At 36.0% G+C, this 115,343-nt stretch carries 107 protein-coding genes, 1 other RNA gene, 2 pseudogenes, 2 riboswitches and 1 other annotated feature (2 of these 113 running past the window's edge); of the genes and pseudogenes, 30 read left to right on the top strand and 80 right to left on the bottom strand.

What is annotated here, in order from left to right; genetic code table 11:
• Positions 1 to 318, bottom strand: the 5' portion of a protein-coding gene (locus IGK54_RS04940; protein WP_113848409.1) for a DUF1273 domain-containing protein. It extends 225 nt beyond the left edge of the window; only the first 318 of its 543 coding nucleotides appear in the window; the start codon lies at positions 316 to 318; its stop codon lies beyond the left edge, outside the window.
• Between the two features lie 62 nt (positions 319 to 380).
• On the opposite strand from IGK54_RS04940, the gene recU reads away from it, so the two are divergent.
• Both recU and IGK54_RS04930 read left to right on the top strand, forming a co-directional pair.
• Positions 381 to 998, top strand: a complete 618-nt coding sequence (gene recU / locus IGK54_RS04935) for a Holliday junction resolvase RecU (RefSeq protein WP_002388848.1) — start codon at positions 381 to 383, stop codon at positions 996 to 998.
• Between the two features lie 41 nt (positions 999 to 1,039).
• Positions 1,040 to 3,376, top strand: coding sequence for a PBP1A family penicillin-binding protein (locus tag IGK54_RS04930; RefSeq protein ID WP_048949591.1), 2,337 nt, complete (start codon positions 1,040 to 1,042; stop codon positions 3,374 to 3,376).
• Positions 3,377 to 3,459: 83 nt separating this feature from the next.
• Here the strand turns inward: IGK54_RS04930 and IGK54_RS04925 are convergent, their stop codons facing one another.
• From IGK54_RS04925 to IGK54_RS04915, 3 genes are all read right to left on the bottom strand, one after another.
• Positions 3,460 to 5,070 (bottom strand): CTP synthase, encoded by a 1,611-nt coding sequence (locus IGK54_RS04925; protein ID WP_002357995.1) that lies wholly within the window; start codon positions 5,068 to 5,070, stop codon positions 3,460 to 3,462.
• A gap of 307 nt (positions 5,071 to 5,377) precedes the next feature.
• Entirely contained in the window at positions 5,378 to 5,995 is a 618-nt protein-coding gene (gene rpoE / locus IGK54_RS04920; RefSeq protein ID WP_002357996.1) for a DNA-directed RNA polymerase subunit delta, read from the bottom strand.
• A gap of 76 nt (positions 5,996 to 6,071) precedes the next feature.
• Complete coding sequence (locus IGK54_RS04915; protein WP_002382132.1) at positions 6,072 to 6,509, bottom strand: DUF1934 domain-containing protein; 438 nt, start codon at positions 6,507 to 6,509, stop codon at positions 6,072 to 6,074.
• Between the two features lie 331 nt (positions 6,510 to 6,840).
• Here IGK54_RS04915 and IGK54_RS04910 point away from each other — a divergent pair, with 331 nt between their 5' ends.
• Genes IGK54_RS04910 through yidA form a run of 3 tightly spaced genes read left to right on the top strand, consistent with a single transcriptional unit; the run spans position 6,841 to position 9,854 of the window.
• Positions 6,841 to 7,656 carry a lipoate--protein ligase family protein gene (locus IGK54_RS04910; RefSeq protein ID WP_002385999.1) on the top strand — a complete coding sequence of 272 codons (816 nt, stop codon included), beginning with the start codon at positions 6,841 to 6,843 and terminating at the stop codon, positions 7,654 to 7,656.
• Positions 7,653 to 9,023 (top strand): dNTPase, encoded by a 1,371-nt coding sequence (locus tag IGK54_RS04905; RefSeq protein WP_002357999.1) that lies wholly within the window; start codon positions 7,653 to 7,655, stop codon positions 9,021 to 9,023. The genes IGK54_RS04910 and IGK54_RS04905 overlap by 4 nt, the downstream gene beginning before the upstream one ends.
• 18 nt (positions 9,024 to 9,041) lie before the next feature.
• Positions 9,042 to 9,854 (top strand): sugar-phosphatase, encoded by an 813-nt coding sequence (gene yidA, locus IGK54_RS04900; protein WP_002377829.1) that lies wholly within the window; start codon positions 9,042 to 9,044, stop codon positions 9,852 to 9,854.
• Between the two features lie 63 nt (positions 9,855 to 9,917).
• Here the strand turns inward: yidA and IGK54_RS04895 are convergent, their stop codons facing one another.
• Positions 9,918 to 10,364 carry an NUDIX hydrolase gene (locus tag IGK54_RS04895; protein WP_002363716.1) on the bottom strand — a complete coding sequence of 149 codons (447 nt, stop codon included), beginning with the start codon at positions 10,362 to 10,364 and terminating at the stop codon, positions 9,918 to 9,920.
• A gap of 148 nt (positions 10,365 to 10,512) precedes the next feature.
• Here IGK54_RS04895 and gloA point away from each other — a divergent pair, with 148 nt between their 5' ends.
• Together gloA and IGK54_RS04885 are read left to right on the top strand one after the other, a co-directional pair.
• Positions 10,513 to 10,887, top strand: a complete 375-nt coding sequence (gene gloA, locus IGK54_RS04890) for a lactoylglutathione lyase (protein WP_002358003.1) — start codon at positions 10,513 to 10,515, stop codon at positions 10,885 to 10,887.
• 142 nt (positions 10,888 to 11,029) lie between these two features.
• Positions 11,030 to 11,752 (top strand): gamma-glutamyl-gamma-aminobutyrate hydrolase family protein, encoded by a 723-nt coding sequence (locus IGK54_RS04885; protein WP_002358005.1) that lies wholly within the window; start codon positions 11,030 to 11,032, stop codon positions 11,750 to 11,752.
• Positions 11,753 to 11,802: 50 nt separating this feature from the next.
• Here IGK54_RS04885 and IGK54_RS04880 read toward each other — a convergent pair whose 3' ends face one another.
• Positions 11,803 to 12,675 (bottom strand): aldo/keto reductase, encoded by an 873-nt coding sequence (locus IGK54_RS04880; RefSeq protein ID WP_277623287.1) that lies wholly within the window; start codon positions 12,673 to 12,675, stop codon positions 11,803 to 11,805.
• Between the two features lie 28 nt (positions 12,676 to 12,703).
• A complete protein-coding gene (locus IGK54_RS04875) occupies positions 12,704 to 13,066 on the bottom strand; it encodes a hypothetical protein (RefSeq protein ID WP_002358008.1) in 363 nt (120 codons plus the stop codon).
• A 169-nt stretch (positions 13,067 to 13,235) separates the two neighbouring features.
• Between IGK54_RS04875 and IGK54_RS04870 the strand changes: the two genes are divergently transcribed.
• Positions 13,236 to 14,156, top strand: coding sequence for a mechanosensitive ion channel family protein (locus tag IGK54_RS04870; protein ID WP_016626418.1), 921 nt, complete (start codon positions 13,236 to 13,238; stop codon positions 14,154 to 14,156).
• Between the two features lie 44 nt (positions 14,157 to 14,200).
• Here the strand turns inward: IGK54_RS04870 and IGK54_RS04865 are convergent, their stop codons facing one another.
• From IGK54_RS04865 to ulaG, 10 genes are all read right to left on the bottom strand, one after another.
• Positions 14,201 to 15,370 (bottom strand): N-acetyldiaminopimelate deacetylase, encoded by a 1,170-nt coding sequence (locus IGK54_RS04865; protein ID WP_002410359.1) that lies wholly within the window; start codon positions 15,368 to 15,370, stop codon positions 14,201 to 14,203.
• 36 nt (positions 15,371 to 15,406) lie between these two features.
• On the bottom strand, positions 15,407 to 16,108 hold the full coding sequence (dapD, locus tag IGK54_RS04860) for a 2,3,4,5-tetrahydropyridine-2,6-dicarboxylate N-acetyltransferase (protein WP_002358012.1): 702 nt from the start codon (positions 16,106 to 16,108) through the stop codon (positions 15,407 to 15,409).
• A gap of 80 nt (positions 16,109 to 16,188) precedes the next feature.
• Positions 16,189 to 16,677: a cyclic-di-AMP-binding protein CbpB gene (gene cbpB, locus IGK54_RS04855; protein ID WP_010819918.1), complete on the bottom strand. Its 489-nt coding sequence runs from the start codon at positions 16,675 to 16,677 to the stop codon at positions 16,189 to 16,191.
• Positions 16,678 to 16,933: 256 nt separating this feature from the next.
• Positions 16,934 to 17,644 (bottom strand): L-ribulose-5-phosphate 4-epimerase, encoded by a 711-nt coding sequence (locus tag IGK54_RS04850; protein ID WP_010816422.1) that lies wholly within the window; start codon positions 17,642 to 17,644, stop codon positions 16,934 to 16,936.
• Positions 17,634 to 18,494, bottom strand: a complete 861-nt coding sequence (locus IGK54_RS04845; RefSeq protein WP_002397790.1) for an L-ribulose-5-phosphate 3-epimerase — start codon at positions 18,492 to 18,494, stop codon at positions 17,634 to 17,636. The genes IGK54_RS04850 and IGK54_RS04845 overlap by 11 nt, the downstream gene beginning before the upstream one ends.
• 4 nt (positions 18,495 to 18,498) lie before the next feature.
• Positions 18,499 to 19,137: a 3-keto-L-gulonate-6-phosphate decarboxylase UlaD gene (locus IGK54_RS04840; protein WP_010716941.1), complete on the bottom strand. Its 639-nt coding sequence runs from the start codon at positions 19,135 to 19,137 to the stop codon at positions 18,499 to 18,501.
• A 13-nt stretch (positions 19,138 to 19,150) separates the two neighbouring features.
• Entirely contained in the window at positions 19,151 to 19,450 is a 300-nt protein-coding gene (locus tag IGK54_RS04835) for a PTS sugar transporter subunit IIB (RefSeq protein WP_002358018.1), read from the bottom strand.
• Positions 19,451 to 19,464: 14 nt separating this feature from the next.
• Positions 19,465 to 20,952: a PTS ascorbate transporter subunit IIC gene (locus IGK54_RS04830; protein WP_010825141.1), complete on the bottom strand. Its 1,488-nt coding sequence runs from the start codon at positions 20,950 to 20,952 to the stop codon at positions 19,465 to 19,467.
• Between the two features lie 12 nt (positions 20,953 to 20,964).
• Entirely contained in the window at positions 20,965 to 21,423 is a 459-nt protein-coding gene (locus IGK54_RS04825; protein ID WP_010712295.1) for a PTS sugar transporter subunit IIA, read from the bottom strand.
• 17 nt (positions 21,424 to 21,440) lie between these two features.
• Positions 21,441 to 22,508, bottom strand: coding sequence for an L-ascorbate 6-phosphate lactonase (gene ulaG, locus IGK54_RS04820; RefSeq protein ID WP_002360582.1), 1,068 nt, complete (start codon positions 22,506 to 22,508; stop codon positions 21,441 to 21,443).
• 193 nt (positions 22,509 to 22,701) lie between these two features.
• Here ulaG and IGK54_RS04815 point away from each other — a divergent pair, with 193 nt between their 5' ends.
• On the top strand, positions 22,702 to 23,466 hold the full coding sequence (locus tag IGK54_RS04815) for a DeoR/GlpR family DNA-binding transcription regulator (RefSeq protein ID WP_002382117.1): 765 nt from the start codon (positions 22,702 to 22,704) through the stop codon (positions 23,464 to 23,466).
• Between the two features lie 93 nt (positions 23,467 to 23,559).
• Here the strand turns inward: IGK54_RS04815 and IGK54_RS04810 are convergent, their stop codons facing one another.
• From IGK54_RS04810 to racE, 3 genes are read right to left on the bottom strand one after another with little or no spacing between them, the layout of a single operon-like run.
• Positions 23,560 to 24,072: a metallophosphoesterase gene (locus IGK54_RS04810; protein WP_142957616.1), complete on the bottom strand. Its 513-nt coding sequence runs from the start codon at positions 24,070 to 24,072 to the stop codon at positions 23,560 to 23,562.
• 12 nt (positions 24,073 to 24,084) lie between these two features.
• Positions 24,085 to 25,440: a ribonuclease PH gene (gene rph, locus IGK54_RS04805; RefSeq protein WP_010824535.1), complete on the bottom strand. Its 1,356-nt coding sequence runs from the start codon at positions 25,438 to 25,440 to the stop codon at positions 24,085 to 24,087.
• Positions 25,433 to 26,260 carry a glutamate racemase gene (gene racE, locus IGK54_RS04800; RefSeq protein WP_002358027.1) on the bottom strand — a complete coding sequence of 276 codons (828 nt, stop codon included), beginning with the start codon at positions 26,258 to 26,260 and terminating at the stop codon, positions 25,433 to 25,435. The genes rph and racE overlap by 8 nt, the downstream gene beginning before the upstream one ends.
• A 264-nt stretch (positions 26,261 to 26,524) precedes the next feature.
• Here racE and IGK54_RS04795 point away from each other — a divergent pair, with 264 nt between their 5' ends.
• The 4 genes from IGK54_RS04795 to IGK54_RS04780 are packed head-to-tail and all read left to right on the top strand — an operon-like array spanning position 26,525 to position 29,554.
• A complete protein-coding gene (locus tag IGK54_RS04795) occupies positions 26,525 to 27,256 on the top strand; it encodes an amino acid ABC transporter ATP-binding protein (RefSeq protein ID WP_142957614.1) in 732 nt (243 codons plus the stop codon).
• Between the two features lie 34 nt (positions 27,257 to 27,290).
• Positions 27,291 to 28,118: a transporter substrate-binding domain-containing protein gene (locus IGK54_RS04790; RefSeq protein WP_002360586.1), complete on the top strand. Its 828-nt coding sequence runs from the start codon at positions 27,291 to 27,293 to the stop codon at positions 28,116 to 28,118.
• A gap of 45 nt (positions 28,119 to 28,163) precedes the next feature.
• Positions 28,164 to 28,877, top strand: coding sequence for an amino acid ABC transporter permease (locus IGK54_RS04785; RefSeq protein WP_002363695.1), 714 nt, complete (start codon positions 28,164 to 28,166; stop codon positions 28,875 to 28,877).
• Between the two features lie 11 nt (positions 28,878 to 28,888).
• Positions 28,889 to 29,554 carry an amino acid ABC transporter permease gene (locus IGK54_RS04780; RefSeq protein WP_002382114.1) on the top strand — a complete coding sequence of 222 codons (666 nt, stop codon included), beginning with the start codon at positions 28,889 to 28,891 and terminating at the stop codon, positions 29,552 to 29,554.
• Between the two features lie 197 nt (positions 29,555 to 29,751).
• Here the strand turns inward: IGK54_RS04780 and pheT are convergent, their stop codons facing one another.
• The 9 genes from pheT to IGK54_RS04735 all read right to left on the bottom strand — a co-directional run bounded on the left by pheT (position 29,752) and on the right by IGK54_RS04735 (position 45,177).
• The gene (pheT, locus tag IGK54_RS04775; RefSeq protein ID WP_142957609.1) at positions 29,752 to 32,175 is read right to left on the bottom strand and encodes a phenylalanine--tRNA ligase subunit beta; all 2,424 of its coding nucleotides are present in this window, start codon (positions 32,173 to 32,175) and stop codon (positions 29,752 to 29,754) included.
• Between the two features lie 7 nt (positions 32,176 to 32,182).
• Positions 32,183 to 33,229: a phenylalanine--tRNA ligase subunit alpha gene (gene pheS, locus IGK54_RS04770; RefSeq protein ID WP_002358034.1), complete on the bottom strand. Its 1,047-nt coding sequence runs from the start codon at positions 33,227 to 33,229 to the stop codon at positions 32,183 to 32,185.
• A 56-nt stretch (positions 33,230 to 33,285) separates the two neighbouring features.
• Positions 33,286 to 33,504, bottom strand: a binding site (T-box leader).
• Positions 33,505 to 33,547: 43 nt separating this feature from the next.
• Positions 33,548 to 33,892 carry a winged helix-turn-helix transcriptional regulator gene (locus IGK54_RS04765; RefSeq protein ID WP_002358035.1) on the bottom strand — a complete coding sequence of 115 codons (345 nt, stop codon included), beginning with the start codon at positions 33,890 to 33,892 and terminating at the stop codon, positions 33,548 to 33,550.
• 69 nt (positions 33,893 to 33,961) lie between these two features.
• Positions 33,962 to 37,756 (bottom strand): helicase-exonuclease AddAB subunit AddA, encoded by a 3,795-nt coding sequence (gene addA, locus IGK54_RS04760; RefSeq protein WP_142957607.1) that lies wholly within the window; start codon positions 37,754 to 37,756, stop codon positions 33,962 to 33,964.
• A complete protein-coding gene (locus IGK54_RS04755) occupies positions 37,749 to 41,339 on the bottom strand; it encodes a PD-(D/E)XK nuclease family protein (RefSeq protein WP_142957605.1) in 3,591 nt (1,196 codons plus the stop codon). Before IGK54_RS04755 ends, addA begins: the two co-directional genes overlap by 8 nt.
• Positions 41,340 to 41,449: 110 nt before the next feature.
• Complete coding sequence (gene lepB / locus IGK54_RS04750; protein ID WP_002358039.1) at positions 41,450 to 41,998, bottom strand: signal peptidase I; 549 nt, start codon at positions 41,996 to 41,998, stop codon at positions 41,450 to 41,452.
• Positions 41,999 to 42,218: 220 nt separating this feature from the next.
• Positions 42,219 to 42,938, bottom strand: a complete 720-nt coding sequence (locus tag IGK54_RS04745) for a LutC/YkgG family protein (RefSeq protein ID WP_002361597.1) — start codon at positions 42,936 to 42,938, stop codon at positions 42,219 to 42,221.
• On the bottom strand, positions 42,931 to 44,403 hold the full coding sequence (locus tag IGK54_RS04740) for a LutB/LldF family L-lactate oxidation iron-sulfur protein (RefSeq protein ID WP_430603272.1): 1,473 nt from the start codon (positions 44,401 to 44,403) through the stop codon (positions 42,931 to 42,933). Before IGK54_RS04740 ends, IGK54_RS04745 begins: the two co-directional genes overlap by 8 nt.
• A gap of 12 nt (positions 44,404 to 44,415) precedes the next feature.
• A complete protein-coding gene (locus tag IGK54_RS04735) occupies positions 44,416 to 45,177 on the bottom strand; it encodes a (Fe-S)-binding protein (RefSeq protein WP_002365495.1) in 762 nt (253 codons plus the stop codon).
• A 369-nt stretch (positions 45,178 to 45,546) separates the two neighbouring features.
• Here IGK54_RS04735 and IGK54_RS04730 point away from each other — a divergent pair, with 369 nt between their 5' ends.
• From IGK54_RS04730 to IGK54_RS04710, 5 genes and pseudogenes are all read left to right on the top strand, one after another.
• Positions 45,547 to 45,834 (top strand): hypothetical protein, encoded by a 288-nt coding sequence (locus IGK54_RS04730; RefSeq protein ID WP_016633855.1) that lies wholly within the window; start codon positions 45,547 to 45,549, stop codon positions 45,832 to 45,834.
• A 180-nt stretch (positions 45,835 to 46,014) separates the two neighbouring features.
• Entirely contained in the window at positions 46,015 to 46,200 is a 186-nt protein-coding gene (locus IGK54_RS04725; RefSeq protein WP_002358046.1) for a hypothetical protein, read from the top strand.
• Positions 46,201 to 46,371: 171 nt separating this feature from the next.
• Positions 46,372 to 47,724, top strand: a complete 1,353-nt coding sequence (locus IGK54_RS04720; RefSeq protein ID WP_016633854.1) for an amino acid permease — start codon at positions 46,372 to 46,374, stop codon at positions 47,722 to 47,724.
• A gap of 109 nt (positions 47,725 to 47,833) precedes the next feature.
• Complete coding sequence (locus IGK54_RS04715; protein WP_002358048.1) at positions 47,834 to 48,235, top strand: YxeA family protein; 402 nt, start codon at positions 47,834 to 47,836, stop codon at positions 48,233 to 48,235.
• Positions 48,236 to 48,295: 60 nt separating this feature from the next.
• Positions 48,296 to 49,698, top strand: a pseudogene (locus tag IGK54_RS04710) (IS3 family transposase).
• Between the two features lie 22 nt (positions 49,699 to 49,720).
• On the opposite strand, the gene IGK54_RS04705 reads toward IGK54_RS04710, so the two are convergent.
• The 3 genes from IGK54_RS04705 to ace all read right to left on the bottom strand — a co-directional run bounded on the left by IGK54_RS04705 (position 49,721) and on the right by ace (position 54,296).
• Entirely contained in the window at positions 49,721 to 50,482 is a 762-nt protein-coding gene (locus IGK54_RS04705; RefSeq protein WP_430603270.1) for a methyltransferase domain-containing protein, read from the bottom strand.
• A 69-nt stretch (positions 50,483 to 50,551) separates the two neighbouring features.
• Entirely contained in the window at positions 50,552 to 52,147 is a 1,596-nt protein-coding gene (locus IGK54_RS04700) for an ATP-binding cassette domain-containing protein (protein ID WP_430603268.1), read from the bottom strand.
• A gap of 124 nt (positions 52,148 to 52,271) precedes the next feature.
• Positions 52,272 to 54,296, bottom strand: a complete 2,025-nt coding sequence (gene ace, locus IGK54_RS04695) for a collagen-binding MSCRAMM adhesin Ace (RefSeq protein ID WP_430603267.1) — start codon at positions 54,294 to 54,296, stop codon at positions 52,272 to 52,274.
• Positions 54,297 to 54,630: 334 nt separating this feature from the next.
• Between ace and IGK54_RS04690 the strand changes: the two genes are divergently transcribed.
• Together IGK54_RS04690 and ssrA are read left to right on the top strand one after the other, a co-directional pair.
• Positions 54,631 to 54,936 (top strand): DUF898 family protein, encoded by a 306-nt coding sequence (locus IGK54_RS04690; protein ID WP_002360604.1) that lies wholly within the window; start codon positions 54,631 to 54,633, stop codon positions 54,934 to 54,936.
• Between the two features lie 138 nt (positions 54,937 to 55,074).
• Positions 55,075 to 55,441: a transfer-messenger RNA gene (gene ssrA / locus IGK54_RS04685) on the top strand.
• A gap of 133 nt (positions 55,442 to 55,574) precedes the next feature.
• On the opposite strand, the gene IGK54_RS04680 is transcribed toward ssrA, so the two are convergent.
• The 3 genes from IGK54_RS04680 to IGK54_RS04670 form a co-directional block, all read right to left on the bottom strand.
• Positions 55,575 to 55,760 (bottom strand): hypothetical protein, encoded by a 186-nt coding sequence (locus IGK54_RS04680; protein WP_002384733.1) that lies wholly within the window; start codon positions 55,758 to 55,760, stop codon positions 55,575 to 55,577.
• Positions 55,745 to 56,257, bottom strand: coding sequence for an enterococcin EntV (gene entV, locus IGK54_RS04675; protein WP_002358120.1), 513 nt, complete (start codon positions 56,255 to 56,257; stop codon positions 55,745 to 55,747). The genes IGK54_RS04680 and entV overlap by 16 nt, the downstream gene beginning before the upstream one ends.
• 359 nt (positions 56,258 to 56,616) lie before the next feature.
• Complete coding sequence (locus tag IGK54_RS04670) at positions 56,617 to 56,820, bottom strand: DUF378 domain-containing protein (protein WP_002381996.1); 204 nt, start codon at positions 56,818 to 56,820, stop codon at positions 56,617 to 56,619.
• A gap of 194 nt (positions 56,821 to 57,014) precedes the next feature.
• Here IGK54_RS04670 and IGK54_RS04665 point away from each other — a divergent pair, with 194 nt between their 5' ends.
• The gene (locus IGK54_RS04665) at positions 57,015 to 57,308 is read left to right on the top strand and encodes a hypothetical protein (protein ID WP_033595414.1); all 294 of its coding nucleotides are present in this window, start codon (positions 57,015 to 57,017) and stop codon (positions 57,306 to 57,308) included.
• Positions 57,309 to 57,321: 13 nt separating this feature from the next.
• On the top strand, positions 57,322 to 57,600 hold the full coding sequence (locus IGK54_RS04660) for a hypothetical protein (protein ID WP_239660080.1): 279 nt from the start codon (positions 57,322 to 57,324) through the stop codon (positions 57,598 to 57,600).
• 21 nt (positions 57,601 to 57,621) lie between these two features.
• Here IGK54_RS04660 and srtC read toward each other — a convergent pair whose 3' ends face one another.
• The 4 genes from srtC to ebpA all read right to left on the bottom strand — a co-directional run bounded on the left by srtC (position 57,622) and on the right by ebpA (position 65,351).
• Complete coding sequence (srtC, locus tag IGK54_RS04655) at positions 57,622 to 58,479, bottom strand: Ebp pilus assembly class C sortase (protein ID WP_002394164.1); 858 nt, start codon at positions 58,477 to 58,479, stop codon at positions 57,622 to 57,624.
• A 93-nt stretch (positions 58,480 to 58,572) separates the two neighbouring features.
• Positions 58,573 to 60,456 (bottom strand): endocarditis and biofilm-associated pilus major subunit EbpC, encoded by a 1,884-nt coding sequence (gene ebpC / locus IGK54_RS04650; protein WP_002407083.1) that lies wholly within the window; start codon positions 60,454 to 60,456, stop codon positions 58,573 to 58,575.
• Entirely contained in the window at positions 60,453 to 61,883 is a 1,431-nt protein-coding gene (ebpB, locus tag IGK54_RS04645) for an endocarditis and biofilm-associated pilus minor subunit EbpB (RefSeq protein ID WP_430603263.1), read from the bottom strand. The genes ebpC and ebpB overlap by 4 nt, the downstream gene beginning before the upstream one ends.
• A 3-nt stretch (positions 61,884 to 61,886) precedes the next feature.
• Positions 61,887 to 65,351 carry an endocarditis and biofilm-associated pilus tip protein EbpA gene (ebpA, locus tag IGK54_RS04640; protein ID WP_430603357.1) on the bottom strand — a complete coding sequence of 1,155 codons (3,465 nt, stop codon included), beginning with the start codon at positions 65,349 to 65,351 and terminating at the stop codon, positions 61,887 to 61,889.
• 174 nt (positions 65,352 to 65,525) lie between these two features.
• On the opposite strand from ebpA, the gene IGK54_RS04635 reads away from it, so the two are divergent.
• A complete protein-coding gene (locus IGK54_RS04635; RefSeq protein WP_002382000.1) occupies positions 65,526 to 66,947 on the top strand; it encodes a helix-turn-helix domain-containing protein in 1,422 nt (473 codons plus the stop codon).
• A gap of 180 nt (positions 66,948 to 67,127) precedes the next feature.
• On the opposite strand, the gene IGK54_RS04630 is transcribed toward IGK54_RS04635, so the two are convergent.
• The 18 genes from IGK54_RS04630 to IGK54_RS04545 form a co-directional block, all read right to left on the bottom strand.
• Positions 67,128 to 67,523, bottom strand: coding sequence for a DUF805 domain-containing protein (locus IGK54_RS04630; RefSeq protein ID WP_002358131.1), 396 nt, complete (start codon positions 67,521 to 67,523; stop codon positions 67,128 to 67,130).
• 70 nt (positions 67,524 to 67,593) lie between these two features.
• On the bottom strand, positions 67,594 to 68,307 hold the full coding sequence (locus IGK54_RS04625; RefSeq protein WP_142957562.1) for a DsbA family oxidoreductase: 714 nt from the start codon (positions 68,305 to 68,307) through the stop codon (positions 67,594 to 67,596).
• A 139-nt stretch (positions 68,308 to 68,446) separates the two neighbouring features.
• The gene (locus IGK54_RS04620; RefSeq protein ID WP_010819903.1) at positions 68,447 to 68,893 is read right to left on the bottom strand and encodes a GNAT family N-acetyltransferase; all 447 of its coding nucleotides are present in this window, start codon (positions 68,891 to 68,893) and stop codon (positions 68,447 to 68,449) included.
• A 378-nt stretch (positions 68,894 to 69,271) separates the two neighbouring features.
• Positions 69,272 to 69,514, bottom strand: a complete 243-nt coding sequence (locus IGK54_RS04615) for a hypothetical protein (protein WP_010819902.1) — start codon at positions 69,512 to 69,514, stop codon at positions 69,272 to 69,274.
• Between the two features lie 70 nt (positions 69,515 to 69,584).
• A complete protein-coding gene (locus IGK54_RS04610; RefSeq protein WP_002391595.1) occupies positions 69,585 to 70,016 on the bottom strand; it encodes a universal stress protein in 432 nt (143 codons plus the stop codon).
• Positions 70,017 to 70,068: 52 nt separating this feature from the next.
• The gene (locus IGK54_RS04605; RefSeq protein WP_142956593.1) at positions 70,069 to 70,374 is read right to left on the bottom strand and encodes a hypothetical protein; all 306 of its coding nucleotides are present in this window, start codon (positions 70,372 to 70,374) and stop codon (positions 70,069 to 70,071) included.
• Positions 70,375 to 70,391: 17 nt separating this feature from the next.
• Positions 70,392 to 70,589, bottom strand: coding sequence for a hypothetical protein (locus IGK54_RS04600; protein ID WP_033625696.1), 198 nt, complete (start codon positions 70,587 to 70,589; stop codon positions 70,392 to 70,394).
• 71 nt (positions 70,590 to 70,660) lie between these two features.
• Positions 70,661 to 71,050: a hypothetical protein gene (locus IGK54_RS04595; RefSeq protein ID WP_002358138.1), complete on the bottom strand. Its 390-nt coding sequence runs from the start codon at positions 71,048 to 71,050 to the stop codon at positions 70,661 to 70,663.
• 4 nt (positions 71,051 to 71,054) lie between these two features.
• On the bottom strand, positions 71,055 to 72,371 hold the full coding sequence (locus IGK54_RS04590; protein ID WP_430603260.1) for a Y-family DNA polymerase: 1,317 nt from the start codon (positions 72,369 to 72,371) through the stop codon (positions 71,055 to 71,057).
• A 773-nt stretch (positions 72,372 to 73,144) separates the two neighbouring features.
• Positions 73,145 to 74,299, bottom strand: a complete 1,155-nt coding sequence (gene emeA / locus IGK54_RS04585) for a multidrug efflux MFS transporter EmeA (protein ID WP_002358140.1) — start codon at positions 74,297 to 74,299, stop codon at positions 73,145 to 73,147.
• A 192-nt stretch (positions 74,300 to 74,491) separates the two neighbouring features.
• A complete protein-coding gene (locus IGK54_RS04580) occupies positions 74,492 to 74,932 on the bottom strand; it encodes a GNAT family N-acetyltransferase (RefSeq protein WP_002369669.1) in 441 nt (146 codons plus the stop codon).
• Between the two features lie 48 nt (positions 74,933 to 74,980).
• On the bottom strand, positions 74,981 to 75,487 hold the full coding sequence (locus IGK54_RS04575; RefSeq protein ID WP_142957567.1) for a GNAT family N-acetyltransferase: 507 nt from the start codon (positions 75,485 to 75,487) through the stop codon (positions 74,981 to 74,983).
• A gap of 71 nt (positions 75,488 to 75,558) precedes the next feature.
• The gene (locus IGK54_RS04570; protein WP_002390034.1) at positions 75,559 to 75,858 is read right to left on the bottom strand and encodes a hypothetical protein; all 300 of its coding nucleotides are present in this window, start codon (positions 75,856 to 75,858) and stop codon (positions 75,559 to 75,561) included.
• 27 nt (positions 75,859 to 75,885) lie between these two features.
• On the bottom strand, positions 75,886 to 76,452 hold the full coding sequence (locus IGK54_RS04565; protein WP_016614952.1) for a kinase: 567 nt from the start codon (positions 76,450 to 76,452) through the stop codon (positions 75,886 to 75,888).
• Positions 76,453 to 76,461: 9 nt separating this feature from the next.
• A complete protein-coding gene (locus IGK54_RS04560) occupies positions 76,462 to 77,466 on the bottom strand; it encodes a LacI family DNA-binding transcriptional regulator (RefSeq protein ID WP_002369677.1) in 1,005 nt (334 codons plus the stop codon).
• 6 nt (positions 77,467 to 77,472) lie between these two features.
• On the bottom strand, positions 77,473 to 78,963 hold the full coding sequence (galT, locus tag IGK54_RS04555; RefSeq protein ID WP_181036288.1) for a UDP-glucose--hexose-1-phosphate uridylyltransferase: 1,491 nt from the start codon (positions 78,961 to 78,963) through the stop codon (positions 77,473 to 77,475).
• Between the two features lie 14 nt (positions 78,964 to 78,977).
• Positions 78,978 to 79,967, bottom strand: a complete 990-nt coding sequence (gene galE, locus IGK54_RS04550) for a UDP-glucose 4-epimerase GalE (RefSeq protein ID WP_010830500.1) — start codon at positions 79,965 to 79,967, stop codon at positions 78,978 to 78,980.
• A gap of 15 nt (positions 79,968 to 79,982) precedes the next feature.
• On the bottom strand, positions 79,983 to 81,146 hold the full coding sequence (locus IGK54_RS04545; RefSeq protein WP_002386588.1) for a galactokinase: 1,164 nt from the start codon (positions 81,144 to 81,146) through the stop codon (positions 79,983 to 79,985).
• 198 nt (positions 81,147 to 81,344) lie between these two features.
• Here IGK54_RS04545 and galM point away from each other — a divergent pair, with 198 nt between their 5' ends.
• From galM to IGK54_RS04530, 3 genes are all read left to right on the top strand, one after another.
• Positions 81,345 to 82,403, top strand: a complete 1,059-nt coding sequence (galM, locus tag IGK54_RS04540; RefSeq protein WP_311388818.1) for a galactose-1-epimerase — start codon at positions 81,345 to 81,347, stop codon at positions 82,401 to 82,403.
• A gap of 130 nt (positions 82,404 to 82,533) precedes the next feature.
• Positions 82,534 to 82,680, top strand: coding sequence for a hypothetical protein (locus IGK54_RS04535; protein ID WP_002384758.1), 147 nt, complete (start codon positions 82,534 to 82,536; stop codon positions 82,678 to 82,680).
• Between the two features lie 120 nt (positions 82,681 to 82,800).
• On the top strand, positions 82,801 to 83,439 hold the full coding sequence (locus IGK54_RS04530; protein WP_033595468.1) for a sugar O-acetyltransferase: 639 nt from the start codon (positions 82,801 to 82,803) through the stop codon (positions 83,437 to 83,439).
• Positions 83,440 to 83,480: 41 nt separating this feature from the next.
• Here IGK54_RS04530 and IGK54_RS04525 read toward each other — a convergent pair whose 3' ends face one another.
• The 5 genes from IGK54_RS04525 to IGK54_RS04505 form a co-directional block, all read right to left on the bottom strand.
• Positions 83,481 to 83,912: a VOC family protein gene (locus tag IGK54_RS04525; RefSeq protein ID WP_002390068.1), complete on the bottom strand. Its 432-nt coding sequence runs from the start codon at positions 83,910 to 83,912 to the stop codon at positions 83,481 to 83,483.
• Between the two features lie 66 nt (positions 83,913 to 83,978).
• Positions 83,979 to 84,458 (bottom strand): GAF domain-containing protein, encoded by a 480-nt coding sequence (locus tag IGK54_RS04520; protein ID WP_002365470.1) that lies wholly within the window; start codon positions 84,456 to 84,458, stop codon positions 83,979 to 83,981.
• Positions 84,459 to 84,693: 235 nt separating this feature from the next.
• Positions 84,694 to 85,911 carry an amidohydrolase gene (locus tag IGK54_RS04515; RefSeq protein ID WP_002371358.1) on the bottom strand — a complete coding sequence of 406 codons (1,218 nt, stop codon included), beginning with the start codon at positions 85,909 to 85,911 and terminating at the stop codon, positions 84,694 to 84,696.
• Positions 85,908 to 87,158, bottom strand: a complete 1,251-nt coding sequence (locus tag IGK54_RS04510; protein WP_430603257.1) for an amidohydrolase family protein — start codon at positions 87,156 to 87,158, stop codon at positions 85,908 to 85,910. Before IGK54_RS04510 ends, IGK54_RS04515 begins: the two co-directional genes overlap by 4 nt.
• Positions 87,159 to 88,820 carry a peptide ABC transporter substrate-binding protein gene (locus tag IGK54_RS04505; RefSeq protein ID WP_010712269.1) on the bottom strand — a complete coding sequence of 554 codons (1,662 nt, stop codon included), beginning with the start codon at positions 88,818 to 88,820 and terminating at the stop codon, positions 87,159 to 87,161. It lies immediately after the preceding gene.
• Positions 88,821 to 89,200: 380 nt separating this feature from the next.
• Between IGK54_RS04505 and IGK54_RS04500 the strand changes: the two genes are divergently transcribed.
• The gene (locus tag IGK54_RS04500; protein WP_002358159.1) at positions 89,201 to 90,871 is read left to right on the top strand and encodes a PucR family transcriptional regulator; all 1,671 of its coding nucleotides are present in this window, start codon (positions 89,201 to 89,203) and stop codon (positions 90,869 to 90,871) included.
• A gap of 54 nt (positions 90,872 to 90,925) precedes the next feature.
• Here IGK54_RS04500 and IGK54_RS04495 read toward each other — a convergent pair whose 3' ends face one another.
• The 4 genes from IGK54_RS04495 to IGK54_RS04480 form a co-directional block, all read right to left on the bottom strand.
• A complete protein-coding gene (locus IGK54_RS04495; RefSeq protein WP_002358161.1) occupies positions 90,926 to 91,351 on the bottom strand; it encodes a universal stress protein in 426 nt (141 codons plus the stop codon).
• On the bottom strand, positions 91,351 to 92,949 hold the full coding sequence (locus tag IGK54_RS04490; RefSeq protein ID WP_002382010.1) for an Nramp family divalent metal transporter: 1,599 nt from the start codon (positions 92,947 to 92,949) through the stop codon (positions 91,351 to 91,353). The genes IGK54_RS04495 and IGK54_RS04490 overlap by 1 nt, the downstream gene beginning before the upstream one ends.
• 267 nt (positions 92,950 to 93,216) lie before the next feature.
• A complete protein-coding gene (locus tag IGK54_RS04485; RefSeq protein ID WP_025192791.1) occupies positions 93,217 to 93,732 on the bottom strand; it encodes an AAA family ATPase in 516 nt (171 codons plus the stop codon).
• 46 nt (positions 93,733 to 93,778) lie between these two features.
• Complete coding sequence (locus IGK54_RS04480; RefSeq protein ID WP_025192790.1) at positions 93,779 to 94,348, bottom strand: Flp pilus assembly complex ATPase component TadA; 570 nt, start codon at positions 94,346 to 94,348, stop codon at positions 93,779 to 93,781.
• A 240-nt stretch (positions 94,349 to 94,588) separates the two neighbouring features.
• A riboswitch (M-box (ykoK) riboswitch) is annotated at positions 94,589 to 94,756 on the top strand.
• Positions 94,757 to 94,800: 44 nt separating this feature from the next.
• Between IGK54_RS04480 and IGK54_RS04475 the strand changes: the two genes are divergently transcribed.
• The 3 genes from IGK54_RS04475 (at position 94,801) to IGK54_RS04465 (ending at position 97,969) form a co-directional block, all read left to right on the top strand.
• On the top strand, positions 94,801 to 96,573 hold the full coding sequence (locus IGK54_RS04475; protein WP_025190697.1) for an ABC transporter permease subunit: 1,773 nt from the start codon (positions 94,801 to 94,803) through the stop codon (positions 96,571 to 96,573).
• Positions 96,574 to 96,661: 88 nt separating this feature from the next.
• Complete coding sequence (locus IGK54_RS04470; protein ID WP_002360638.1) at positions 96,662 to 97,441, top strand: ABC transporter ATP-binding protein; 780 nt, start codon at positions 96,662 to 96,664, stop codon at positions 97,439 to 97,441.
• A 62-nt stretch (positions 97,442 to 97,503) separates the two neighbouring features.
• Positions 97,504 to 97,671: riboswitch (M-box (ykoK) riboswitch) on the top strand.
• A gap of 64 nt (positions 97,672 to 97,735) precedes the next feature.
• On the top strand, positions 97,736 to 97,969 hold the full coding sequence (locus tag IGK54_RS04465) for a hypothetical protein (RefSeq protein ID WP_010777507.1): 234 nt from the start codon (positions 97,736 to 97,738) through the stop codon (positions 97,967 to 97,969).
• Positions 97,970 to 98,159: 190 nt separating this feature from the next.
• On the opposite strand, the gene IGK54_RS04460 is transcribed toward IGK54_RS04465, so the two are convergent.
• The 14 genes and pseudogenes from IGK54_RS04460 to IGK54_RS04395 form a co-directional block, all read right to left on the bottom strand.
• A complete protein-coding gene (locus IGK54_RS04460) occupies positions 98,160 to 98,918 on the bottom strand; it encodes a site-specific integrase (RefSeq protein WP_010825123.1) in 759 nt (252 codons plus the stop codon).
• Between the two features lie 57 nt (positions 98,919 to 98,975).
• Positions 98,976 to 99,308, bottom strand: a complete 333-nt coding sequence (locus IGK54_RS04455) for a phage integrase SAM-like domain-containing protein (RefSeq protein ID WP_010825122.1) — start codon at positions 99,306 to 99,308, stop codon at positions 98,976 to 98,978.
• Positions 99,309 to 99,358: 50 nt separating this feature from the next.
• Positions 99,359 to 99,730, bottom strand: a complete 372-nt coding sequence (locus IGK54_RS04450) for a DUF771 domain-containing protein (RefSeq protein ID WP_002408082.1) — start codon at positions 99,728 to 99,730, stop codon at positions 99,359 to 99,361.
• A 1,239-nt stretch (positions 99,731 to 100,969) separates the two neighbouring features.
• Positions 100,970 to 101,524 carry an ABC transporter permease gene (locus IGK54_RS04445; protein ID WP_241408306.1) on the bottom strand — a complete coding sequence of 185 codons (555 nt, stop codon included), beginning with the start codon at positions 101,522 to 101,524 and terminating at the stop codon, positions 100,970 to 100,972.
• A gap of 160 nt (positions 101,525 to 101,684) precedes the next feature.
• Positions 101,685 to 102,548 carry an ABC transporter ATP-binding protein gene (locus IGK54_RS04440; protein WP_010824512.1) on the bottom strand — a complete coding sequence of 288 codons (864 nt, stop codon included), beginning with the start codon at positions 102,546 to 102,548 and terminating at the stop codon, positions 101,685 to 101,687.
• A gap of 54 nt (positions 102,549 to 102,602) precedes the next feature.
• Positions 102,603 to 102,941, bottom strand: coding sequence for a hypothetical protein (locus tag IGK54_RS04435; protein ID WP_010824511.1), 339 nt, complete (start codon positions 102,939 to 102,941; stop codon positions 102,603 to 102,605).
• Positions 102,931 to 103,173 carry a helix-turn-helix transcriptional regulator gene (locus IGK54_RS04430; RefSeq protein WP_010824510.1) on the bottom strand — a complete coding sequence of 81 codons (243 nt, stop codon included), beginning with the start codon at positions 103,171 to 103,173 and terminating at the stop codon, positions 102,931 to 102,933. Before IGK54_RS04430 ends, IGK54_RS04435 begins: the two co-directional genes overlap by 11 nt.
• Before the next feature lie 474 nt (positions 103,174 to 103,647).
• Positions 103,648 to 104,733: an alcohol dehydrogenase catalytic domain-containing protein gene (locus IGK54_RS04425; RefSeq protein WP_010825119.1), complete on the bottom strand. Its 1,086-nt coding sequence runs from the start codon at positions 104,731 to 104,733 to the stop codon at positions 103,648 to 103,650.
• A 3-nt stretch (positions 104,734 to 104,736) separates the two neighbouring features.
• Positions 104,737 to 107,499, bottom strand: a complete 2,763-nt coding sequence (gene lanM, locus IGK54_RS04420) for a type 2 lanthipeptide synthetase LanM (RefSeq protein WP_010825118.1) — start codon at positions 107,497 to 107,499, stop codon at positions 104,737 to 104,739.
• A gap of 2 nt (positions 107,500 to 107,501) precedes the next feature.
• Positions 107,502 to 109,661 (bottom strand): peptidase domain-containing ABC transporter, encoded by a 2,160-nt coding sequence (locus IGK54_RS04415; RefSeq protein ID WP_010824507.1) that lies wholly within the window; start codon positions 109,659 to 109,661, stop codon positions 107,502 to 107,504.
• Between the two features lies 1 nt (position 109,662).
• The gene (lanM, locus tag IGK54_RS04410; protein ID WP_010825116.1) at positions 109,663 to 112,584 is read right to left on the bottom strand and encodes a type 2 lanthipeptide synthetase LanM; all 2,922 of its coding nucleotides are present in this window, start codon (positions 112,582 to 112,584) and stop codon (positions 109,663 to 109,665) included.
• Positions 112,585 to 112,609: 25 nt separating this feature from the next.
• The gene (locus IGK54_RS04405) at positions 112,610 to 112,807 is read right to left on the bottom strand and encodes a class II lanthipeptide, LchA2/BrtA2 family (RefSeq protein ID WP_010824505.1); all 198 of its coding nucleotides are present in this window, start codon (positions 112,805 to 112,807) and stop codon (positions 112,610 to 112,612) included.
• 23 nt (positions 112,808 to 112,830) lie between these two features.
• Entirely contained in the window at positions 112,831 to 113,025 is a 195-nt protein-coding gene (locus IGK54_RS04400) for a plantaricin C family lantibiotic (RefSeq protein ID WP_010824504.1), read from the bottom strand.
• Positions 113,026 to 113,781: 756 nt separating this feature from the next.
• Positions 113,782 to 115,343 (bottom strand): annotated as a pseudogene (locus tag IGK54_RS04395) (MSCRAMM family protein); its annotated part runs 151 nt beyond the window's last position; the annotation flags it as partial.

The raw sequence follows: 115,343 nt of genomic DNA, 5'->3' as shown, positions 1-115,343 counted from the left end.
ATCAGCCAAACTTTCCGCTTTCGTTAACAGTTCTCGATTTTGTTCATTCCAATTATTGCCAAAGTCTTTAAATGGATAAAGCAAACCTAGCTGGACTTCTGGATATTCCGTTTTTAATTCCCCAACTACTTCTGCTGTCCAAAGTTCAACACCTAAATTGCCAGAAATCAAAATCCATTCTACTCCCGCTTCAATATAACTGGCTAACTCTTTTTTTAAGACATTTTTAATAACTGTGATTTTCGGGTCTTTTCCTTGAAATATCCCCAATTCAAAGCTGCGATAACCGGTGACATAGAGGGTTTTTATCATTTCCATAAGTCATCCCTTTTCTTTCAGGTCTTTTTTTTGGTATAATACAGGCTAGGAGTGTGATAAACGTGACGTTCCATTATCCTAACGGAATACCTTATAATCATCATGAAGCACAATCACCAAAAAAACAAGTAAAAAAGAAACGCCCCGTTGAATTTGGTAATCGCGGGATGGATTTCGAAGAAGCGATCAATCAAAGCAATCAATATTATCTATTGAATAAGCAAGCAGTCGTTCATAAGAAACCCACTCCTGTTCAAATTGTTAAAGTAGATTATCCCAAACGAAGTGCGGCTGTTATTAAGGAGGCCTACTTTAGACAAGCTTCAACGACTGATTATAACGGTGTATATCAAGGCCGTTACATAGATTTTGAAGCGAAAGAAACGAAAAACACCACGTCCTTTCCCTTTAAAAATTTTCATCAACATCAAATTGATCATATGGAACAATGTATAGCACAACAAGGGATTTGTTTTGTGCTATTATGGTTTTCAAGCTTAAAACGCTGCTTCTTTTTTAGTGGTGAAAATCTAATAACGCATTGGAAAAACCAAGCTGTTACTGGAAAAAAATCTATGCCGCTTGCACTCATCGAGAAAGAAGGAATTGAATTATCTTTTGGAATCGCACCGCGAATCCCTTATCTCGACGCAGTGGAACAATATATTCAGACACACTAGATTCATAAAGTTTTGAAAGTATAACAAAGGAGTTGCTATTTATGCCAACCGCAAATTCAGGCTCGCGAGCTGCTAGACATGCATCCAACACCTCATCGAAGTCGAGTTACAAGAAAAAGACACAACCGCCGAAAAAGAAAAAACGGCTTGTTTTAAAAATCTTTCTTGGCTTACTTATCGCTGGGATGGTCGCTTTTTTAGCAGGCGTTGGTCTTTTTTGGTTCTATGCACGACAAGCCCCAAAATTAGAAGATGACAAACTGAATGCGACAGTTTCATCGAAGCTTTACGATATTAATAATGAAATTTTTGAGGATTTAGGCGCAGAAAAGCGTGAATTAATTCAACCAAATGATGTGCCTCAATTATTAAAAGATGCCATTGTTTCTGTCGAAGACCGTCGTTTCTATAAACACATTGGTGTGGATCCGATTCGGATTATCGGTTCTGCCCTTTCAAATGTCAAAAATGGTGGATTACAAGGCGGAAGTACCTTAACCCAACAATTAATTAAATTGTCCTACTTCTCTACAAAAGAATCTGACCAAACCTTGAAACGGAAAGCACAAGAAGCATGGATGGCTGTTCGTTTAGAACGTGAAAAATCAAAAGAAGAAATTTTAACTTACTACATTAACAAAGTCTACATGGCGAATGGTTTTTATGGAATGGAAACAGCGGCTGAAAATTATTATGGTAAACATTTATCTGAACTTGATTTACCACAAACGGCCCTACTGGCAGGAATGCCACAAGCGCCAAACTCATACGATCCCTATACAAAACCAGATACTGCTAAAGAACGCCGGGATGTTGTACTCTACACAATGTACGACAATAAAAAAATCTCGAAAGCAGAGTACGAAAAAGCTAAAGCTACCCCGATTAATGAAGGCTTAGTGCCATTAAAAGCCAGTGATGACAATCGAAAAGTCGTAGATAATTACGTCAAAGAAGTAATCAATGAAGTGAAAGCAAAAACTGGTAAAAATGTTTACACAGACGGACTAGATATCTACACAAACTTAGATATGAATGCCCAAAAACAACTTTACGATATTGTCAACAGTGATCAATACGTTGCGTTTCCAGATGATAAAATGCAAGTAGCTTCAACCGTTATTGATGTTGCCTCTGGACAAGTCCGAGCACAAATTGGGGGTCGTAACATTCCTGATGATGTGCAATTAGGAAACAATTTAGCTGTTAACACCCAACGTGATGTTGGTTCAACCGTGAAACCAATCATGGATTATGGTCCCGCAATTGAGAATTTAAATTATTCGACAGGTCGCCTCATGGTGGATAAACCAACGAAATATCCTGGTACCGACATTGATGTCTTCAACTCTGATTTAACATACCAAGGCGTCATTACTATGCGCCGTGCGATTATGGGTTCTCGTAACACCACCGCGGTCCAGACGTTTGATGAAGTTGGTAAAGAAAACATCATGCCTTTCATTAAAGGGCTAGGAATTGACTATAAAAACTTAGAAGCCTCGAATGCCATTTCAAGTAACACAAGCGATGTAGATGGCGATAAATATGGAATTTCCTCATTGAAATTAGCAGCAGCTTATGCGGCTTTCGCCAATAACGGGATTTACAACAAACCGTATTACGTAAACAAAGTCGTTTTCAATGATGGAACTAGCGTTGATTATCAACCTGATGGTAAACGTGCGATGAAAGACTCTACCGCCTATATGATGACGGATATGTTAAAAGATGTTTTAAACGGCGGAACAGGATTTAACGGCGCCATTCCAGGCTTAATCCAAGCGGCCAAAACAGGGACTTCTAACTATACTGATGAAGATTTAGCGCGAATGGGCACAACAGAAAAAGGAATTGCCCCGGATAGTACCTTTGTTGGTTATACAACACACTATGCCGTTTCTGTTTGGACTGGATACAATGATCGAAATACACCAATCTATCAAGAATACTATGGGATTGCCTCGGATGTTTACCGTGAAATAATGAGTTACTTGTCTCAAAATGTTTCAAACGATGACTGGGTGCAGCCAGACAGTGTTGTGCGGGTAGGTAATGAATTATACGTGAAAGATGCCTATGAGGTACCAAATGTACAAGTTTTACCAAGTACTACCTCTTCAGCACCACAGCCGGAATCTAGCAGTACGGTGGAATCCTCTTCCACAAAAGAAGCGGAAAGTTCATCAAGTTCTAGTTCAGAAAGTGCGCCTTCTTCCTCTGAAGCGCCACCATCAACCGAACAACCGGCAAGCTCTTCCTCAGCAGAGCAACCGGCAACATCGGAACAACCACCTGAACCATCAAGTTCTAGTTCACAAGAACCACCGCAACCACCTGAAAGTAGTTCTAAACCAGATGAAAATAAAGCAGCATAAAAAGTACGGGGCTCATGATGAGCCCCGTACTTTTTTAGATTAAAAATGGACGAAGTGAACTGAATCACTTCGTCCATTTTTGCTTATTTACTTTCTTTATTTGCCAAAGCTGCACCAACAAATCCTTTGATTAAGCGTTGTGGGCGATTTGGACGAGAAATTAATTCTGGGTGGAATTGACAAGCCACAAAAAATTGTTTTTCAGGAATTTCAACAATCTCAACTAAACGATTATCTGGTGAAACTCCAGAGAAAACTAAGCCATTTTCTTCAAATAATTGACGATATTTGTTGTTAAATTCATAACGATGACGGTGACGTTCTTGGACAACATCTTCATTTCCGTATGCTGCCGCAGTTTTCGTTCCTTTTTTCAATTTACATGGATATAAACCTAAACGTAGTGTGCCACCTAAATTCTCAATGTTTTCTTGATCTGCCATTAAATCAATAATGTTATTTGTCACGTCAGGATTAGTTTCTGCAGAACCAGCATCTTCTAAGCCCACAACGTTACGACCAAATTCTACACAGGCCATTTGCATACCTAAGCAAATGCCAAGGAATGGTACGTCATTTTCGCGAGCAAAACGAATCGCTTCAATTTTTCCTTCAATTCCACGATCACCAAAACCACCAGGAACCAAAATACCATCTGCTGAACCAATTCTTTCAGCGACATTTTCAGCAGTTAATTCTTGTGAATCAACCCAATCAATTTCGATATCTGAATCAAAATCAAACCCAGCATGTTTTAATGCTTCTACAACAGAAATATAGGCATCTGGTAATTCAACATATTTACCAACCAGCGCAATTTTTGTTTTCTTTTTCAAGTTAAGAACTTTTTCTTCTAATGCACGCCACTCAGTCATGTCTGCAGCCGGTGCGTCCAATTTTAAATGATCACAAACAATTTGATCCATGTTTTGTGCTTGAAGTGCTAATGGAATGGAGTACAATGTTTCAACATCACGAGATTCAATTACCGCTTCTGGATTAACATCACAGAATTGTGCTAATTTGTTTTTAGTGTTTTGAGAAACAGGTAATTCTGTACGGACCACTAAAATATTTGGTTGAATCCCTAAACTTCTTAATTCTTTGACACTATGTTGTGTTGGTTTAGTTTTCATTTCGCCAGCCGCTTTTAAGTAAGGAATCAAGGTTGTATGGATGTACATTACGTTGTCACTACCCATATCAGCTTTCATTTGACGCAATGCTTCTAGGAAAGGTAATGATTCGATGTCGCCGACAGTACCACCTACTTCTGTGATAATCACATCGGCATCCGTCATTTTCGCTGCACGCATAATTTTTTCTTTGATTTCATTGGTAATGTGTGGAATAACTTGCACTGTTGCACCTAAGTATTCCCCTTTACGTTCTTTACGTAAGACTTCTGAATAAATTTTCCCAGTGGTTACGTTTGAGTATTTATTTAAGTTAATATCAATAAAACGTTCATAGTGACCTAAGTCCAAATCTGTTTCGGCACCATCATCTGTGACAAAAACCTCTCCATGTTGGTAAGGACTCATTGTCCCCGGATCCACATTAATATATGGATCGAATTTTTGAATCGTTACTTTTAATCCACGATTTTTTAATAATCGTCCTAAAGATGCTGCGACAATCCCTTTTCCAATAGAAGAAACCACGCCACCTGTAACAAAGATGTATTTTGTCATAATAGTTAAAAACCCTTTCTTTGATAATATTTTGTAGAGAGAAGTAAAACAACTTTGAGACTCTTACGTTTCTCCAAATAAAAAAGAAACAAAAATAGAAAAGCTCCCTATCCATTACGAATAGGGAGCTTGTAAGTTCGTTCAAACTTCTGACCTTCTTAAAGGTGCCCAAGTAGTATAATACAAGCAAACGGACATCAGGTCAAGTACTTCTATTCAAGAAAATAATTTTTTCTATTTTCTCATTTTTCTTAAGCATTCAACTAAAAAGCTTGACTCCTTCTTAGGAATCAAGCTTTTTGGTTTCTTACTCTTCAGAATATTCGTCATCAAAATCGTCTTCATCTTCAACATCATCGTCATCAATGATTGTTAAATCTTCTTCGATTTGCGGAATGTCTTCTTCATCATCGTCTGAATCTGCACCAATCTCTTGTAAGTCAGAGTTGTATGCTTTGATTTCTTCATCTTCATCTTCTTCATCATCGTACAAGATGTCTTCTTCATCATCATTTGTTAATTCAGCATCTTCTGGATCGTCATCGTTATAGTCAATTACATCTTCATCGTTTGGATTAGTGATGAAGGCATTTACTTTTTTACGTTTTCTACGACGTGGTGCATCTTCTTCGTCTTCTTCCAAGCCATGTGTAACTTCTTCATCGATTGAATCGATTGGATACCATGAACGTAAGCCCCAACGATTGTCTCCCAATGAGATAAAGCTACCGTCGATGTTTAAATCTGTATAAAATTGTGCTAATTGGTCACGAATTTCACTATCAGACTTGCCAAGATAATTTTGGATTTGGTTAACTAAATCAGAAAAATCCATTACATCTGCATGTTGTTCTAAAATAGCGTGTGCTACTTCAATCATGGATAATTCTTTTTTGTTTAACCCTTCAAATACATTAATTTCCAAGAGGTACACGTCCTTTCACAGTCTACTCCTTATCATACAAAAACATTGAAAAAAAATCAATTCTATTCTGCAATATTTATGCAGTAAATTCTAATTCTAAATGATATTCTCCGATTCGCTCTGTTTGAGAGTATAAATCATAATCAACTAAAATCTTACCAGACATTGGTTGGTCTTTTAAACTAACACGCAAATTATGGGTAAACGTACTAATCTGCAGCAAGCCATAAGGGGTTCGATAACTTGTATCTAATTTTTCCTGATAGCCAAATCTTAAACGCATCCGTAATTCGCCGGCACGAATCAGCTGAACATGCCCGTCTGGTTCAATTTTAATGGTTACGGGGGTTGGTTCTGTATCCTCTAATAATTCTTCTTTGTAACGAATGTATAATGTATCACCCATTTTTACTAATTGACCTTCTAAGTCAAAGAAAAAATCTTTTTGTTCGTTGCCTTGTTGGACAATCGTTTTTAGTTGAATCGATACAGGAACGCCTGTTGATAAATCCATAATGGTCACTCCTTTTCCAAAATATAACTTTCTTATTGTTGACTTTTTCAATGTATTTGTCAACTAAAGTCAATTTTTCCTTGCTTATGTACCTTTTCTTATTGTATAAGCTCTTTTCACGGGTTGCAAGCATTTGTTTCATCTATTTAATAAGAAAACCGTTTACTATTTTAGAGAATTCCTTCAGAATTCGTTTATATAACATGCTTTTTTGCATTTTTTGTATATAATATAAGAGAGAGTAAGAAAATAAACGTATTAAATGACGTAATTATAAATAGACAGGACGTTTTTTATGAGCACAACTTTTCCCCTTCACACCGAATCATTTATGCTCCTTGATTCAGGTTGTTTAACAAACAGTGACTATTTTTTACCTTTTGCCTTGACCGATGTTTTAACCACTTTTTCAGGAATGCAGCACCAACCAATCATTCATTTCTGGCAATTGGATCAAGCAATGATTCTTGGCATGAAAGATACCCGTGTACCACATCTAAAAGAAGGCATCACTTCTCTGCAAGAAAACGATTATTCTGTAGTCGTTCGCAATGCCGGCGGTTTAGGGGTGATTGCCGATTCGGGTATTTTAAATGTTTCACTTATTTTACCAAATAATTCTGAACACAAATTAAGTATCGATGCGGCTTATGAATTAATGTGGGCTTGGCTCCGTCAGAGTTTTCCGGAGAAAGAGATTGACGCCTTTGAAATTACTACATCCTATTGTCCCGGTACTTATGATTTAAGTATTGGCGGTCAAAAGTTTGCAGGGATTGCCCAACGACGCGTCAAAGACGGTATTGCTGTCATGATTTACATCAGCGTTAACGGCAATCAACTTGCTCGTGGAGAAGTGGTTCGAGACTTTTACCTTGCTGGGTTACAAGAACAATTTGGTGAAAATGGCTATCCACCCGTTGATCCAGCAGTGATGGCAAATTTAGAAACCCTGATTGAGACTCCATTAACAATAGACGCCGTAAAAACCCGTTTAATCGAAGCATTACCTCAACAATTTGAAAAATCTATTGATCCAAACTTAACCGAACCAATTATAACCTCAGAATGGTTCCAAACAAATTTAACTGTCCAGCTGGAAAAAATGGCGCAACGAAACGCCTTAATTAAAGGAGAGATCGTATGACGATTCCGTATAAAGAGCAACGATTACCAATCGAAAAAGTTTTTCGTGATCCCGTCCATAATTATATTCATGTCCAACATCAAGTGATTTTAGACCTTATTAATTCTGCTGAAGTGCAACGATTACGTCGCATTAAGCAACTAGGCACTTCTTCTTTTACGTTTCACGGTGCCGAACATAGTCGTTTTTCCCATTCTTTGGGTGTTTACGAAATTACACGTCGGATTTGTGAGATTTTCCAACGTAACTACTCTGTGGAACGATTAGGTGAAAACGGCTGGAATGATGACGAGCGCCTGATTACACTTTGCGCAGCTTTATTACATGATGTCGGTCATGGTCCTTATTCACATACATTCGAGCATATTTTTGATACAAACCATGAAGCAATCACGGTCCAAATCATCACCTCACCAGAAACGGAAGTCTATCAAATTTTAAATCGTGTTTCGGCAGATTTTCCTGAAAAAGTCGCCAGCGTTATTACTAAACAATACCCAAATCCTCAAGTGGTGCAAATGATTTCTAGTCAAATTGATGCCGATCGCATGGACTATCTGTTACGTGATGCTTACTTTACAGGGACGGAATACGGAACCTTCGATTTAACTAGAATCTTACGTGTGATTCGACCCTACAAAGGAGGCATTGCCTTTGCTATGAATGGGATGCATGCGGTGGAAGACTATATCGTTAGTCGTTACCAAATGTATGTCCAAGTCTATTTCCACCCTGTTTCTCGTGGGATGGAAGTGATTCTTGATCATTTATTGCATCGGGCGAAAGAATTATTTGAAAACCCTGAATTTGACTATGATTTACAAGCCTCTCTGCTTGTACCATTCTTTAAAGGGGACTTCACCTTACAAGAATATTTAAAATTGGATGATGGCGTCCTCTCTACGTACTTTACACAATGGATGGATGTGCCTGATTCAATTCTAGGTGATTTAGCCAAACGTTTCCTTATGCGTAAGCCTCTGAAGTCAGCCACCTTTACGAACGAAAAAGAGAGCGCAGCAACGATTGCTTATTTAAGGGAATTGATTGAAAAAGTTGGTTTCAACCCTAAATATTATACTGCCATTAATTCAAGCTATGATTTACCTTACGATTTTTATCGTCCAAATAAAGACCGTCATCGTACACAAATTGAATTAATGCAAAAAGATGGCTCATTAGTGGAATTGGCAACGGTCAGTCCCCTAGTTGCAGCACTTGCTGGTCAAAGTCAAGGAGATGAACGTTTCTATTTCCCTAAAGAAATGCTTGACCAAGGAAATAAAAAACATTACGATTTATTTGATGAGACGTATCGTGAGTTTTCAAGTTACATTCATAATGGTGCGTTAGTTTTAAAAAAATAGGTTTTCTAGGAGGATTCTATGTCAATTAAGTTAGTTGCTATTGATATCGACGGAACATTGCTAAATTCACAACACAAGATTACCCCACGGGTCAAAGAAGCGCTCCAAAAAGCAAATGAGCAAGGCGTTCGTATTGTTTTATGTACAGGCCGTCCTTTGCCAGGCGTGAAAGAACAATTGGATGAATTAGCCTTATATGGTGAAAATGATTTCGTGATTACCTACAACGGTTCGCTTGTCCAAGCAACCAAAGATAATACGATTATTTCACGCTATACCTTGAGTTATGAGGATTTTTTAGAAATTGAAATGTATTCTCGTAAAGTCGGCGCTCACTTGCACACAATTGATGATTCCGCTATTTACACTGCCAATCGCAATATTGGTAAATATACGATTCACGAAGCATCTTTAGTGAACATGCCTTTGAAATATCGTACGGTGGATGAAATGACACCAGAGATGAACATTATTAAAATGATGATGATTGATGAGCCGGAAGTTTTAGATCCTGCCATTGCAAAATTACCATTACATTTTACCGAAAAATATACGACTGTTAAAAGTACGCCTTTTTACTATGAAATCATGAATAAAAATGCTAGCAAAGGCAATGCTCTAGCAAAATTGGCAGACCATTTAGGCTTAAATAAAGACGAAGTGATGGCCATTGGTGACAATGAAAATGACTTATCCATGATTGATTACGCTGGGATTGGTGTTGCGATGGGCAATGCGACAGAAAATGTTAAAACAATTGCTGATGTGCATACCACTAGTAATGACGAAGATGGTGTCGCTCAAATTATTGAAAAAATGGTTTTAATTTAAACATTCTTTTCAATAACAATAACCCTCAATCTAATCAACATAGATTGAGGGTTATTCGTTATTTTATGATGCTGCCGCTAGCCATTTTTCAACGGCCCAGCGGTGGCTTCCTCTTTTTAATAAACGGACTGCTTCTTCTGGTGCAACCCAGTGTAAAGTATTGGTCCTTTCTAAGGGTTCGCTAAGTTGCCGCCAAGTATTCGCTACATAAAAATAGCCAGGATTATAATAGGCCGTTTGGCGATGGTTCGAATAAAAATATTCATCAGCTTCCCCTAAATAACGGCCAATTTCTACACTAATTCCCAATTCTTCTAGCACTTCTCGATGGATCGCTTCTTCTTTCGTTTCGGTGCCTTCAATTTCGCCTCCTGGTAAAAAATAAGCTCCATTTGGCGCTTGTACCAGAACCATTGTGTTATTTTCTGGCTTTGAAACAATAATGTATGCAGCATATCTTGTTTGATAGGTCAATGTCTCTTCTCTTTTTCCAAACGTTGGCGTTTTCATTGGCGCACCTCTTCTCTTTTAATCTATTTTACCTGAGAAATTCCTTTAGAACAAGTCAGAAACCAAGCGTTTTTCTCTACATTTCACGTTTATCTATGCTACTATTAACGTTGGAAATATAATTAAGTTTGAAAGGGAGTTTTTAACTATGAAAATGGCTCATACATGTGTGCGTGTAAAAGATTTAGAGGCATCATTAGATTTCTATCAAAAAGCCTTCAATTTTGAAGAAAGTCGCCGTCGTGATTTTCCAGAAAATAAATTTACTTTGGTTTATTTAACTTTACCAGGAGACGACTACGAACTAGAACTAACTTATAATTATGATCATGAAGCATACGATTTAGGAAACGGTTATGGTCATATCGCCATCAGTACAGATGATTTAGAAGGATTACACGAAAAACATCAAGCGGCTGGCTTAACTGTCACTGACTTAAAAGGCTTGCCAGGAACTGCACCATCTTATTACTTTGTTGTCGACCCAGATGGTTATAAAATCGAAGTTATTCGTGAACGTTAAAAAGTTTCACTTGTTCACTTACTGAGCTTTTTGTGTTTGAGAGCTGTCCGAGACAAAACTTGTCTCGACTTCTTCTCAAACACTTTTTTCAAAAAAAGTGCTACAATAGAGCGTATGAATTTATTGAGGATGTGATGTTATTATGACAAAAAAAATTATTGGAATCGCTGGCAATCAACTTTTGCAGGCAGCTGAAGTGTTTCACGGTAACCAAGTGACTTACACCCCACAAGGTTTTGTTAGCGCTGTTCAAGCCGCAGGTGGCGTTCCTCTCGTTTTGCCAATTGGCCCCAAAGAGTTAGCCGCTACGTATATACAACAAATTGATAAACTACTTTTAGCAGGCGGTCAAGATGTTGCCCCTGAATTTTACGGACAAGAACCCCATATAAAATTAGAAGAAACGAATCGTGATCGTGACGAGTTTGAGTTAGCCCTAATTGAAGAAGCCTTAAAACAAAACAAACCTATTTTTGCGGTTTGCCGTGGAATGCAATTAGTCAATGTTGCTTTAGGTGGCACATTATATCAAGATTTATCGATGTATCCTCAATGGTCAGTTAAGCACGGACAACAACCCACTCAACCAATCTTTGCGACGCATCGTATTGATGTTGAACCAGACAGTCAATTATCAAACATATATGGTACAACTGGTCAAGTCAACTCGTACCATCACCAAGCACTACATACTTTAGGAAAAGATTTACGCGTTACTGCTTGGTCCTCTGATGGCCTTGCAGAAGCAGTGGAATCAACAAATGAACAGCAGCCTTTATTAGCTGTTCAATGGCATCCTGAACTAATGTACGCACGTGATGCCAAATCCCAAGCACTCTTTAACTACTTTGTTCAAAAATTATAGTAAAAACGGAGGGACGTCTTTCGCCCCTCCGTTTTTACTTGCTATCATACTTAAAAATCAAAATTATCTGGATCTGCACCAAAACGATGATCCTTATTTAACTGATTAATTGCGGTTATTTCTTCTGGCGTTAATTCAAAATCAAAGACAGCAAAATTTTCCTGAATTCTTTTTTCGTGAACAGATTTAGGAATCACGATAATATCATTTTGTAAGTGCCAACGAATAATCACTTGGGCCGCTGATTTACCATATTTTTCACCAATTTTCACTAGTACTGGCTCAGATAATAAATTACCTTGTCCTAGAGGAGACCAAGCCTCCACGGCAATCTTATTTTCGGCTAAATATTTTCGTAGCGGTTCTTGTGTTAACGTAGGATGTAATTCAATTTGATCCACCATTGGCACAACATTTGCTTCTGTTAATAAATCTTCCAAATGATGTTGATGAAAATTGGAAACGCCAATTGCTTTGGCACGACCACTTGCGTAAATTTCTTCTAATGCTTTCCATGATTCTTTATATTTACCAGCAACAGGCCAGTGAATTAAATATAAATCAACATAGTCTAACCCTAATTTTTCTAAGCTTTTATCAAATGCTTTAATCGCATTTTCATAGCCTTGATCTTCATTCCATAATTTCGTCGTCACGAAAATTTCTTCGCGGGGAATACCCGATTGACGAATACCTTCGCCCACCCCTACTTCGTTTTTATAAACGGCTGCCGTATCAATCAAGCGATAACCCGCTTTTAAAGCCCATTTTACTGAATTTGTTGCTTCTGAGCCATCTTCTACACGCCAAACACCTAAACCTAGGCGTGGCATTTCATTGCCGTTTGCTAATTTTCTTGTTTTATCCAAAGTCATGTGTTTCTTCAGTCCCTTCATTTTCATTACTTTTAGTATACTACGCATTCTTCTTTCACGAAACAATCACGACTCGTCAGGTCATTTTCTTTATTTTCAATAAATAACGACGCCAATAGGTCAGCACTCCGATTAGTGCCACAACTACAATTGTTCGACCGCTAACGCTTCCAATCCACAGTTTAACTGCAAGTAACCAGATACAAAAGAGATAAACACAGGACCAATTAAAGGAAACTTTCAATGTACATGATTCCGCAATTTCGATTATCTGACTACTAAAAAAACGACTCCCTAATCGTAAAGCGACTGGATTATGGAAGATAAATGTTCGTCGCTTGTCAGCCGTCAAGCGAGTAGCACATCGCTCATCAATAAAAATTGTTACAGGTAATTTAGAAAGTAAATCATTTTTTGCCCATTCAATTGAAACTTTCACGCAGCACTCACAACCTTTAACAAAATTATAAAATATATTATTTATTTACAAAATTATAACATTCCTAAAAAAACATGTTAAGTCTTTAAAAAAACTTTCTATTTTCTTCCCCTTTCGCCGAGAGATTTAGTATACTAAAAGAAGAAATTTTAGAGAAAGTTGGATTTTTATGTTGATACTTGGGTTAGCCAGTACTGAAACAGTCGATTCTTCTGCTCCTGATTTAGCAGAAGCGACCGTAAAAAAAGTGAGCGCGCTACAACGCTTTTGGAACAATATTAATTGGGATGCCATTGTCGCTACCTTAATTGAAAAAAGTTTATCAATTTTATTTTTAATTTTTCTATTTTTTATTATTCAGCGAATCGGGAAATATTTAATTGATCGCACCTATGCAAATTATAGTAAAAAGCAACATTTTAGTGAAAGCCGTTTAAAAACATTACACACTTTAATCATTAATGCATTTCAATATACGCTGTTCTTTTTCTTCATCTATTCTCTTTTGACCATTGTCGGTGTGCCTGTTGGCTCATTATTAGCCGGAGCGGGAATTGCCGGTGTTGCCATTGGTTTAGGGGCTCAAGGATTCATGAATGACTTAATTACCGGATTTTTCATTATTTTAGAACAACAAATGGATGTAGGCGATTACATTCGCTTATTGGCGTTAAATATTGAAGGAACTGTTACTTCTGTCGGATTACGAACCACTCAAATTAAAGCAGTTGATGGAACTGTTCATTTTATTCCAAACCGAAACATCACCACAATCAGTAACCTGTCTCGTGCCAATATGCAAGTGTTAATTGATGTCCGCATCAATCCTGAAGAAGGTTATGAAAAAATTTGTGAAGTGATTACAGAAGTCAATGAAACGTTAAAAGAAAAGTATATCGAAAGTATTCAAACTGGGCCAGATATTTTTGGTATGGTCGATTTAGGTAATGGCAACTTTGCGGTGCGAACGACCATGTATGTACTAAACGGCAAACAATTTGCGGTCAAAGAAGAATTTCTAGCTCAATATATCAAAGTATTAACAGAGGCCGGCTTTACGATTCCCAATACGCCCATTATTGCAAAATAAAAAACAGCCACCAGATACTTATTAGTTATCTGGTGGCTGTTTTTCTAATTGTCCAATGATTTTAAAAAGCCACTAACTGCCTCCACTCCAAACAATAACGCCTCTTCGTTGGGTTCAAACTTGGCAGAATGAAGGCTATAGGGACTTGCCACGCCTAACCAAAACATCGTGCCTGGGACTTTAGACAATAGATAGCCAAAATCTTCACCTGTCATTGCAACCGGTGCTTGTTGAAATTGAACTGTTGCTTGTTTGCTCATGTATTCAATAAAATTCGTGGTACATGCTGGCTCATTCACTACAGGTAAATACCCTTTCTGATCAAGATGAACAGTTACTTCACATTGAAAAGATTGCGCAATACCTTCACTAATTTCGCGAATTCTTCGCTGCGTTTGTTCATTCGTTTCTGCTGTCAATGTGCGAATTGTACCAGATAAAGTTGCTTCTTCGGCAATCACATTGCAAGCAGTCCCTGCATGAAAAGTCCCAAAAGTAACGACTGCCCCAACCACAGGATCAACATTTCGACTAACGATCGTTTGCGCTTGCTGAATTAAATTGGTGGCCGCTAAGACCATATCATTCGCTTGATGCGGAAAAGCCGCATGTCCACCTTTTCCTTTTAAGGTAATGTTCACTTCACAAGTGGCAGCAAACAATGTCCCTACTCTGGTACTAATAGTTCCGACTGGCAAATCAGGATTAACATGAAGCGCATAAAATTCATCAGGTAACCACTCACCAAACGCATGGTCTTCATACATCAACATCCCCCCTGCTTCATTTTCTTCAGCAGGTTGAAATAAAAATAAAAAGTTATTGTCTGGTTGCTGTTGACTTAATTCTTTCAAAATCCCTAAACCGATTGTCATGTGAAAATCGTGCCCACAGGCATGCATAAACCCTGGTCGTTTTGATTGAAAAGCAGAAACCACTTCCTCTTGAATAGGCAAACCATCAATATCAGCACGCCAGCCGATGGTTTTCTGAGGATTTTTGCCTTCTATGAAGACTAAAATCCCCGTTTGCCATGTTCGAACTTGCAGATAAGGTTGCTTCATTTTATCAATTTCATTAAGTAAAAAGGCTTGTGTTTCCTTTTCTTCTAAACCGATTTCAGGTATTTGATGTAGTTGCCGTCTAATCGCAATTAATTCTTCTTGCTCCACAAAAGCCACTCCTTCATTTTTTGGGTAATCGAAAGCCGCCATGAAGAAGTTTCTTCATCGCGACTGACTAATTTATTTTTAGAGTTTACGTAATTCTTCTAAAATCTCTGTTTTACTCTTGGTTTTATCATCAATTTGTTTAATTACTTTTGCTGGCACGCCTGCGACAACGGTATGCGCTGGAACGTCTTCCACAACTACTGCCCCAGCAGCCACAACGGCACCTTCACCAACACGAACCCCTTCTAGTACGACCGCATTCGCTCCAATGACAACCTCGTTTTCAATAACCACAGGTGCGGCACTTGGTGGTTCAATGACACCAGCTAAAACCGTTCCTGCGCCAATATGACAATGTTTTCCTACAGTTGCACGACCGCCTAAAACAGCGCCCATATCAATCATAGTCCCTGCACCAACGACGGCGCCAATATTTAGAATAGCCCCCATCATAATCACCGCTTGATCGCCAATTTCAACTTTTTCGCGAATCAAAGCACCTGGTTCAATCCGAGCATTAATGTCTTTCAGATCAAGAAAAGGAATTGCTGAGTTACGTGCATCGTTTTCTACAACATAATCCTCAATTTTTTCTTTGTTTGCTTCTAAAAAAGGTTTTACGTCAGCCCAATCGCCAAACAATGTCCCAGTTTTACAATTATTAAAGACCTTAATTGTTTCTGGAAACGTGACTTCTTTTAATTGCCCTTTCAGTGTTACTTTAACAGGCGTTTGCTTTTTGGCATCGCCAATATACTGAATAATCTCATATGCGTCCAATCACAGCACTCCTTTACTTCGTGTTATCATACAGAATAACGCATTTATGAGAAAAAAGTAAAGAGTTTCTTGCGTTTTATTTAAATTACTTTCATTTCTTCTTCTGATTTAGGCAGAACAAGATGATGTTTTTCTAACTCATGCGCCATATGATTGACCGCTTTTAAAATTTCTTTGCGTGTAATGATACCTTTAAAGCGTTGATTATTATCAACCACTGGTAAAAAAGAAGCATCTACTAATAAATGTAACACTTCTTCTAAATCCCACGATTCACCAATTACAGGAACATTGACTTCCATTACATCGGCCACAGTAAATTCATTCAATTTTTCAAAATCCACTGAAGTCAAATCAAACATTTTATCTACAACGTCTGTCAAGCCGATTAAGCCAACAAAGCGATCTCCCTTATCTAACACAGGAATCTTGGAATAGCGAACTTGCGATAAGACTAATGCCGCGTGACTTAACGGATTTAAACACATTACATTGGCGACATTTTCAGCGGGTACTAAAAATGTTTCTTGTTTTTCTAATAATAATTCTTTTACAGCAGTCCCTATCATGATTGGGTTGCCTCCATTTCTAATTCTTTAACACGTAACTTATTGTACCTAATTCTGCGGAAAAAGTCTTGGAATTCGCAAATTCTTCATAACTTAACAAACGAAAATTAACGTTTTGTTCTATTCTCCCCAAAAAAAGAGAACGCTTTCTTAAAAAAATAAAAACTTAGTTGTCTCATAACAGACAACTAAGTTTTTATAAAAGACCAATTAATCAGTCAATTATCCTTCTTTTTCACACGTTTCATCACAGCCATCACTGACCATAATAAGCGGAAATCCCATGTTTTCTAAGATAGTGTTTATCCAATAAAAAATGATCAATTGGTTCAACATCTGGGTTAATTGTTTCCGTCAAACGTGCCATTGAACAGATTTCATCTAAAATCAAGCTGTTTTCAACTGCTTTTTCCGGAGTCATTCCCCAAGTAAATGGGCCATGTCCATAAACTAGCACTCCTGGAACTGCTAAAGGATCTAGTTCTTGTTCATGAAATGTTTCAACAATGACTTTGCCAGTCTCTTCTTCATAGTTTTCTTTAATTTCACTTTCAGAGAGCGCTCTTGTACAAGGTACAGCGCCATAAAAAGCATCCGCATGGGTGGTACCGTAAGGAGGTAAGGCTCGCCCTGCTTGAGCCCACGTAACACTATTCAGGGAGTGCGTGTGCGCAATCGCTCCAATTTCTGGCATTTTTTGATAAAGATAAAGATGCGTGGGTAAATCAGAAGACGGCTTTAATGCATTGGTTTCCAATAGTTGTCCGTTTAAATCAGTCACTACCATCTGTTCCTTGGTCATTTCTTGATACTTGACGCCGCTTGGTTTAATTACGATAATCCCTAATGACCGATTGATTTCACTAACATTGCCCCACGTTAATTTGACTAAGCCCAGTTTTGGCAAAGCCAGATTCGCTTCATAAACACGTTGTTTCATTGCTTGGATGATCGCTTTATTGTTCATAATAACCCGCCTCTACTAATTTGGGATAGAGATACTGCTGCGCGGCTTGAATTTTTTCTTGAAAATTCAAATCCGTTTCATTCCACATTTCAATTAAAAAAGGACCACTATAGTTTAACCGCTTGAGTGTTTTCAATAAGCCTGTAAAATCAACACAGCCTTCTCCAAAAGTAACTTCCCGAAACTTCCCTTCAAATGTGTCTGTTACAGCGAAGGTATCTTTTAAGTGAATAGCAGCGATTTCAGCAATTCCCTTTTCAAGTTCAACCGCCGGATTATTTTCCGGCCAAGCAGACAAATTACCTAAATCAGGATAAACATGCAAAAAAGGAGACGGAATTTGTTCCTTAATTTCTAGAAATTTTTGTATGCTATTCATAAAAGGGTCATCCATAATCTCAACAGCCAGAATGACACCGTATTGTGCAGCTTCCTCAACGCCCTTTTTCAGACCTTGAAGAAAAAATTCCCTTGTTTCGGCAGTTTTTTCTTCGTAAAAGACGTCATAGCCAGCTATTTGAATTACCCGTATGTTTAATTGATGAGCCAAACGAATCGCTTGAGATAAAATTTTCCGTCCTTTTTCACGTGTTTCTTTATTTAAAGAGCCTAAAGGGAACCGCCGATGACCACTTAAACACAAAGAATGGATAAAAAAATCTTCTTTCACCATTAATTGAGAAAGTTCTTGTAACTGGCTTGGTGTCCAAGCCAATCGTGCTAAACGTTCATCGGATTCATCAATTGACATTTCTAAAAAATCAAACCCTAACTTTTTGGCCCATGTGAATCGTTCTGCCCAAGTTAAATTTTGCGGGAGTGCTTTTTCATATAGTCCAATTCGTGCCATTTTATCACTTCCAAATCTGATCGATTTTTTTTTGAAAATCTTTGGCTGCTTGTTCAGGATTTTTTGATTCAGTAATCCCACGGCCCGCAATAAATGTTGCAACTGCCATTGTTTGAAACAATTCAAGCGTTTCGACAGTTAAACCACCTGTGACGGACACTTCAAAGCCTAAGTCAATTAGTTCTTGAACTTTATTCAAATCTTTTTCTCCCCAGCTGCCGCCAGCTAAAAGAGCATCTCTACTTTGATGATAAATCACCTGATTAATCCCTAATTCTCGCCATTGTCGAGCTTGTTGCATTGTCCAATTTCCATATAGTTCTACTTGTAATTCTCGGACTTCTTTTTGAGCTGCAGCCATCGTTGGTAAGGTGGCGCAACAAATGACCGTCATGAAATCAGCGCCTGCTTGTGCGACATTACGAGCAACTGTACCGCCCGCATCAGCACATTTTGTATCAGCAACAATTGTTTTATTAGGAAACATGCGTTTTAAACAACGAATTGCTTTTTGGCCTTCTTGTAAACACAAAATAGTGCCAACTTCGATAATATCGACAATTTCTCCGACTTTCATACAATCTGCTAAAGCGTCTTCTAATCTATTATGATCTAAAGCGATTTGTAAGTTTGGTCTTTTCATCTTTCCCATCCTTTTATTCAGATTTTTGATAACGATCTGAAGCCATATATTTTTCTTGAATTTCTTTTGCAGACATTACATTTTTAATGCCAATCACTGTGACTCCGCGTTTTTCTGCTTGCTGAAACATTTGTAAAAAATTGACTGGAGTAAAAACAACGTCGTATTGGCTAGCAGAGCTTTTTCCTTCTGAAATGGCGCAATGATGAATTTTTGTAATCGGTACACCTAGTTCTTTCATTGCTTTTTCAACACTCCGCATCATCATTAGACTCGTGCCAGAACCATTGGCACAGGAAACAAGTATTCTCATTTTAAATTCCTCCTTTAATTCTCTTGAAATTTTTTAGCATATTGTTCATAATCATTGACAATCATAAAGTAACCTTCTGGATTTCTCCGATACTGAAGTTGCGGAATTATTAGTAACCCAATCACCACCACTGCTACGCCAACATAGCCTAGAACTTTCATAATGATTGTAAATAACGGCCAAGCTGTTGCCCAATCGAACATGCCCAAATAACCGCCATATTGAGATAATCCAATCCATGTAGCAAATAAAGCTGAGCCACCTACTTGGATTAAACCTGAAAGGAATGGGAATAAACAAGCAGCTTTTACTCCGCCACGATTATTTGCATAAACAGCTATGACAGCGTTATCAAAAAACAATGGGATAAAACCCGCAATAACGATTGTCGGAGACTTTAATAGAATCAGTAAGCCAATCATTAAAAACTGGCCTAATGCGCCAAAGAGGAACCCAATTGTTACTGCGTTGGGCGAACCAAACCCGAAAGTCGCTGCTACGTCAATCCCAGGAACAGCGCCTGGTAAAATGGTATTTGAAATCCCTTGGAATGACTGCGTCAACTCGTCAACAAAGGTTCTAACGCCTAATTGTAAGATAGCTAAATAGACAGCAAAATTTAATGAAGTGGTCATGATATAAAAGAAGAAACTCTGCCCTTCTTGCATAAATTTAGCTTGAATTAAATAATCTTGTCCCAAAACAAGCAAGATAATGCCAAAGAAAAAGAGCATCAAAATAGACGTAGCAACCATATTTTCATTAAAAATGGATAGAAATCCTGGTAATTCGATATCTTCCAATTTTTTATCGACCTTCTCTGAACGATGTTTCTTTTGATCACGTTTTTTCAACCATTCTGCTAATTTTGCAAAAATAAATATGCCAAACATTTGTTGATGGGCTACCGCAAAACCAGCACCTTCTGTTAATTCCTGCGTAATCCCTACCGTTAAATTTGAAGCAACTGCCCAATAACACCCAAGAATTAAGCCCATAAAAATTAGTACTTCGATTCTACCTAAGTTAGGAAAACAAAAGAGTAAAATCCAGAAAGCGGTAGCTGCTTGTTGAATCTGAACATTCCCTGTTGTAAAAACGGCTCTCAATTTTGTATATTTTTGAAAACGAACCAACAAAATATTCATAATAAATGCGATCAATAACAAAATCATCACATCACTAAAGGTTCGTCCAAAGGTTTTCATCAATCCTGCATCGACTGCATTTTGCCCGAAATATGGATCGGTAACCATTGCCTGTAAATTAAATCGCTCTTTCAAGCCTACTAGAATAGGGCGAAAATTATTAACCAAACCACCAGAACCAACACTCAAAATAAAATAACCAACTGTCGCTTTCAGAAAACCTGCTAAACATTCATAAAAGGGCCTCCGTAACAAGAGATAACCTAATAACACGATGAAACCAATCAAATATGCTGGCTGTGTTAAAACGTTCGTAGCAAAATAAGTCCAACTATTTAACAAGAACTCCCCCATTGATTTTTCCCCCTATAATTGATATTTCTCCATAACTTCTTTAAAATCCATTGGCGTGTTTGTTGCTAACAAGTCAGCAATCACGCCATCCGTCATCAATAAATCCATCAATTGCTGAATATTTTCAAGATGTTCGGCGGGATTTTGGGCTGCCAATGTAAAAAATAATGTTGCTGTTTTTGCTTCTTGATCGCCAGCAAAAGTGACTGCTTGCTTAAATTTTGTAAAAGAAATGGCCGTTCCAAAAACGCCTGCGCTTTCCTCTGATGAATGTGGCATGGCTACTTCAGGAGCAATGATGATATAAGGTCCAAACGTTTCGACACACTGAATAATCTCATCGACATAACTCTGATCGATGACGTGTTTTTGGAGTAAAATCAAACAACTTTCCTGAATCGCCTCTTGCCAACTAACCGGTTCTTTATCAGGGTAATGAATAAGCTCTTGCTCCCAAAAATAAGTTAACATTGTACATCCAGCCTTTCTTACAAGAATGAAGGAAATGGTGTATCATTTTCTTTAACAAAAACATCATCAAAGCCACGATCAAAGTTAAATTCTAAGTTGTCTTTGTCATCTGGATAAACAAATTTGCCACCCACTTGCCAAATATATGGTTTAAATTGATAATGTAAACGATCTTTTTTAAATTTCCAAATTTCCATGATTTCTTTTGGATCCGCCATAAAATTAGACCAAATATCATAATGAACAGGAATGACTACTTTCGCATTTAAAGATTCTGCCATTCTCAACATATCAACAGAAGTTATTTTATCTGTGATACCGCGAGGATTTTCGCCATATGCTCCTAAGCAAACATCAATTGCATATTGATTACCATGTTTCGCAAACAAGTTAGAATAATGAGAGTCTCCGGCGTGATATACCGTACCACCTGAGGTTTCAAATAGATAATTGACAGCTAGTTCATTCATGTCCTGAGGCATTTTACCTTTAAATGTATTTTCAGGATCATCAGAAGTAATTAGCGCGGTTCGATCAAAAGCTTCCAAGGCCACTACATTCACATCATTCACTTTTATTTCTTGACCAGGCTCTATAACCCGTGTTTTTTCTGCCGGAACACCCCAACGTTGCCATGTTTTCACTACTTCTTTTGGACCAATAAATAGAGCCTTAGGACAATTTTGATGAACAGCAGCAGCTGTGTGAATATCCAAATGGTCTGAATGAATATGTGTGACAACTAAAGCATCTACCTCTTTTATTTCAAAAGGATCAATCACAAAAGGTTGTGTTCTTAAATTAGGTTGCATTTTTTGGCAACCACTCATGCGCATCATTTGATGGCCATTTTTCATTAAGCCGTTCCCGTGCGTTTGTTTTCCTGTTCCACACCATAAATCACATAAAATATTCGTGTTCTCATGCGTTTTCAGCCAAATGCCTGTACAACCAAGCCACCAGAGTGCAACCGTTCCTTGAAGCACATTTGTCTGATTAATTTCTTCGTTTAAATAAGTGCCCCATTCTGGAAATGTCGCCTTCAACCAACTTTCTTTTGTAATTTCATGAATCGATTTGCTCATGCTACCACTCCTCTTCTCAAATGATTGTGTTATGCTTTATAAGAAAATCATAGCCGCAAAAAATCACAATGAAAACCCTTTTATATGATTGTTTGCACTTTTAATGATTCTTTTACGTGTTTTGTTTTCCTATGAGTTATACTATTTCATGGGGGACAGTGTCCAAAAAAATAACTAAAGGAGGTTGTATTACTTGAAAAGTTCATTAGAAACCATTGAAAAAAGGCAACAAAATATTCTCGCGCTGCTGCAAAAAAACAAACAAATGACTACCTATAAATTAGCAGATGCTTTAAATGTTTCCTTAAGCACAATTCGTCGTGATTTAAATGTCTTAGAAACTAAGAATGACATCATTCGAAAATATGGGTATTGTATTTACAACGACCAAAATCAGAAAGACTTTGATCAATCAGGACCGGAGTTATTAAAACAAGCCATTGCTCGTGTTGCTTGTAGCTATCTAAGTGATTATGATACCGTTTTCATTAATTCGAGTTCCACTGCTTTGAATATTCTCCATTATTTAAAGGCCGACCATCTGACCATCGTAACGAATAATTTAAAAATTGCAACCAAGCCTCATGTTTCTCAATACAATTATATTTTGACCGGAGGCGAATTACGTTTTCCCAAAGAAGTTCTGGTAGGAGATATTGCCATTAACACAATCACCGCAACGCATGCCGATGTTTGCGTAATTGGCTGTAGCGGGGTCAGTTTAGAACATGGCGTCACTACAAAAATTTTCAATGAAGCAAAAATTAATGAGCTTATGATAAAACAAACAACAAAAGTAAAAATTCTGGTCGCGGACCATCGAAAAATCGGCTTGACATCTAAATTTAAAATTGCTGATATTACTGCTTTTGATTGCTTGATTACAGACAAACATTGCTCATCAACTTTAATTACAGAACTTCGTAAGACCGGCTTAAAGGTTATCCAAGTCGACTAAAAAAAGAGCGTAGGACAAAAATCCAAAAGAGATTTTTGTCCTACGCTCAAAATCTGATAAATAAAAAAGGAGCACTTATTTCTTAACATTCACTTACTTCGTAAACGTCGCCTTTAATCGTTCCAACGGTTGGTGCTCTTTGTTATAATACTGAACGAGATATTGTTCAGGTGTACTTTCAATTATGGCATATGTTTTCTCTTGAACTGGTCCACGAGGTAAACGAATACTTCCCGGATTAACAAAGAGAATGTTATTGTGTCGCTCTGCGCCAAGTACATGAGTGTGACCAAATAAGGCAATTGTCGCTCCTGCTTCTTCCGCTTGTAAAGCAAGTGTCGTGAGTCCCATTCTAACATTGGCTAAATGACCATGTGTCATATAAATAACTTGATCCCCCACTTTTTTAGTCACAGTTTTGGGAAATTCATCATAAAAATCACAATTTCCTTGCACTACAATGAATTTTTGCCAAAGTTCATCTGTCAGTTCTAATTCAGAATCACCACAGTGAAAGAGTGCATCGACTTGTCCTTCATAATGATTCACTAAGTCAACTAAACAGTCACGGTCGCCATGATTATCGCTTACTACCAAGATTTTCATACGTTTCAACTCCTATTTTTTTAGCCATTCTTCCCATTGTTCTTTTAATTTTGCCACTGCTTGTCCACGATGACTAACTTTATTTTTCTCTTCTCCAGACAATTCAGCTGCCGTCTTACCAAGCTCTGGGACATAGAAAAGTGAATCGTACCCAAAGCCTCCTTCACCACGAGGAATCGTGCCGACTTCTCCGGGCCATTCAGCTTCGACCACCAGACTTTCTTTCTTTGGTTCAGCAAAAACCAATGTACAATGGAAACGCGCTTGTCTTTTTTCTTTTGGCACGCCCGTTAACTCATGCAATAGTTTCGCATTATTTGAAGCATCGTTAGTTGGTTCACCAGCAAAACGAGCAGAATAGATTCCTGGCATTCCCCCTAACGCATCAACAATTAATCCTGAATCATCTGCTAATACTGGTTTCTGTAAAATTTCTGCAATTGTTTCAGCTTTTAGACGAGCATTTTCTTCAAATGTTCGACCAGTTTCTTCTACATCTGGCAAATTCGGATAATCTAATAACGTCTTAACTGTATATCCTTTTTCACCAAAAATTGAACTAAACTCTTTCGCTTTACCAGGATTTCTAGTCGCAATGACAATCACTTTCTCTTCTAAATCTTGCGAAGGGACTTCTTCAGAGGCTAAAGCATAAAGTGCTTCTTTCTGATACGCAATTAATTCCTCAATCCCTGTTTTTCCATAAAAGAGCATGGCATTTAACTCATCTCCTGAGAAGGTAGCTTCTTCACCCGTTCCTTGAATTTCCACAAATTCACCAGACTCGGTCATCACGATGTTCATATCCACTGCAGCATTCGAGTCCTCTGCGTAATCTAAGTCCAGCACACAATAACCATCGGGTAAAATACCTACGCTGACAGCAGCTAAATGCTCTTTAATTGGGTCTTCCGCTAGTGCACCAGTCATCAATAAATGATTGACTGCTAAGCGTAGAGCAACAAAAGCGCCTGTAATACTAGCTGTACGGGTTCCCCCATCTGCTTGAATCACATCACAATCGACAACAATGCTCCGTTCCCCTAACTTTTCTAAGTCAACAACAGCTCGCAATGACCGCCCAATCAAACGTTGAATCTCCATTGTTCGCCCTGTTAATTTTCCTTTCGCACTTTCCCGAATATTTCTTGTGTTCGTCGCGCGAGGGAGCATGCTATATTCAGCTGCTACCCAACCTGTTCCCCCGCCTCGTAAAAATGGGGGAACCTTTTCTTCGACAGTGGCTGAGCAAATTACTTTTGTATCGCCAAACGAAATAACCACCGAACCTTCTGGATGTTTAAAAACATTGGTTTCAATAGTGATCTTTCGCAATTCTTTTGGTGCACGACTATCATGTCTAATCATTTTCGTTTCCTCCTAAGTGAATCTGTTGTGCTTTTAAGTTCTCTATACCAAGCCAACTGCTTGCAATCTCTTCAAACATTTTTGCAGAACCAGTTGTATAAAATTCATGGGGCTGTGTAGGCGCTTCAGGCGTATGGGCAATGTCAAAATAATCGAGAAGCATGCTAACTTCGCCAACTGTTTCGGCTCCTGAGTCAATTAATGTCACATGACTTCCCATCACATTTTGAATCACCGGACGTAACAACGGGTAATGGGTACAACCTAAAATCAACGTATCAAGTCCTTTTAATTGTAATGCTTGAAGTGTTTCTGCCACAATTTTTTTTGCTACGGAAGAACGATATTGATTACTTTCAACAATGGGGACAAATTTAGGGCAAGCTAAACTAGTCACCTCAATTGCTGGTGCCTTACTTTTAATGGCGATTTCATAGGAAGCACTTTTGATTGTCCCTAAGGTACCTATGACACCAATTTTGTTATTTTTTGTGACTTTAACGGCTGCTCGTGCGCCAGGTAAAATAACACCGACAACTGGAATTGGCAAGGCAGCTTTAATTTCTTCTAATGCGACAGCCGTCGCGGTATTACATGCGATTACTAGCATTTTTATTCGTTTTTTCAATAAAAAATCGGCCATTTCCCAAGTAAACTGAACGACTTGTTCGGCTGGTCGTGGACCATATGGGCAACGGGCTGTATCTCCTAAATAAATTAATCGTTCATTTGGTAATTGCTTTAGCGCTTCCTTTAAAACAGTTAATCCACCAACGCCAGAATCAATTAATCCAATGGCTTCTTGATTGCTCATTCTCATCCTACCTTTGCCTTTTATTCACTGCCTTTATTTTCTACTTTTTAAGGACTATTGTCAATTTTTCCTGTTTTGCTCTCATTTATTTCTTTTTTTGAAGGAAATCTTTTTCGATTAAAAAACTAGTAATTCATTTTTTTGTATGTTATAATTCCTAACATTAAGAATACAATTAGAAATACATTTGGTTAATTTAATTTAAATAACACGTTTCTCACCGAATCCTCTGTTATCTTTTCTACCAAATGATTGCAAAGGAGACTGCCTATGATTTCTTTAGAACATGTAAATAAGTATTTTGGGGAGCATCACGTTTTAAAAGATATTACTTTGAATGTAGAGCAAGGAGAAAAAATTGTCATTATCGGACCCTCTGGCTCTGGCAAAAGTACATTAATTCGGTGTATGAACCAATTGGAAAAAGTCAATGATGGTTCCGTCGTAATTGATAACATTGACATCACCAAACCGAAAGCACCGATTCAAAAGGTTCGCCAGAAAGTTGCCATGGTCTTTCAAAATTTTAACTTATATGCTCACAAAACGATTATTGATAATTTAACGTTAGCACCGATTAAAGTGATGGGCGTTTCCAAAGAAGAAGCGGTTCGTACTGGCATGGAGTATTTAGAACGGGTCGGCTTAGCTGATAAAGCTTCTGCTTATCCTTCGCAGCTTTCTGGCGGGCAGCAACAACGGGTCGCTATTGCTCGTGCCTTAAATATGCATCCTGAGGTTATCCTTTTTGATGAACCGACTTCGGCACTTGATCCAGAAATGATTCAAGAAGTTTTAGATGTAATGGTCGATCTTTCCAAACAAAATATTACCATGGTTTGTGTCACACATGAAATGGGCTTTGCTCGTCAAGTGGCTGACCGTGTAATCTTTATGGACCAAGGAGAGATTATTGAACAAGGAACGCCTGAACATTTCTTTACAAGCACTGAAAACCCTCGTGCAAAAGAATTTCTAAGCAAAATTATTCATAACGGGTAATGAATAAAAAAACAAAAAATTGGAGGAATGAACAATGAAAAAACAAAATAAATGGCTGGCTGGACTCTCCTTACTTGTATTAGCAGGCATCATTGTGGGCTGTGGTAGCGGCAACAATGACTCAACTTCCAAAAGTGCTTCATCAAACAAAACGGTCACAGTAGAACAATTAAAAAAAGCGGGGAAAATTAAAGTAGGTGTCAAAGAAGACATTCCTAATTTTGGCTATATGAATCCTGATACAAACAAAAATGAAGGAATGGAACCAGATATTGCACGCTTGATTGCGAAAGAAATTACCGGCAGCGAAGAGAATGTGGAATTTGTGGGCGTGACAGCGAAAACGCGCGGTCCCCTTTTAGACAATGGTGAACTAGATATGGTAATTGCTACATTTACAATTACTGATGAACGTAAAAAGACTTATAATTTTACAACTCCCTATTATACAGATGAGATTGGTTTCCTTGTGCGCAAAGAGGATAACTTCTCCAGTATGAAAGATTTAGACGGAAAAACAATCGGCGTTGCACAATCTGCTACGACAAAAGAAAACTTAGAGAAAAAAGCGCAAGAGGAAGGAATCAAATTTACTTATCAAGAATTAGGTTCCTATCCAGAATTAAAAACAGCGTTAACTTCTAAACGAATTGATGCATTTTCAGTGGATAAATCAATCCTATCTGGCTATGTGGATGGCAAGACAGAAATTTTAAAAGATGGTTTTTCGCCACAAGAATATGGAATTACCACAAAGAAAGCAAATACTGAATTAAATGATTATCTAAATGGTTTAATTGAAAAATGGGAAAAAGACGGCACACTAGAAAAAATTTATCAAGACTGGGGCTTAAAAAATTAATCATTCCTAAGACTTGAAGAATCAAAAATTTTAGGAGGGATTTTTATGTTTTTGTTAGCCAATATTTCCTGGCTTGAAGAAGGGCCATTTGCCTTATATCGTTGGGAAGCTTTATTTCAAGATTGGCGAATTTTTGGTCAGGCTTTTCTCTATACTATTCTGCTTTCTTTAGGAGCAATCTTAGTCGCCTTTGCTTTAGGCATTTTCTTTGGCAGTTTATCAGCGACCAAAAGTAAACTTTTACACGCAATTAGTCGTGTCTATGTAGAATTTTTTCAAAACACACCTTTGTTGATTCAATTTATCGTAGTCTATTATGGCTTTCCTCTGCTAAGCCCGCTGCTTTCATTTTCTATTACTACGATTGCCATTCTGTGTGTAGGCCTCTATCATGGCGCCTACATTTCTGAAGTGGTTCGCTCAGGAATCGGAGCTGTCCCAAGAGGGCAATTTGAAGCGGCTTACTCACAAGGATTAACGTATGGTCAAACGATGCGGTATGTGATTTTACCACAAGCATGGCGGATTATGTTACCGCCTTTAACCAATCAAGTCGTTAACCTAATTAAAAATACGTCAACAGTTGCCATTATCTCTGGCGCTGACGTAATGTTTGCTGCCAATAGTTGGTCGTCTGTCAACTTGAACTATATTCCCGCCTTTGCGCTTGCTGGTTTCTTATATTTCATTCTTTGCTTCCCATTAGCGAATTTGGCTAGAAAAATGGAAGAAAAAAATAAGAAAGCATATAGCAGATAGGAGGAAAACAGATGCCTTTTTCAGAAGAAATGCGTCAATTACTGACAGCAAATAATTTTCAATTTCTATTTAACGGCTTAAAATTGACACTCTATATTTCCTTCGTCTCAATTATTTTGAGTACGATTTTTGGCACCATTCTAGCCGTTTTGCGAAATCAAACCCATGGACCACTGAAGTTACTTGCCAGTATTTATGTAGAAGTGGTGCGTAATATTCCAAACTTATTGTGGATTTATGTTATTTTTTTGATTTTCAAAATCAAATCCACACCTGCTGGAATTGTGAGTTTTACTGTGTTTACCACCGCTGCTTTAGCGGAAATTATTCGTGGTGGTTTAAATGGGGTCGATAAAGGACAAATTGAAGCGGCACGTTCTCAAGGGTTTTCAAATTGGCAAATTCTTTATCATATTGTTTTGCCTCAAGCCATTCGCAATGTTTTACCAGCGATCGTTTCTCAGTTTGTTACTGTCATCAAGGATACAAGTTTCTTGTATTCCGTGATTGCTTTACAAGAACTCTTTGGCAAATCTTATATCTTAATGGGGCGCTACGCACAAACAGGACAAGTGTTCACTATTTACGGAATCGTCGCCCTAATTTATTTCATTATTAACTTTAGTATCTCACAATTTTCACGTTGGCTTTCACGAAATTGGGCGAAAAGTTATTAATGTAGTTAAAAACAGGAGGCTGAGACAAAAGTGTTTAGCTCCAAGAAATAAGAAGGAATTCCCGAAAATTGTTCTTTAATTTTTGGAGAATTTCGGCTTATTTCCGAAGGAGCTGCTTTTGTTCAGCTGATTATCTTAAGATTTAGAAAGTGGGGCATAAGTCATTTCGACTTATGCCCCACTTTCCTGTTTTTATTTTATCTTACTTCTACTTGATGTTTTTCAATTAGCGCTTTTTCAACTTTTTCCATTGAACGGTTAATTTCTTCATCCACTAATGTCGCTTCTGCATTAACGAAAGTTAAACTATACGCCATTGATTTTTTGCCAGCGCCTAGTTTTTCACCTTGATATACATCAAATAAATGAATCTCTTTCAAATATTTACCTGCGTTATCTGAAATAGTTTTAACTAGTTCTTGATTGGTAACTGTTTCATCGACTAATAAAGCAATATCTCGAGAAACTGCTGGGAATTTAGAAACTGCTTCATAAGTAACCCCGCCTGCTTCTGTAGCTACTAATTGTTGCAAGTTTAATTCAGCAACATATGTTTCTGGAATATCGTACGCTTTCGCTGTCGTTGGGTGAACTTGTCCGACAAAACCAACCACTTCACCTTCTAAATAAATCCATGCTGTCCGGCCTGGATGCATTTCTGGAATCGCCGTTGTCGCTTGATAACTGATTTTTTCTGTTAATCCTAAAACAGCTACAATACTTTCCACTAAGCCTTTTACTGTATAAAAATCAACGGCTGTTGCTTTTGTTTGCCAATCTTTAACCATTGTATTACCAGTTAAAGCAAGTGCTAAGTGATTTTCTTCTGTAGGTAAATTTTTTGTTGGATCTTCTGTTTGGTAGAAAACGCGTCCTACTTCGTAGAAGGCGATATTATTATTTTTACGTGCCACATTGTATGCAACATCATCTAATAAACCAGAAATTAAGTTCATACGTAACACAGAACGCTCTTCACTCATTGGCCATTGCAAACGTGTTGTTTGACTTTCTTTCATCATAAATTGACGGGATTTTTCTTCTGTTGTCAACGCATAGCTGATGGCTTCACTCGTACCATGACCTTCCAGTAAGCTCTTTAATTGGCGCGTAACATGTTGTGCTTTGGTTAGACTTCCAGCAACTGTTTCTCCACTTGGCAATGTTGAAGGTAAATGATCATATCCATAAATGCGCGCCACTTCTTCAATAATATCTGCTTCAATCGCAATATCCCAACGTCTTGGTGGAATCGTAATTTCATATGCGCCTTGATTTACTTCATAAGCAAAACCGAGTGCTTCAAAAATTTCATTCACCGTTGCTTCATCTAATGCAGTGCCTAAATATTGGTTGATTCGTTCTAAAGTCACAGCTACCTGCGCTTCTTTAACGGCCACTTCAGAACCAACTGCAGTGCCTGAAACCACTGTTCCGTCGGCTAACTCTGCAATCATCGCGGCTGCCACATCACAAGCTAACCCAACTGTCGCTTGGTTGATGCCTTTTTCAAATCTACTTGAAGATTCACTCCGTAAATTAAATTGTTTAGACGTTTTGCGAATAGACAATGGATTGAACAATGCCGCTTCTAAAGCCACAGTTGTTGTTTCTTGACTGATTTCAGAATTAGCCCCACCCATTACGCCAGCTAAGCCGACAGGCGTTTTTCCATTCGTAATGATGATATTTTCTTCTGTTAATTGACGTGTTTCACCATCTAATGTAATTAGTTCTTCTGCTGATGTTGCTCGACGAACCAAGATTTCTTTGCTATCTAATTTTTGATAATCAAATGCATGCAATGGTTGACCAAATAATAATAAAATATAATTTGTCACGTCCACCACATTGTTAATCGGACGGATTCCTTCATTCATCAATCGGTTTTGCAACCACTGAGGACTTTCTGCAATCGTCACATCTTTAATGACACGAATTTGATACGCTGGTGCATCTTGTGAATCTTCAACAGTCACTGTTACGTAATTTTCCACGTTATCTGAAGCATCTTCTTTGAGTTCAGGATCATTAAACTGAGGCGTTTGACGATAAATTGCGCCAACTTCATAGGCTACCCCTCTCATACTTAATGCATCTGCACGGTTTGGTGTAATTGATAATTCAATAATCGCATCATCCATGTCTAAATAAGGGAAAACAGGTGTCCCATTCACTGCTTCTTGAGGTAAATAATAAATCCCTTCAGCATAGGCTTTTGGTACGACATTGTCTGAATATCCTAGCTCTTCTAACGAACAAATCATTCCGTTAGAGACTTCGCCACGCATTTTGCCTTTTTTAATTTTTTGATTTCCTGCAATTCTTGAACCAGGTAATGCTACGATGACTTTAATTCCTGCTTTTACATTTGGTGCTCCACAAACAATTTGTGACAATTCTTCTTCACCGATGTCTACTTGGCAAATTGATAAGTGGTCAGAGTTTGGATGAGGAACACATTCTTTTACTTCACCGACAACAATTTTCTTTAATCCTTCTTCAGGTACAGCAACGCCCTCAACTTCGATACCTGTCACAGACATTTTGTCCGCTAATTCTTGCGGAGTAACGTTTGAAAGATTAACATATTCATTTAACCATTTATAAGAAACTAACATTTTTCAACTACTCCTTTACCTTGAATTGATTTAAGAAACGTAAATCATTTTGATAAAAATTACGGATATCATTTACACCATAACGTAACATAGCAACGCGATCTGGTCCTAAGCCAAAGGCAAAGCCTGAGTACTCTGTTGGATCAATCCCTGACATTTGTAACACATCTGGATGAACCATCCCCGCACCTAAAATTTCAATCCAACCTGTATGTTTGCAGACGTTACAACCTGCGCCGCCACATTTAAAACAGCTAACATCTACTTCGACTGAAGGTTCTGTAAAAGGGAAATAGCTAGGACGTAAACGAATTTTACGATCTTCACCAAACATTTTTTTCATCATGACTTCTAACGTCCCTTTTAAATCACCCATTGTGACATTTTTATCGACAACAAGGCCTTCAATCTGATGGAATTGGTGACTATGTGTCGCATCATCTGTATCACGACGGAATACTTTCCCAGGAGAAATCATTCGTAATGCACCTTTTGAAAAATCGTGTTTTTCCATTGTTCGAGCTTGAACTGGTGAAGTATGCGTACGAATTAACATCTCATCTGAAATATAAAACGTATCTTGCATGTCGCGTGCCGGATGATCTTTTGGTAGATTCATGCGTTCGAAATTATAATGATCGGATTCTACTTCGTATCCTTCCACTACTTGATAACCCATGCCTAAGAAAATATCTTCAATCTCTTCCATAACTTGTGTCAAAATATGACGTGTGCCTTGAGGCATTTGTTTTCCAGGTAAAGTTACATCTAAACTTTCTTCTTTTAGTGCCGCATTTAACGCTTCGTTTTCTAAAACAACTTTGCGCGCTTCAATTGCTTCTGTTAATAAATCACGAATTTCATTTGCAAAGCCCCCCACCACTGGTCGTTCTTCTGGTGAAAGGTTTTTCATGCCTCTTAATACTTCGGTGATTGGCCCTTTTTTCCCTAATGTTTCTACGCGAATTTGGTTTAATTCTTTTAAAGTAGCAACTTGTGCGATTTCTTTGAGCGTATTGTCTCTAAGAGCTTCTAATTGCGCTTGTAATGTCATTATGCGTTCCCCTCTATCTTTTATTTAAACTAAAAAAAACGATAACCCATTCCTTTCAAAGGAACGAGCTATCGTGTTACCATCCTAATTCATAACAAATTGTTGTCATGCACTCATTTCATTTAACGGCAATTACCGGTTTGCTTTCTTCTTGAAAACAAACAAACTCAGGAAGTGAATTTCGCTTGGTGACTGTGTAAATCAGCTTCCAGTCTCTGGCTGACTCTCCCTAAAACACGTCAATTCAAACTACTTGTTTCCATCACTGTTTTTTTAGTTATTTAATTACGTTTAGTTTACAAGAAGTTTTGCTTGCGGTCAACTGCATTCTTCGTCTTTTACCCATTTTTCTGCCCAATGTTGAATTTGTTCCATTGCTAATTGCAAGTCTTCGCCTTTTTCGGTCAGGAAATATTCTAAGCGATTTCCTTCACCGCAACGAACAGCTTTGGTGATAATTCCTTCAGCTTCTAGTTCCTTCAATCGCTCTACTAAGACACGATCACTTAACATTGGAATTTTTTCTTTTAATTCGCCAAAACGTTGAGGACCTCGTTCTAATAAAACATCAATAATTAAACCATTCCATTTTTTACCAAGTATTGAAAATGATTTTTCAAATTTGGGACAAAGTACAAACGATTCTGTTTTTACTTTTTCCATCTTCCTCACCTCTTCAATGAGTATAGCACATTCCTTACAAAATGTAAGTGTTTCTGCTTCTAATTTTTTCTACTTTATAAAATCTACAACATTTCCTGTCTGCATGTCAATAATTACTCCTCCATTTAATAAAATTAAATAGACGTGCGACACCTCTTTATGCGTTGCCTCTTGTAGCGCTCTACGATAAAGATTCATCTGTCCGCGATACCGTTCGACAATTTCAGAAATCGCTTGGGGAGAGGTGCCTTTTACATGATCGGTTTTATAGTCATACAAAATGCATTGATTGTCTAATTCGATATAGCCATCAATAATCCCATGAATTAATAAATCATCTTGTGTCGTTTCTGGATAATTTTGAATGAGCTCTTCTGCTTCAATCAGCATAGAAAAAGGTTGTTCCCTTCTAACGGTTTGATGGTGTTGAATCAATTGTTTTCCTAAGGCGGTGTCAAAGAAGGCCACGATTTGTTCCAGATTCATTTTTTCAGCAATTGCTGGTAAAATCAATTTATTTTCCACTAAGCGTTCTTGAACAGCTCGCACTTCCTCGTAAGAAGGTTGCTTACTTAAATCAATTAGTTGTAATAAATAATGGGTTGCTGTCCCAATTTCAGCTGCTGAGGGCGCTTGAACCGTATCTAAAAATTTAGGCTTACTTAAATCTCCTTCAATCATTCGATTGACAATCAACGGTTGCGCTTGAATAGTATTGTCTTCCCGAACCTCAATTTTACCAATTTCTTTGTTATCGGGGTCATCAAATACTCGCTTGATTTCAGAAACAGACTGATAACTGGTGGTCCGAGTAGCCACTTCAAACGGATAATTGAAACTTAACCGTGCAAGGCCACGATTGATTTTGTCAGCAGATAATTGCGCTTTTTCGGCTAAATCCTCTGCTTGTCTTTCTGGCAATTGTAATTGCTGAATGGCTGCTCGTAGTTGTTCTTCGTTGAACCACTGAATATGAAAATTAGCTGGGTGCTTTTTGACTTGCGGAACGTTACTTACTACTACTTCTTGCTGATATTCATCGGCTTTTTGATGACGTACCAATGTCATCCCAACCCAATTCATTAAACTACTTTTACTTTGCAAGCGATTTTCAGCTGGTAGCACCAGTGTTTCTACATCGCCAACTTTCAGCCACTCTTTCCACATCGCCGCTTGGTCTTTATAGGAGCCTACCAGAAAAAGTTTCTGTTCTGCACGTGTCAACGCCACATATAACTTCCGCATTTCTTCGGATAGTAATTTTCTTAATCGTACTTGTTTAATCGCCAAAAATGGTAAAGTATCGTACATAACTCGTTCTTCAGGTTGTAAATAACGAATGCCTACCCCTAAATTTTCTTCAAAGATATAGCGTTCATTCAAATCACTGACATTAAATTCTTTGGTCATATCTAAAACGAATACCACCGGAAATTCTAACCCTTTACTAGCGTGAATCGTCATGACGCGTACGGCATTCTCTTCACTTAAAACGACTGGTTCTGCTAAATCTTTGTCTTTTTCTTGCATTTTTTCGATGAAGCGAACAAATTGAAATAATCCGCGGAAGGTTGTTTTTTCATACGCCGCGGCCCGGTCGACCAACGCATATAAATTGGCTTGGCGTTGTTTGCCAACAGGCAACCCGCCAACATAATCAAGATAGGCCGTTTCCCGATAAATTGTCCACAGCAAGTTGCTAAGCTGGTTGCGTCGAGCCTGTTCCCGCCATTTTTCTAATGATTCAGCAAAACGTATAGTTTTTTCCTGAACAACTGCTTCCTCCATGGTTGGTTCCATCTTTTGATTAAACATTAAAAATGCTTCGTAGTAACTGGTTTCCTTATTAGCCAAACGAATAAGCACTAATTCGTTTTCTTTTAATCCAACAATTGGTGAACGTAACACAGCTGCCAAAGGAATGTCTTGATAAGGATTATCAATCAATTGAAGCAAGGCAATCATTGTACGAATTTCCGTTGCTTGGAAATAATTTTGAGCATCATTGACTTGAACTGGAATTTCTAATGATTTAAAAACATCTAAAATAGTTAAATTATTTTTCTTTGTAGGCGTTAATAAGACAATATCTTGATACGTAATCGGTCGATCCGTTTTCAGCTTTTTATCATAAATTAAGAAATTTTGGTCAATTAATTCACGAATTTTCAAAGCAGTAACGTAAAGTTCCCCTTCTGTCTTATCTTCAATCAACAACTCAGGGGATTGTAATTCTGGAAATTCAACTGATTCTGTTGCTTTTTTTTCATAAATTAGCAATTCAGTTGAATAATCAGCTGCCTCCGAAAATTGATCAAAACCATGAACCAAAGCGGCTGACTCATCGTAAGCAATTTGGCCCACTCGCTCATCCATTAATTGACTAAATACTAAATTCGTAAAGTCTAAAACGTCTTTGCGGGAACGAAAATTTTCAGCTAGAATAATTCGTTTGCCCTCTTTGCCTTGCCCATACTGATTGTATTTTTCAATAAACAATGTAGGATCTGCCAAGCGGAAAGAATAAATAGACTGTTTCACATCTCCTACCATAAAAAGGTTTCCTTCTGCGCTAAGCGGGCGGCGCAACCAATACAAAATAGATTCTTGTAATTGATTGATATCTTGGTATTCATCGACTAACACTTCATCAAATTTTTCTCGATAGTAAACCGAGGCTTCTGATGCATGCCAGCCATCTGCCTGATTTTTCGCTAAAATAGCTAACGTATAATGTTCTAAATCGTTAAAATCCACTAAATTTTTAAGCCGTTTTTCTGCGCCATAGGCCTCCATAAATTGTTTCCCCACGTGAGCCATTTCTTGAACAATGGGCGTGGCCTCTTTCAAGACTTGTTTCATGGCATCTGGAGAAAGTGTAAACAGTTGCTTTTTCAAATCATTTAACGCTTTTTTATTTTGTTCTCGCAACTGTTTGGCTTGTTCCGCGGTCGGTTTCAACTCTTCGGCACGAACTGTTGGGTAGCGGTCAAAGCTTAACAATTCAGTCAAATTATAGGCGCTTTCTAAATCATTTCTCTCTAAAAATTGTAAAAATTGTTTTGTTTGTTCCTTTTCATTTTGAGCTAAATACCAAATCTTTTGAAGTTTCTCTTCGCCCTCTGTTAAGGTCACCATTTCTTCGTAACGCTGAAGAGTTCGTTGTAACGTCTCAACGGCTAGCGGTTTTAAATACGTCTGAAATAACGTTGATTCGCCTAGCTGATCCCCTACTTCGTAGGCTTGTGTTAAGCCATTAATCCACGCCTCTGGATCAGGATTGGCTTTGGCAAATTCATAAAAAGAAAAAATTAAGTTAGTGAGTCCGTCATCACTACGATCATTGGAAAAATTCGCTGTTAATTGGTAAAATTCTTCTTGATTTTCCGCATAAAATTGTTCACGTAATGCATCCCAAACATCTTCTTTTAATAACAATGTTTCTGTTTCATCTGTTAACATCCGAAAAACTGGATCTATGTCAATTAAATAATAAAAACGACGAATAACAGTTAAACAAAAGGCATGTAACGTGCTGATATTGGCTGTTGGCAAAAGAGCAATTTGACGAGAAAAATGCCGTCTTCTTTCTGGATCTTGTTCTTCATTCATTGCCTTTTGTAAAGCCACTTGGATACGTTCTTTCATCTCACGGGCGGCGGCTTCAGTGTACGTCACAATCAAGAGACGATCGATATCGACGCCGCTTTTGACTTTTTCAATGACACGGCGGACTAAAACGGTGGTTTTTCCTGAGCCAGCCGAAGCAGAAACTAAGATATTTTCATCGCCATCAAACACCGCTTGCCATTGACTGTCGGTGAATTGCTCATTGGCTGGACGTAGTGGAATTGTTTTACTCATCTTCGGTTGCTCCTTCCTCATCTTTGTTTAACAAGCGCGCCATAATTTCCTCTTTGGATAAATTCTCAATACGATGATAATTATTTTCTTTTAACATCACATCAAAATCACAGACACTTCGAAACGGACAATAGCGACAAGCAATCCGTTCCTTGCCTTGATAAGCGGGATTAAGTTGAACTTCGCCGCCAATAATTTGATTCCCCGCTTCAATAAATTTATTTCGGTTATGGGAAAGCAACGCGCCTAATTCTGGTTCTGTCACAAATTTATCTTCTTGGCGACGACCAGGTTTAATTTGTTCTTTGGCGGATTCTTCAATCGGAAACAGCAACGAACTTTGTTTAGCTTGCAGACTCGTATCTAAATGATCCAATAAATCTGGGTCTTTCATCAAAAGACCATCAAACTGATATTTTTTAAGCATTTGTTGTTCAATGTCGTCTTTGCCTTCATAAGATAACGTAGGATTGTGTACATGCAGATAAAGTGAGCCAGCAGGTTTAGCTTCTTGACCAACTAATTGCACAGCATCCATTAAAGCCACATCCAAGTACGTCAGCATTTGCATGGCTAAGCCGTAATACGCTTCTGTCATATTAAATTTACGGTGACTCGATTTATAATCAATCACACCTAAATAGGTTGATTCGGGTGTAACCAATTGATCAATCCGGTCGATTTTTCCCCGAACATGAATTTTCCCTTGATTTTTTAATGGTAATTCCAAACCAGAAATTCCTTTTTTAGCGGCAATTTGGCCAAATAACACTTCCGTTTGAACAGTCGTCATGCCACTTCGTTGGCTTTGGCGTTTCAGCGCCCAACTGACTTTTTTAATTGTTTGACTCAATTGATAGCGAATATAGTTCATGCGACTAGAGGTCGTTAATACAGAAAAACGTGCATCCCCTAAAATACTATTTAGTACTTCCTCCGCCAATAAATTGACTTCCTGATCGGTTAATTCAGATAAGTTCCGTTGATTCATAATCAATAATTTAAAGAACTGATCCAATGCTTCATGGAAAAATTCCCCTGTAGCTGCTGGCGAAAGCCCAAAGACATCTCTTTCTTTCAAACGTAAGCCATAGCGAGAAAAGTATTGATATTGACAGCGATAAAAACTCTCCATCCGAGAAACGGATGTATAAATATCTTTACCATATAAAGGTTCTGCTAACACCTCATCAATCTTTTCAGGAATATTTTGATGCGTTAAACTTTCGAAAACTTGCTTGGCTAGCGGCGCAATTGATTGGTTCATTAGCGCTTTTTCCATATTTAACCAGAAAGGCAACAATCCTTCTTGTGTTTCTTTCCGTTGTCTTTTCAAACGCGTTAATTCACCGATTAACGTCCGATACGTACTAATATGGGCTAAACTGGTCGTTTCATCATCGAAAATGGTTGTTTCATTTTTTTCAAAAACGGGCAAGTTTAAATCTTTTTGGATATTTTTAAAATAAGGAGACGGTTTGACTTCTTGAGCGGTGTCTTTAACACTTGGATAGGTTAAATATAACCGTTCTCGCGCTGAAGAAAAGACGAGATACGCAACAAACGGTTCTTGCGCAATTTTGCGCCCAGTTGTCCCACGTAAATATTGGTTTTCCGTTAAAGTATCATTGATTGTCTGACGTTCTTCATCAGACAATAGTGTTTTATTTTCAATCTTTTGTGGAAAAATTTCTTCCGTCATCCCAATAGCAAAAGTAACCTTGGCAGCGCCAGGTCGAGTTAAATCCATTGCGCGAACTTGTACTTGGTCAATCGCTGTCGGCACTTTACTATAGTGCAAACCTTCCAAGCCACTAACAAATATTTCTTGAAACGTTGTAAAATCAAACGAACTTTCTCCGTAAACAGTGACGTATTCATCTAGTAATGACATCAATGCATCCCAAGTCTGTTCATGGTTACGAGCTGTTTCTAGTTGACCTGCTTCGATAGCTTGTAAGCGCCACATTTTTAATTGTGTTGCCACACCACTTTGCAGTAAAAAGTGATAGAAGACGGTCGCTGCTTCCAAACCAGTTTTGGCACTTATCATTGCTTGAAAGTAACTAGGTAGCAGCCGTTGAAGCGATTGACGAATCGCATTTGACTCTTCTTCCATCGTAGCGACATCTTCTTGCTCTTCCGCTTCAAAATCATACCGAATAAATTCCCAATCTTTTTCTTGTGACCAATAATAACCTTCATAGCCGTATGCCAGGACTACATTTTCGGTAATATCAACTTTTCTGCGCCAAGCGTTCCGTTGGTTTAACCAATCAGTCAAGCTTTCTTCAGAAGTAGCGTGTTGATTCATTGGCATAAATAATTCCGTTCTCAAAAAACGGAGCACATCACGATAACGATAATTGTACGAATGAATAGCAAATAAAGATTCAATCCATTCGACTAAAGGATGCCGATCCATAGCCATATCTCGGTCGACATAAACAGGAATCTCGTGTTCCGCAAAAATCGGTTCTAATAAATTTTCATAACAATCTAAATCACGAGTCAACACCTGAATTTCTTTGTACCGATACCCTTCTTCCACCACTAAACGGCGAATTTCGGTTGCAACATGTGTTAATTCTTCTTTAACGTTTTCAGCACGCCACAGAAATAAGCCATCGCCCCTCCAGTCAGTTGTGCTTAATGGAGGCAGGTGTTCTTGCGATTGAATCCAATAATCGTTTAATCCTTGCAAGTCTGGATTTGTAATTAATACCTCTTTCTTTTCCACATAATCTGAAAGAATCGGGATTTGCTTCTGTCTTGCTAGTTGATAAAGCTGATGATAGGTTTGTCCCGCTTCATAAAATAACGACCGCGGATCAGGTAAGTCATGCGGATATTGTTTGTCCAATACGAGGGCTACTTTCACAGAACCTGCTTGCGCCATTAGCACTTCAATCAACTTTAATTCTCTGGCAGTAAACTGCTGATAGCCTGAAATAACGAATTGAACATTCGACAAATCAACCGTTTGTAAATACTCGCTTAAATGTTGAATAATCTCCGCTGATTCATAGCCATACTGACTCATTTGCAATTGGAATCGCGTAAAAATTAACGTTAAATCTTGAAACTTAAGTTGTACATCTTGCCCTTTAGGGTTCTCCGTTTGTTTTTCTAAAAATGGATAAAGCTCCGCAATCTCAATATTGCCTTCGCGCATTTCTTGATAAAGCTGAAATAGTTGTTGAATAAAGCCAGGCTTGTTAATTTCACCTCTAAAAATTTTTAACTCTTCTTCTACTTCTACTAAAATTTTGCGGAAAATCATCGCAGCGCCTGCATCAGATAAAACATCTGCCGAGTAAAAAGGTGTATGTTGTAAATAGTACCAAGCCAAACGATAAAAACTAAAAACCTGCAGACGGGTACTGGTTATTGAATCAGACGTAGTTGTCTGTAATTGACGTAACTTTTGCAAGACTTGAATTTCTTGCTCAAACTTAATATGGTTCGGGACTAAATAGAATACTTCATGCTGTGCGTCTTCCTCTAGCCATTGTTTTGTCGCCTGTATAAGTGGCGCTTCTAAGTCTGCCACGGCGGTTCCTCTAATAAACTGCACACTCATGGTTTCACATCCTTTTCCTTTGCACTGCCTTTATTTTACCACAAAAGAAGGACGGAAACATGTGTTTGTTTTTACACATTTCCGTCCTTCTCTTTTACTCATTGTCTCTTTTATTGTTTTGATACTTCTGGTATTGGACCAAACCGTGAGAATGGCCACATAACGAATTTCACTTCACCCAAAATATCTTTTTTATGAATAAAACCAATGACACGACCGTCTTTTGAATTCCGTCGATTATCACCTAAAACAAAGTAGCTATCTGCTGGTACTTTTTCTTTTAATGAAAAATCGCCTGTCAAAGGTTGACCATCTGTTAAGGCTTTTTTAAATTCATCTAAATAGGGTTCGTCAACTTCTTTTCCATTGATGTACAACGTATCATCCTTGTACGCAATTGTATCTCCAGGTAAACCAATCACACGTTTAATATAATTTTTATCTGGTTCATCTGGCGCTGGGAAAGTAATAATATCGAAACGATTAATTTCTGTGTTTTTTAACGTAATTACCCGTTCACCATCTGCTAACGTTGGATCCATTGAATGACCTCTCACTACGACAGGCGTAAATACAAATTGTCTCAGTAAAAACAGACCCAAAGCTAAACAGGCAAAAAAGACGACTGTTTTAATTAATTCTTTTGATTTCAAACTCATTCCTCCAAAAACCTTATTATCTTATGTCTCATATTCTACCACAAAGTAAATCAATCCTATAGTGCTTAACACCCAATTAATTTTTATGTACGCTTTTTTTACAAAATGGTCAGAAAAAAAACGTATTTCTTTCAAATTTGATTCTTACTTTTTTGATCCTGCTCATAAAAAAAGCATAATCAATTCTAAAAAGGGCTGAATTGATTATGCTTCTAGCGTTTTAGCGATCCATCACAACCACGTAACAAACTTCTAAAGGACCATGCAACCCGACAACCAGTTGCATTTCAATATCTCCTGAATTAGAAGGCCCTGAAATAAAGTGAATCGCTGAGCCAATTTTTTCGCCTTTTTCTATTTTTTCTGTATAAAAAGCTGCTGGCTGAGTCGAACGTGGAACGAGTTTGCTAAACGGTATAATTGAAATGTAATGCTTCGGTAAAAAATGTAAGGCTCTGCCTTGTCCCGCATTGGACTCCACCACAATCGTTCCTGATTCAGCTAGTAAAAACTCAGCAAAGGCAATCGCGATATTTGCCTGAGCAGCTGTTTGAATATTCGCTTCTCGTTGCTCACTTCCAGGTTGCCATTGCTTAACAGAAACAGCCTCTAATGACTTAGCTAAATCAGCTAATCCATAGGCTTCAAAACGTGCATCTGTTGGCAATAAAAGATTGCCCCCACCAAACTCAGCAACAATTTGCTGAATCGTCGTCAGTAAATTTTCTTGTGTGGTTTCCACTAAGTTCGTGTGAATCGTTTCCACACGCTCCTTCACAATCGTTAATAGCTCTGCTGGTGTTTTATCTGCCAACTGTTCTTCTGGTAAATGATTAACTGGCTCAAATGGATGGGCCGAAACAGGCTGTTTTTCTACGCCTAATTTTTCTCGTAGATTTTGTAAAAAAGGTTCTCGATTTTGAATCGCTTCGTTAGTCATTTTTTTCACCTTCTTGATGTTTTTTGAACCAACTTCTGAAGTTTTCTGAAGATTTTGGTGGTCTTGGCAAATCACGAACATCGGTCCAGCCTTTTACTAACCCTGGTCCTTTATCAAGGTAGCCCCCATGATTGTACATGTTTTCAACAGTAATGTCTTTTTGTTTACTTAAAATGCCCACTGCAGCATGATCGACTTTCATGGCTGCTTTAAACATTGCTGGTGAACCAGTGGCTTTGCCTACCATACGCATTTGGAAATCTTCGAATCCATGTTTCATTTTCAGATCATCGGTCATCACTTTACGATGTTCAATTAATAATTCGTGCAATGGAATTTTCACAGGACACGTTTCCGTACATGCCCCACAAAGACTAGACGCATAAGGCAATTCCCCAAACTGTTTATATCCACCTAAAATTGGAGAAAGCACAGCACCAATTGGTCCTGGATAAATAGAGCCATAACCGTGCCCTCCAATATGGCGATAGACCGGACAAACATTCAGACAAGACCCACAACGAATACACTGTAAGACTGGCTGAAAGGCTGTTCCTAACGCTTTTGAACGTCCGTTATCCAAAATGACCACGTGAAATTCTTCTGGACCATCGGATTCATCCGCATTTTTTTGCCCGGCAAACGTCACATACGTTGTTAAATTTTGACCAACGGCACTTCTGGCTAAAAGGTTATCTAAAACCTCTGCTTCACGCATTGTTGGTACGATTCTTTCCATCCCCATTAACACGATTTGTGTCTTAGGAATACTGATGGTCAAATCAGCATTTCCTTCATTTGTATTTAAGTTAATTAAGCCGCTATCCGCAATAGCGAAATTACAACCTGTAATGCCAATCTCCGCTTCCAAAAAGAATTTGCGCATCACTTCTCGTGCACAGCGTGCCAAATTTACCGGGTCATTATCTCCTTGATACCCTAATTTTTTCGCAAAAACCTGACGAATCTGTTCGCGATTTTTATGAATACTTGGGAAAACAATATGTGACGGCTCATCCCAGTCATCCATTTGTAAAATGAATTCCGCCAAATCTGTTTCCATCACACTAACATCGTCTAATCCCAATAACATTGGATCTATATCGACTTCGGTCGTCACCATTGATTTAGATTTCACAATTTTTTTCGCCTTTTTTTCTAGAACCACTTGCTTCACATATTCATTGGCCTCTTCGGCGGTTTGAGCAAAAAAGACTTTGCCACCTCGTTTGGCAACGTTATCACTGAACTCTTCTAAATAGTCAGGCAGATAGTGAATTGTATGTTGGCGAATTTGTTCTCCCAGTTCACGCCATTGTGGCCAATTGCCTAAAGCTTCCCGCGCACCTTCTCGTTTCTCCCATTGGGCATCTTGTGCTTTGGCGACAGCCTTTTGCATAAACACATCTTTTTTACTTTCTTCAATTCGTTCACTTAACGGCTTATTGCTCGTTGATAATCCCACAGTTCTTCCCCCTTACCCTACCGATATGATTTGCGGTTGATCCATGCGTGCTTCATCCACTTCGTGATTAAGGACTTCTGCAATATGCATAATCTTAATCTTTTTCCCATCACGATTGAATTTACCCCCGATATTCATCAGGCAACCCATATCCGCACTAATTAAAATTTCTGCGCCTGTATCAATCACATCGTTCATTTTTTCCGTCACCATTTGTTCAGAAATAGCTGGCATTTTCACTGAAAACGTTCCGCCAAATCCGCAACAATTTTCAAGATGTCCTAAAGGAATCATTTCTAATCCTTTCACATGATCCAACAAAACAAAGGGTGATTCTCGTTCATTTAAAATTCGCGTCATATGACAAGAACGATGATAAGTGGCTTTCCCATGTAACGTTGCGCCAACATCTTTGACCCCTAAGACACGATAAAGAAACTGACTAAACTCATAAGTTCGCTCAGCTAAACGTTGTGCTTTTGGTCCATAAATAGGATCATCTGCTAAAAATTTGTGGTATTCTTTCATCATGCCGACACAAGACCCCGCAGGTCCCACCACATAATCGGCACCGTCAAAACTATCAATTTGATTCTTAAGCGTTGTCGTGCTCTCTGTCACATAGCCACTATTGTACGTTGGCTGACCACAACACGTTTGGCTTGTTGGTAAAACCGTTTCACAGCCATAACGTTCCAAAACCTCTACCATTGCTTGCCCTACATTTGGAAAAAGTAAATCCACCACGCATGTCGAAAATATACTCACTTTCACGCAAAATAACCTCCTCGTTTTCTACGAAAAGGCTCCATGAAATTAATTGGGCGGCTGTCATTAAAAGTCACTTGGCTGTCGTCTCTAACTACTTCACAGTGCCTTTTCAACAAATACGTTATTTGTAACAAAAATCGTTTTTTAAAATGATTCTTATACAATAATTATTTTACCAGTATCTGGTTTTAACAGCAAACGATTCCAGAAATTTTGTGCATTTTCACACAAAAAAGGAGGCTTTTTTATAAAAGTTTCTTTTAACCCCTTTGAAATTCGTTTTTTCTGAAGAAAAGAGTGACGAAATTTTGAAATTTTGGTAAACTAAGAAAAAACGAGAAACGAGGGCCATGCATGTTCATTTCATTTAACATGTTTATTCTATTAATTGTTGCAACGATCCTAATGATTTTTCTGATTATCTATTTGACAGTCACTGGAAATGATAAAAATAATATAAAGAAACAAAAGAAAGAAACAAAAAGAACTACGCCAACTTTAAACAAAAAAACAACCGTTCCCCCTTCTCAGAAGCCAAATGTTGTGACTGATGTTGCAAAAAAGAGCGAGCCGGAAAAGCAAGCCGTACAACGAACACAACAACCAACCACTAGAGAGGACGAGACTTCTCAATTTACACGAAGCCAACGTCATAAATAAAAATGGGACATAAGTCGAAATGACTTATGTCCCATTTTCTAATTCTTAAGATAATCAGCTGAACAAAAAATCCGCTAGTGGTTTCACTTTTTCTTTTAATTAATGATAGTTTATTCTTCTTTTCAGGTGTATACTAAATGATTGAAAAGAGACTTTAACTAATTAGGAAGAGGTGATTTTTTGTCTGCAAAGCGGTTTATTCAATTATTCATTTGTTATGCTATTTCAATGATTGTCGCAATACTTTTAACGGACTTATTTAATTTCTCGAGTCCTATAGCTTATTTAGTAGTGGCTAGTATCATCGGCTATGTAGTCATTACTGTTCCATTAACAATTATGACTCTATTAAAAAATAAAAATTAATAAAAAAATTGAGCGATTTTAATCACTTAAATTGCTCGATTTTTTTATTTTCATAATATTTTTCACTTATTTTTTCATTTTCATTGACAGAATAGTTGTAATTGTCAGAAAATTGTATATAATAAAGAAAGTTATTTTCATATTATTTTTTTTCAATTAAAGGAGAATCCTATGAGTGAAACACAACAAACAACCTTAAAAAAACAATTAAGCTCGCGCCATATTACGATGTTAGCCTTAGGAGGAGCGATTGGCGCAGGTCTTTTTAAAGGAAGTGGCGAAGCAATTGGTATTGCTGGTCCTTCTGTATTAATCGCCTTTCTAATTGGCGGTGCTGTTCTCTTCATCGTCATGAGTGGTTTAGGAAAACTCGTTTTAGATGGCGGAGACACACATCATGGTTTGTCTGGCTTGGTTCGACCATTTTTAGGTGCACATTCTGCTGATTTTATTGATTGGGTTTATTATTCCATGTGGACAATTAATATTATCGCAGAAGCGGTTGCCGCAGCTTCCTTTTTACAACTTTGGTTTCCTAATATTCCTGCTTGGTTTTTTGTTTTCATTTTAGCTATTTTAACGACGCTCATTAATCTTTACTCGGTTCGTTTATTTGCAGAAACAGAATATTGGTTGGCGTTTGCTAAAATTAGTGTCATCATTTTGTTAATTATTTTTGGTGTTTATCTGGTGGGACAACAAATGCTAGGCAATGGTGTCTTCCCTACTTTACAAAGTATCACCGATCATGGTGGCTTCGCCCCACATGGCATGAAAGGTATTGTTAATTCTTTATTAGTAGTTATTTATTCTTATGGCGGTTCAGAATTAATCGCGATTACTGTCAGTGAAGCAGATGATCCTAAAAAAGCCATTCCTAAGGCGATTCGTGGTGTGATGGGACGGATTATTTCCTTCTATATCATTCCATTATTCTTACTTTTGATTATTTTCCCTTGGAATACATTAGCAGGCACAACGGTGAGTCCATTTGTTATGGTTTTTGAAAAAATGAATATTCCTTTTGCTGCTGACATCGTAAATTTTGTGATTATTTTAGCCTTGTTTTCTTCTATTAATTCTGGGGTATACGCCTCTTCTCGCCTTTTATATTTTCGCTTAAAAGATAAAAAAGGACCCATGAGTAAACTAGCGGTTTTAAACAAGCACCAAGTACCTCAACGTTCAGTTTTCTTCTGCGCAAGTGTTTTATATCTGGGCGTTATTCTTTCTTATTTTGTTGGCGATGAATTATTTGGTTACTTAGCCGGTTCCCTCTCTTACACTGTCTTGCTAATTTGGATTTTAATTAGCGCTGCGGCGTTTGTTCTGTCTTTAAAACGAGGGTCTCTCTTTGAAAAAAGTATTAATCTCCTTGCTTTAATCATTTTAGGTCTCATCTTTATTGGCATCTTATTTACAAATTCGTTAGGCGTCACTCTTTTAACAGGCCTATTGTACTTTGTTATTTTCTTTAGTTATCGTAAGAAAAATGATTCCTTTCTACTCTCTGATGAAAGCTAAATAGACCAAAAAAACGAACAGTTTTGTAAGATAACTGTTCGTTTTTTCGATGTTCCATCTCCTTCTTCTTTTGCTATGCTATTTTTGTAAATTGTTAGGAGGAGAAAAAATGAAAAAAATCGGCGCTATTTTATTTATTGGCTTATTTATTGTTGGTGGTTATACAGGCTATCGTTATTATGCAGATACATATAAGGGTGAAAAAGCCTATGCACAAGTTCCTCTAGAAATTCCTGAACGAAAACAAACAGTAGATGACAATCAAAAAAGCATAGATGGCCAATATTCTTTACACTATCGACTAACTTTTGTTAAAAGTAATGGAAAAACGCAAGTTATGGACTACGAACGGACAGACAAAAATCCTCAACCTTTGGAACCAAATGCTTACATAGAAGCAACCATTAGTAAAAAAAGAATCATCCAATCTCCTGTCAAAATTGATAAAAAAGAGATTCCAGAAAAAGCTTTCGCACAATTAAATAACCGAAAAACAACCAGCGATAATTAGTCATCTGAGCCGACCCCCAAAAGTTAGACCTAGAAATCTAACTTTTGGAGGTTTTTTTGTATGGCAAAATACAGTTTTGAATTTAAACTTAAACTTGTTCATGACTACTTATCTGGTCAAGGAGGTCTAAGGTTTCTCGCAAAGAAGTATGGGTTTAAAGATAGTTCTCAAATAAGCAAATGGATAAATGCCTATAAAGAACTTGGTGAAGAAGGCCTACTTCGCAGTCGAAAAAATAAGAATTACTCTGTTCAATTTAAGCTAGATGCGATAGAGTTATATTTAACAACAGAGTTGTCCTATCAAGAAGTAGCTAATCTTCTAAAAATGAACAATCCATCATTGATTGCGAATTGGCTTAGAACGTATCAGAAGTTTGGTATAGAGGGACTCTCTAAACAGAAAGGACGTCCACCTACCATGTCTAAAAAGAAACGAAATGAACCCCAACCACTACCAAGTGAACGATCTCAAGTAGAGAAACTAGAAAAAGAAAATAGAATGTTAAAAATTGAGAATGCCTATTTAAAAGAATTGAGGAGACTGCGTTTAGAGGACGAACAAAAAATGAACGAATCGCACGAATCATTCACAGTCTCCGAAGACACTTTCGATTAAAAGATATTTTGGAAACCCTAAGGTTTCCAAAATCTACTTACATGTACTGGCAAAAACGCCTCGACAGAACAGCTTCAACACAAATCATCGAAGAAGAAATTCAAGCGATTCGTAAAAAACATCAACATTATGGCTATAGAAGGATGACCCAAGAATTGAAACGACGTGGATTTCAAGTGAATAAAAAGAAAGTCCAGCGATTAATACAAAAGTTAAAGTTACAAGTCAAAGCTTTTACTAAGAAATCAAGAAAATATAATTCCTATAAAGGAACCGTTGGTAAAATCGCTAAAAATTTGATTCGTCGCCGATTTAAAACCTCTGTTCCTCATCAAAAAATTACAACTGATACAACTGAATTTAAGTACTTTGAAGCAGATAACGCAGGCATCTTTCGTCAGAAAAAACTATACTTAGATCCATTTATGGATATGTATAATAGTGAAATTCTAAGCTATAGCCTTTCTACTCAACCAAATGGTAAAACAGTTATGGAAGGTCTGAAAGAAGCAATTTCTCAAACAAATGATTGTCCCTATCGGCGCACCTTTCACTCTGATCAAGGCTGGGCTTATCAAATGAATGTCTATATACAAACATTAAAGGACAACAATATCTTTCAAAGTATGTCTCGAAAAGGAACCTGTTTAGATAATTCTCCTATGGAGAATTTCTTCAGTATCCTAAAACAAGAAGTGTACTATGGAAAAATCTATCAAAGTCAAAATGAATTGAGAGAAGCAATTGAGAACTACATTTATTATTACAATCATCACCGAATCAAGGAAAAACTTAACTGGAAAAGCCCAGTAGAATTTCGACAATTCAATCAAAAAACTGCATAAAAATAGAGTGGAAAAATCCACTCTATAAAAAGTCTAACTTTTTGGGGTCACTACAATCGCTGGTTGTTTTTTTACATGGAATAACAATTAATTCATAAATAATGGTACGCTGATTTTGCTTAATTTCATGAGAACCAAAAATTTCTTGTATGCGTTGTTCTAAAATTGGAACTGACCATTGTTCTTCAAAATAGCTGCGGAAAAAGTCTTTTGAAATAGCTTCTGATGCTTCAAAGAAAAATTTTTTTGTGAAAAAAGGTCGCTGTTCTTTTTTTAGAAATGCTTTGTATTGTGCCATCCATTTTAACTGCGGGTTGCTCTCTTGCTCAAAAGGAGAAAACAACGAATCTTGCTCTTCCACTAGCCGAAATATAAGACACCATTCTTCACTTAATTGGCACAATGCATTAACTTTTTCCGGCGTATCCAAAGCAGGATTCATGGCTGAAAAAACGACTTGAAATTTTTTCCCAGTCTCAATCAGTCTTTCTTGGCTTTGGTGAAGAAAAACAACGTTGCTTTGTGCTTTTGCTTCCGCAATCTCCAACATTCTCTGAGAAATATCGGCTAGCGTGTACTCCGTGACTTGCTCTTGAAAAAAAGGTAAGTATCGTCCTGTCCCACCTGCGATATCCAAAAATGTCTGACACGGAAAAATGCCTTCTTGGACCAAGAAATCACGTAATTCTCGGACAATTGGAAATGGCGATTCTTGTTGAATTTCTTCATATTCTTCTGCAAATTCATCCCAAAATTCCGCTAATTCTTGCTCATTATTATTCATCAACAGTTGCCCCTTTCTCTCAATTCTTATAAAAAGTGTAGCAAAAGATGTGCCAAACAGCTAACAAGTTCACTCATTTAAATCAATAATTTCATCTACAAATCGCAGGGTTTTAGGTCGATGAGTAACCAAAATAGTCAACTTATTGTGGGTAAATTTTTGTACTTCTTGTAACACTTTTTCTTCGGTCTTTTCGTCCAATGCGGAAGTCGCCTCATCTAAAATAAGGATCTCTGCTTGTGTAAATGCTAAGCGCGTGAAAGCAATCCGTTGTTTCTCGCCACCAGAAAAATTCATTCCTTTTTCACTCACAATAGTGTTTAAACCTTCCGGCAACCGTTCATAAAGTTCCCCCAACTGAAAACGATACATAGCTTCAATTACTTGTTCATCAGAAATTTCTTGATTAAATACAATATTTTCTTTCAACGTTCCTTGAAATATTAGCACATCTTGAGATAAATAAAAAACTTTTTCATAATAATCTTCCAAATTAAATTGTGTTAGAGGAAATTGATTCACATAAACTGTCCCCTCTGTCGGCTTCAATAATCCTAAAATCAATTTAATCAGGGTAGATTTACCTGTCCCACTTTTTCCAATCAAGCCATATGTTTTGTTCATTGAAAATTGTCGATTTTGTTGGGACATAATCGTTTGACTATCTACGCTAAAACACACATCTTTTAATGAAATTGTTTGAATTTCAGGTAACGCTTTGCCGGAAACCGCTAAATCAGGATCATCTTCTTTTTTATAAAAATCTTCCAAGCGCTGATAGGCTACTTTATCCAAATTATATTGAACAAATAAAACATTAAATATGGCTATCGGCGTATAAATTCGATCGATATACATCACTATCGCTACAAGTCCACCTAAACTTAACGTCACGACGTTAGTAAAACTAAGTACGACAATACTTACTTTGATTAGTGCGACTAACAAGGCAAAAAAGCCAAAGAAAAATTCATGGATCATAGTCATTTTTGTTATATTTTGACTATTTTCCTCTGCCATTAACGCGTAATTTTCAATCTCTTTTTTATATTTTCGATTAATTCTAAAAGTTACTAGTTCGGTCATCCCTCGTATCAAAGTAGCATTCATTGCTTCTTCAGAAATAAGTGTTTTTTCTTTCATTTTTTGTAGCGTTTTCAAAAGCGTTTTGGTTAAAATAAATACAATCACATAACCAATTAGAATTGCTGGCAGTAATTTTTTATCAATCAATGCTATGAAAAACAAATTAAATAACGTCTCTGGAATTAGCTCTCGAAATAAGCGCCCATAAAAATTCAAGTGGATATTTCTCCCAGCTGCTGCACCAACTTCTACTTTTTGTAGTAAAGCTCCCGCTCCCAGTTTTAGATATTCTTCATAGGAAATCTTGCTCATTTTTATTAAACTTAATTTCTTCAAATAGAAATAGATGCCATTAGTTAAGTAAGCTTTCGGTTTCTGTTCACAGTAAGACAATAGCGGAATTAAAATAATTGTCGTTCCATACGCTACTAACAACCCTAGTTGGAAACTTTTTTGATAATGATCTAACAACTGTTGAAAAAAATAAATTGCTAAAGCACTACATAATGAAACAATCACACCAATCAAAATGTACCAAGTGAAGCGTTTCCGAAAGTGCGACCATATTTTTTTAGTCATTTACTCCCTCCTTTTCGAGCATTATATACCTTACTGTAGCATAGTTTTTGATTGGCGCCTATCAGCAATTTATCTCCAGATAATAGAAAAGCCCCCCAGCGAAAGCTGGATGGCTTTTCTATTGTTAATTCTTTCTGATTTGTAGATAACTTACACCTAAAACGGCAAATGTACTTGCCAGTATTCCTGCTATTAGCATAAACGGTGTTTTTGTTGTGCCTGTTTTGGGAAGTTCTCGTTGCCCGTTTGCTTCATTTAATTTTTGAATTGGTTCACTAAGCAGTTGGGGAGCCAACTGTGGGCTTCCTTCATTTTTCAATGTATTTAATGGAGCGTTTAGTATTTGTGGTTGATTTTTTGATGTAACATTTTTATTTTTCTCCACAGTTGTTTCTGTGGATGGCTGTTTTTTCTCAGTTGTAGTAATTTCTTTTGTTGGTGAGACATGAACTTCTAGCTGGCTGCTTTCTGCAGTTTCCGTTGTACCATTCTCTTCAGTTGTTACGCTTGGTTTTTCAGGTATGATTGACTCAATCGTGCCTAGTGTTTCACTTTCATCTGGATTTTCTTCTTCTGTTGGCGACACATGAACTTCTGGTTGGCTGCTTTCTGCCGTTTCCGTTGTACCGTTCTCTTCAGTTGTCACACTTGGTTTTTCAGGTATGATTGGCTCAATCGTGCCTAGTGTTTCACTTTCATCTGGATTTTCTTCTTCTGTTGGTGAGACATGAACTTCTGGTTGGCTGCTTTCTGCAGTTTCTGTCGTGCCATTCTCTTCAGTTGTCACACTTGGTTTTTCAGGTATGATTGGCTCAATCGTGCCTAGTGTTTCACTTTCATCTGGATTTTCTTCTTCTGTCGGCGAGACATGAACTTCTGGTTGGCTGCTTTCTGCAGTTTCTGTCGTGCCATTCTCTTCAGTTGTCACACTAGGTTTTTTAGGTATGATTGGCTCAATCGTGCCTAGTGTTTCACTTTCATCTGGATTTTCTTCTTCTGTCGGCGAGACATGAACTTCTGGTTGGCTGCTTTCTACGGTTTCTGTTGTGTCTGTCTTTTCACTTGTTTCTGTTGCCTGTTCCGAAGTAGGTGTCTTTGGTTCCCATTCTTCTATTGTCTCTAAAGGAATGTCTAGACTTCCTTCTGTTGGCATTTCCACATTTTGATTGCCGCTTGCCTCGCCTTCTACAAAAACATTTTTAACCTGTGATGTATTTTTTTCATTCGTTGCGTCGTGATTGTTTAGTTGATAATTGATGTCATAACTATTTTCAAATGTCGCTTGATGTTGCCCCGCTTCCGTGATTGTCGAAGTGTAACGGACGATAAAGGAAGTAAAGCGTGCTTTATCCCGATAAAAACGTAAATTAAAGTCGTTATCTGTCACAAAGTCAATTTTGCCATAACCTTGTTGTTCAAACTCGGCAAGTGAAATATATTTAGTTTCTTTGTCATTCACAATATCAAATGTAAAACTCTCTTTATTTAATTGTTGACCACTTCCTTGTCGATCCGCAATTGAAATATCTTCTGTGACATCGGATTTATTGAGGTTCACATTTAAAAACCAGCGTACTTGATTTGACTCTCCAGCCAAATCGCCTACTTTATAAAAAAACGGATAGTCTTGCTCAATTTGGCCAGTCTCTGTGTTAGTCATTCCTTCAATTGTCAAACGTTGAGTCGCCGTTGCTGTTCCGAAATCCGTTTCTATCACATTCGGTTGCGAACTATTGGTGATAAGCGTTTTAATCCCGAAAGAAAAATGCCCGTTCACATTATGTAAAGATTCAACTTTTTCGTTAAATGTTGCTACAACATGATCTTTATAGATAAAAACTTCCCCTAAACCATTTAAATTGATTTTTCGTGGTGAGCCATCGTTCTCGGTCATTCCAACTAGTTCGTCTGGTAAAGTTAAAGTAATAGTATCGCCAGGTTTTATTTTCTGATTCTTTTTGTCACTAAAAGATACTTTAATTGAGGTCATCTCCCCTTGATATAAAGTAGTGTGATCTAATTCTACTTTGTCAACGATTGAACTTTTGCTCAATTCGGCGCCAAACGAAATTGGACCAATCAATAACGCCCCCGCAATTGGTAGAATCATTACCAACAGTAACACTAAAAATTTTACACTTTTTGTCATAAAAAATTATTCACCCTTCTTTTCTCTTATTTTTTCCACTTAGTGGTCTTTTTCAGAAGTTGACAATAGCAAAAAGATATGTCTCGTACAATATTAATGCTCATTTAAGTAGCCTTTTTTTTAAATTTCTAATTCACTTCCTAAGGAAAACGTTTTATTATGGTAGTTACATTAGATAACATTTGTTACAAAATATCTAATGCTGCTAAGTTTGAGTTGCATAAATAACATATTTCACATCAATAATGAATAAAAATACTTATTTCATCCTCATTTTGTTTCCCAGGCCATTTATTCTTGTTATAATAAAGTTTATGAGATAAGGAGGAAAAGAATGAAAAATTCATATTTTGACGGTGGTTTAGCAACGTATATCGGGACTTCAATTTTAGCAACCTTGATTACTGTCTTTACATTAGGCATTTGCGCACCTTGGGGAATTTGTATGATGTACAACTGGAAAATCAAGCATACCGTTATTGATGGTAAACGCCTTTATTTTGACGGTACAGCTATGCAATTATTCGGTCATTGGATTAAATGGCTTTTATTAACTATAATTACTTTAGGAATTTATGGTTTTTGGTTGAATATCCGTTTGCAACAATGGATTACAAAACATACCCACACACTTTCATAAAAAGAGGAAGGATGAACTGAGTTTCGGTCTATCCTTCCTCTTTTTATGAATATCTAACAGAGTGTTATCCTACTCTTTGAAAAAACAAGGAATTTATGCTATACTTTGATAAGTATCAAGGGATACTTATGTTATTTCGGGGGCGTTACGGATTCGACAGGCATAGTTGAGCTTGAATTGCGTTTCGTAGGTTACGGCTACGTTAAAACGTTACAGTTAAATATAACTGCTAAAAACGAAAACAATTCTTTCGCTTTAGCTGCCTAAAAACCAGCTAGCGAAGATCCTCCCGGCATCGCCCATGTGCTCGGGTCAGGGTCCTAATCGAAGTGGGATACGCTAAATTTTTCCGTCTGTAAAATTTAGAAGAGCTTACCAGACTAGCAATACAGAATGCCTGTCACTCGGCACGCTGTAAAGCGAACCTTTAAATGAGTGTCTATGAACGTAGAGATTTAAGTGGCAATATGTTTGGACGCGGGTTCGACTCCCGCCGTCTCCATTTTTAGAAAAGTAGAGAAAAACAAAAAAGAGCTAAAACCTTATAAAATAAAGGTTTTAGCTCTTTTTTCTATAAGTAAGAGAAGGCTCATTACCTCCTCTTACACTTCCTATCACATTATCTTTCTAAAACAACTTCATTTTCTTTTTCTATTGGTGATTTTGGGTATTGCATAGAACATGGCTAAAAATATTATTGTTATCAAAAGAGTTTTTAAGATTTCAATTTCTCCTGAATCTATCCAAGTATACACAAAAGCGATGATAAAAGTAATTACTATTTCCGTAACATGATCTTTTAAATTCATTAGCTTAGCCCACATTGAACTGCCCATAAAGCTAGTTGTCCAGCTACAATAATAGCATTCGTCTTTAACCCATTGGCTTTAGCGAAGCGTAATACAGTCACTGCTAATTCTTTCCAGGCTTTCTTTTGTGCAGCTTTTACAATTGCGCTGATACTAATCATTGCAAAAAACTCATCTTTGATTTTGTTAGCAACGCAACTTCCTAATGCATTCCAATTAAAACGTGCTTGAACTACTGTTGAAGCATCAGAAATATTTACATTTAACTCTTCCTCAACTGAAGAAATCTCTTGCTGAGCAAAATTATTTTTGACATAGTTTTTAAAGTTATCTTCCGTCACTCCATTCGCATACATTTCTTCCAGTCCTTTTGCTACAGCCTCAACTTCTGAATCCTCTAGCTGGTCAGATGCATAAACACTTGTACCAGCGCTGATAAAAATACCTAATGTCATTAGTAATGCCATCGCCAAACAAAAAAATTTAGCCTTTTTTGTCACCTGTAATTCCATAAATAAATCCCTACTTTCTTTTTCCTTGTTATAATCATAACAAGGAAAAAGATAATTTATCATCAAAATCCCTATTTGATGCTTATATTTTCCTATATATCCTAGAGCTGATTTTTCTCACTAGTGATCACATCAATTTGAACTAATGATTCAAAAAAAGACACAGGTTATTTGAGGTACGTTCGAGGTAATGCTAGGTTCTATTTTGAAAACAACGCAGCTCTCTTGAAATATTTTTTGAGCTTGTCTAAACCTTCTGAAACGAATATAGAAAATAAAAAAAGAGTCCCCTTCCTCAAGGAAACTCTCAATTGCTAAGTCAAAATAACTTCACGTTATCTAAATCTTTTAAATCAATCCTATGGTTCGCGGAACAAAGGAGCTAAAAACTTAATAGAATAAATCGCACAAATTCCGACAATAATATAGATAATTTTTGCTAATGGTGTGGTTGCGCCGCCACTAATTGTTGCAACTAAATCAAAATTAAATGCGCCAACTAATAACCAGTTTAATCCTCCGACAATCAATAAAATTAAAGCAATAATATCCAGATATTTCATTTTTAACACTCCTTCCAAATTTGATAAGCCAAGAGTAACACGTTTATTCTTTATTTACGAAAATAATGATTCAGGAAAAAAACTTTTTTCAATTATTTTCTCGAATCATTTTTTCATTATTAAGAATTTTATGATATAACTAAAGAGTAGACAAAAACAGATTCATTATCTCTGATAAGAAATGGTGGTTTATTATGCGTGCTAAGTTATTTTTAATTTTGCGGAATCGAGTGTTATCCCGTGTTGTCTTTGTCATTCTATTTTTACATGTGTTTTTTAACACAAATGATTTCACGGTGTTGCTGCTCCTCTTACTATTAAATTATTTACTCACGCTTGAAGATAGCGCGAAAAAAAACAGAAAAATCCAAACTTGGCAAGAATTTAAACAGTCGATTGATTGGCCCTTTGTCGCTTTTTATTCAGGGCTTGCTCTTTTAGTTATTTCGTTAATACTTCTGTTTCTCTGGTTCAATTATGCACGATAAGGAGGATTAAAAATTGAAAAGCTATTTTTTTACTCTTTTTTTTAGTATGTTTAGCCTTTTCGTCATACTACTTTGGTTTTCTGGATATGATAGTAAGGGATTTCTATTGGCCCTTACAGATTTTCTAGGTTTTTCTATTATTCACCAAACGCCTGTGCTGGATACTTATTATTCCCAGCAGCCTTTAACAACCAGAATGTTGATTTCTTCTGAGCTTCATTTTTGTACTTATTTTTGCTTAGGTTTGGTCATTGATTTACTACGTAAAGGGTTTAAAAAAATAAAAACATAGTCACTTTTATTATACGAATCGTTAATTTCCATGCTTTCTGGTCGTCTTTTTCCGTCGCTTGTACCAGATAATGAAGCCGCTAATAATTAACGCACAGGCAATTAAAAGTAATGTCCATAATAGTAAATTTTGTTGTTGTGTCACTTTTTTCATTCCTGCTGCTGCTTTTTCTGGTTGATATGGGATACGATGTCCTCGAACTAATAACCGATGACTGTTTATCATATACGGTGTGCAAGTTAATAAAGTGACGAGATCTTGGCCAGACTCAATGTGTAAATCTTTTGTATCAGTTGGTTCAACGGTTTTTATTTGATCTACTTGATAAGCAAGCGTCTTCCCATTAACTTCGATATAAAATTCATCGCCTTTTTTTAATTCTGGCAAATCTGTAAATAATTTGGCTTGAGGGAGACCACGATGGCCTGAAATGACCGCATGTGTATTCGCACCACCTGTAGGATAGGAGGTTCCTTCTAACAAGGAGCTTCCTTTTTCCAATAGCAATGCATTCGTTTTATCAAAAATTGGTAAACGGACATTTATTTTTGGAATGGTTAAAACACCAATCGTATGACTTTCAAAATAGGATTTGTCTGGTTTTTTCGTTGTTTTTTGCGTTTCAGAAAAAGGATCTAATCCAGGATTGCTGCCTTTTTTCGCTAATTCTTGGTTTTTCTTTTCCATTTTTTCTTGAAGTTCAGCCATTTCTTTGGTGTTTTCTTGGCTTGCCTTTGCTTGATAATGAGCGATAATTTGTTGATCCAGATAGTTATTTAATGCATCGCTAACAAAAGGATACGCAAATGCACCTATTCCAATAATCAGTAAAAGAATCATAAAACCATCAATGATACGACGTTTCTTTTTTGACTTCATTGCTTCCTCCTTAAAAATAAAGCATGAGAGCCTGGGACAGTGATTGGCCCAGGCTCTTTGTTTTTCTAAAAATTTCTTCGGTGATGCTAGAAATTAAGCATTTTCTTTTCTACGTCTAGCAAAGTAGACTCCTGCAATAAGTAGCAAGACTGCGCCACTTCCTAAGTAAACGTAGATTCCTTTGCCACCTGTTGAAGGTAAGGTACCTTTGTGTTTGTTTGGTACTTTTTCTGGTGAAACTAGGTTTTCTGTTGTGCCATATGATTGTTCATTGACCACAAATTCAATCCGATTTGTTAACAAGACATAATCATCAGGAGCTACAGTTTCTTCTAAATAATAGGTACCGTATTTAAGCCCTGTGATATCAACTAATCCATCAGCCGTTGTTGTAAAAGTAGTTGCTTCAGCTTTTGTTTTCACCCAAGTTGCTGCTTTCGTTGTTTCATCGATTTTCAAATAATTTGCTGTGTCGCTGTTTTGATCACGGACGACAAAGGAAGCTCCCGCCAAGGCTTGTGTCGCTGTCACATCGCCATCGACTTTAATGAAACGTTTCCCACCTGTCACAACTTCAACAGTTGGTGGTGTTTGGTCGTCGGTATGGCCGTTATCAACATTCGCCTCATTTTTAAAGCCTTTCGTAGGATCTGCTTTTTCATTTAAATGCATAAAGTAAACGAATTTTAGTGTGCCGCCTGGCGTTAACGTAGGAATATACGCTGGATTAACGGCGACAGTGAAGCCATTTGCTTGTTCAGTCACTTGGTAATTTTCAGGAGCGATCATTGTATCCCCATCATATAACGCATAGGCATACTCTCCAGAAGTCACGTTATCAAAAGTTAAGGCTGCATCATGTTTATCAACTAAATTGAATTTGACGTATTTATTAGCGTCGCCTTCTTTGTCTGCAATCCCCAATGGAATATTTACAGAAATTTGATATTTAATTTTTTCGCCAATTGCCACATCTTTACCATCTAAGTTTGGTGTTGTTTTATCAACTTTAGAGGTATCATTTTTGACTGTTTTTTCAACAGGTGTTTGATTGTTTGCTTCAATTGTAAATGGTGTTTTTGTTTGATTTTCAATTAATTCTGCATTATTTGGAGCTTTTACTTCTTCTAAAATATACGAACCAACCTCAAGATTTTTAACTGTTAATTCTCCCGTTCCATTCTCTGCTTCTGTGAAATCATTTTCGCCAATTTCATAACTTTTCCCAGTAATAAAGCGTTTTGCTTGTTCTTTATCCGTTGTCCATGTATATAATCCATCTTTGACTCCTTGGATATATTTTACTGTGCCTGGTGAGCCTTCGCTTTTGGAAATAACAAATTCTGCGCCATTTAATCCTTCATTTTCAGCAGTTCCTACTTTTTTCACATGTAAACTACCATCATTGGCTACCACATTTTTAGGATAAATATGAACAACCGCTAATTCTTCTGTTCCATATTTATAGGAACCATCTGCTTGCTTGATCATTTCGTAAACTGGGAACGCCACCACCATATTCGTAGCAGCAACTACACCCTCTTTTGGTTCTTCTTTAATGGTATACACTGCATCTTTACCATTTTGTTTTTTAGGTAACTGAACAGTAACATTCCCATTTGCATCGGTGGTTCCTTGAGCAACAGGTTTCCCAGGAGTTAAACTTTGGACAGCTTGTTTAGCTGCATCGACGCTTGCGCCTGCTGCTCGTTGCTCGTAAAATTCGCTCGTCACGTTATAAATACTAAACGTCACATCTGCCAGTCCTTGATATTTATCAAACTCACTCATTTCTTTCCCGCTATTTTGAATAAGCGGATCTGGTAAATCCGTCATTTTCTTTTTGTGAATCACGAGCTGTGCGCTCTCCCCATTTTCTTCTGCAAATGCAGTTGTTGTCCCTAATACACTCGTGAAAAGTGGCAAAATTAGTAACAAGGTACTAACGGTGTACCAAACTTTTTTTAATTGCTTCATTTTCTCTCTCCTCTTTTTTGTTTTTGATAAAATAGCCAAATGACTACCATCCCAATGATTAGCAGGCCTGCAATCGTCAACCAAATAGAACGTTCTTCATTTGTTTTTGGTAAGAAGCCTGACTCTTTTACTTTTTTATTGATTACATGTAACGGTGCTGTTCGTTGTCCGTTCGTTGCGTAAGAATTTTTTTCCACCGTAAAAGGAATTTCTGTTTGATTCAGAAGATAACCTTTTGGTGCAGAGATTTCTTCCAAGAAGTACTGGCCATCTTTTAAACCTTTAACTGAAAATTCACCGGCTTGATTAGACGTGAATTTTTTAGCTAATGCTTTTTCTTTTTGCCAACGATACCCGTTTGCTGTTTCATTGAGGTATTCCCCCGCTTGATTTTTGACGATAAAAACAGCCTCTGGCAAGGTGATTTTCGCATTTTCACTATCAACTTTGACAAAAGACTTGCCGCCTGTACGAACTGTGGCTCTTTTAGTCAAGGTATGTTTGTCCGTGACTAATTGTCCTTCGTTGTTAATCGCAGTGTCAGGTTCAGCGGTCTTTTCTAAACGCATTTGATACGACACAGTCATTGTTTGATTTGCAAAGTTTTGTAAGTCTTTAATTGAAAAATCAAGCGTAAATCCATGATTTTGCGTCGTCAGTGTGTAACCTGTAGTAACTGTTTTTCCAGCCACTTTTACCTCAATTGATTCTGGTAAAAGTGTCAACGTTGTATCCGCCTTATCTGACAAACGGAATTCCTGATATCCTAAAATATTCGCTGGAATCTGAGTCGTTAACTGATAGTTAATGTGCTCTCCTTGATTAAAGCCTTGTTGCTTATCGAGTACCGTTTTTTCAAGTGGTGGTAAGTCATAGGCATTTTCTTCATTTTTTGGATATAAATGAATATGCGTTAACGATTGCCCTTGTGGATCTTGAACAGGCAAAATCACTACTAGGTTGCTAGCTTTTTCCTTTACCACTTCTGGTGCTTCCGCTTCAACAAATAAATAGGCTTTATCTCGTTGCTGCGAATCTTTGCTAGCTAATGAAAAAGAAACCACTCCATCTTCTCCATTTATTGTCTGTGTTTTATCTTCTGCGATCGGTTTTCTATTTCTTGCACCGGTTTCTGCTAATTGACGCTGTGCTTCTTGGACCGTTTTTCCTTCAGAACGAAGCTGATAAAACGGATCCGTCACATCATAGACTTGATAAGTGACGTCATTTAAGCCCCGATAATTTTGAAGCAGCGTTCCCTCTTCCCCTGTGTTTTGCTGCTGTTCTGGTAATTGACCATCAGGGAACAATAATTTGTGCAACGTAACTTGAACGCTTGCTTGCGATGCTTCTGCTAATGCTTGCTGTGAAAACCCGAAAAGAGCGAGTAGCATGACGCAAATACTTAACCAACGTGCGTTTTTCATTGATTACACACTCCCTTCTGGTCGTCTAATAAAGAGATAAACACCCGCTATCACGAATGTACTAATCGCTATCAAGTAAAACCACAAGCGTCCTATGCCACCAGTTTCAGGTAAAGGAACCTTTGCTTGGTTAGTAACATCTAAAGTAATTTGATTATTCTTCTCTCCAGAAATTAAAACATCTGCTACTTTTTCCCCATCTATCGTGACTGAACCATCTTCGCGAATTATTAATTCGATTGGTTCTTTTAACCCCTGATATCCTTCTGGCGTAAAGGTTTCTGTTAGGACATATTTCCCTGGTTTTAAGTTTTCAAAAACAAAAGTATCCGTTTCTTTGCCATCTTTTGGTAATTCAATATCCGTATCTGGTCCTGTTAAACGGAATTTCGCTCCTTTAAGTGGCGTCTGATTATCGGCTTTTTTATGAACCGTTAAGTCAAAAGGTTTCAAATGATTTTGATGTGTCAGTGTCCATTCTGGCGCATTTTCTTCAATATTTTTGCCTGCATAGTGAATTTTCCCATATTTATCAACAGTAAATTCATAATTTCCAGCAAGAGTGTCGTAGCCTAATGGTCCTGATTGTTCCACCATTCGATACTCACCAGGTTCACTAATTTTAAAATAGCTCAATCCTGCAGTATCTGTTTTTTGAGTTGCCACAGTTTGATAACTTCCTTGAGCATTTTTTCTTTGCAACGCAAAAGTCGCCTCTGCTAAGTTCACTTGTTTGCCATTTTGCATGGTGTATTTTCTAATTCTGATTGGCAAAGAAGAAAATTTATTTTCAATTTCCAATGGAATAACTTGATTTGTGGTGGTCACTTCTTGTCCATCGATGCTTACTTTGCCTTGCTCACTCACCTCAATTTGCCAAGTCGTTTTCTTACCTAACTCATGTCCTGCAGGTGCTTTTACTTCAGTTAATGTATAGCGTTCCCCTTTTTGTAGGCGCATATCTTTTGGCAAAGAATAGCTACCATCTTTATTGTCCACTAATGTTGTTTGAACATTTTTACCACTCAATTCAAAGACGGCTCCCACTAAGTTTTTCTCACCTGAGGAAGAATTTTTGATTACTTTTAAATCTAATGGCTTGAATTGCTTCGTGTTTTTCCAAGTAGTATCGTCAATTTTTTCTTGACTGTAACCAGGAACTGCTAATTCACGGGTTGTTTGATAATTGAAAGCTTGTCCTTGATTGTTGTATTGGGGAAGCCCAAGAACTTCTTGATAGCTTTCATCCGCGGTTTTGGAAAGTTGGGTTACATTTTTGCGCTCCCAACTATTGCTGGTATCATTTTCTGGTTTTGATAATTTAATATACCCAGTTTGCCAGTTGGCTGTGTCAGTTACTTGCTTTCTACTAATTTCATAAATCACGTTATCTGGCCGACTTGTTGGGTCTTGATCATACTCTTCCCAGATTTTTTTCACGTTTAACTTCACGCCTGGTGCTTTTCCCGAAGGAACCCCAAAATCAACTTTTTCAGGGGCCGTGGCTAATGGCTGAAACGTTGTCCGACCATTCATTTGATACCAAAAATCAGGTTTGAAGTTTTCTGACTCTGTTTGAATACGTACTTGATAATGAATTTGAATTTCTTGCCCTTTACCCAAATAAATCTCATTACTATTAATTGTAGCGCCTGTTAGCGACACTTCTGGTAATGTTTGAACCTGAACAGGACCCACACTTTTCATTGATAATGTATTTGGCTCGTATTTAAAAGGTTCAGCAATTGGATCAACTACTTTTCCGTTTACAACCGTTCCTGAAATCTGAACGGCTTTTTTCGCTAAATAATCAGAAATGTCTGGTGCATAATCCGCGGATTCATAATAAAGGTCTCCATTTTCATCGGCTGACACCATCTCGCGCATTTTATCTTCAACTTGTTGTTTAGATAAATTAGCTCGTGGATCGCTTTGCAATTGAATGCCCAATCCATGTATTTCAATCCCACGTTGTTTTAAGGCCATTGCCTCACCTATCGTGGCGATAAACGTACTGTTAATTCGTTTATTGATATTGTTTTGATCTGGCGCATTATAGCTACCAGAGATATAAGAAGTGCTACCTGGTTGATCTTGTCGATTCGTAAATTGTGTCCCGTAAAAGCGACCATCCGCCTCTGTTTGAACTCGACTCACTTTATAAGAGAAGGTTGGGACGCCATCCGTTAAAAGTACAATGACTTTCTTATGTCCATTTGGCGTTGCTAACATATCACCAGCATCTCTTAATGCTTTTTGAGTGAAAGTTCCTCCTCTAGTGCTACTTGGCGTAATATTTTTAATTGGATTTTTGACTGTATCAAACGGCCCCATTTGAATGGCGTTGTTATTATAACCGTCACTTGAGTAGCCAACATAGCCCATGTTGATGTTATTGGTAATACCGCTATCTGCCAATGTATCAACAAAACGGTTCACTCCTTTTTGAACTTCACCAATCCGATTGTTTTCATTCATACTTCCGGACCAGTCAACGACTAAGACCAAATCCAATGGCGTGATTTCTTTCTGAACATTCCCACGCACATTAAGATATACATCAAAAAGCCCTGGTGTTGTTGTTTCTCTAGCATATTTTCGGATGGCATAATCGGCTTGGTCTCCTGTACCGCCATACTCAATATAAGAATTTGTGCGATTAGTAGGGTCCCCATTCCAACTCGTTTGGCCGTCCCATTGTGCACTACCGTCTTTATTCCCTTGATGGTTTAACACATTTTGATTGCCTGTGGGCTGCCAATTAGCTGTCGGATAAGTCCCAGAATTATCCGTCGTGTATTGTGGTGCAATTAAAGGCAGTGCCAGATTCGCTCTCAAAGTAGCTGGCGCCATTCTTGCTTCTGCAAATGGATTGGTTACCTCTTCTGTTGCGGTCGGCTGTTCTGTTTTTTCTGGAGCCGAATCATTTTTGTTAGTTTCTTTCGTATTTTCTGGTACAGTTATTTTTTCTGGTTCAGTTGATTCTTTAGCAGAATCCTCTACTGTTATTTTTTCAGAAGTAACTGAAACATCATATTCGTTGTTTTCATACAATAACTTAGGTGGCTGAGCTGTTTGAAGCGAACTTTGCTCAACAGCTAACGAAAGCTGTACCGGCTTTTTTACTTGTGCGTCCAAAGTCAGATAAAGCGTACCATTAGTCACTTGGTAAGAATATCCGTCTTTTTCAATTACAGCAGTATCCATGAACTGTGCATTTTTCAATTGAATTTCTCGTTGTAATGGCTGCTCTGTTTGGTTGAGAAGATTTAACTCGATATTAATATTCGTTTTATCATTCTCATCTGTTATCATTTGAGCGGATGTAATTTCAACTTCTTTGGCTGTTTCTGCATAGCCAATGAGCGGTATGAAATAGGATGAGACAAGTAAAAAGACTACGCCGAAAACCCCAAATTTCTTTAGTAATTTAATGTCTGTTCTCTCCTTTCTTTTATGAATTAACAGTTAAATTAGAATTGCCTAGCACGTAAAATTTCATTATTCTAATCTGATAATTATTATACAGAGAAGGAGCTCATTAAATCACACCAGCTTTCATACCAAGCGGTTTCATTTCTGAAATTGCGTTATTGTTTCGATGATTGTTTCATTAAAGTAAAGGACTTGGGAGGAAACAATATGATTAGGTTTTTAGAAAAAAATTATCGGAAAATGGAAGAAATCATTCGTGTCTTATCCATTTCTGATAAATGGATGACTAAAAAAGAACTTGCAAAATATATTGGTAGTTCTGAGTCTACTTTTATTCGTTATATTGAGGAGATTAAACAGCGTTGGGGCGAAAGTTTAACCATTAAAACATCGCATAAATTAGGCTATCGTTTAGAAAACTTTAATGTGTCCTTATATTTAAACGTGCTGACGGATATGGCAAAAACGTCAACGACCACCCAATTGCTCCATGAGTTTATCCAAAATCCTGGCAAAACCATCGAATATTATTGCGATACCATCAATATTAGTCGCTCTTCTTTTGCTCGAAAATTGAAGCAGTGTAATCAGGTCTTGGAAACTTACTCTCTTCGCGTTATCGTTGATCAAGGCTATCAATTAACTAGCCAAACAGAAGAATTGCCTTTACGTATTTTTACGACCTTTTTCTTTTTAATGTATTATGGTCATTATGAATTGCCTTATCAATTAGATAAGCAAGAAATCAAACAATTAATGCGCCGCAATCAATGCCAATTAAATATTATTAGTATGGATAACAGTTATGAACACGATTTCTTTATTATGTATTTTATTGTTGATTTATTAAGAGAGCATCAAGGATTTCAACAACGTTTCCAGAAAAAAACAGATAAAAAGAGTCCAATCAAAATGGAAGATTATCTTTTACTCAGTCGTCATTTTACTGGGCTCAGCCGTGAAACCTATCGGGAAGTTCTCCGATATTTTCAAAGAGGCGCTTTTCAGCAATACTACTCCGAAGACCAAGAAGTCATCAGTCAAAGAATACGTGAAAATTTAAAATTTAATGCTTTTTCACAGATTGAACAATTAACAGAAGAAGTCGTCGACTTCGCTGTTCACTTGTTAACCTGTCTTTATTTGTTTTCTCAATTAGTGCCTTTTGACACCTCCGAATTGACACAAAGGGCCACCTTTTTCACTCGACAAATTCATTTTACTCAGCTTCACTTATATGCACGATTAAAAGCAGAATTGCATTTCTTTTCCGCTCTTTTAGAAACAAATCTATTAAACTATTCATCTTCTTATATTTTTTGGTTGCTTAATACTTTTCCAGAAATTAACCAGAGTTTCGACTCAAAAAAGATTTTGATTATTAGCGACATGGGCCTGAATCATAGTCAATATATTGGAAACTATGTCCACGATATTTTAGCTTTGCATCGGATTCGTTCAAATACGTTAGCAATTACGGAAGAACAATTAGGTGACCATCGACTCGAAGAATTTGACTTGATTATTACCAATCAACCAATTATTGAAACCAGTGTTCCAAGTATTTTAATTAATGATGCTATCTTATTTTCTAACAAAAGAGAATTGCTCGATTTATTAAACTTTTAACGTCTTAATGGTTTTCCCTATCTACCAAAAAGATAGCCCTTTTAGCAAGAACCGCGTAATGTGAGGTGCCATCATACAGAAGATATTTTTATTTTTCTGAAATAAAAAAGAAAATAGGACATAAGTCGAAATGACTTATGTCCTATTTTCACTCTTAAGATAATCAGCTAAACCAGCAAATTAAATTTCTGATTGATTCACTGGCCATCTTGTGTGACTTTTACTTGGCAAAATTAATGTAATGAAGATCACTAAAGTACCGATAAAAGGAAGTAAATAGAATAAAATCCACCAGTTACTGTGGTCGCGATCATGCAATCTTCTTGCTCGAACAGTAAAGTTTGCCAACCAAATTAAAGCAGTCAGCAAGAAAAAGATAATGGTCACAGTATTCCATTCTTTAATGATTGTTCCATCATTGGGTGTTACTTCAATATATCTGTAAACGCCCGTAATTGCTGAATAAATCCCTAACACCAAATAATTAATTAATTGTGGCCACCAATATTGTGCGCGTGTTGCTGACGCATTCATTGTTGTAATATTATTCCAGTATTCTCTATACGCGTTAAACATATTATCACCCCCGCATTAACTATTACAGAAGTCTTTCGTTTTGTCAAAGAATAACGTTATTTTATGCTGCTTAATGACACGTCCATGTGCCTTCCTTAAACTCACACGAAGCTGACTCTTTAGAAGAAGGAGTCAATGAAACTAACGGTTGCTGTTGTTTTTCTTCTGCGAGAATTTTTTGAATAGTTTGGCTGATTTGCTGTTTCGGTACTGCACCATTAATTAAATATTTTTGATTAATGATTAGTGCGGGAACTCCTTGTAAACCATAAGCAGAAGCTAGCGCAAAATCTTCTTGAACCGCCGTCCAAACAGCCTCGGAAGCAACAGCTTCTTTCCATAAAGCAAAATCAATCGTTGTCTCTTTTACTAGCTCCTCAATTACTTCTGGCTCTTCAATATTTAAACTTCTCATAAATAAACCTTCTTGTAACTTATCAAACAGTAACCAATAAGTGTCTTGGTTGCCAATGTATCCAGCTGCTTTTGCTGCTAATAATGCATTCTTTGATGTTGGAAAATCAAATCGTTGCTTCCTCATCCCTTCAATATTAAAACGATGCTTTGAATCGTTTTGATTGGCCTGCACCCAATGCGTCAAAACTTCTTCTTTTACTGCTGCTCGTGAGCCAAACATTGTTTCAAAATCGTTTGCTGACCACCCCAACGCAAACGACCGATGAATCAATTCAATTTCAGGAAATTCTTGTTGAATCTCATGCATGCGGTCAGACATTGGAAAACAAAAACTACAAATAACATCATGGAAAAATTCTATTTTCATCCTTACCCTCCAGTAACTCTTTTTTCAAAACAGATTGAACTAAATTTACCATTTTACTTACTAAAAGTAAACAAATGAAGCCAATTAAAAGAAAAAGGTGAAACAAAATGCGCTATGGCTTTTGTCTCACCTGTTCTATCTACTTATTCTGATATGTCCATTCCATTACCCGCTCGCCATTCGTATCTAATTCACCATTAAATACAAAACCGAGTTGTTGATACAACCGAATTGCTGAGCTGTTCGTATCATAAACACTCAAGTATAGCTTGTTTGTTTGGTATTTTTCTATTAGCATTAACATTAAAAGTCGACAGGCTGCTTTCCCATAACCTTGTCCTTGGAACCGTTGATCAATTAAAAAGCGGTCTAACCAAACGCGCCCATCTTGCCAACGTCCATACATGGCATAGCCGATTAATTGATTGCCGTCATAAATACCTGCCGATTCCCATTCTGGAAATTGGTCCGATTCTTTTAGATTTTCTGCCATTGATTCAATGAAGGTTTGTTGTTCAGCGAAAACTTGTAGGTTTTCCACTGCTTTACGATTATCGTTTGTTACTTTTTCAAAATGTATTTCCATTGTTTTCACCTAATTAGTTGTTATTTTCTGCATACTTGTCTTCTTTCTTGCTTCTTATTTTAACATACTTATTTCCCTTTGCTTTCTCTAACTCTCTGTGATTATACGTTTCTCTTTTTTATGGGAATTCTTCCCTATAAATGGAGACTTTTTTCAAGAGATTTCTTTTTACACTACCCGTTTCAAATGATATAAATGATATAAATGATATATAGAGTGTTTTAACTATGTGCAACATGATTAAAAGTTAACTGTTGGGGAGCAGTTAACTTTTTCTTTTTAACCACAAAAGAGAGGATCCGCTGTGAGAAATAACTGCAGTGGATGCTCCCTTTTGTATATTATTTATTTACTAGCCGATAGTTGAAAGCTTTCCCGTTACTCAGTAGTATCGATTTTGTCTTCTTGACTATCTAAAGAACGGTCAACTTTTTCGTCGTAACTTTCCATAAAATTTTCATTTTTATGTTTCTGCTTATCGACCGTTTTATCGACTTTTTCTTTCTGTCGATCAATTGTTTTTTCCATCTCTTCACCAGCCGAGGTACAACCACTCAGTAAAAGGAAACTTGTGAATAAAAACGCTGACAAGATAACTGTTTTTCCGATTTTTGTTTTCATAAACTCACCTCTCGTTTAATTTAAAAAAACGTCCCGATAAAACATTGTTCCCTTGATTATTTACTCACAATTAGCGAACAACTAAAACATTGCACAAAGCATGGTTAACTACATAATCTGTAGTAGAACCAATCAAGGTTCGTTGAATAGCACCTCTTCCCGTGGCACCTAGCACAATTAAATCTATGGCATAATTTTCAGAAATCGTATTGGCAAGATAACGTTTTGGGCTCCCAAGCTCAACAATTTTTTTGACTGTTTTTACACCAATTTCACTCGCTTGTTTTGCCTTTTCAGTGAGCATCTCTTCTGACTTGTGTTTTTCTAAATCATACAATTCTTCAAAAGAAAATGGACTCGTCGTAAATTCAGCATCATTAATAATTGTAGCTAAATAAAGAGTGGCTTGTTCCTCTTTGGCAATCCTGACAGCTTCATGAAAAGCTTTTTCAGATTGATCTGAGCCATCAAGAGCAACCAAAATATGTTGATATACTGACATTTTATCCGCCTCCTTAACCAAATTAAGAATCAAAACTAACACAACAGCTGTGTTACATTTTAGTGGCTATCTGTTGTAATTTTTCCACGGTTAATGCTTGATAATTTGTTTCTTCAAGTAGTCCTGTTTGAATTTCAACAGAAACATCTTCCGTACATGTTTCTAAAAACATTGTGGCATAATCAAACTGTTGCTCTAAGAATGTTTCATACTCCAGTCGACAACGTAAAAATTCTTTCGCGGTATCTGAAACATGTAAACACATGCGGCGCTTATTCGCTTTCTTGGTTATCACAAAATAGGTTCCTTCTAAAATCGTGGTAATCTCTTCAATAGTATACGCTGCATCTTTTACCATTCCGTCAATCCAGTCCTTTATTTGTTTTCAGTATCGTTGCTTTTTTCTTTGTCGTCACTTAACAGCTCTTTAATTTTTTCACGATTGTCGTATAACTTTTTTCCTACGCCCACTAAGGCACCACCAGCCAATAACTTTGTTAAAAAGCCGCCATTTACGTTTGTTTTTTTGCCATGGTGTCCTTTTAAATGATGTCCCATCCTAGCCACCTCCATAATTTTTATTTCTATTACCTATGAACATTATCTCATATGTTTTCGCAAAACGCACGTATAACAATAGTTTTTTAATCAAGGCTCGACCACTTTGTAAACTCATGACTTTTAATATGCCGAATCTCTTCAAATAAAATATGTGTATGTCCAACTTTTGCATACTCCATTGAACTCATCCCTTCAAAAACACCAACAATTGGCGGTTGAACACGGCCAAAATCATCCAATGTATTCAATTGGATTTCTAAAACCTGGTTATTTTTTAAAGACTGCTCTAAGTATTCTTCAATTTCTTCTGTTGTCTGTTGCGGTAAGCGTTCAAACGCTCTCTTAGAATATTCGTCAGAAGCTTCGATTCCTTCTTGTAACTCCCCCAATGCAAAAGCGGTCGCCCATTTCAGTTCAAAGGGCCGATCATGGTACTCATTATAAGGTGTAAATTCTTTTTTTGTTCGTTTCATGATGTTATCCTCCTAAACCGACATTTCCTCCAGCATGTCCACCGACTAATCCTGAACGATGAATTGCCGTCGCGCCTTCCAACAAAGAAGAGGCGTGGATTAAAGCTTGAAAGCCAAATTTTTGTCGGATTTTATCAATCAGATAGTTTAACTCCATTTCACTAATTTGCTCTTCTGGTTCCGAAAATAAATCTAATTGTAAAGATTTATTCCAAACTAATTTCCCATAAGAAAGCCCTAATTGCCGGACATCGGTTCCCGCTAGATAATGTTCTCTAAAAAGGGCTAATACATAGGTAATCAAAACTTTTGTATTGTTTGTTGCAGGAATCGTTTGTTGTTTTCGCCAACCAGTTCGTCCTTCACGGTCAATTTGTCCTTTGGAATAACCAACGTAGACTGTGATACATTCCGTTTGACAATGCGCTTTTCTTAAACGAGCAGCCACTTGTTCTGTCAGTTCCTTTAAGACTAGTTCAATCTGATCTCTTCGCGCATAATCTCTCGGTAAAATCTGACTATTCCCAAATGATTTTTCAGCTTTATGTTGCGCTTTTTTCCCTAAAAAGGTACGATCAATCCCCCATGAATGAGCATACAATTGAAGCCCCATCACGCCAAATGTTTCTTGTAAAAGATGCGGATTCGCTTGCGCTAACTCATATACAGAATCAATTCCTAAACGATTCAGTCGTTTAGCCATTCTGCGACCAATCCCACAAAAATCTGTCAAAGAAGGCAACTGCCAGACAGTATCTGGTACACGATCATACCGCCATTCTGCAATAAAATCTGGCGAATGTTTGGCGCCATTGTCCAACGCCAATTTAGCCAGTAACGGATTGTCCCCTATCCCAACGGTCACATAAATACCCACATGATTATAAACGACTCTTTGGATAATCCGAGCCATCTTATAGGCGGTTTCACAATGAAAATAACTTAAAGAAGCCGTTACATCAAGAAATGATTCATCTACACTAAACACAGAGTGATCTTCATCTGCGACAAACTTTTTATATAAATTATTGATTTCTTGATTTTTTTTCATGTACAAATTCATTCGTGGCGGAACCACATATAAATCAGGATGAGCGGGCACTTGATTTTTACGCGTAACATTTGAAACACCTAAAACTTTTTTTGCCATTGGCGATGCTGATAAAACTAATCCCCCCGCATTTTCGGCATTACTCATCACTACTAACATCGTTTTCAACGGATCTAACCCACGTTCTGCGCATTCTACACTAGCGTAAAAACTTTTGCAATCAATACAAAGAATATCGCGACTAGGTTCTTTTTCATAATCAAATTTCATAAACATCACCTCACTTGCAAAATCATTATACGAACAAACGTTCGAATAATCAAGCGAACACTGTTTATTTTTTTGTTTTTTTCAAGAACGGTTGGTGATCAAAAAAATAGTCCAACAACAAACAGAACCCTATTGTTAGACTATTTACATATATTTGAAAAAGAACTCTCCAATAAAATAACAGTGTATTCAGATTAATACATAGAGGATAAACTTGAATAAATACTATCTAAAACATGATTATTTTAATAGATTGGTGTAGTTTAATATCAAAATCAATATTATAGGTGATAATACACATAGAGAAATAAAAATAATCAAAAAATAGAACCATTTTTTAGAAACTAGCATCCCTAATCCTATCGTTCCTAGTGTGTACAGTACTATCAAAATAAGATAGATTTTTGTTCCATTTCCTGAAAAATCCGTCTTGCTCACACTAGTTATCATTCGAAGAATAGCATATATAATCCCCAAAGAGCACAGCATCCAAATAAAGCTACTAATATATTTAAGGAGATTCATAACCAGACCTACTTTCTATTAAATTACTAAGATTAGCCTTTCCAAGTTTGTGTGTGCGTCGCTCTAACATCAAAGTAATCAGGAAAAGCATAACACACAATTCCAGAAACCGCTATCAAAACTACTAATAACATATCTATATCATACTTTTTTTATAGCATATTCTGCCTATAAAAAAATAAATAACGGCATCAAAAGTTAGAATATTCATCTAACTTTTTGACGCCGTAACACCCTATTATCACTTTTTACATCTTATTTCGATTTAAAAATAACGATAAAAAGCCCGTTCCTAACAGAATTACTGCTGAAACATAATAAGGGAAAAAGTGATTGATATCAAATAAAGCTCCTGCTGCCATTGGTCCTAAAATATTACCAAAACTTGTAAATGTCGAATTTAGTCCGTTGATGGTTCCTTGTTGATCTCCAGCATGTTTGGATAAATAAGTAGTTACTGCTGGTCTAAACAAGTCAAACGCTAAAAAGACAATAAACGTTGAAAATACAACAACTAAATTATTTTTTGTAAAGGCAATCACGGCAATAAAAATGGCACTTGCAAAAAAGGTTAATTGGATTAAACCCATTTCACCTATTTTTTGGACGATTGCATCAAAGAAAAACAACTGACAAATCAACGCTAAAATACCACTAACCGTAATCACGATTGCTATTTCACTTGTGGTAAAGCCAAAATTAATAGTCGCCATAATACTATAAATAGATTCGAACGCTTGCAGGCCAAAAGAGGAAATTAAGATAATCACAAATAATGAGGTAAACATTGGATTTCTTAAAATATCCATAAATGAACCTTTTTTCGCTTCAACAGCGGCTAAAATTCGTTTCTCTGGCTCCTTCAAAACAGTTAATGTCAAAATAAAACCAATAAACGCTAAAAATGCGGCCGCAAAAAATGGAGCGCGGATGCCTAAATAAGCAATAAAACCACCAACTCCTGGTCCGATAATAAAACCACCACTAATTGCGGCTGACACAAGCCCCATCGCTTTCGGACGTTCAGAAATCGTGGTCATATCTGCCACAAAAGCTGTCACTGACGGCATTAATAAAGCGGCGGCAATCCCACCTAAACCACGAGAAATATAAAAACCGCTTTTCGCTTGGGCTAAACCAAATAATAACTCAGAAATTGAAAAAACCAACATGCCCGTCGCAATCATTTTTTTCCGACCAATTTTATCCGAAAGGACACCTGCGATTGGCGATGTGATTAATTGGGCAATCGCAAAAATAGAAATCATCATTCCCATTGTGGTACCAGAAAAATGCATTTCTTCTTTCAATTGGGGAATTACGGGAATGACTAGGCCTACGCCTAGAAAAACAAGAAATAAGTTAGAAATTGCTAAGTACATCATACTATTTTTTTTCGTCATAATTTGCCTCCTCCATAAAAAAACAGCCATCAAAAATGGCTATTTCTGTTTCTTTGTATGTACTTTCTTTGACAGTGTTTCGGCTGAAACACTCGTTGAGTCATTGAGATACATTTTACACTAATTCGCTGAAAATTTCACTAGTTTTTACTTATTTTTTTAAAGGAAATTGTTATTTTTTAAAGACATAACTTAAGTATCCAAGTATTTAATGAATCGCTTTTGTTTTTTATCAGAAACATAGCCAATGTGTTCATAAAATTGATGTGCTGCTGTACGCTGTTCCCCTGAATTTAAGCGAATCGCAGACAAGTTACACTTTTTAGCTTCCGTTTCTAGTTTCGTCATTAATTGTTTGCCAATTCCACGGCCTTCTGCTTCTTTTGCCACTGCTAACCCCAGAACGTTCAATAACGTTTGGGAATAAATTGTTTCATACAGTTGCGCATGCACATAGCCTAAAATCTTCCCTGTCTTCGTTTCTTCATAAACATATAAAAACTCTCTGTCACTGGCTAGTAGTAATTTCTCAATCTGTTTACAGGTCACGTCAACGGGAACTTCATAGCCCAATTGTTCTTTATTAATGATAGTTAACGCCGCTGCATCTGTTGGCTTCATTTTTCTAATCAAGGGTAACACCCTCCTAAATGATATTTATAGAGTATTACTTTGGCTACTCTATAGTTTTTTCGATAAATAAAGAACTAACTCATCATCATTAACACACCGATCGTTTGGTTTCAGCTGCTTATTTTGAAACCAGACTCCTGAACCATCTGGCACATATCCTTGTTTGATATATAATCTTTGCGCTGCACCATAACCAAGATGCAGGCCTACTCCCAAAGAAACAGTATCTGCATAACTTTTGGCAACATTTTCTGCACGATTTAATAATAACCGCCCCACTCCTTGTTTTTGAAATGGTAAGAATACATTGAAATCAGCTATTTCAGGATATAAATTTTTAAAAGGTCCTTCCTTAGCTAATGGCAGTAACGTCACATAACCTAACAGCGTTGCCTTTTTCTCCGCTACAAAAACCGTTCGTTGCTTGACTAATTGTTCTTCTAAATAGTTCATTAAAATCTCTTGGCGACTTGGCCAACCTTGTTGGACAAATTGAGTATCCAGCGCTAAGATATCTTTCTCTTGCATTTCTCTAATAACCACTAGCTCAGACATCAGCCTTCCCTCCCAAAAAACGTTTTCATTTTATACAACGAAGCGAATAATTCTTCGCTCCTTATTCATTTTCAAAAACCATCGAGTTGATGATATTTGGGCAAAACAGCAACACATGTTTCTTCTGAATTAACAGCAATAACGAACCCTTGCCATAAGGACCACGTCACCGCTTCACCTAATTTCTCTTTCACTCGTTGAATCATTTCAGCTTGCGTTAAGTCTCGAGCAGGGAAATGTTGAACTTTATCGTTACTGATTAAAAAAATAAATGATTCTGAAAAAGCTGTCATGACTTCAGGTGGTAAATTTTTTAATCGTTCTTGGTAATCCATTGAAACCACTCCTTCTTTTTTATCATACCACAACATCCATTTCTCTAAAAAGCGCAGCACTTACTACTGAATATCTGCTAAAATTTGCCTGATAATCTGCTTTTCAGACAGTTGTTCAGATAACCGCTGTTCTCCCGGAAACCCTAAATAATCTTCTGGTAGCCACCAACGTTTCATTTCCACGACACCAAATTCTTGATTCTTGTTTCTCTGGCTATGTCTTTTCAGCGTTTCTTCAAAAGAAATATCAAAATAATAAACCTGAACGTTTCCTTCAAAGAGATGAATTATTTCCTGAAAAAAGGAATGATAAATGGCTTTTTGAAAAATCCCTTCAACAATCACATACTGGCATTCTTGATAACCAAAAGCTACCAACTGTTTTAACAAAGCAATACTTAGATTACCTGTTTCATCTTTAACACGAAGCATTTCTCTGCGCACCACATCTTGAGAAATCAATAACGATTGTTCTTTAAGACACTGATGAAGCGCTTTAGCTATCGTTGTTTTACCACTACCAGAATTACCACGTAAAATAATTAATTTCGGTTGCATCTGTTTCCCTCCATTTTCTTGATTGTTGAAAACAAGCAGAAAAGAGCAAAAAACTTGGAAAAAACTCTCCAAGTTTTGCTGTTATTTTGATGAATGTTTCGTTGAATCTCGCTGAATGAATTCCGTTCCGACAATAATTTTTCTAGGAACTGGTGGGGTATTCAAGCATAACTCTTTCATTGTCTCAACGGCTAGCTCACCCATCCATTCAGTATGAACTTTGACTGTTGTTAATGTGGGTGAAACATATTTTGCGACACTAATATCATTAAAACCAATGATAGAAATATCTTCTGGCACACGAATGGCTGCTTCTTGTAACGCCCGCATTGCACCAATCGCCAATGTATCACTTGCAGCGAAAAAAGCGGTTGGACGAGTGTCCGCTTTTTCAATAAAGTCTTTCATCGCTTGATAGCCTTCTTCAACAGAAAAAGCTGCTTCGACAACCCATTCTTGATGATAAAGGTCCAGATCTTTTAAGGTTTCTTTAAAAGCGACAAAACGTGGATCAACCAATGCCACGTGGGACTCTTTCGTATATTCTTGCCCAGAAAGTATACCAATTTTCTGATGCCCTTGCGCCAAAAATTCTTGCACAATTGTTTTAACACTTCCAGCAAAATCAACAACAATGGAGTTTTGGCCAAAAGCCATTGCATCAAAGTCTACAAATAGAAGAGGTGCGCCTAAGGCGGCTAAGGCCGCCACTTGCTTTTCATCAAATTTTCCTAGGGCAATTGTCCCATCAAATCTTTTTTGAGACAGGTTTGTCAGAGATTCTTTGACTAAAAGAAAACCCAATTCCTCTGCCCGCTTTTCAACACCTAAACGAATCGATAAATAGTAAATATCATCCAGTTCTTCTGGATCGCTGAACCATTGGACAAACCGAATTTTCTTTTTGCCTGCTTGTTTTTTTCTGGCTCGCTTTTTATAATTTAACGTTTCTGCTGTTTCAAATATTTTCTTCTTCGTTTCATCACTAACTGATAATGTTTCATCATAGTTCAAAACTCTCGAAACTGTCGCTGAAGAAACACCGACTTGCTCTGCTATATCTTTAATGGTTACGATGTTCCTCACCTCAAATTAATCATTTTCAATACATTGAATAAATCGTTCAAAAGCACGACGGCCTTCTTCATCACGTTTAAAGACGCCGGCATCTGTTAAAATTTGAACAAAAATTGTCCCAATTCCTTGTTGGATCACTTCTTTGACATTGGCTTCAGTGATGGTTTGCTGACTGAGTTCATCCGCCCAAGCTCGATGACTTTCAGCAATTTGATTGGGTTGCTTTAATAAATACTTTTCGACTTCTCTTAATTCTTGTGCCAGCCTTGGTGGCAAAATAGCTAGTCCCATTACTTCAATTAAGCCAATATTTTCTTGCTTAATATGTTGTACTTCTGGATGTGGATGAAAAATGCCATCTGGAAATTCCTCCGAAACATTATTATCTCGTAAAACTAAATCCAATTCAAATAATGACCCTTTGCGTCGGGCAATTGGCGTAATCGTATGATGCGGTGTGCCATCTTCTGAATAGGCCCGAACTGAGACACGTTCATCAGAATAATTGCGCCATTTGGTCAAAATTAATTCGGCCGCCTCAACGAGTTCCTCTTGATGATCACTTTGAAGACGAATCACAGACATCGGCCATTTTAAAATACCCGCAGTTATCTCAGGATATTTTTTCAAAGAAAATCTTTTTTCCATTGGTGCTAAATCCATTGGAAATGTATGACGTCCTGCTTGGTAATGATCATGAGATAAAATAGAACCACCAACAATTGGCAAATCTGCATTAGAGCCCACAAAATATTCAGGGAATAACTCCGTAATTTTAAGGAGCCGCTGGAACGTTTTTTTCTCGATTTTCATTTCTCGATGTTGTTGGTCCAAGAAAATCGCATGCTCATTATAGTAAGCATATGGCGAATATTGAAAGCCCCAAGCTTCGTCCTCTAAATTTAGTCGGATAATCCGATGGTTTGTCCGTGCTGGATAATTCACACGACCATAATAGCCTTCATTCTCCATACATAACATACACGCTGGATATTTTTTTTGACTCATTTTCTTTTCAGCCAAAATTTTTCGAGCATCCTTTTCTGGCTTCGATAAGTTAATGGTAATTTCTAGTTTACCATAGGGTGAGTCCATTGGGAAAATAATATTTTTGGCGATTGCTTTCGTTTTAATGTAGTTATTCGTTTTACATAACTGATAAAAATAATCCGTTGCTTTTCGTGGAGACTCTTGATAATAATCCATAAACTTCCGATTAATGATGGTTGGGGTCGGCGTAATAAAATCCATTAACTCCGCTTCTAGTTGTTCTGCTTCCGTAATTGAGTCATCGATTTGGTGATTGGCTTGTGCAATGTTTAAAAGCTGTTCCACCACATGCAACGGCTCTTGTTCACAAGCAACTGCTTCTGGTTGTTCAAAAAAATCACAGCCAACTAGTTTGGCAATCCGATTCGTCAAATAATAACGGTCTGTTTCCGTCCAATCGCCATTTTCTATGATTATCTCTACAAATGCAGCAATCCATTTACTACTTTCTTTCATCATCTGATGTTCTCCTATTCATTATAGCCTTGAGGATGTTTCACATGCCATTGCCAAGCGGTGGCGATAATGTCCTTGACCTCAGTTACTTCTGGTTGCCAGCCTAAAACTCGTTTGGCTTTTTCACTAGAAGCAATTAACGTACTAGGATCCCCTGCTCGGCGTGGCGCGATTGTCGCAGGAATTTCTTGGCCTGTCACTTCGCGAGCAGCATCTAACATTTCTTTAACAGAATAGCCGTTGTTGCTACCCAGGTTAAAGACGTCACTTTCGCCGCCATTTTTCAAGTATTCTAAAGCCAAAATATGTGCTGCAATCAAGTCTTCAATGTAAACATAATCTCGAATGCACGTACCATCTGGTGTATCATAATCATCCCCAAAAATACTTAGCTCTGCTCGTTGGCCTAATGCCACTTGTAAAATAATTGGCACAATATGCGTTTCTGGCGTGTGATCCTCACCAATTGAGGCATCTTTTTTTGCTCCCGCAACATTAAAATAACGCAAAGCAACATATTTCATTCCATAAGCGTTGTCGCACCATTTCATGATTTTTTCCATCATTAATTTACTTTCCCCATACGGATTTTTAGGATTCGTTGGGGTTTCTTCTGTAATAGGCATTGCTTTTGGTTCGCCATAAGTGGCCGCTGTGGAAGAAAAAACAATATGTTTCACTCCAAATTCTTGCATGACTTCCAAGGCAATTTGAGTGCCGTGAACATTGTTATTGAAATACATTAACGGTTTCTCCACGGATTCTCCTACTAAAGAATTGGCCGCAAAGTGCAACACCCCTTCAATTGATTCTTTTTCAAAGACACTACGTAAAAAAGCTTTATCACGAATATCGCCTTCATAGAAAGCCGCTTGTTCATGAACTGCTGAACGATGCCCCGTTAATAAATTATCAACAACAACAACGGCATATCCTTTTGAAATTAATTGATCGACGGCATGTGAGCCAATGTAGCCTGCGCCACCTAATACTAAAATAGACATTTAAAGCCTTCCTTTCTAAAATAACTTTCTGGCACCATCATCAATTGATGCAGGATAAAAATCAGCAGCATAGCCAATTTTATCTTGATAACTCTGGCCAACAGCTTCAATAAATGCATCTATATTTTGCTTTGGTACCAAAGCAATACTACAACCGCCAAACCCTGCACCAGTCATCCGTGCGCCCAAAACGCCTGGTTGTTCTTGCGCACAAGCCACTAAGGTATCTAACTCAATGCCAGTTACTTCGTAATCTTCTTTTAGCGAACGATGTGAGGCATTTAATAATAAGCCAAATTCTTCCAAATCCCCTTCAGTTAGCGCTTGTTTTGCCAATAAAGTTCGTTCATTTTCTGTGACGGCATGACGCGCTCGTTTAATCAACGCTGGATCTCCAATCAATGCTTGATATTGTTCAAATGTCTCGCTGTCTAATTCACCTAAAAATTCAATAGATAACTCTTTTTGAAGCAAACGAACGGCTTCTTCGCATTCTGCACGACGTTCATTATATTTTGAATCTGCTAATTCACGGCGTTTGTTAGTATTCATAATGACAATCGTATACTCACCTAATTTGGCGGGAACCATTTCATAGTGCATATTATTGGTATCTAGTAGAATAGCTTGATCTTTTTCTCCCATCCCTACGGCAAATTGGTCCATAATTCCTGAATTAACGCCAATAAATTCATTCTCCACTTTTTTACCGATTTGCACCAATTCAAGCATTGGACAGTGTAAGGCATATAAATCATTACAGATCGTTCCCATTAAAAGTTCAATAGAAGCAGAAGAAGACAAGCCAGCACCATTAGGAATCGTACCGTAGAAGAGCACATCTAAGCCAGAATCAATATTGTGTCCGCTTTCAATCAAGTAATTTAAAACGCCTTTAGGATAATTTGCCCAATCATCTGAATCTGAATAGGTTAAATCTTCTAATGAAAATTCGATGAGACCAACCTCTTTAAAATTATCAGAAAACATCCGAATTTTTTGGTCGTCTCTTTTTCTTGCCACACCAAATGTCCCTAAAGTAATAGCCGCTGGGAAAACATGACCGCCATTGTAATCTGTATGTTCACCAATCAAATTAATTCTTCCAGGGGCAAAATAACAGGCTGTCCCTTTCTCACCAAATATTTCTACAAATCGATTCATTAACAGTTCTTCCATCACTAATCGCTCCTTTCACTAGTAAACAAATTGTATAATATTTACTAAACTTTTGCAAATGTTTACTTAATATTTTCTTAATTGTCATTTCAATTGAAAACGTGTACAATACAATTAAATACAGATTTATTTTCTTAGCATTTCTTTTTGACTATTTAAATAATCTAAACAACAAAGTTAAATTTACTAAATATTTACTTGAAGGAAGGATTGATTATTTTGACTATTTCAACTGAATCATTTGGACAAGGAATGCTTCTTTACACACTGACAAATAAAAATGGTGTGACTTTAAAAGCAACAGATTTTGGTGCGCGAATTGTTGCGCTCGACGTTCCTCTTACAAAAAATGAATCCCGATCACTCGTGCTAGGCTTTCCCTCAGCAGATGAATATTTGTCTAAAGACGTATATTTTGGTGCAACAATTGGTCGAACAGCTGGCCGAATTGCCGATGGATCCTTTGAACTAGCGGGTAAAACGTATCAAACGATGATTAATACTCCTACTCAAACAACACTTCACGGCGGCACACCTGGGTTTGAAAGTAAAAAATGGCACAGCGAAATCCAAGAGGCACAAGTGAATCCTTCTGTGAAATTTTGGCTAGAGAGTCCTGCTGGTGAAAATGGTTTTCCTGGAAATCTCACTGTTTCAGTCACGTATACATTGACTGAAGAAAATGAATGGCAAATTGAGTATCAGGCAACTACAGATGAACAAACACTTTTTAATCCAACCAATCATGTCTACTTTAATTTAACTGGAAATCCTGCAATCCCCATTGATGCGCATGAGTTACAAATAAATGCCCAAAAGTTTGTCCCGCTTGATGAAAGAGTTTTACCGCTTGGAGAATTAGCTTCCGTCGACCAGACAGCTTTTGATTTACAAAAACCTAAAAAATTAGCTGAGGTTTTTTCAAGTAACGATGAACAAATCCAAAAGATGAACGGCTTCGATCACCCTTTCATCTTAACCAATCATGATTTAATTAACCCAGATGTTATCTTAAAAAGTCCTACTAAAGATATCACCTTAGAAATGTTCACTGATCAACCTTCAGTTGTTATTTTTTCAGCAAATTTTGCTGATAGCGGTCCCGATATTCAAGGGCAAAAATTAGTCAATCACGGAGCGCTCACATTTGAAACCCAAGTCTGTCCTGGTGCTGAAAGATTTCCGTTGTTCGGTTCTATCACCCTCTCACCTGAACAGGAATTTCACTCAACGACCCGTTTCAAACTAATTTATTAAGTGAAAAGATGCTCTTAACCAAGCTTATCTTCGAACTAAAAAAGATAAGAATGGTTAAGAGCACTTCTATTATTTGACATTTTTAATCGCTCCAATTACACTATTTTCAATTAGAAAGGCGGTGATGTCTATGTATGCAATCAAATTTTTTCATGGCTATTTAACTGCAGATGGTAAACGTACGCGAGATAAATCAGGTTGTTTAGTTTACCACTCTGAAAAAGAAGCACAAAAATTAGCAGATAAAATTGGCGGGAGAGTTAAAAAAATTGGATAACCTTAGGTAAAGGATAGATAAGCAAGGCTATTCTGCTATCTATCCTTTTTTATTTTACATATTCCTCGACTTATTGTATTGATTTGATACAATAGAGAAAAAGCCTAAAGGAGCGCTTACATGAAACAAAATGACTTTGATTATATGCAAATGTTAAAAGGTGAATTATATTACGCCCCCACCATTTTACCCGAAAACAAATCAACAAAAGGCAAGGTGTTAGCTCAAAAAATCAATCAACTTCCTATCGATAATGTGAAAGAAATTGTGGCCCTAGAAAAAGAATTATTAGGAAAAACTGGCAATGAGTTATATATCACCCCACCCCTCCATGTAGATTACGGTCGCCATATTGAGGTAGGAGAAAATTTTTATGCAAATATGGATTGCATTTTTTTAGATGTAAACAAAATCATCTTCGGTGATAATGTCATGGTTGGCCCTCGTGCTAGTTTTTATACTGCCGGCCATCCAATTGATCCAACGATTCGAACTGCAGAATTAGAATTCGGTACGCCAATTACTGTTGAAGATAACGTGTGGATTGGCGGAAGTGCCACCATTTTACCTGGCGTTACAATTGGAAAAAATGCTATTGTTGCTGCTGGTGCTGTGGTTACAAAAGACGTTCCTGCCAACACGATTGTTGGGGGTAATCCAGCAAAAGTCATTCGCAAAATTGATGAAAAAGATCAGCAATTTTGGACAGAAAAGCAACGGCAGTATCAAATCGCTAAGAAGCAATTCTTTCATGAATAAAAAATCCCCAATCCAATGAAAATAACGGATTGGGGATTTTTTTAATCTTCTTCATAATAATTAAACATCCAATGGATGCCAAACTGATCTTTTAGGGAACCATACTTTTTGGACCAAAAAGTTTCAGATAATGGCATTGTAACAGTGCCACCTTCAGATAATCGTTTAAATAAGCGATCAATTTTTTCATCATCATCTGTGCTAACCACGAGCGAAAGGTTATTTCCTTCCGTAACTTCAAAACCAAACATATCAGGAACATCTGAAATCATTACATAGGTTCCTTCAATAATGATACTTGCGTTCATCACTAAATCCTTCATCTCGTCGTTTATAGGATGCTCAGGATCTTCAGGTGCTTCGCCAAAAGTCATTAAATTTTGACATTTTGTATCAAAAACATCTTCATAGAACGCAATTGCTTCTTTTGCTTCACCTTTAAAATTTATATACAGCTCTAACAAATGACTCACCTTCTTTCATGATCAAATTTTATACTTTATTTTCTCATGATTTGTCAGAAAGCAAAAATAGTCTGCTTAAAAATCTGATTTTTCTAGTAACAAGGTAACAAATTTTTCCAAATACAGTTGGTCAACCGCATCATAGCTATTTGTTACACCACTATCAATATCTAAAACACCGACCAATTGATGATTTTTTACCATCGGTACAACGATTTCAGACATCGCAGCTGAGTCACAAGAAATATAATTGGCGTGTGTCTTCACGTTATCAACAATCAATGTAGCTTGTTTTTCCGCGGACTCACCACAGACACCTTTGCCCATTTTAATTCTGGTACAAGAGACTTTCCCTTGAAAAGGACCCAAAACTAATTCTTCATTTTTATATAAATAATACCCAGCAAAAACAGTGTCTGGTAACGTTTGCGCAAGTAACGCAGACGAGTTTGCTAAATTTGCAATAGCATCCGTTTCTATTTCTAACAAACCGCTCAATTGTTGTAAGCACAATTCGTAGGCTGCTTTTTTGTTTTCTCTCGTTTGTTCAGTCATGCTTGGTTCATCTCCTTCATTTTGTCTTATTATAAAGGAAGATACGCAAAAGTGCTATGTTAAAGTGAGTCAAACAAACTTGAAAAGCTGATCCACGTTGTGAGCAGAAGCACTTTATACGCATTAAACTGTGACGAGTAACCGCAGGACTAAACACTGTGCGTTGCTCAGAGCTGAACCCCGTTTCCTCTGTTTGGCTTTTTAGCATTCTATTTCTACCTAATTTTAAAGCAAGTTAAACCCATTGTCCTTTCAACATAATCTGGCGTTTCTGTGGTTTTCTAGCAATCACTTCTGCTGTAGAAGCTGCTTCTGTAAAGATAAAGTTTGCTTCGTCGCCTTCTGTAAACCAAAGACGTTCTTCTTCAAATGAAAAAGGTGCTTCTTTGCCACAGCCATGGACGTAAGCTTGAGTAAGTTGCTCTTCTGTAATCTTTCCTGTCATTTCACAAAAATTACGTAATTTTTCAAATAAATCACCTGAAACATTAGAACTCCAAGAGTCAAAAAAGCCATCACTACCTAAATGAACCGATACACCAGCTTGGCGTAACACATCAATTGGTGGCAATAAATAACGAGGATCATAGGGAATTGTAGACATAATCGCCGTTTGATGCGTTGCCAAGCGTTGGTATAGTTTTTCTTTTTCTGCTGGTCGTACATCTAGCAGCGCAAAGGCGTGACTGATAGCGGTTCGCTGAGTAAATTTTCGTTCTTCTAAAATGTCTAAAAATTTATCAATTGTATAAACGCCAACTTCCCCCGTATCATGCAAGTGGATATCGATTCCTACTTGAAATTCTTCTGCCAGATCGAAAATAGTTTCTAAAGATTCTTCAATTGCATAATCAATGCCTGCAGGATCTAAACCGCCAACCATTGTTCCACCATTTTTTAGGGCTTCTCTCATGAGTAAAACCGTGTGGGGATTTTTTAATAATCCATGCTGTGGAAAGACAACAATATCATAATCAATCACATGCGCATATTTTTCTAAGGCTCTTTTGACGCCCCAGAAGTTTTCTAGTTCTACATAAGGATCAATGTTGACATGTGTCCGAATATAAGAGGCTCCATAACCAATCAATTTTTCAATCATGGCCGTCGCTCGTTGTTCTGTTGACGGAGCTAACAATTTAAGTTCACTGGCTTCGTCTGCTAAACGCTCTTTTAAATTTTTAACAGGTTGGCTAGCACGCCAGCCTAATGAAAGGTAGGTTTTATCTAAGTGATTATGGCTCTCTTGAAAAGCGGGAATAGCCAGTTGTCCGTTTAAATCAGTGCCTTGTTGCTTTTCAGTGACTTGATTTTGCGGAATAATCGCTTGGATTTTGCCTTCTTGAATCGCTAAAGTATAGCGTGCGGTTTTAGTATACGTTAATTCGTGGTGGTCTTTAGCAAAACCAGTTTCTAAACGAACATTATTCAAATAAACAATGGATGCTGTCATTCTTTTTCCCCCTTTTGAACGGCTTCAACCAGTTGTCCTTTTAGTATCAGTTGTTGGATTGGCTGTTGGCGTGCAATCACGTGAGCAGTGCTCTCAGCATTAAATAGTAGGAAATCTGCAGAATCGCCGACGTTAGGCCAAACTTGCTGCCCGTTAGGATCAAGAGGCGTTACAAAATTACTCGCTAAGCCCCATAAACGATTCAAGCGATACTCATCGCTAATTTTAAATCTTTGAGCGGCTGTATTTAATTTTTCTATTGTATTGCCACTGCCAAAAGGCGACCAATGATCCGTCAAACTGTCATGAGCAACGGAAATCTTAACACCTTGTTCAACCAAGGTTGGAATCGGCATGGTGGGCATTCCAATTGGTACAGTCGAAGTCAAATCAATACCTGTTTCGATGAATTTTTGCGCAATGTCTCTAATTGCTGCTTCTTCTAAGCTCCCTAAGGCTAAAGCATGACTTAAAGTGACTTTGCCAAACATCTTTGCTTGTTCTGTATAATCAACAAATTTATTAAATTCATAAAGTCCCAAAGTATCACGGGCGTGTAAATGAACATCAATTTTTTTATTAAATGTGGTAGCTAATTCAAATATTTTTGCGATTGAATGATCCACATGACGATCCACAAGGGCTGGATCAACGCCGCCGACATGAGTTGCCCCCATGCGTAAGGCTTCGCGCATCAAAGGTTCGACTTGTGAGCGGAGTAATCCGTGTTGAGGAAAAGCCACAATTTCATGAGTAATGTATTGTTCATATCGACTAAATGCTTCTTTAGTGATTTCAATATGTTTCGTTCCAATAGATGGATCTACATTACAATGACTGCGAATATGATAATGGCCTTGTTGAATATACTGCTCAATAACTTGGCAAGCACGTTCTAAACTAGTTGGTAATTGTTCAGGTAACAGCCAAGTTTCTTCTTCAATACGTGTTAAAATTCCTTTCATTAGTGGACGACAGGCCTTCCAAGGTCCCCCAAAATACGTTTTATCAATATGAATATGCATTTCTCTTAGAGCAGGTAAAACGAGTTGCTGATTCACATCGATAACTGTTTCGTTCTCTAAAGGCCTTAACTGCGGTGCGACCGCAGTACAGACCTCGTTTTCAATTCGAATATCATAGCTAGCTGTTTCTGTCGCAACAATTCGCTGATTCACAGTAGAAAATCCTGTTTCTAATTTACAGTTTTTTAAAAGCATGACAAACCCCTTCCTACCTTCATTCAATTAGTTAACATAAGCCCATTTTAAACTGTACGTAGGTCCAAATGAATGCCAATACAGATCCTTGATTTTTTGATTAGCTAATACAGAAATGCTTCGATTGTAGATTGGTGCTAAAACCGTTTCCTGATTCACCAAAATATCTTGTGCTTGAGCAAAGTCATTTAAACGAGCCTCTTGATCAGCCGCATGTGTTGTTCTAGTCTCTTGGATTAATTGATCATACGTATCACTCTTGAACGTTACGCCGCCCAAGGTACTATCCGAAGTAAAGATGCGCATAACTGTTAATGGATCACGATAATCGGTTCCCCAACCAGATAATTCTAAATCATAGTCTCTCGTTTGATCACGATCAACACGAATAGTAAAAGGAACTTGAGTAACATTCACTTCTAATCCGTCTAGATTTTCTTCCAATTGAAATTGGAAAAACTCAGCAGCTTTTTTGGCGCTGTCTGTATCATCTGTTAAAAATTCTAATTTGATTTTATCCAGCCCAATTTCTTTTTTCCCTTTTTCCCAGAATTCTTTTGCTTTCGCTGTATCGTAGGTTAAGTAGTTATTTTTCTTAGCAGCTAGTTTTGTGAAATCTGTTCCATCTGGCGCAATCGTTTGTCCCGGCGGAATTACTTGATCTGTAGCCGTGGATTGATCTTGCAAGACTTCTTTTACAAAACTTTCTTTATCAAAAGCTTGTGCCAACGCTTTACGAATATTGTTGTTCGCTAAAGCCGGATTTTCTTTTCCATCACGAACACTGTTCATTTTTAAAAAGTATGTGACGAATTGAGGAATTGAAAGAAAGGCTGGATTATCAACATAACCAGGAATAAATTCACCACTTAGCTTATTCACTACATCCAATTCATTCGAGTCAAACAAATTCACCGCTGTCGTTGGGCTCTTAATTACTGAAACTTTCGCTTCTGATAATTTAACTTTTTCAGCATCCCAATACGTATCATTTTTTTCGTAGGTCCAGTCATCAGAAGAGGCATTATCCCATTCTTTCAATTTAAAAGGACCATTATAAATCAAATGTTCTGCATCAGTGGCATATTTATCCCCTTGTTCTTTGATATATTTTTCATTTTGCGGAAACAAAACAGGAAACGAAAGCAAAGATTTCAAATAAGGGGTGGGCCGTTCTAAAGTTATTTCTAACGTTTTATCATCTAGCGCCTTAACCCCAAGAGTATTCACATCTGCGCCTTCTAAAGCAATTTCCTTAGCATTTTTAATGACATCAAAAAATAACGCTTGATGAATCGATCCTGATTTAGGGGAAGCAACTTGTTGCCATGCATAAACAAAGTCGTTTGCTGTTACTGGATCATCATTCGACCATTTGGCATCTTCTCTAATCTTAAATGTATAAACGGTTTCATCTTCAGAAATCGCTGGTTCTTCGGCAGCGACCCCCAACTCTAATTCATCTTCTTTACCTAAAACATAGAGTCCTTCATAAACTTGATTCATGACTAAAGTCGAGGTCGTATCCCCCGCTGTGTGTGGTTCCATTGTCGAAATAGCCGCTTCAGAACTAATTGCAATTTTTTGTTCCGCTGCTTTGTTACTATCAGCCGAGTTTCCCGTTCCCGCCTGACAAGCCGTTAAAGCTAAAAGCAAACCGACGCATCCTAACATTTTTAATTTCTTCATACCGATCCCTCCATTTTACAAACTATAACCTTCAAATTTACCAGAATTTTCTGATAAAATATAGAAAAAGAAGCATATCTGATAAGAGTCTCAAAAAACTTACAGATTATAGAAATACTTGAGAAATTTAAAGTAGCTGAAACAATAGTAAAAGCATTAAAAATTAAGTATACTATTGCTATATCTTTAAACGATGCGTTTCTATAGGTTGTAAGCGCTGATTGTTCTTATTTGGTCACTTGTGACTACCAATCACGTGATGACTTGGAACTTTTTTCTATTAGTATAAGGATACCTTATTTTCCCTAAAATAGTTTTGTAACATCTTACAATAAATACACTTAATTTTTAGATAATTCATACAAAAGGAGGCCTTGCTAATGATGACGGTCAATGATCTACTCCATGCAGAAGAACTACCTGGTTTAACCTTATTGACGCACGAGACCAATTTAGATGCGCCAATTCTACAAGCAAATATTTTAGAAAATCCTGATGCTTTTGACTGGTTAACGCCAGGAGAAATTTTATTAACTACCGGCTATATTTTCAAAGATCAGCCTTGCTTGCAAAAACGTCTTATTCAAGAACTAGCAAATATGAACTGCGCTGCTCTAGGCTTTAAAGTCCAACGTTATTTCAATGAAGTTCCACAAGAGATGATCCAATTAGCGAATGACGTCGGATTACCAATTCTCTCAATCCCTTATAATTACAACTTTTCTCAAATTATTTCATTGGTCAATCGCCGAGTCAATCAACCTGACGAAACGATTAGCCAACATTCTGTTCATATGCATAATAAATTTTATACAATTATCAAAGCTGGCGGAAAAAGTACCCAATTACTGGAAGTATTAAGTGCCGCGATTCAAGCGCCTGTAATGCTTTTAGACGAGCGTTTTCAGATTATGAATCATTTTGATTTACCTGATGCACCAACAAGAATCACCAGTATTTTAAACAACGCGACTCTCAAAAAACAGTTTGAGACAGCTTTAAAAGCCCAGAACAATGAGCTACTATTATTTTATAAAGAACCATTGACTGTTGAATTTTCCTTAGCGAACCATCAGTTATCTTTGCGAATTTTACCCATCAAAAAGAAAAATCTCAGCTTATCTTACTTAGTGATTTGGCAAACTACCAAAAAATTACAGACGATTGATTTATTATCTGTGGAGGTCTGTGCTCACTACCTTTTACCACAACTTCAATTAGAATCTTCGGAAAATTTAACAACGAGGCAAAAGATTGGGGCGCTGTTTCAAGACCTTATCCAAGAAAAAAATACCAATCCTCAAGCTTGGCAAGAATTTAGTAATTATCTGCAATTAAATGAAAAAGATACATTTAGTCTCTTGCTTGTAGCCATTGAACAATTGGAACAACTGTTTAATCCGACTATTCAAATGAATAGCATTGGCCATCAATTGAATCATATTTTAGAAGGATATCGACAAAAAATTACTGCCTTTCCTACACAAACTGGCTTTATTTTATTACTAGAAAATCCAGCACAAGAGGAAGCCACCTACCTTGCACAAACCACTCATCTTGCCAAGAATTTACTAGAGCAACTAATGAAACTGAATCCAAAATTATCATTTAAATTAGCGATTGGTCCAACTGTCAAGAAAATCACCAATCTGTGTGATTCTTATAAATTAGCACAAGAAACATTCCACTTAGCACAAGCAAGTCAAGAATTACAACAACGAACTATTTTGAATTATGACGACCTCTTTTTTTATCGTTTAATGATCGAAACCCTGACCAAACAAGCCAAACAAAAAATATATCAACGATTGATTGAACCATTAGAAAAAGAAGATCAAAAACATGAAAGTTCCCTACTAGAAACCATCAATACCTACTTTCAATCGAATAAAAATATTTCGTTGACTGCCACAAATATGTATGTACATCGTAATACAATTATTTACCGCTTAAAAAAAATAGAAGAGATTCTTCACTTAACTTTAGAATTTCCTGATAGTTCGCTACAACTAAGTTTGGCTGTTTATTTATATAAACAAAAATTACTATAAAAAGGCCACCACGAATAGTAAATCGTGGCGGCTTTTTTAACTGTTTCAATTTTGTTAGCGAATAATCATTACAGAAATTGGGGCATATCGAGCCATATAAGCTGCTTGGCTACCAAAAAAGCTTTTTAATTTGCTAGTTGACTTGGAGCCAATAATTAACAAATCTGGTTTATTCAAAGGAATAAGCTTATTAATAATTAATTCTCCTGGGTTCCCTTCATTGACAATTACACTTACTTTATCGATGCCATTCGCTAACGCTTCTTGTTGATATTTTTCCGTTTGTTTCTCTAATTTCGCCAACTGTTCTTGCCAATAATTTTTATCTAACGATTGGTAAACATTAATCTCTTTCTCTTCTAAAATCGAAACAATAACCAATTCAGCTTGTTCTTCTTTTGCTTTTTGGATAGCATAATGAAATGCTTTTAACGCATCTGGCGACTCTTCAACACCAACCATAATTTTTGAAAATTTCATTATTTAACCTCCTCTACTTGTTGCTCCATAGCTGCAAGCTGCTGTGCGTATCGTTTATCACCTTTATATAATTCTACAACCGTCCAAACTAACAAGAGGATGACGAGTGCTATGATGACATAAGCAATATTATCGGCTAACGTAATTTGACTCGCTGTCGGATTATCACCGAAGAATCCTTCAATTTGATCAGGTAAGCCTTTCATATTGAGGTAAATTAAGCCAATGACAGAAACCCAGCCTAATAATTTAATTAACCACGAGTTTTTAAAATGTTCACCCATTTCAACACGGCTATCTGTAAACATCAGTAAAGGCAACATCGAAAATGGCAAAGCAAATGCTAGAAAAACTTGTGAATTGTTCATTAAATTATTAATCGCGATATGCTCTTCCACTGTACTTTTCCCGCTGGTCATTAAAACACAGATTAAGACAGGAATAACAGATAACAAACGTGTGACCATCCGACGTAACCAAATTGGTACGCGCATATGAATAAACCCTTCCATAATAATTTGACCAGTTAAGGTTCCTGTAATTGTTGAATTTTGTCCTGATGCCAATAAGGCTACCGCAAATAAAATTGATAAAATTCCAGAACCTGCAATATGCGCTAAAATAGAATTACTCATAACCGCTGGATTTGATAAAGCATCAAACAAACCAAAGAATGAAGGATCTTTGACACTGCCGGATTTAAAAACGGCCACACCCATAATCAATAATAAAGAGTTAACAAAAAATGCCATCGTTAATTGAATATTAGAATCCCAAGTTGAAAAGCGTAAAGCGCGTTGAATATCGGTTTTATCTTTACGATCAATTTTACGACTTTGCACAACAGAAGAATGTAAATACAAATTATGAGGCATCACTGTTGCACCAATAATCCCCAATGCACCTGTCAGTGGCGTTTGCCCATTCACCGCATGTGATGTAGAAAAAGCTTCTGCGCTAGGAACCAGCCCTTTAATTACATCTCCCCATACTGGATTTGACAATGCCACTTGATAAGCAAAAATCACAAAAATAACAACAATTAAAGCAACAACAATAGCTTCAATTTTTCTAAAACCAATTTTTGTCAATAACAATAAAAGTAAAACATCAAATACCGTAATGAAGACAGCCAGACCTAAAGGAATATGAAATAATAAATATAAGGCAATTGCGCCCCCGATAACTTCAGCGATATCTGTAGCCATAATTGCTAACTCTGTTAAAATCCATAATACAATACCTAACGTCTTACTAGTTCTAGCACGAATCGCTTGTGCTAAATCCATCTGTGAAACAATGCCTAATTTAGCCGCCATATATTGGAGCAACATTGCAATCAAACTGGAAATTAAAATAATCGACATCAATAAATATTGAAAATTTTGTCCCCCAGTAATTGAAGTAGACCAGTTTCCTGGATCCATATACCCCACTGCTACCAATGCTCCTGGACCTGAGTAAGCAAATAACGTTTTCCAAAAACTCATATTTTTAGGCACGTCAATGGTGCCATTAATTTCTTCAAGCGAAGGACCATTTGCATATTCAATCAAATGATGTCTTTGCTTTGGTTCATGTTCTTCTGAATTTTTCAATTCAATTCCTTCTTTCGTTTTGCAATAATTTTAAAAGGCCCCTCTATCAGAAGGTTAACCTCTAATATATTTTAGGTACACCTAAAATATACTGCTAAAAATAACAAAATGCAAGACTTGAAAGAAAATTTTGACAGTGTAAAAATAGATTGTCGTAAATGTGCGATCTTAAAGTTTGAAGAAATCAGGGTAGCTGGTAGTTGATTATCTTAAGAAGTAGAAAATAAGAGACCTAAGTCATTTCGGCTTAGGTCCCTTATTTTATTTTTATTCGGTTATTCTATTAAGAATGGTTGCTACAATTTCTGTCGTGTCAGCTGAATGATTTCTAAAAATCTCGGTAAACTTAATCTGACGAAAACCTTCAAGTACTTCGGGCAACTTATTTTTCCCCCATTCAAAAGTTCCATCATTTCTTTTCAATAATCTTTGTAAAATTTCTTCTTTCTCGACCGCTAACAAAAAATGATAAACGTCAATGCCTGCTCGTCTCAGATATCCAATCAGCTCTTCTTCATATTCTTTTTTATAAAGGGTCATTGGAACAATAATCGGCCGTCCAGACTCTTTGGACATTCGTTTTAATAAATGAGCATTCCAGCAACGCCATTCCTGATACTCTTGAAAATCATTTTCTTTCATTTCTTCGGGAATTAACTCCATCAATGCACTACCAATAATTTCTGGATCATAAATGATTGCATTGGGAAGTTTTTGTTGTAACTCATGTGCAATGGTCGTTTTTCCGGCTCCAAACGCACCGTTTAACCAAATAATCATCATAATTTCCTTTCTTCTGAACAAATTTCTTTGTTGTTTAATTTAGGTGCTAGATTACTTTTAATTTTTTTAGCTTTTGTATTTGTTCATCTACGCTATGTGTGCCATCTAAAAGATAGTCTGAACTTGCTGATACATTTTTTTCATGTTCTATAAATAGCGGTCTAACATTATTTAAATAGTTATGGGCCCACTTAATAATACTTTCTCCTTGAGAATAAGAATAATCTCTAATCACTTGGCGAGCAAAACAAACATCTAATGGCGTTTTCAGGTAGATCACAATATCAATAAAAGGCTTCAAATCATCGTGTAAATAGCCAAATGGAAAGTCTATAAAAATATAATTAAATTTGCCTTGAGCATTCACAGAAAAAAAGTCTTTCATTAACTGGGTAATATCGAATAAATTGACTGCAACGTTGAAATTTTTTAATAAAAAAGCATGGGATGGTGCCGATGGCAAAGCATCAATACTATAATCATCGAATGAAAGTATATAAGCATTTTCAACAGTATCAGATAAAGCATTAATGAGTGTCGTTTTTCCACTTGCTGTCACACCGCTAATTACTATCACTTTTGTTTTCAATACACTACCTCCCAAAATTTTATCCATTCACTTATAGTTACTACTTACATCTTTAACAGTAAACGAGACAAACTAAAAATACAACATCCTACGCTATTAACCTCGGGTTACATAACATACTCATCTGATAATTTCTCCCTAAAAAAACAGAATGTGGGCAATCTTTTTAAGAATCATTGAATAGAATAACAACAAACAGTAATTCAGGTATAACCAGCTAGAAATTGTTTTATTTTTAGTCACGAGTATGATAAGCATGTAAATCAAATAGAATCATATTAGGTGAGGTTACTCTGAAGAACACAGGTTATCGCTCGGAAATGTCGAGAGACAGTAACGAGTAAAGCAGGGATTGTCGAATTAAGGCTTTCCTAAGATAACTAGAATTTTTTTCTTACGTCTCAGAAAGCCAAAGCTCAATTATTGTGATTACCCTATAATCTTCTTCTTTTATTCGGCGACCTCTTTAATATGATTAATTGGAGGTTTTTAAATTGAAAGCTGTCACTGCATCATCTAAGAAAAATACCCTACTTGCTAAAAGTATCGGGAATCTTACCTTGCTCATCATTTTAGGCATTTTCATTTTTATCATCGTCTTCTCTTGGCTAAAAATGAATCGCCCTCTCCACACCCTTCCCTCAGAAGAATTCCTCGCAACACCAAGTAAAACAGATGATTTCTTATCTCCATCAAATCTTTTTTACTTTTCAATTCGAACCATGTTTCGAATGATTGTGGGTATGGCTTGGTCCTTCCTGTTTTCCTTTATTTTTGGTATTTTAGCCGTAAAATATAAAACGGCACGAAGAGTCATTTTACCATTAGTTAATTTCCTTGAATCCGTTCCATTACTAGGCTTTTTGACCTTTACAACTGCTTGGTTACTTGGTTTATTTCCAGGAAATGTGATGGGCGCAGAAGCGGTTGCTATTTTTGCCATCTTCACAGGTCAAGCTTGGAACATCATGTTGACTCTTTATCAAATAATGGAAGTTATTCCTTCAGATCTAGTCAATGTGACCGATCAGTTCAAGTACAATGCTTGGGAAAAATTTTGGCGTCTTGAATTTGTTTACTCAATTCCTGGCTTACTTTGGAACGTTATTATTTCTCAAACTGCGGCTTGGTTTGCCTTGGTGGCCAGCGAGCAAGCTTCTGTTGCCTTTCCTAAAGAAACCAACCTTTATTTACCAGGAATTGGTTCTTATATCCAAGTAGCATTAAATCGAGCCGACTTTAAATCCTGTTTATGGGCTGTTTTTGCCTTATTAATCAATGTGGTGATTTTAAACTTTTTAGTTTTTCAACCTTTAGTTCGAGCCACTTATTATTTTAAATATGAAACAGATGTCGAAAGTACGACGCCACCTAAATCCATCATTTATCATTTATTAAAAAAAGCAACTTTAACGAAATACTTTTCAAAAGCTTTTGTGAAATTCAGTCATTTTTGGATTTACGATTTACCAAAAGTTTGGTACTTTTTCAAGCTAGACTATCTCTATCGATTACTAGCAAAATTACGCCATTTCTTCAAAACATTATGGTATGTCAGCTTAACCATTATTGGGGTTTATTGTTCTATTAAGCTCTATCATTTCTTGCCCCATCAAGATTTCAGCATGATTCCTAGATTAACCCTTTATACTACACTACGGGTTACCTTGGCCATGGTCGTTGCTGGCATTATCTTTACTCCCTTAGCAATCTGGGTTGCGAATGATAATCGGCGCTTAAGTATCGTTCAACCGATTGGACAAATTTTAGGCTCCATTCCGTCAAATGTTTATACTCCATTCATTGTGTTGATTATTAGTATGGGCTTCAACAAATTAGAATGGTGGATTTTACCACTCATCATGGTTGGTTGCCAATGGTATTTTTTCTTTAATGTAATTGCTGGCTACTTAGCCATCCCTGATGATATTCGTGACGTGACCAAACTTTTTAAATTATCTAAATGGCAATGGTGGACAAAATTTTTGATCCCTTCTATTTTACCTTACCTCATTACAGCAATTATTAACGCTGCTGGTGCTGCTTGGAACGCTGATATCGCAGCAGAAAGCATTCAATGGGGCAAAAAATCAATAGATGTTACTGGCCTAGGACAATATATTGCGGCAAACGATGGCGTAAAAGATAAATCTGCCTTAGGAACCTTAGCGATGTGTTTCGTTGTTGGTTTATGTATCGCCTTTGTTTGGCAACCTTTATATCGAGCAGCAAAACAAAAATTTCACTATTAATAGCTGGACGACTCAACTCGACTAAATTTTTAAGATAAACTAGAGAGGAGAACGATAGGTGATTTACCTTGACCTATCTAATAAGACGATGGAAAATAAAGAATTATTAAGCATAAAATCAGTATATAAAGAATTTGAAATTGAAGGACATTCAGAACATTTAAAAGTCCTTGAAAATATTGATTTAACAGTTAAAACGAATGAATTTTTAAGTATTATCGGACAATCAGGAACAGGAAAATCAACGTTGCTCAGAAGTATCGCTGGACTTCTTCGTACAACTAGAGGTGAAATTACTTTTGAAGATAAAATCATTAATGAGCCTGATGCCAATATCGGCATGGTTTTTCAACATTTTGCCCTTTTTCCTTGGTTGACAGTTGAAAAAAATATCAGCTTTGGCTTAGAAAACCGTAAAGAAATTTCCCGTGAACAAATAAATAAAAGAGTCAGTAATCTCATTGAAATGATTGGTTTAACTGGTTTTGAAAAAGCTTATCCCAGAGAGTTATCTGGTGGAATGAAACAGCGTGTAGGCTTTGCTCGTGCTTTAGCCATCGAACCTAGCTTATTGCTCTTAGACGAACCTTTTTCAGCTTTAGATATCATTACAGCCAGCCAATTATCTAACGATTTATTAGAAATTTGGCTAAACAATCAAATTGCGACTAAATCAATTGTGATGATCACGCATGATGTTCAACAAGCAGTTCAACTTTCTGATCGGGTTGTATTAATGGATGCAAATCCTGGTCGTATTGCCAAAATTTACTCAATCGATATCCCCAGAAATCAACGTTCGCCAAAAACAACCATTGATATTGTAGAACAAATAACAGAAGAAATGGTTCGTCGCATTCATTTGTAAATAGAACTGTTTTGACTTCTGCTTATGTCTTGACAAAGAGTTACTTAAAAGACTATTATTTCTTTGTAATAAGTTAGGTGAGGCTCCTATACAAACATAGGCTATTGCTCAGAAATGTCGAGAGACACCAATGAGTAGAACAAGACTGGTCGAGGAGAAGGCTTTTCTCAAAATAGCTAAGAGTGATCTTTACGTTGTATAGTGCTAAAGCTCAACGTTCATGTTGATGTATCTTTTTAGTCTCTAGTCAATCAGTTAAGTACTTTTATTTAAAATTAAGAGAGGAGTGAAAGTATGACTACTATGTTAGCAATCATTGGAACTGTTGCAATCATCACAGTTCAAGTTATTGAATATAATATGACAGAAATTCATATTCCTACTGCAGGAACATTTAATGACGATGATGCAGAACCCCCACATTCTTCTGTAACCCTTGTATTTATTCGCACTATACTTATCACTCTCTCACTTAACTTTCCATCTCATTTTTTTGAGATGGTTTTTTTTATGTATTCTAGAAAATAATAACGAAAAAGACTGTTAAATCAATGATTTAACAGTCTTTAGTATACCGGCGGCCAGAGATTGTTTACCTAAAATACCGTCAAATACTTTATAAACACTGTCATTTCAACGTTTCACTTTAAATACTTTTAACTATTTTTCATTTTCTCGCACCATCTTTGCACCAGCTAATTTGGTATTAAATAACAAATTAAAAGAGTGAATTCATCAATTTGCGCGTTTTAGATCGTGTTCTAACTTCATATTCCTGAAAGACATGATAGTATGTTTTTCTTATTTCTTCTGGTTTATCTCCAACAATTAAAGCAACTTCTTCTACTGAATAGCCTTGATAGATTAAAAAAGAAACAAAAGTATGTCTGCAACAATGCATAGAAAATTTTGGTTTATCAGTTATGCCACATGTCACAAGAATTTTTTTAATCTCAATATTGGCCTTTCGGTTGTCACAGGCACCTTCTTGCCAATCAAAGAAAATTTGTTTACGTGGATTTTTAATTTGATGAAACTGGCATTTTTTCTGTTGATATTGCCAAAACTCTTGCAAGAGTTCTGCCAAGTTCTGTGGCATTTCTACCTTACGATAGCTATTTTTATTTTTACAAGGAAGCCAATCGCTTGAATTAGACGGCGGATTCATATGATCATAAGTTTTGTTTATATCTACAAACCCTTGTTCAAAGTTTAAATCATCAATTGTAATCCCAACTATTTCAGAAAAACGGCAACCTGTAAGTAGAGAAAAGATGATTACATAATAAATAGAAGATTCTTTATCTCTATGTTGAACAACATACTGTAAAACTTTTTTATACTGAGTATCATCAATATACTTTTGATAAATCGGTTTTTCTTTAGACTTATCTCCAAGTCCTCTCAAAGAACTACCAGAAGTAAACTCAATAGGAATATGCCCCAAAGCAAAAGCCTGTTTGACACAAGCACGCATATGAGTATGAAACTTTTCTAAAGTAGCTGGCGAATAGTCTTTAGAAAACCGATTTAATTATTCTACGTACTTATCATTTGTTAAGTCAGATAATGGTGTATCACCTAAATACCTTTTAATATATCTTTTAGTATGCTGATAGTGTCCTTGCGTTTTTTTGGAACAAGCTTCTTTTTTATATTTTTGAAAAAACCATTCAAAATACTCATAAAAAGGAAGCGTAAACGCCATACGTCGATCTTTTGAAGCGACGGATTGCGCATGTTCCACTGCTTTTACCGCTTCAAATTTGGTATCAAAACTACCTAAGGTCTTATTTCTGTATTTTCCGCCTTCCTTTTTTACGCTTACAAAAGCACGCCACTTTGTTCCTCGTTTGCTAATTCCCATTTAAATCGCCTCTTTTAAAAAGGGCTTTTAAATAGCTATGGTCAAAATAATTATACCGCATCTATCTGAAAACTGGTAAAAATCTCGGAAAAATACTCTTCAATAAACATTAACATCTTACTTTCTAATATATAATATTTGCCAGCACTACCACCTTTTGGATACGAGACACAACCATTGGGATTTTCTCTTATATCTAAGATTTTTTTAAATCTCGGATTTAAAAGAATTCGTTCATTAAACATTGGTCGACTTAAACAAGTATGTTTTTTCCTAAACGCTTCTACAGAAATACAGTTTCCTTTAAAACCCGCTCTTATTAAATGATCGTACTCCTCTCTTTGAATTAGAATGAAATTTTTCGGTAAGAGTATTTGAGCACTATATTCTATCACTTGTTCCAATTTTTTCACTTCTTTCATCCATTCAGTTTAAATTGTTTATTTTTCTTTCTATATGATAAATATCTCTTTAAATCTATCAGCTGCTTTTGTCAAAAGCATCATAGGAATTTCACCTCTCCCCTCGTTATGGCGAGCCTCACGGAAGTATCATTAGTTCATTTACGAATCTTGGCCTTAATTGACAGTTAAGTTGCTTTAGAAATTATTCGCTCGAAGAATTTTTTTCTTTGTCTTGGCGTAGCTAAAACATGCTCCCCGTATATGGAAGGTACTGATAGATTTTTATTTAGTTGTCAAAGAACATGAGCTGGAAATTTAATGGTTGTTTCCTGCTTCATATCTATAACAACCAAAACATTCTCTTTTTCAAGACACTAAATAGATTAAAAAAAGTATACTCAAAATTGACACAAATGACGTATGCCCAACTTGAATATCCTACTGTTTACCTGTAAACAATCAGAATATGAAAAAGAACCGACAAGGTATGCCTCAGTGTCATTCAGTTAAGAAAGCAGGAAAACATTTAAGCTTTCCTGCTTTTCCTATGTAAAAGTAATAGAACTTAACAAAGAAGAATTTAATCCAGTTTTGTATTTTGATAAAGAAGTAAAACAAAATAACAATACTAAGTTCTAAAATATAACCAGTTAAAAATAAAAAAGTAATTCTTGTAGAACAAGTTGTACCCCCCTCTAGAAGACATGTCTTCTAGAGGGGGGTATTGTTAAAGATCACTTAAATTACAACTTAATTTTATTCAATTACACACTATTGTATATACGATTTTTCTTAACTTAATGACATTGAGATATACCTTGTTGATTCATAAATCATAATAACCTCTAACTCTAATCACCTTGTTATTCAATCCAATTAGTAAAAATTTTGAAAAACTACCAATTCCACTATAGAAAGACTAGTAACTTTAAAATATAATTGAATATTGGGACGCAATCAAAGAAATTTACGATATGATTTTGGATTCCTACACGTTTATATTTCAAGGTTTTTTTCACCTTAAATTTAAAAAATCAATCCTATTTAAACAATCGTAAACCAATATTTGTGTAAAATGATACCTATGATTCCGGCAACAACACAACATATTAATCTAGAAATCCATATATTAATTATTGTTGAGTCCAATATTTTATAAAAATATGATGCTGATTTAGAGGATATATACATAAGTATTAACCATTTAATGATATCTTTATACTCCATATGAGACACAACTTTCGTTAGTAAACTTAATCAAACTTCTACCCGTAAACTTTTTTTTAATACAACTGTAAATAATACAAATATTGTTATTAAACTAATTATATATTGTAATAGTGTAAATACATTCGATCCTACGGTAATCGGCAAATAGTAGCCAGGAAAATTTTCTACTACCGCTGATAAAAAAGGATTTGAATATCCATAAACTATATTAGAAAGCAAATTAGGGATAAAAAGCAAGAAAAGTATTAATATACCATACACTGCACCACTACGAAATCCCGATAAAAATAAACAGTATCCACATAAAAAATAGATTACTATGACTAGAATTACGTCAAGTATGAATCCTAATAAAAATATTATCTCTAATTTTCCTGGTACACCTAAGTATTTAGATATGATAAATAAAATTATTCCAATAGCAGAAAATATTGCGCCTACAAATATAGAAATAAGTATGTTACCAATAATATAACCTAGTCTATTTTCTTTTGAATTATATATCAAACTAATAGTTTTGTAAGAAAAGTCATTATTTATTAAATACGTAGACTGGAGAACCATTGCTGTTATCCCTAACATACAATAGAAATTCGAAATATGTTTAATTGTAAATGGTGCAGAATTAACTAAAATAATGTAACACATAATAGATGCTGGGAGTATACTTATCATCAATCCTAGTGGTAAATAGCCACGCGTTATTAGTCTTTTTAGATTATACGAGACGTACCCTGTTATATTAAACTTCATTTTTTTCACCACCAAATTTATCTAAATAAATATTACGAAGAGTATTTTTTTCAGTATGACAATCAATTATAAATATATTTAACTCTTCTAATAAAGTAAAAACGTCACTACTATTTAAGCTTGTCTGTAATGTCAACGTATCTTGAGTTACATTATAAATATTCCCTAATTCTTGCTTATTGATAAACATAGTTAAATCATCATTGTTGGAAAAGATAATTTTTATTATGTTTTGCGAACTCTGATTAATTGTTTCTTCTCCAATAAGAACACCATTTTCTAAAAATAGAATCCTATCACAGATTATTTCTATATCTTCTAATTTGTGGCTGGAAATTAATATACCTAAATCCGTTTTAATAGCAAGTTTTTTCAGAGCGTTCAACATTTCATATGATGATTCAACATCCATTCCATTAGTGGGCTCATCTAGTACAACATAATCTGGATAATTTAAGATAGAAATAACCACTGCTAATTTTTGCTTCATTCCCAAAGAATATTCTCTAACCTTTTTATTCAATATTTGATATAAATTTAGACTTACTAATAAATCTTTGAATTCGTTTATATCAAATTTATTCCCATAAATTCTAGAAAAATATATTAAATGTTCTAACCCAGACATACTTGCTATTAGTTTTGGCTCTTCAATTAAATATCCTATCGAGCTATTTCTCATAATAGATCCATTAAAGTTAAGGATATTTTCAGTAATAATCTTCATTAACGTGCTTTTCCCTGCACCATTTCTACCAACTAATCCTATTATTTCACCTTTTTTAAAATTGAAAGATATATTATCTAATACACTTGTATTGTTATAAGATTTAGATACTTTATTAATATTCATATTCTTTCTCCTAACTGCTAGTCAGCATATTCATCCTATGATTTTTATAAGTAATTAACATAAATCTTGTTTATATTTTTTAAGTAAGTAAATTAAAGATATAGAAAATGCTAGTGCATATTTGAATAAGAATAGTATATTTTGCATGTATTCTTTAGGAAAGAATAAGTCACACAAAACAATGGTTACCAACATATAGCAACATACATTTAAATGAATTTTTGTTGTGCGCTCATCTCTTTGTCCCAACTTTAATAACAGATATACTAAAGTAATAGAACTAATCATTACAAGTAAAAAACCAACACCAATAAGTAAATTATAATTCCCAATACTTTTTTCTGACCATTCATTTAAGGCGTTAAATGAAAATCCAATAGATTTATTCATCATTATTTTGTCCTCCTAAATCGTATTCAAAAATCTCTGTAAGCGGTACATTAAAAAAATTTGATATTCGAAATGCTAATAGTAACGACGGTACATAGTTTCCCTTTTCCATAACAAAAATTGTTTGTTTAGATACACCAACTCTATCAGCTAATTCTTGTTGTGATAGTCTGGCTAAAACTCTATATTCGTAAACTTTATTACGTATAGATTCTTCGTGTATTTTTTTCTTCATATAGTCACCCTACTTATAGTTAATTAACCGTGTGAAAAACGTTTAAACTTAGTATTCATAAGCAGTTCAGGGGAAAATTTTTCCTTTGTTATCTAAATTTACAAAAGTAATATACTAGTATTCAGACAAAGATAATCACTAGGGACCAGTTCTTTTAACTGATAAAACGATGTAGAGAATATCGTAAAGATTAATTATTTATCCAAAAAACAGTCCTAACTAAAATTAAAAGCACTTAAACGAATTATTTGAAGTTATTCAAGTAACTACCGAGTATTTTCATAGCTTTCCTTACTTTTATTTAGTTATGATTCAAAAATCTTTTTTCGTGTTGAAAAAGAGAAAACCCCTAGCTTTTGAACCAAATTTAACAATTTTTTCACATCTCTACCCAAATATTAAAGTAAAGTTTAACAAAAGTAAAGTTAAATGTACTAAAAATCTGAATAATTTTAAATTTTTAGTACACTGTAATTAATGGTAGGTTAAAGACACCTTACCTATTTTATTAGCGTTAAAAAATGAACGATCTATAAAATCTAGGTATTGGTTAACGTTATAAGATTTATCAATTACAGGTTTCACAGAGAATCTTTCCTCTAAACTGATAGCATTTTGCAAATCTTCATATGTTCCTAAGCAGTTTCCTATAAATGTAATATTTTTCATTACTCCCATACTTAGTGCTCTTCTTAAAATTGGCTCATTTTCTATAGGTATTTTCTCAGATAAAAGAGGGTGTTGATTTAAAAGCCCACAAGTTATATAAGTGCCTCCAATTTGTAATAAATTTACTGCATTTTCTACATTAAGATCAAAAAAAGGATCAAAAACGTGCGTAATATTTCGCTTCATAGCTTGCAAAGATACGTCTTCTAAACGTTCCACCTCACAAGGATATATATATTCTTTTTCAAAATCTGTCCATGAAGTAGTAGATATACATATAGGTGTAATTCCTTGTATAAGTAGTTGACGAATAATAAACATAGAAGTTGCAGAGCGTGCGCTGAAAACTACTGGATTACCACTTTCTTTCAAAATATTAGATCGTCTAATCATACTGGAAGCAGTTTGTGAGCCTAAAGAAAAACATGCAGCTTCTTCAAGACTTAGACGTGCTGGAATTTTAATAACTTTACTTTTGTGAATTTTTAACCATCCTAAAGATGCAAAATTACTCGGTATTCCTGGTTTTACTCCATGAGGATATTCGCAGTTTGGCATGACAAAATCTCCAACATTGAAATTATTAACATTTTTTCCAATCTTAATAATTTCAGCACTAAATTCTGAACCAAATGGAAAGAATAATCTATTTTCGTTTTTTTCAGAAGTATAGGCTTCTAATAAGATAGATTTATCTCTATAGTTACAAGAAAAATATTTAACTTTTATTAATATATAATCATCATTTTGAAGATTATTTATATCAAAATCGGGTTGATTTAACTCTACTAATCCAAATAGAACATTAGTAGATCCGAATTTAACTGTTTCCATTTTTTTAAACTCTAATGAATTTTTGTATCTGGGATTTATTGCAACTAGGGCTTTCATAGTTTACACCTCCATCAGCTTTTTCTGATAATCTAAGGAACTCAAATTTAGAGGAATCAAAGGAGAGGACCCTTCATTGTACATTTTTAATAATAGTGCTGAATCAGCCATACCACTCCAGCCTAAAAAATATCCAAGTAAATAATCCCTGTTTTTTTCACCTGTATAGTAACCATTTATGTCTATTAGTTTAAGGACGGATAACCAATACTCGTTAGCTAGCATTATATACTCAGATTTTTTTGAAACTTTAAAGGAAAAAAGCAGTGATTGAAGAACACCTGATACTCCATGACAGATTGATAAATCTAAAGGAGTTTCTAATGGAAGAATAGTAGATTTTTTGGCCAAATCAAATAAATTTATGTCAACTTTTAATAAAGTAGCCATTTCTGTCAGTACCATTAATAGACCCGAATTTCCGTTGCACCATCCAACATTTTCAACAGATTCCTCAAACTTAATCCGAGTCGTTTCATGAAATATATTTTTACATATATCTAATCTGTCCAAGGCATAATTTAATCTGAAATTTGTCCATAAAACACCTAGATTTCCGTGAGCTATTCCTTCACTAGGTAATTTGGTATTATGGAATTTTTCTGTAAAATAAATGATATTATCGATAGACGTATTAGGAAAAGTAGCATTTACTAATGCAATACCTATTGGACCTAAAAAAACATCTCCACTTTCAATATTCTCTAATTGAATTTTTGATATAGTCTTATCAAGATATTTCAGTTTTTTTTGTTCATGGTTAAACAGAAATTCAAGAGAATTTGATCCTGAAATAATTGACATTGGGGTATTTGAAACTTCTGTAGAACCATAAATAGTATTTTTAAGAGAGTTGACACCTTTAGAAGCACGAATATATAATTCATTTGTTTCTATATCATCAACGCATTTTTTATATTCTGTTAAATGTTTAAGTAGAAATAAAATACCACCAGCATCATGCAACGAAATACATGATATAGAATTGTAAGCAATATTCATGTCTCCATAAACACCGTTTAACCAACCTGTTTCAGCATTTTTAGATTTTGTAGTAATAGATTGATTTATTATTAACTTAAATAATGCATCTGGGTTGTCTATTGTCACTTCTTTTAAAACATCAGTGAACATTTTAGCTTGTGATTTTTTAGTTTTATTATTTTCAAATGTTGCTTCATGAATCCTAATTTCAGAAAACCCCTCTGCAATTAAACGTTTATCAATTAAAAGTGCCCGATCAGAAAGATTATTTAAAGAATATAAAGCATTTTCTATTGGAGACATTTCAAATGTATTGGTATTTATGTTCATTAAATTAATTGTATGCTTATTCGACCCAATTGAAAAATACGGAATATCTCCTTTTTTTAAAGCTTTTTTTTCTGCCTCAAGTACTTTACTTGCATTTTCCGATTCTGTAAACATTTTAGAAGGCTTCATATAAGATAATATTTTATCTATAGCAGACTCATCAATTAAATTTTCGGGATACAAACATGCATCCAGTAAGAAAAAATATTGAACAGTTGGTCTCACAATTATTCTACTGGTGCAAGGAAAACTACTTAATAAATCACTAATCTTTTCACGATTTACTATTACAGATTTAATACCTTCTTCATAGCCGTTAACAAAGTCTTGCTGGTATGGAAGAGGGCTAGGAAATTTATTTTTTTCTAACATTATAGGAGCTGAATCTCTAGAAACTATAATATTTTGTTTAGATATATCTACTGCATCAGTTCCTGGATTGGTCAGAGTGAAACATAATTCTTCTGTTTTTTGTGGATAAGGTGTATTAATAGCCCCAATTAAGATATTATGTGGTGCTACCATTAACTTAGCTGGAATTATACAAGTATTAGCAATAGAATTAGAGAGTTCTTTATTTAATACGTCCCATATAGAATCCTCATTTATTTCTTCGTGTGATGGTTTTAAACTAGTTTCTAAATCAATGAAATAAGGAGTAGTTCCGTTAAAAATCACATTTTCATCATGTAAATCGGTGGCACCAATACTTCTGAATACTGCTGCACACAGCCCCAAATTATAATAAGCTTCTGATAAGTCTGCCTCATCAATAAAAGTATGAGAAATAAATTTTTGCCAACCATAGCTATTTCGACATATTGTTTGAGCAATTGGTGTATTATATTTGAGCCCTTTAAACTTTAGAATATCAGAAAATATCGTGTCTATTAATTGGTCTATTTCTAGAGAACGGGGTTTATATAAAATTTTTTCTTCATTTGAAAATTCAAAACATAAAACGATTTTTGAACCATTGTGCGGATCAGAATCTAATGCATTTATAGCAGTTAAATAAGAATTTTTACTAATCATCTCATTATTATTTAATTGATCTATATCTTCCTTAAAATTTTTGCATACTGCTATAATATATAAGCTTGTATTATTTATAATTGTATGAATAATTGTTCTTAAATAGCTGTATTTGTTTAGCCATTTTTCAACCATTTGTTTATCCAGTTTCTGTAAAAACAGATCAAATGCAACGGAAGAATTTGGATTAGCAGGCATATTTAAACTCTTTCGAAATTCATGGAATTCGTAAATAAATGTTTTCTGAACGACTCTATTTATATGATATTCTATTAAAGCATGAAAACACTTTATAAAAACTTCTGTTTCTTTTTCTTGAAATGTTGTAAAAGATCTTTTTAAGGTAGTGTGTGTGTGTTCAACTATATCTTTAAAGATATCTTCTATAATATTAACTAATTTATTATCATTGTGCACAGTTATTTCTCCTTTTCAATTACCGTATTAAATAAATCCTTATAGTCTCCAGGTTGTTGGACTAGATCATTATGGTGACCTGTTTGCACAATTTCTCCGTCTCTAAGAACAAATATTTTATCAGCATTTAGAATCGTTTCTAGACGATGGGCAATTACTATTTTTGTACACTCTAGTTTAGATAGTTCTGTATATACAGAACTTTGAGAAATATTATCTAATGATGATGTAGCCTCATCCATGATTAGTATTTTAGGATTTTGAAGAATTGCTCGTGCGATATGAATTCTTTGTCTTTGTCCACCAGATAAATTTGCTCCCATTTCAGAAATTACAGTATTGTATCCCATTGGTAGATCAGAAATAAAAGATAAAAATTCTAAAGAACTACATAATTCAATTATTTTTTCTTCACTTAATTGACTTCCTAATTTCAAATTTTCTATTATTGTGCGATTATGCAAATGAGCCTCTTGAGGAATATAACTAATTGATTTTCTTAATTGATCAAGGTTATATCGTTGAAAATTAATATCTGAAAAAAATATATCTCCTTTAGTAGGTTCAAATAAACTACTACATATTTTGGCTAGTGTTGTTTTTCCGGATCCGGATACACCTACAAAAGCAACTGTTTCTCCATCCAATATTTTTAAATTAATATTTTTCAACGCTGGTTTTGTATCAGAAGTATATTGAAAATACAAATTATTTATCGAAAGATTTCCAGACTCCATAATATGATCACTTCTAACACTTGATTCAATAGGATAGTCAAATATATCCTCAGATAACTCAATATATCGTTCTACCACCATAATGTTTGAAAGGGTACTAAATATTGTATTTGAATAATTAAATAACATACTAACAGTCGATTGAATAGCTATTACTTGACCTAATGATAATGTCCCTAATTTTTCCTGATATAGACTAATAACAAGAATAATTAAAGGAAAAATAGTTTGCATTCCATATAAAACGGATCCAACAATACCTTGTTGAAGATACATCCTATGTGAAGAAGCAGATAAAAGTTTTGTAAGCTTATCTTTCCAATCAGAAAAATACGACTGTACATAGCCCCCTAGTTTTACACTATTTATAGAAGCTAGAGCATCTAATTGGATACTCTGAACACTAGATCCTTCACGCAATTCTTTATCTGTTGCAGAGTCTACATATTTTTGAGTTATAATCAAAAATAAAAACATAAACATTATTAATGTGACGATAATAATTCCCAAAGTCCAAGAACTCCAAAAAATATATCCAAGTATTACAATACTACTAACTATGTCCAGAAAAGTTTGTACCAAAGTAATTCCTAAAACATCTTGAATTCTAGTCAATGAATTTAATCTAAAAATAACTTCTCCTGGAGATCGTACTGTAAAAAATTTAGCGGGTAATGATAAGGTATGTGCGAAAGCTCCAACTAATAAATGCCAATTGAATTTGTAACTAATTTTAATTGAAAGGTAACTTCTGAAGGTGTTTAGACCAATCATCGTAATTATTGCTAATAGTAGTAATTCTATTGTTTTTACAAACGATATAGAATTTAAGTAACTACTCTTATCTATCAACGATTGTGTAAATATAGGAATAGATAAAGTCATAATTACTAAAATAATACTAGTCATTAGCAAACCTAGATAGAGACTCATCATATTATTCGGCCAAATGTAGTCTTTTTTCCAAGTATCTAATTTATTTTTTTTAACTTTTACAAAGTTTTTATTGGGTTTAGCTACTAAGATATACTGAGAAAAATCTTTTTGAAATTCATTAATTGATATTTTTATTCTTCCTATTGACGGATCCATAATGATAACATATTTTTCGCTGAATAATTCTATGCACACAAAGTGATATCCTTTCCAAAAAGCAATTATCGGAAAATCTACAACTTCAAAAGCTCTCAAGTCTTTGATTTTATAAGTTTGAACATCCATCCCCATGTGCATTAACAATTCTTTTAATTGAGTTAAGCCGAGTCCATCTCTTCCAGGTTCTTTTATTTGTCTAAGGTCCGTAAGTTTTTTATGACATCCATAAGCTTCTAAAATAGTTCGAACACAACATAAGCCACATTCCGTTTGGGCTACCTGAATAGTAGGTTTTAATTTTCTTTTATTTTTAAAAATAAAATTTTTCATTTTATACACCTAACAATAAAGGTGATATTTTCAAATCACTATTTGCTAGTTTACATAAGTGTAACAATGCCCCTGCTTTTCCTGACATTAAGCCTGGACTTAGTGTATATCGACCTTTCCCTTCTTTAAAATATTCATAGATATATGTTGGGGAACAAAATGTATTTTTTATATTATGAATCAGTATTTTTGTTTCTTCTGGAAAAGATTCGTGGACATATTCTAAAGCAGTGAGAACACCCAAACTCCCATGGCAAAGGACAGGAACGCATGAGATCGGTATGGTTTTCAATTGATTTATAACAGATATTACTGATACTTTTGGTAAAGCATCCGCTTTATAGGCCTCATAGTAAGCAATTAGTAAGCCTGACAACCCATTACACCATGAAGAGGACACATGCTCATTCTGTTCAGTTAAGTAAGTTTCGATGACACCTTCTTTATTTGTGTAATTCTTCTTGATAGCAGTATCTATATCTATAATTAATTTTTTTATTTTATTATCTTTTATTCTTTGATTAATTATAGAAAAAAACCAAAGTAAATGTCCTAATCCGTGTGCAACTCCAGAAGTCATATAACTATCAATTTCGTTAATTTTTTCATAAGCTAAATTAACACACTTATCTAAAAATTCTTGTTTTGGATGGAAAGTGTCTTGCATCTGTAAGCGCATTATAATCGCACCACTTTTTCCATTAATCATATCAAAAAAATTATTGTCAACAGTTTCTAAGTCCATTCTTAAAAGTTCCCAAGAATTAATAGCGACGTTTTTCCATCGTTGGTTATTTGTAATGGTACCTGCATGATACATTGCCCAAAGTAACCCAGAGATACCTGAAAAAGCTCCATTACCTGACAACAACACATTCCTTAATTCAAAACTTTGATTTTCGAGGATTTGAGCAGATTTTTCAAATATATCGTTGGAAATATTTGTAGCCTCAATATCAGAAAACTGATTACCTACAATAGATAGCACTAGTGCAGGACCTATTCTGCCACTATATAAATCGTATCCTAAAACTCCAGGTGTCCATCCATTATTCCCGTTTTTAGCTACTGCACCTACCCAAGTTTTTGGCAAATGTTCATATCGATCATCAAGTACTGAATTTAATAAATTTTGAGAAAACCATTTAATAGTTTTAATTATCTCTGTAGTCTTTTTTAGTCCATCACTTTTTTTCTCTATAGCTTTTTGATTCCCATTCTCTAACTCTTCTAGTTTTAATTTTCCTTCCGCGTGTGGGTCTGCTAATTTAGCAACAAATGCTAGTTGTATAATTTGTTGCTGATTAATTAAATCTTTTTGTGATAGTTTTTTCATCTTACGAATAAATTCGGATTGGGGGCTATTTTTAACTGTGGATACAATATCATTATTACTATGAATTTCTGTACCATCAAAATTTATTGTAAAGTAAGGAATATCTCCCTTCCACAATTGACTACATTCGGATTTAGTAATATTTTTATCACTAGTCATACTTAAAATACCAATTCTAGATAATAGTGAATGTGCCATATCTAAATCTTTCGAAGGTTCTGTTGCTGTTAAAACTCGTAATATTTGCTCATATCTATAAGTCATATTGTGGATATAACGAAGTTTAGCACCTTTAAAAGATGTTATTACTTCTTTACTAAAAAATTCTTTGTTTTTTAGTATTAATAAGTAGACATCAGTAAAACCATCGACAACTTTAGCACAGTTTTCATAAATCTGTTTTTCATATTCCGAGTCATTTATAAGATCTTCAGAAACAGTGGCTGAGTTATGCCATACAACTTTAATGTTAGAATTAAATCCGTTGATTAATTCAAAGGTTTTAAAAGGACTAACACTGTTTTTATCTCTAATTCCCGTGAAACCAACGTCAACTGAACCACTTTTGTTTTTATCGCTAATAGAAATTGGTAGTACTCCAGTACCATAAACAGACTTTTCTAAAGAGTCATAGGCACTATTGCTAGATTCTGGTATACCGGATCTATTGCGAGACGGGTGGAATAACGTTTCGAGATCTATTGGCAACGGTCCTTTATGTGTCCATAATATATTACTATAATGCATATCGGACGCATTCAATAAGTACATTAAGCATGCGAGTTGGCCAGCTTTATACATATCAACCTGAGTTTCGTCACTAGTTTCAAATGAGGTAAAACCGTAATTTCCACAATTAATCACAGATAACACAGGTAGATTCAAATTAAATTTATAATTGATAGCCATAATTAATTTGGTGTATCCGGCTTCTCCAGAAACAGAACGTGGTTTATAGATAATTTTTTGTTTGTCTTCAAAATAAATAATTGACACTGATGATCCGTCATTATGCGTATCACCATCAGACTTCACATACACTATTTTTAAGTCTCTATTAATATTAAATTTTTTCTCAATATCTATTCTGTATTGCTGTATTCTTTTGACAGTATCTACAATAGAGTTTATTCTACTTATTATTAAGTTAATACATCTATTCCAAGTAACAAAATACGTCTCAGAAAATTCTTTCATCTTATTTCTTTTTAGTGTTTCATTATAAAGTAAATACGAATTTTCTAATTCGACATTTTGTAATAATTTTATATGTTCAGAAAATCCTCGTATCATATAAGAGAAAGCTACTTGCGATAAATCATCGCAAATAGCTTCTTTGAAAGATAATGGATTGTGAACATAGGCGTCTAATTTGTTATTCCAAACTTTATCCCAAATTTCGCTAGTAATGGACATACATACATTATAGTATGGATATTTTTCCTCTGTTTTATAATTTACTATAGTTGGCAGTTCAATTAATTTTTTTAAATTTAATTGTTCAATATAATGAACTATGGGTAAAATATGCTCATTATAATCTTTTAACTCTAATTCGGGATAAACTTTTTTGCTGTAGACAACCATTCATTCACACCTCACATTCATTTTATTAACAAGCCCTCGTACAAACGCTTGTTGGACATGTTTTATCTGAAATCCAACCTGAAACAGCGATAGAAATAGGAATAGTAATTGTGGGTGTTCCTCCTCCTGTAACTTCATCGTCTGTTAAAGAAATTAAATCTGCCTCTAGGTATTTACCCAACTCTAAATCCACATTTGGTTCATTTTGTTTGTCATTATTCATTATAAAAGCTCCTTTTTATAAAATTATTTACACCAACCCATACATTCGTGTGTAGCTGTACACCAATTTCCTTTGTTTCCCCAATAATCACTTAATGAAAATGTATTAGTAGTGCAGGCACCGAAAACGTCATCGTCGAATGATTGATCGGCTACTTCTTCGAACCAAGCAACTTGTTCATTATTGATCAAAGTTTCGTTGTTTTCTTCATCACGCATATAGTTCACCTCCTTAGAATGTCATTATTCGTCACATGAAAACGTATAAAATTCAATGTTAATAGACGTTTCAGACACGTAACTTTTCCTTTTGTAACTTTATTTTATAGAAACAATCAGCTCCAAACTGGTAAATCAATTTACTAAAATTTATAAAGAAGCTGATTCGTATCTATCGTCAAGAAATAAAAAATACCTGTTGTGTCAATAAAGATCATTTGCCATTTACAGAATAATCAAAATAAAAAGTATGACTATCTTTTTATGCTTAAACTCTGTTCACCTTGATATTTCGTAATGTTATTTGTATGTTAGTAATTATAATTTTAGCAATATCCAAGCTAATTTATTGCCAGAATTCCCTATTTAACATTTATTCCACCCTAAAAGAACACAATCCTCTTAGAATTGTGTTTTCTTTTATTCTTATTTTATTTTAAAACAGAAAACTGAGTTATACATAGTTTTCTACGTTACAACAATATTTTAGCTTTTCATCTCTTAGGATTTGATGGAATTTGATTAATCGTCAGATCTATCTTCTTTAACAGATGTAGCTGCTGTTGCTGGAGCAGGATTTACTGTATCACTTACTACAAATACACTTCCTCCTAGTAATGTTGTTGAAGCTAATGATGTAGCTCCCAATAAGCTAATACTTTTTTCATTGACTTTTATTAGCAGGTTTCTTTTAATTTTAGGCTTTACGCTTACGAATTCTAGTCTAACAATAAAATTATTTTATAATTACAAAGAAGGTGCCTTGGTTTCTTTCCAATAGTAGTTGGAAATGGCTAAGTGTTTCACCCCCACTTGATTTTCTTTATCAATGGTTAACGTTACTTCTTGTTCAGAAGCTTTCTTACCTTTTGTAACTTCTGGATGACTTTCATCTTGCCATTTTACAGGTGTATCTTTAGCATGATTTTGATTGGTTTCTCCATAGAACAAAGTATATTGTGCCCCTTTAAACGTAGCATTTCCTTGCGTATCCGCTCCTGTATCTTTGTCTTCTTTGGTTAAAGTAGTTTGTCCTGTAATTTCTTGGTTGGTTCCTTTTACATATTCTACTGAAATAGGCACGGTTTGATTTTGATAAGCTAAGACCACTTTGACTGGTTTAAACGTATTTACAAACCCTGTACTAGCTTTGCTTTCAGTCACATAATACGTTCCCAATTCTAACGCTTTTAAACCATCTTTTGACGTTTCTGCATGTCCTTTTGTATCCGTAGTTATCGTTTGAACAATCGGTCCATCTGGGTTCTTTTTACGTATCTCAAATTGATTACCCGCTAATGAGTAATGTTCATTCCAAAGGGTGGTTCCTGTTTCAACACCTTTTTTATCTAAAACGATCTGTCCTTTTTCTCGAAGATTTTTAGATACTTTTTCAATCGTTTCACCTGCTTTTATGGTGGCAGAAACCGGCGTTGGGTCAATCGTATACGGCACTGGAACAGATTTCTCAGTAATAGTCACTTTTGTGTTATGAGGAATCCCTTCAATTAGGCTAGTTCCATCATTTCCTGTTGTCACTTCTTGTGTGGGAAACTTTCCGCCAAAATCTAAATGAAAGACTGTTCCTGGTAATTTTTGACCTGACTCTTTATCTATTTTTGTAATTTTTAATTTACCTTTTGTTTCTATGTCCAGTTTGACTGTATAAGTCGTTGGTTTATCAATGGCACCTGCCATCACGGTTTGTACACCAGCTTTTTTATAAGCAACTGGCATGCCTGTTCCTTCTGACTTTTCTAGTGTGAGTATACCCGATTTTGACTGTTCATTCGTACTCAAAGTTAATTGGTTACCGTTCACATGATAGTCAATGTTCGCAGTATTTTTGACCACTTTATTAAATTCTGACAAGTTTAATTGATTCGTATCTGTTAAAACTGTCGACTTTCCTAAGTTCAGTTTAGCTGTCGTTCCATCAAAGCTAGGTTTCTTTTGATAGTCTTGAACAACTTTATTGATTTTTGCTTCAATGCTTGGAATATCTACTGTACTGCCATCTGGTCGAGTCATGGTATGGATGGTATAGCCATTGGCTGCTTGCCAAATAATTTTTTGTGCAACGGCTTGAGTATCAGGATCTTGACCCACCTTTTTCCATAAAATGGAAACTAATTTTGCGCGGTCTGGCATATCAGGTAAAGGAATTTTTTCATAACCTGGATTGATTGGATTAATAATATTCACTTCTGGCTCAATGCAGAAAACAGGTTGCTTCTTCCCTTTATAATTAGCATAGGTAGGGGCTGTATGCGTATTAAAAACTTTTCCATTATTATATACCCCCGAAACATTGTAAA

Origin of the sequence: Enterococcus sp. DIV2384, from assembly GCF_050534975.1 — a bacterium.
Lineage (GTDB): Bacteria > Bacillota > Bacilli > Lactobacillales > Enterococcaceae > Enterococcus > Enterococcus faecalis.
This window is presented reverse-complemented; position numbering and strand designations above follow the sequence as displayed.

What these genes read in the sequence shown, in the direction of transcription:
- IGK54_RS04930 (WP_048949591.1), top strand. Translation starts at nt 1,040, where the DNA reads ATGCCAACCGCAAATTCAGGCTCGCGAGCTGCTAGACATGCATCCAAC.
- IGK54_RS04925 (WP_002357995.1), bottom strand. Translation starts at nt 5,070, where the DNA reads ATGACAAAATACATCTTTGTTACAGGTGGCGTGGTTTCTTCTATTGGA.
- IGK54_RS04915 (WP_002382132.1), bottom strand. Translation starts at nt 6,509, where the DNA reads ATGGATTTATCAACAGGCGTTCCTGTATCGATTCAACTAAAAACGATT.
- IGK54_RS04910 (WP_002385999.1), top strand. Translation starts at nt 6,841, where the DNA reads ATGCTCCTTGATTCAGGTTGTTTAACAAACAGTGACTATTTTTTACCT.
- IGK54_RS04905 (WP_002357999.1), top strand. Translation starts at nt 7,653, where the DNA reads ATGACGATTCCGTATAAAGAGCAACGATTACCAATCGAAAAAGTTTTT.
- yidA (WP_002377829.1), top strand. Translation starts at nt 9,042, where the DNA reads ATGTCAATTAAGTTAGTTGCTATTGATATCGACGGAACATTGCTAAAT.
- IGK54_RS04895 (WP_002363716.1), bottom strand. Translation starts at nt 10,364, where the DNA reads ATGAAAACGCCAACGTTTGGAAAAAGAGAAGAGACATTGACCTATCAA.
- gloA (WP_002358003.1), top strand. Translation starts at nt 10,513, where the DNA reads ATGAAAATGGCTCATACATGTGTGCGTGTAAAAGATTTAGAGGCATCA.
- IGK54_RS04885 (WP_002358005.1), top strand. Translation starts at nt 11,030, where the DNA reads ATGACAAAAAAAATTATTGGAATCGCTGGCAATCAACTTTTGCAGGCA.
- IGK54_RS04880 (WP_277623287.1), bottom strand. Translation starts at nt 12,675, where the DNA reads ATGCGTAGTATACTAAAAGTAATGAAAATGAAGGGACTGAAGAAACAC.
- IGK54_RS04870 (WP_016626418.1), top strand. Translation starts at nt 13,236, where the DNA reads ATGTTGATACTTGGGTTAGCCAGTACTGAAACAGTCGATTCTTCTGCT.
- IGK54_RS04865 (WP_002410359.1), bottom strand. Translation starts at nt 15,370, where the DNA reads ATGGCGGCTTTCGATTACCCAAAAAATGAAGGAGTGGCTTTTGTGGAG.
- cbpB (WP_010819918.1), bottom strand. Translation starts at nt 16,677, where the DNA reads ATGATAGGGACTGCTGTAAAAGAATTATTATTAGAAAAACAAGAAACA.
- IGK54_RS04850 (WP_010816422.1), bottom strand. Translation starts at nt 17,644, where the DNA reads ATGAACAATAAAGCGATCATCCAAGCAATGAAACAACGTGTTTATGAA.
- IGK54_RS04845 (WP_002397790.1), bottom strand. Translation starts at nt 18,494, where the DNA reads ATGGCACGAATTGGACTATATGAAAAAGCACTCCCGCAAAATTTAACT.
- IGK54_RS04840 (WP_010716941.1), bottom strand. Translation starts at nt 19,137, where the DNA reads ATGAAAAGACCAAACTTACAAATCGCTTTAGATCATAATAGATTAGAA.
- IGK54_RS04835 (WP_002358018.1), bottom strand. Translation starts at nt 19,450, where the DNA reads ATGAGAATACTTGTTTCCTGTGCCAATGGTTCTGGCACGAGTCTAATG.
- IGK54_RS04830 (WP_010825141.1), bottom strand. Translation starts at nt 20,952, where the DNA reads ATGGGGGAGTTCTTGTTAAATAGTTGGACTTATTTTGCTACGAACGTT.
- IGK54_RS04825 (WP_010712295.1), bottom strand. Translation starts at nt 21,423, where the DNA reads ATGTTAACTTATTTTTGGGAGCAAGAGCTTATTCATTACCCTGATAAA.
- ulaG (WP_002360582.1), bottom strand. Translation starts at nt 22,508, where the DNA reads ATGAGCAAATCGATTCATGAAATTACAAAAGAAAGTTGGTTGAAGGCG.
- IGK54_RS04810 (WP_142957616.1), bottom strand. Translation starts at nt 24,072, where the DNA reads ATGAAAATCTTGGTAGTAAGCGATAATCATGGCGACCGTGACTGTTTA.
- rph (WP_010824535.1), bottom strand. Translation starts at nt 25,440, where the DNA reads ATGATTAGACATGATAGTCGTGCACCAAAAGAATTGCGAAAGATCACT.
- racE (WP_002358027.1), bottom strand. Translation starts at nt 26,260, where the DNA reads ATGAGAATGAGCAATCAAGAAGCCATTGGATTAATTGATTCTGGCGTT.
- IGK54_RS04795 (WP_142957614.1), top strand. Translation starts at nt 26,525, where the DNA reads ATGATTTCTTTAGAACATGTAAATAAGTATTTTGGGGAGCATCACGTT.
- IGK54_RS04790 (WP_002360586.1), top strand. Translation starts at nt 27,291, where the DNA reads ATGAAAAAACAAAATAAATGGCTGGCTGGACTCTCCTTACTTGTATTA.
- IGK54_RS04785 (WP_002363695.1), top strand. Translation starts at nt 28,164, where the DNA reads ATGTTTTTGTTAGCCAATATTTCCTGGCTTGAAGAAGGGCCATTTGCC.
- IGK54_RS04780 (WP_002382114.1), top strand. Translation starts at nt 28,889, where the DNA reads ATGCCTTTTTCAGAAGAAATGCGTCAATTACTGACAGCAAATAATTTT.
- pheT (WP_142957609.1), bottom strand. Translation starts at nt 32,175, where the DNA reads ATGTTAGTTTCTTATAAATGGTTAAATGAATATGTTAATCTTTCAAAC.
- pheS (WP_002358034.1), bottom strand. Translation starts at nt 33,229, where the DNA reads ATGACATTACAAGCGCAATTAGAAGCTCTTAGAGACAATACGCTCAAA.
- IGK54_RS04765 (WP_002358035.1), bottom strand. Translation starts at nt 33,892, where the DNA reads ATGGAAAAAGTAAAAACAGAATCGTTTGTACTTTGTCCCAAATTTGAA.
- addA (WP_142957607.1), bottom strand. Translation starts at nt 37,756, where the DNA reads ATGAGTAAAACAATTCCACTACGTCCAGCCAATGAGCAATTCACCGAC.
- IGK54_RS04755 (WP_142957605.1), bottom strand. Translation starts at nt 41,339, where the DNA reads ATGAGTGTGCAGTTTATTAGAGGAACCGCCGTGGCAGACTTAGAAGCG.
- lepB (WP_002358039.1), bottom strand. Translation starts at nt 41,998, where the DNA reads ATGAGTTTGAAATCAAAAGAATTAATTAAAACAGTCGTCTTTTTTGCC.
- IGK54_RS04745 (WP_002361597.1), bottom strand. Translation starts at nt 42,938, where the DNA reads ATGACTAACGAAGCGATTCAAAATCGAGAACCTTTTTTACAAAATCTA.
- IGK54_RS04730 (WP_016633855.1), top strand. Translation starts at nt 45,547, where the DNA reads ATGTTTATTCTATTAATTGTTGCAACGATCCTAATGATTTTTCTGATT.
- IGK54_RS04720 (WP_016633854.1), top strand. Translation starts at nt 46,372, where the DNA reads ATGAGTGAAACACAACAAACAACCTTAAAAAAACAATTAAGCTCGCGC.
- IGK54_RS04715 (WP_002358048.1), top strand. Translation starts at nt 47,834, where the DNA reads ATGAAAAAAATCGGCGCTATTTTATTTATTGGCTTATTTATTGTTGGT.
- IGK54_RS04705 (WP_430603270.1), bottom strand. Translation starts at nt 50,482, where the DNA reads ATGAATAATAATGAGCAAGAATTAGCGGAATTTTGGGATGAATTTGCA.
- IGK54_RS04700 (WP_430603268.1), bottom strand. Translation starts at nt 52,147, where the DNA reads ATGACTAAAAAAATATGGTCGCACTTTCGGAAACGCTTCACTTGGTAC.
- ace (WP_430603267.1), bottom strand. Translation starts at nt 54,296, where the DNA reads ATGACAAAAAGTGTAAAATTTTTAGTGTTACTGTTGGTAATGATTCTA.
- IGK54_RS04690 (WP_002360604.1), top strand. Translation starts at nt 54,631, where the DNA reads ATGAAAAATTCATATTTTGACGGTGGTTTAGCAACGTATATCGGGACT.
- IGK54_RS04680 (WP_002384733.1), bottom strand. Translation starts at nt 55,760, where the DNA reads ATGTGGGCTAAGCTAATGAATTTAAAAGATCATGTTACGGAAATAGTA.
- entV (WP_002358120.1), bottom strand. Translation starts at nt 56,257, where the DNA reads ATGGAATTACAGGTGACAAAAAAGGCTAAATTTTTTTGTTTGGCGATG.
- IGK54_RS04670 (WP_002381996.1), bottom strand. Translation starts at nt 56,820, where the DNA reads ATGAAATATCTGGATATTATTGCTTTAATTTTATTGATTGTCGGAGGA.
- IGK54_RS04665 (WP_033595414.1), top strand. Translation starts at nt 57,015, where the DNA reads ATGCGTGCTAAGTTATTTTTAATTTTGCGGAATCGAGTGTTATCCCGT.
- srtC (WP_002394164.1), bottom strand. Translation starts at nt 58,479, where the DNA reads ATGAAGTCAAAAAAGAAACGTCGTATCATTGATGGTTTTATGATTCTT.
- ebpC (WP_002407083.1), bottom strand. Translation starts at nt 60,456, where the DNA reads ATGAAGCAATTAAAAAAAGTTTGGTACACCGTTAGTACCTTGTTACTA.
- ebpB (WP_430603263.1), bottom strand. Translation starts at nt 61,883, where the DNA reads ATGAAAAACGCACGTTGGTTAAGTATTTGCGTCATGCTACTCGCTCTT.
- IGK54_RS04635 (WP_002382000.1), top strand. Translation starts at nt 65,526, where the DNA reads ATGATTAGGTTTTTAGAAAAAAATTATCGGAAAATGGAAGAAATCATT.
- IGK54_RS04630 (WP_002358131.1), bottom strand. Translation starts at nt 67,523, where the DNA reads ATGTTTAACGCGTATAGAGAATACTGGAATAATATTACAACAATGAAT.
- IGK54_RS04625 (WP_142957562.1), bottom strand. Translation starts at nt 68,307, where the DNA reads ATGAAAATAGAATTTTTCCATGATGTTATTTGTAGTTTTTGTTTTCCA.
- IGK54_RS04620 (WP_010819903.1), bottom strand. Translation starts at nt 68,893, where the DNA reads ATGGAAATACATTTTGAAAAAGTAACAAACGATAATCGTAAAGCAGTG.
- IGK54_RS04615 (WP_010819902.1), bottom strand. Translation starts at nt 69,514, where the DNA reads ATGAAAACAAAAATCGGAAAAACAGTTATCTTGTCAGCGTTTTTATTC.
- IGK54_RS04610 (WP_002391595.1), bottom strand. Translation starts at nt 70,016, where the DNA reads ATGTCAGTATATCAACATATTTTGGTTGCTCTTGATGGCTCAGATCAA.
- IGK54_RS04605 (WP_142956593.1), bottom strand. Translation starts at nt 70,374, where the DNA reads ATGGTAAAAGATGCAGCGTATACTATTGAAGAGATTACCACGATTTTA.
- IGK54_RS04600 (WP_033625696.1), bottom strand. Translation starts at nt 70,589, where the DNA reads ATGGAGGTGGCTAGGATGGGACATCATTTAAAAGGACACCATGGCAAA.
- IGK54_RS04595 (WP_002358138.1), bottom strand. Translation starts at nt 71,050, where the DNA reads ATGAAACGAACAAAAAAAGAATTTACACCTTATAATGAGTACCATGAT.
- IGK54_RS04590 (WP_430603260.1), bottom strand. Translation starts at nt 72,371, where the DNA reads ATGAAATTTGATTATGAAAAAGAACCTAGTCGCGATATTCTTTGTATT.
- emeA (WP_002358140.1), bottom strand. Translation starts at nt 74,299, where the DNA reads ATGACGAAAAAAAATAGTATGATGTACTTAGCAATTTCTAACTTATTT.
- IGK54_RS04575 (WP_142957567.1), bottom strand. Translation starts at nt 75,487, where the DNA reads ATGTCTGAGCTAGTGGTTATTAGAGAAATGCAAGAGAAAGATATCTTA.
- IGK54_RS04570 (WP_002390034.1), bottom strand. Translation starts at nt 75,858, where the DNA reads ATGTTGTGGTATGATAAAAAAGAAGGAGTGGTTTCAATGGATTACCAA.
- galT (WP_181036288.1), bottom strand. Translation starts at nt 78,963, where the DNA reads ATGAAAGAAAGTAGTAAATGGATTGCTGCATTTGTAGAGATAATCATA.
- galE (WP_010830500.1), bottom strand. Translation starts at nt 79,967, where the DNA reads ATGTCTATTTTAGTATTAGGTGGCGCAGGCTACATTGGCTCACATGCC.
- IGK54_RS04545 (WP_002386588.1), bottom strand. Translation starts at nt 81,146, where the DNA reads ATGGAAGAACTGTTAATGAATCGATTTGTAGAAATATTTGGTGAGAAA.
- IGK54_RS04535 (WP_002384758.1), top strand. Translation starts at nt 82,534, where the DNA reads ATGTATGCAATCAAATTTTTTCATGGCTATTTAACTGCAGATGGTAAA.
- IGK54_RS04530 (WP_033595468.1), top strand. Translation starts at nt 82,801, where the DNA reads ATGAAACAAAATGACTTTGATTATATGCAAATGTTAAAAGGTGAATTA.
- IGK54_RS04520 (WP_002365470.1), bottom strand. Translation starts at nt 84,458, where the DNA reads ATGACTGAACAAACGAGAGAAAACAAAAAAGCAGCCTACGAATTGTGC.
- IGK54_RS04515 (WP_002371358.1), bottom strand. Translation starts at nt 85,911, where the DNA reads ATGACAGCATCCATTGTTTATTTGAATAATGTTCGTTTAGAAACTGGT.
- IGK54_RS04505 (WP_010712269.1), bottom strand. Translation starts at nt 88,820, where the DNA reads ATGAAGAAATTAAAAATGTTAGGATGCGTCGGTTTGCTTTTAGCTTTA.
- IGK54_RS04500 (WP_002358159.1), top strand. Translation starts at nt 89,201, where the DNA reads ATGATGACGGTCAATGATCTACTCCATGCAGAAGAACTACCTGGTTTA.
- IGK54_RS04495 (WP_002358161.1), bottom strand. Translation starts at nt 91,351, where the DNA reads ATGAAATTTTCAAAAATTATGGTTGGTGTTGAAGAGTCGCCAGATGCG.
- IGK54_RS04485 (WP_025192791.1), bottom strand. Translation starts at nt 93,732, where the DNA reads ATGATGATTATTTGGTTAAACGGTGCGTTTGGAGCCGGAAAAACGACC.
- IGK54_RS04480 (WP_025192790.1), bottom strand. Translation starts at nt 94,348, where the DNA reads ATGGATAAAATTTTGGGAGGTAGTGTATTGAAAACAAAAGTGATAGTA.
- IGK54_RS04470 (WP_002360638.1), top strand. Translation starts at nt 96,662, where the DNA reads ATGGAAAATAAAGAATTATTAAGCATAAAATCAGTATATAAAGAATTT.
- IGK54_RS04465 (WP_010777507.1), top strand. Translation starts at nt 97,736, where the DNA reads ATGACTACTATGTTAGCAATCATTGGAACTGTTGCAATCATCACAGTT.
- IGK54_RS04460 (WP_010825123.1), bottom strand. Translation starts at nt 98,918, where the DNA reads ATGCGTGCTTGTGTCAAACAGGCTTTTGCTTTGGGGCATATTCCTATT.
- IGK54_RS04455 (WP_010825122.1), bottom strand. Translation starts at nt 99,308, where the DNA reads ATGGGAATTAGCAAACGAGGAACAAAGTGGCGTGCTTTTGTAAGCGTA.
- IGK54_RS04450 (WP_002408082.1), bottom strand. Translation starts at nt 99,730, where the DNA reads ATGAAAGAAGTGAAAAAATTGGAACAAGTGATAGAATATAGTGCTCAA.
- IGK54_RS04445 (WP_241408306.1), bottom strand. Translation starts at nt 101,524, where the DNA reads ATGTTAGGGATAACAGCAATGGTTCTCCAGTCTACGTATTTAATAAAT.
- IGK54_RS04440 (WP_010824512.1), bottom strand. Translation starts at nt 102,548, where the DNA reads ATGAATATTAATAAAGTATCTAAATCTTATAACAATACAAGTGTATTA.
- IGK54_RS04435 (WP_010824511.1), bottom strand. Translation starts at nt 102,941, where the DNA reads ATGATGAATAAATCTATTGGATTTTCATTTAACGCCTTAAATGAATGG.
- IGK54_RS04430 (WP_010824510.1), bottom strand. Translation starts at nt 103,173, where the DNA reads ATGAAGAAAAAAATACACGAAGAATCTATACGTAATAAAGTTTACGAA.
- IGK54_RS04425 (WP_010825119.1), bottom strand. Translation starts at nt 104,733, where the DNA reads ATGAAAGCCCTAGTTGCAATAAATCCCAGATACAAAAATTCATTAGAG.
- IGK54_RS04415 (WP_010824507.1), bottom strand. Translation starts at nt 109,661, where the DNA reads ATGAAAAATTTTATTTTTAAAAATAAAAGAAAATTAAAACCTACTATT.
- lanM (WP_010825116.1), bottom strand. Translation starts at nt 112,584, where the DNA reads ATGGTTGTCTACAGCAAAAAAGTTTATCCCGAATTAGAGTTAAAAGAT.
- IGK54_RS04405 (WP_010824505.1), bottom strand. Translation starts at nt 112,807, where the DNA reads ATGAATAATGACAAACAAAATGAACCAAATGTGGATTTAGAGTTGGGT.
- IGK54_RS04400 (WP_010824504.1), bottom strand. Translation starts at nt 113,025, where the DNA reads ATGCGTGATGAAGAAAACAACGAAACTTTGATCAATAATGAACAAGTT.